Consider the following 115343-nt stretch of genomic DNA (forward strand, 5'->3'; position numbering starts at 1 on the left):
GATGTCCTCGGCGACCGAGTTCAGGGCCGCGCCCTGGTTGCGGACGATCTTCCGGAAGAAGTAGTCCTGGCCCTGGATCGCGGTGGTGCCCTCGTACAGGGTGTCGATCTTGGAGTCGCGGATGTACTGCTCGATCGGGTACTCCTGCAGGAAGCCCGAGCCGCCGAAGGTCTGCAGCGACTGGGCGAGCTGCTCGTAGCCCTTCTCGGAGCCGTAGCCCTTGACGATGGGCAGGAGCAGGTCGTTGAGCGCGTGCTCGGCCGAGGTGTCCTCGCCGGCCGCCGCCTTGACCGCGATCGTGTCCTGCACCGAGGCGGTGTGCAGGACGAGCGCGCGCATGCCCTCCGCGTACGCCTTCTGCGTCATCAGCGAGCGGCGTACGTCGGGGTGGTGGGTGACGGTGACCTTGGGGGCGGACTTGTCCATGAAGTTCGCGAGGTCCGGGCCCTGGACGCGCTCCTTGGCGTACTCCAGCGCGTTGAGGTAGCCGGTGGAGAGGGTGGAGATCGCCTTCGTGCCGACCATCATGCGGGCGAACTCGATGATGCGGAACATCTGGCGGATGCCGTCGTGCTTGTCGCCGATCAGCCAGCCCTTGGCGGGGTGCCGGTCACCGAAGGTCATCTCGCAGGTGTTGGACGCCTTCAGGCCCATCTTGTGCTCGACGTTCGTGGCGTACACGCCGTTGCGCTCGCCCGGCTCGCCGCTCTCGGCGTCGAAGAGGTACTTCGGAACGAGGAAGAGGGACAGGCCCTTGGTGCCGGGTCCGGCGCCCTCGGGACGCGCGAGCACGTAGTGGAGGATGTTCTCCGACATGTCGTGCTCACCCGAGGTGATGAACCGCTTCACGCCCTCGATGTGCCAGGAGCCGTCCTCCTGCTCCACGGCCCTGGTGCGGCCGGCGCCCACGTCCGAGCCGGCGTCCGGCTCGGTGAGGACCATGGTGGAGCCCCACTGCCGCTCGACGGCGATCTGCGCGGTCTTCTTCTGCGCGTCGTTGCCCTCGTCGTACAGGATTCCGGCGAAGGCGGGGCCGGAGGAGTACATCCACACGGCCGGGTTGGCGCCCAGGATCAGCTCGGCGTACGCCCAGATCAGCGATGGGGGAGTCGTCGTGCCGCCGATGGCCTCGGGCAGGCCCAGACGCCAGTACTCGGAGTCCATGAAGGCCTGGTAGCTCTTCTTGAAGGACGCGGGAACCGGTGCGGTGCTGGTCTCCGGGTCGAAGACCGGCGGGTTGCGGTCGGCGTCGGCGAAGGACTCGGCCAGCTCGTTCTCCGCGAGGCGGGTCAGCTCGTCGAGGACGCTCTTCGCGGTGTCGACATCCATCTCTTCGAACGGTCCGGTGCCGTACAGCTTGTCGCGCCCGAGTACCTCGAACAGGTTGAACTCGATGTCGCGGAGATTGGACTTGTAGTGCCCCATGGTGACGGCTCCCGGTCCGTAGAGAGAACGGCGAGGCACTTGGTTCCTCGCACAGGTTTGCATACCAACAAGTAGCTACGATGATGCTACCCGTCAGTAATAAGAAGCAAGCCCGATCCGGTCATGTGTGACGAGATCCGCGGTTCCGCCTCTGTTCTCCCCCGTCCGTCCCTACCCGCCCGTACTCCGCCCGGCCCCGCGGCGCTCTCGGTACGCTTGCGCGCATGTACGGCTACGACCAGAACGTAGGGGCACAGCAGGGGTATGCCCCGCCGCAGCAGCAGATGCCGGGCGGCTATGGGCAGCAGCAACAGCAGCAGCCGCTGTATCCGGAGCCGTCCGCACCGTCGCTCGCGGACGCGGTGCGCGCCTTCACCACGGGCCAGGTGACCGCCGAGGACTTCCAGCAGGTCTTCGCGACGTCCAAGGTGTACTGCCCGCGCGGCGACAACCCGGGCTTCCTCGCCCTGCACAGCACCCAGCAGCCGGTGATCCCGATGTTCACCTCGCTGAAGGAGCTGCGGCGGTACGCGGGCAAGGAGTCCAAGTACTTCGTGATCACCGGCGCCGAGGTGATCGACCTGCTGCCGACCGGCTACGGCTTCGTGCTGGACATGGAGGGCGAGCACCGGATGGTGTTCGACGCGAAGGCCGTGGAGCAGATGGTCGAGTTCGCGATGCGGCGCATGTACGGCTAGGTGTTCTGCCTCGGGAGGCTGCGGACGGGGGATTCGGGTCTCGGCCCCCTGCCCGGTCTGGAAGACTCGTGAAGATCTTGGGGTTCTGGACGTCGCGTGGCGGGCGGGTGGTCGCCGCCCGTCGAGGAACCCGCCGAGTCCGGAGGGAATGCCTTCCGGGCTTTCTCTGTTGGGAGTGACAGGAAGTTCAATGTTAAACTAAAATGACCGTACGAGAGAGGCACCGACATGCCTGCAGTGACCGTCGAGGACCTGCTGACGCTCCCCCGTGTGGCCGCTCCGGCCGACGCCGCGGTACGCCCCGTGCTCACCGTCACCACCGCGCCGAGCGGTTTCGAGGGCGAGGGCTTCCCGGTGCGCCGGGCGTTCGCCGGGATCAACTACCGCCATCTCGACCCGTTCATCATGATGGACCAGATGGGTGAGGTGGACTACGCGCCAGGAGAGCCCAAAGGGACCCCTTGGCATCCGCACCGCGGCTTCGAGACCGTCACCTACATCGTCGACGGCATCTTCGACCACCAGGACAGCCAGGGCGGCGGCGGCACCATCACCAACGGCGACACCCAGTGGATGACGGCGGGCGCGGGTTTGCTGCACATCGAGGCGCCGCCGGAGCACCTGGTCGTGTCCGGCGGGCTGTTCCACGGCCTCCAGCTGTGGGTGAACCTGCCGGCCAAGGACAAGATGACGGCGCCGCGCTACCAGGACATCCGCAGCGGCAGCGTCCAACTGCTCACCTCCCCCGACGGCGGCGCGCTCCTTCGCGTCATCGCCGGTGAGCTGGACGGTCACGAGGGCCCCGGCATCACGCACACGCCGATCACGATGATCCACGCGACACTGGCACCGGGCGCCGAGATCACCCTGCCCTGGCGCGAGGCCTTCAACGGCCTCGCCTACGTGATGGCCGGCCGCGGCACGGTCGGCACCGACCGCCGTCCGGTCCACATGGGGCAGACGGCCGTCTTCGGCGCCGGTGGCTCACTGACCGTCCGCGCGGACGAGAGGCAGGACTCGAACACGCCGGACCTGGACGTCGTCCTGCTCGGCGGCCTCCCGATCCGCGAGCCGATGGCCCACTACGGTCCGTTCGTGATGAACACCCGCGAGGAGCTCCAGCAGGCCTTCGACGACTTCCAGAAGGGCCGCCTGGGCACCGTTCCGGCCGTGCACGGCATGTCGGCATCGGGACCGCAGGAGTCCTGACCCGCCTGGTGTGTGGTGGCCCCGTCCGGTCCCGGGCGGGGCCACCGGCCGTTCCCGGCTCTGCGTACCGTTACGGGCGACGGTGCTTCCCGTACTGCCCGCCCTGCTCGGTGGGCGCTCCTGCGGCTGCCGCGGCGGCGGACGGTGACGGTGAGGGCTTTCACGGGGCGGTGCGGTCCTCGTGGGGCTTGCGGTCCTGGTGGGGCGCCGAGGCGGCGGTCTCGTCGGTCCCGTCCGGCGGGTTGTCCGATTCATCCAGTTCGAACCAGATGCTCTTGCCCTGGCCGCGCGGGGCGACGCCCCAGGAGTGGGCCAGGAGTTCGATCAGGAGCAGGCCGCGACCGGAGGACGCCAGCTCGCCCGGTGCGCGGATGTGCGGGAGGTCGGCGCCTCCGTCGGTGACCTCGATGTGCATCCGGCGTCCTTCGGGCCCGCCGACGACCTCGGCTTGGAGGAGTGCGTCGGTGTCGGTGTGCACGAGGACGTTGGTGAGTACCTCCGACAGGAGCAGGACCGCCGAGTCGACCTGGTCCGGCGAGCACCAGTCGTGCAGCAGCTCGCGCAGGTGCTGCCGGGCCTCCGCGACCCGTTCCGGCTCGGACTGCTCCACCGTCAGCATGGTGCGGCGCAGCGCCCGCCGTACCGTGCCCGGACCGGCGCCGAGGCCCTCGGCCTGCCGGGTGAGCAGCAGCAGCGCGATGTCGTCCTCGCGGCGGTCGGTCAGGGGGCCGGTGGTGTGGTGCGAGGAGGGGCCGTGGACCGCCTGCACCAGGGCGTCGGCCAGTTCCTCCAAGCTGCCCCGGTGGCGTTCGAGGACGGTGCGCAGCCGCCGCCAGCCGGTGTCCAGGTCGTGGCCGCCGGTCTCGATCAGGCCGTCCGTGCAGACCAGCATGGTTTCGCCGGGCTCCAGGACCATGCGGGTGGTGGGGTAGTCGGCGTCCGGAGTGATGCCCAGGGGGACCCCGCCCGCCGTCTGCCGGGTCAGCACGGTCGCGTCGGGCATGCGGACCGCGGGATCGTGGTGTCCCGCGCGGGCGATGTCCAGCACCCCGCCGGTGGGGTCCACCTCGACGTACAGGCATGTCGCGTAGCGCGGATCGGCAGGGTCCGCCTCGTTGATCCCGTACAGGAAGCGGGAGGCGCGGGAGAGCACGGCGTCGGGCCGGTGTCCCTCGGAGGCGTACGCCCGCAGGGCTATGCGCAGCTGGCCCATGAGTCCGGCGGCCCGTACATCGTGGCCCTGCACATCCCCGATGACCAGGGCGAACCGTTCGTTCGGCAGCGTGATCACGTCGTACCAGTCGCCGCCGACCTGGAGGCCGCCGCCGGTGGGGACGTACCGGGCGGCGACGCTCATCCCCGGGATGCGCTGCGGGCCGAGCCTGGGCAGCATCGAGCGCTGCAGGTCGTTGGTGAGGGCCCGCTCGCTCTCGGCGGTGCCCGCTCGGGTCAGCGCCTGGGCCAGCATCCGCGCCACGGTGGTCAGCACCGACCGCTCGTCGGGGGTGAAGGCGACCGGGTGAGCGAAGACCGCCATCCAGGTGCCCATCGTGCGGCCGGACGCCGTCAGCGGCAGGAAGGCCCAGGACTGGTGGTCGAAGCGTTCGGCCAGCGGCCAGGTGAGGGGGTAGCGGGCCCGGTACTGCTGTGGGCTGGATACATAGATCGCGCGGCCCGTCCGGGCCACCTCGGCGGCAGGGAAGGCCGTGTCCAGGGGCATGGAGTACGGGCCTTCGGAGCCGGGCTCCGGTCCGTGGTGGCCGACGACGGTGAGCTGGTCGCCCGTCACGCCGTACACCGCGAGTCCGGCCGGTGAGAAGCCCGGCATCGAGAGGTTCGCCGCGACCCGCAGTACCTCCTGGGTCGAGCGCGCCTCGGCCAGCGCCCTGCCCGCGTCCAGCAGGAACGCCTCCCGGGACCGGCGCCAGTCGCCGGTGACCGCGCTGCGGTCGGCGGGGGTACCGGGTGCCGGATCGGTGACCTCCTGAAGGGTGCCTGTGAGCAGGTACGCCTTGCGCAGGGGGTCGAAGGTCGGCTTGGAGCGGCTGCGTACCACCCGTACGACCCGCCCCTGGTCGTCCATGATCCGGATGCGCACCTCGGCAAGGGTGCCTTCGGCGACGGCGAGCTGGACCACGCCGGTGATCTCGTTCCAGTCGACCGGGTGGAGTCGTGCCCGCACCTGGGCCTCCGTGAGGGTGACCTGCTCGGCGGGCAACTCCAGGAGCCGTGCCGAGACCTCGTCGACCGTCACCAGCCCGGCTGCCGTGTCCCAGTGCCATCTTCCGGTCTCGACGAGGGCGAGGACGTCCCTCATGGAAGGCAGGGGCTCACCAGTGCGCATTGCCCCACTTTATGAAGACCTGGGATGAAGGTGCCACCGGCGGTGCCCGCGGGGCCGGCCGATAAGCCTGGGGCGGCGATCTTGGACCGGCCGGTAGGCTTGAGGGAGTTTCACGTGAAACAACGACCCCGACACCAAGACCCCGATCCGCGAAGGCTGGATGAACGACGATGCATCGGTACAGGTCCCACACCTGCGGCGAGCTCCGCGCCTCTGACGTCGGCACCGACGTCCGGTTGAGCGGCTGGCTGCACAATCGGCGCGACCTGGGCGGCATCCTCTTCATCGATCTGCGCGATCACTACGGCATCACGCAGCTCGTGGCCCGTCCCGGTACGCCCGCCTACGAGGCCCTGGACCGGCTCTCCAAGGAGACCGTCGTCCGGATCGACGGCAAGGTCGTCTCCCGCGGCGCGGAGAACGTCAACCCCGAGCTGCCGACCGGCGAGGTCGAGGTCGAGGTCGGCGAGGTCGAGGTGCTGGGCGCGGCGGCCCCGCTCCCCTTCACGATCAACGCCGAGGACGGGGTCAACGAGGAGCGGCGCCTGGAGTACCGCTTCCTGGACCTGCGCCGCGAGCGCATGCACCGCAACATCCTGCTGCGGACGTCGGTGATCTCGGCCATCCGTCACAAGATGACGGCGCTGGGCTTCAACGAGATGGCGACGCCGATCCTCAGCGCCACCTCCCCCGAGGGCGCCCGCGACTTCGTCGTCCCGTCGCGTCTCAACGCGGGCAGGTTCTACGCGCTGCCGCAGGCTCCGCAGCAGTTCAAGCAGCTGCTGATGGTCTCCGGCTTCGACCGCTACTTTCAGATCGCGCCCTGCTTCCGCGACGAGGACGCCCGCGCGGACCGCTCGCCGGGCGAGTTCTACCAGCTCGACGTGGAGATGAGCTTCGTCGAGCAGGAGGACGTCTTCCAGCCGATCGAGAAGCTGATGACCGAGCTGTTCGAGGAGTTCGGCAACGGTCGCCATGTGACGTCCCCGTTCCCGCGGATCCCGTTCCGCGAGGCGATGCTGAAGTACGGCTCCGACAAGCCGGACCTGCGCGCCAAGCCGGAGCTCGTCGACATCACCGACGTCTTCGAGGGCTCGGAGTTCAAGGCGTTCGCCGGCAAGCACGTGCGCGCGCTGCCGGTGCCGGACGTCTCCGGCCAGCCGCGCAAGTTCTTCGACCAGCTCGGTGACTACGCGGTCGCGCAGGGCGCGAAGGGCCTGGCGTGGGTGCGGGTGGCCGAGGACGGCTCGCTGACCGGCCCGATCGCGAAGTTCCTCACCGAGGAGAACGTCGCCGAGCTGACCAAGCGGCTCTCGCTGGCCCCCGGCCACGCGGTGTTCTTCGGCGCGGGCGAGTTCGACGAGGTCTCGAAGATCATGGGCGCGGTCCGCGTCGAGGCCGCCAAGCGGGCCGGGCAGTTCGAGGAGGACGTCTTCCGCTTCTGCTGGATCGTCGACTTCCCGATGTACGAGAAGGACCCGGACACCGGCGCGATCGACTTCTCCCACAACCCGTTCTCGATGCCGCAGGGCGGCCTGGAGGCCCTGGAGACCCAGGACCCGCTGGACATCCTGGGCTGGCAGTACGACATCGTGTGCAACGGCGTCGAGCTGTCCTCCGGCGCGATCCGGAACCACGAGCCGGACATCATGATCAAGGCCTTCGAGATCGCGGGCTACGACCGTGAGACGGTCGAGGAGAAGTTCGCCGGCATGCTCCGCGCGTTCCGCTTCGGCGCCCCGCCGCACGGCGGCATCGCGCCCGGTGTCGACCGCATCGTCATGCTCCTCGCCGACGAGCCCAACATCCGCGAGACCATCGCCTTCCCGCTCAACGGCAACGCCCAGGACCTGATGATGGGCGCCCCGACCGAGCTGGACGAGGCCCGCCTGAAGGAACTGCACCTCTCGGTACGCAAGCCGCAGGCGAAGTAACCCGCGCAGCAGCGAAGGGCCCGGAAGCGTTCGGCGCTTCCGGGCCCTTTGTGGCCGGGCCTTTTCACCGGGCTCGCGTCAGGTGCCCCGGCTTGTCCCCGGTGGGTCCCCGGAGGTCGTGCGCGACCAGCTCGGCGAGCCGGTCGCGCAGCTGCTGCGGGGTGGGCGTGGACAGCACCGACCCACCCGAGGCGGGGCCGGGCTCGGAATCCGGGCCGGCGAGAGGTCGCTGGGTCACGATGCCTGACGAGGGGCGGTCACCGGCAGCGGGTACGGACTTCCGTGCGGAACCCGATCAGCCGCCTTCATCAGGCGACGCGTCACCCCGTTGGAAGGGGAGAGCGCTGCCGTCGGCGTTCGGTCCGGTCAGCCGGAGCCGCGGCTCCTCGTCGAGCCGGACGTCCGGGGCGTACTCCTGTGCCGCCGCCAGCAGCTCGCGTGATGGCCCGCCTCGATCTCCTCGTCGTCCTCCCGGTCCCCGGTGCCCAACTCATCAAGGAGACGCGCGGCGCGCTTGGCCCCGGCCGGGTCGTCTCGAAGGAGCGCGCGCCCGCGCTCGCGCCAGATGCCACCGGTCATAGTCGTACCTCCAGGTATCCGCGTGCCGGAGACGCACTTTCTTCGGATGGCGAGGGGTCCTTCCCGTCGGGCAGTCCGTTGACGCGCATCCCCGGCCGATGGAGCAGGGAGGTCCCTCCGTCAGCCGTGACTACTCGTTCGCGAAGATGTCTTCGGCCGTCGGGCTCAGTATGGGTCAGCGGGCCACGAACTGGGTGAGGATGGCCTGGACCTCGTAGATGTCGACGCCCTTGGTGAAGGTCTTCTGCACCGGGGTGGGCGTGCCGGAGATCCAGATCTTGAGTTCGGCGTCGAGGTCGAAGGTGCCGGCCGTCTCGACGGCGAAGTGGGTGATGCTGCGGTACGGGATGGAGTGGTACTCGGTCTTCTTGCCGGTGATGCCCTGCTTGTCGATCATGATCAGCCGGCGGTCGGTGAAGAGGATGGTGTCGCGGATCAGCAGGTAGGCGGCGTGCACCTGCTCGCCGTGGCCCAGGAGGCGGGCGTACTCCTGCTGCGCCTGCGACGGGTCGATGCTGTGCGCGTTGCCGAACAGTGCCATGGATGCTCCCCCTGCGTGAAGTGATCTCCCCGAGACGCTATCGAACGCGTCAGGGCCCGGGAACCTCTGTTCCCGGGCCCTGACGTCGATGGTGCGGGGTCGTTACGCGGGCTGCGGCTCGCCGCCGAAGCGCTCCTTGTACGCCTCCAGGTCGTCGTCCGTCAGCTTGGCGAACAGGACCGGCGGGACGGTGAAGGGGGTGCCGGCGGGGACCGAGGCGAGCGTGCGGGTCTCCTCGGTGCCGGCCCAGGTCGCGGTGTCACCGGGCAGGGTGAAGACCTGGCGCATCGCCGCCGACGTCGACGGGATGAACGGCTCCGACACCACCGCGTACAGGCGGATCAGGTTCATCGCCGTACGCAGCGTGAGGGCGGCGGCGTCCTGGTCGGTCTTGATCTCCAGCCAGGGGGCCTTCTCCTCCAGGTAGGAGTTGCCCGCGGACCACAGGGCGCGCAGCGCGGCCGCCGCCTTGCGGAACTGCAGCGCCTCCATCTGGGACTCGTACTCCGCGAGGAGCGACGTGATCTCCTCCCCGAGCCTGCTCTCGGCCTCGCCGGGCTCGCCGCCCGCCGGGACCTCCTCGCCGAAGCGCTTCTTCGAGAAGGACAGGACGCGGTTGACGAAGTTGCCCAGGGTGTCGGCCAGATCCTTGTTCACCGTGGCGGTGAAGTGCTCCCAGGTGAACGACGCGTCGTCCGACTCCGGCGCGTTGGCGATCAGGAAGTACCGCCAGTAGTCGGCCGGGAGGATGTCCAGCGCCTGGTCGGTGAAGACACCGCGCTTCTGCGAGGTGGAGAACTTGCCGCCGTAGTACGTCAGCCAGTTGAAGGCCTTGACGTAGTCGACCTTCTTCCACGGCTCGCGGACACCCAGCTGCGTGGCCGGGAACATCACCGTGTGGAACGGGACGTTGTCCTTCGCCATGAACTCCGTGTAGCGCACGGTGTCGTCCGCCTCGTACCACCACGACTTCCAGTCGCGCGTCTCACCGTCGGGCGCGGAGTCCGCCCACTCCTTCGTCGCGGCGATGTACTCGATCGGGGCGTCGAACCAGACGTAGAAGACCTTGCCCTCGGCCGCCAGCTCTGGCCAGGTGTCGGCCGGCACGGGGACACCCCAGTCCAGGTCGCGGGTGATCGCACGGTCGTGCAGGCCCTCGGTCAGCCACTTGCGCGCGATGGACGCGGCCAGCTGCGGCCACTCCTCCTCGTGCCGGGCCACCCACTCCTCGACCTCGTGCTGGAGCTTCGACTGGAGGAGGAAGAGGTGCTTGGTCTCGCGGACCTCCAGCTCCGTGGAGCCGGAGATCGCCGACCGCGGGTCGATCAGGTCGGTCGGGTCCAGCACGCGGGTGCAGTTCTCGCACTGGTCGCCGCGTGCCTTGTCGTAACCGCAGTGCGGGCAGGTGCCCTCCACGTAGCGGTCCGGGAGGAAGCGGCCGTCGGCCGGGCTGTAGACCTGGCGGATCGCGCGCTCCTCGATGAACCCGTTCTCCCGGAGGCGGCGGGCGAAGTGCTGCGTGATCTCCACGTTCTGCTGCGAGGAACTGCGGCCGAAGTGGTCGAAGGCGAGGGCGAAGCCGTCGTAGACCGCCTTCTGCGCGTCGTGCGCCTGCGCGCAGAACACGTCGACGGGCAGGCCCTGCTCCTTCGCGGCCAGCTCGGCCGGGGTGCCGTGCTCGTCCGTCGCGCAGATGTACAGGACGTCGTGGCCGCGCCGGCGCAGGTAACGGGAGTAGACGTCCGCCGGGAGCATGGACCCCACCATGTTGCCCAGGTGCTTGATCCCGTTGATGTACGGAAGGGCGCTGGTGATGAGGTGTCGAGCCATCGGAGGCTGCTCCCGGGTTGAAACGTACGGAACCTTCAAATCGTAGCCGACACGGGTACGCCGCTCGCTTCTCGTTTTATGGGATGAGAAGCGGGCGGCGTGGGATGCCCGGGGGCGGTTGCGGCTGTGGGCCGCAGCCACGGGTTGCAGCGGTGGGTCCAGCTGTGGAGCGGAGCCGTGGTTACGGGCGCCAGGACTTCAGCACTGCCTTGTAGAGCTCCTTGTCGGTGAGTTCCAGCGGGGACTCGCCGGCGAGGAAGTGGGCCGTGTTCGGCGCCTTCAGCTTGCGGAGGTAGTCGAACGCCTTGCTCTCCGGGTCGCCGAAGGCGACGAACGAGAAGAAGACGGAGGGGTGGGTCTTCGCGGCCTCCGTGAGGGACTGGGTCGCGGGGGTCTTCGCGTCGGGGGCACCGTCCGTCTGGAACACCACCAGGGCGGGCGCGCCCGGTGCCGCCTTGTCGTGCAGGGCGAGGACCTCGGCCACCGCCGCGTGGTAACTGGTCCGGCCCATACGGCCGAGAGACGCGTGCAGGGTGTCGATCTTGTTCTCGTGGTCGGCGAGGGTCAGCTCGCCGGTCCCGTCGACCTCGGTGGAGAAGAAGACGACCTTGACCGTGGCGGACTCGGGATCCGCGTCGAGGTGAGCGGCGAGAGCGAGGGTCTGCTCGGCGAGGGCCTGCGCGGAGCCGTCCTTGTAGTACGGGCGCATCGACGCGGAGCGGTCGAGGACGAGGTAGACGCGGGCGCGGGTGCCGGTGAGGTTGTGCTCCGCGAGGGCTGCGGCGGCTGCTTCGTAGGCGGTGCGGATCGCCTCCGGCGCGGTGGGGGGAACCTCGGCCTCGGCTTCGCCTTCGGCCTCGGTGGTGTTCCCACCCGGACCACCCGTGCGGGTCTCGTTGTCGGGTGCGGGTGGCCCCTGCGGGGTGTCCTCGCCGTCGGCGACCGCGGGCTGCGGCTGTGCCTCCGGCGTCGGCTTGGGCTCGGGGGCGGCCTGGGGCACCGATTCGGACGTCGGCTCGGGTGTGGGTTCCGGCTTGGGTTCGGGCTTGGGGCCGGGCTTGGTGTCGCCGTCGGCGACCGTGGGCTGCGGCTGCGCCTCCGGCGTCGGCTTGGGCGTCGGCTTGGGCTCGGGGGCGGCCTGGGGCACCGATTCGGACGTCGGCTCGGGTGTGGGTTCCGGCTTGGGGCCGGGCTTGGTGTCGCCGTCGGCGACCGCGGGCTGCGGCTGCGCCTCCGGCGTCGGCTTGGGCGTCGGCTTGGGCTCGGGGGCGGCCTGGGGCACCGATTCGGACGTCGGCTCGGGTGTGGGTTCCGGCTTGGGTTCGGGCTTGGGGCCGGGCTTGGTGTCGCCGTCGGCGACCGTGGGCTGCGGCTGCGCCTCCGGCGTCGGCTTGGGCGTCGGCTTGGGCGTCGGCTTGGGCTCGGGGGCGGCCTGGGGCACCGATTCGGACGTCGGCTCGGGTGTGGGTTCCGGCTTGGGGTCGGGGCCGGCTTCCGTCTTGGCGTCGGGCTCGGGGTCGGCTTCGGCCTCGTTGGTGGGTTTGATCTCTGGCTGCGGGGCCTCGGAGGGCGTTGCTGCCTTCGGCTCTGCCTCGGGCTTTTCGGCTGCGGGCTCGGGGGTCGGCTCCGCTTCCGGGGTGGGGGAGGTGGGGGTGGGGGGCGTGACGTCGTTGAAGGCCGCTGAGACGAGGTCGTGTTCGTCGCTGCGGGGTTCCGGGACGGAGGCCGTGGTGGCCTCCGGCGTCGGTTCGGGGGAGGGGGACGGGAGTCGCGGGGCCGAAGCCTCGGCCGCCGTGGACTCGTCGGTCGGTTCGGGCGGCGTCGGGGTGGCCGCGGTCGCGGCGTCCGGACGGGCGGATTGTTCCACGCCGTCCGTTTCGGCGACCGGCGCCGCACCCTCTGCCTCCGTCGTGCTCGCTTTGCGTGACCGGCCGAACGCGTTCCGCAGGAGAGTGAGAATGCCCATGTGCGCAACCCTTCGCGTGAGTTGTAGCCCGTGGATCCCTGGCCAGGACGGACACGTAAGGTTAGCGGCCCTTGTGGGTGATCTTGGGCAGGGTGTCAAGGGCGCCATTCGGCCCTGTGGATGATCATGCAGCGATATCGGCAACCCCGTTTGTTCTGCCGCAGGTTCACTTTCCGTTCACCCTGGCGCCCGGCTGCCGCACATATGTACTCCTACGGTCACGCTGACACCCCGCGTATCCAAGGAGAGAACACGTGCGCAAGCTGCTTCCGTTGATCGGGACGCCGTCCCGTTCGCACCCTGGCGGCCGGTCCGCCCTGACCTGTCGTTTCCGGTGTGGTGACGCCTGCTTCCACGAGGTGCCCAACACCAGCACCAACGAATACGTCGGTGACGTCATCTCCGACGCCCTCAGCCGCCGGTCGATGATGCGGGCCGCCGCCGCTGTCACGGTCGTCGCGGCCGGCGCCGGCGCGGTCAACCTCGCCGGTGCCCCCGAGGCCCAGGCGGCCCCCGCCGCCGGCAAGGGGGGACACGGGAACGGAAACAGTCACGGGAACCAGAAGCCGAAGGGTGCCCGCGGTCTGCGGTTCACGCCCGTCGCGCCCAACACCGCCGACGCAGTCACCGTGCCGGAGGGCTACGGCCAGAACGTCGTCATCCGCTGGGGTGAGCCCATCCTGCGCGGCGCGCCCGCCTTCGACCCGGAGAACCAGACGGCCGAGGCGCAGGCCGGGCAGTTCGGGTACAACGTCGACTTCCTCGCGCTGCTCCCCCTCAAGGGCGAGCGTGACCGGCAGCTGCTCGTGGCCAACCACGAGTACAGCGACGAGGTCCTGATGTTCCGCGGTTACGACTCCGACAACCCCACCCGTGAGCAGGTGGAGATCGGCTGGGCCGCGCACGGTCTGGGTGTCGTCGTCGTCGAGGAGGACCGCAGGAGCGGCAAGCTCACGCCCGTCACCCGGCACCACCTCAACCGGCGGCTCACCGCCACCTCCGAGTTCCGGCTGACCGGCCCCGTCGCCGGGTCCGACCTGGTGAAGACCTCCGCCGACCCGAGCGGCCGCAAGGTGCTCGGCACCCTCAACAACTGCGCCGGCGGCACCACCCCGTGGGGCACGACCCTGCACGGTGAGGAGAACTTCAACCAGTACTTCGCCAACGGCAGCGGCGCGACCGACAAGCGGTACGGCATCGGCACCGGCGCCACCGGGCGCAAGTGGGAGCGGTTCGACAAGCGGTTCGACCTCGCCCAGGAGCCCAACGAGGCGCACCGGTTCGGCTACGTCGTCGAACTCGACCCCTACGACCCGGACTCCGTCCCGCGCAAGCGCACCGCGCTCGGCCGCTTCAAGCACGAGGGCGCGACCGTACGCCTGACGCACGACGGCCGTCCGGTCGTGTACTCCGGTGACGACGAGCGGTTCGACTACCTCTACAAGTTCGTCGGCAGCAAGCGGATGAAGCACGGCAACAGCCGCGCCGCGCGCGAGCACAACCTCACGCTGCTCGACGAGGGCACGCTCTACGTCGCCAGGATCACCGGTGACTCGCCCGCCATCGAGATCGACGGCACCGGCAAGCTCCCGAAGGACGGCGAGTTCGACGGCAGCGGCCAGTGGATCCCCCTGGCCACCGCCACCGCCAAGGGTGCCGTCTCGCACATCGACGGCATGACCGCCGAGGAGGTCTTCGTCTTCACGCGCATCGCCGGCGACACGGTGGGCGCCACCAAGATGGACCGCCCCGAGGACGTCGAGCCCAACCCGGTCACCGGCAAGGTCTACGTCGCGCTGACCAACAACACCAACCGCGGTGTCGGCTCGAACCCCAGGGCGGACGAGGCCAACCCGCGCAACGCCAACAAGCACGGCCACGTCCTCGAGCTGACCGAACGCTGGAACCGGCCGGAGAGCACCCGGTTCGCCTGGTCGCTGTTCCTGGTCGCGGGCGACCCGCAGGACCCGGCGACGTACTTCGCGGGCTTCCCGAAGGACTCCGTGAGCCCGATCTCCTGCCCGGACAACGTCGCCTTCGACGACCACGGCAACCTGTGGATCTCCACCGACGGCGCCGCCCTCGGCTCGCACGACGGACTCTTCGGCGTCGCCACGCGCGGTGACCGCCGCGGTGAGCTGAAGCAGTTCCTCACCGTGCCCAGGGGCGCGGAGACCTGTGGCCCGGTCGTCCAGGACCGGCGGGTGCTCGTCGCCGTGCAGCACCCGGGCGAGGTGGACGGCGCGTCGGCGGAGAACCCGGGCAGCACCTGGCCCGACGGCCCCGGCACGTACCCCCGGCCCGCCGTGGTCGCCGTGTGGCGCAAGGACGGCCGGGACATCGGCGTCTGACGTCATCCGTTCGTCACCCGTCGGGGAGACGGGTCCGGACAACCGGTTCCGGGTTCGTCGTCGATGACGGGATCGGTTGCGGAACAGGTCACGGACGGGGTGCGGCTCCCTGCGGGGAGGCCGCGCCCCGTCCGCCGTGTCCGGGGCGGCAGGACGGTGCGGCGCGGTCAGCCGTCATGGTGCAGTGCGAGGTCGACGACCAGGGTGCGGTGGTCGGTGTCGGGAAGGTCGAGGAAGCGGGGCCGGTCCGCGGCGAACTGCGGGGACACCAGTACATGGTCGATCTGGGCGCCGAACCTCGGCGCGGTCCCGGCCGGCCAGGTCGGGACCCGGTGGGCGCCCCCCAGCCGCGCGGCGTCGCTGAGTCCGGAGTCGAGGAGGCGCCGGAAGGCAGCGTGGTCCTGGGAGGCGTTGAAGTCCCCGGCGAGCACCACGGGGGCCGTAGGGTCGGCGGTGACGACGTCGCGCAGCCGGCCGAGCTCCCGCTCCCAGACGTCCACCTGGCCGGGGATCGGCGGCATGGGGTGGGCGAGCTGGAGCCGTACGGCGTGCCCGTCGATGTCGGCGACGGCTCCCGGCATGCCCATGCTGCTGCCGGGGACGCCGTCGGTGCCCTTGAGCGGGAAGCGGCTGAGGATGACGGAGCCCTCGGAGCCGCCGCCCTCCACGGCCCGGCGGTGCGGATGGTCCGACGTCAGGTCCCGACGCAGCCGCGCCTCGCAGGTGTACTCGCACTCCTGAACGAACACCACGTCCGGCTTCAGCCGGCGCACCGCGTCGACCAGTCCGTCGGTGGCCCGGCCGAACTCCACGTTGGACGTCATCACCCGGAACTCGGCGACGGGCGGCCCGACGGGCGCGGCGGCCCTCCCGTACGGCTCGATGAACCAGGCCAGCAGCCCGAGCAGGACGACGCCCCACACCGCGCCGGTCCACCGCCGGGCGAGCAGGGTGAACAGCAGCCCGAGGGCGGTCGGTGCGAGGAGCCAGGGCAGGAACGCGAGCAGCTGGGGCACGGGGGTGACCGCGTCGGTGCCGACGGCCCGGCAGCCGACGACCACGCTCACCCCGGTGAAGAGCAGCGCCGCCGACCAGCTGCCGAACCGCCGCTTCGCGCTACGGCGGCCGGGCTCTTCCCCGGTGCCCGCCCACTCGGCCGTTCCGACAGTCGCAGTGTCCAACGTCCGGCCTTCCGCTCGTGGTGGATCGGTCCGTGAAGATCCGACTCTGTTGCTCAATTGCGGAGAGTGACGCCGGCCCCTCGACGGGGCGCGTGGAACGGGCCTCGCGAGGAGGCGGTCCGGCCCCTCTCGGATGCGGTGCGTGACCATCCCTCGAATTGAGCAGCAGAGTCAGATCCTCCCTCAAAGACGAGGGTCGACGGCGGGAGGTTGCGGCGGTCCGTTCCCCGCCTCGTCACAGGCCGGTGACGACGGTGACGCCGGTGACGGTGCCTCGGCGCCGGTCCGGGCCTTTGCCCGGTGGGTCCGCGAACGCCCTGTCCGTCCACGCCGTACCGAGGTGGGCCCGCGCCCATGGAGTCCGGTCAGCAGGCAGGCGAGTGCCACCGTCAGGCCCAGGGCGAGCAGCGTCCAGGACGTGGTGCGCAGCGTGGCGGTGAGGGTGTCGTAGACCACGCCTGCGGCGGGGCGGTGGACCGGTTCGGGCACGTCGGCCAGGGTGAGCCGGCGGCCGACCACGACGGCGACGGCGAGCAGGCCGCCGCCCAGGGCGATGCCGAGCCCGGTCGCGGCGAGCGTCCGACGACGGCGGACGGCGACGGCGATCCCGGCGACGGCCAGGACGACGGCCGCGAGGGGCAGCCAGAAGGCGGCGGCGTCCATCAGCCGGTACCCCGCCCGGAGCCCGGCCACCTCCGTCGCCGGCACCACCGCGACCCGGGTGTGTTCGACCGGGATGCGGTCGGCGAACGGCATGCGGTCGGCGACGAGCCGCCGCTTCACCTCGGCGGTGACGGGCGCGAGGTCGACGGTGACCGGGCCGGGGGCCGCCCGGCCGTCGCGCAGGGCACGCAGGACCGCGTCGTGCACGGCCCGGTTCGCCGCCTCCCACGCGGTGTCGAACGCCTCGGTGCGGGTGAACGAGCGGACCGCGTCCCGTACGAACGGCCGGGCCAGGTCGCGCGTCGGCCTCGCGTCCAGCTCCCGCACGGCCCCGTCCCCCACGGTGTCGGCGACCGCGTCGCGCACGGCGGGGTCGGCGGACAGCGGTGCCACGGCGCCGACGTACCGTCCGGTGTCGGCCACCGAGTGCACCGCCCAGGCCGCGAGCGCGCCGCAGGGCACGAGCAGGCACGCCAGGACGACGAGCGTCGCCGACAGGGCGTTGCGCAGGCGCGTGAGCGCTCCCTCGCGGCGGGACGGCACGGGCGGTTCCGGCGGTCGGGGTGGTACGGCGTGGGGCGGCACCCCCTCAGGCAAGGCGCGGGGCGACGCACACGCGAACGCAGGGCGGGCATCCGGACTACCGGGGCCACCCGGAGGACCCCGGATGCCCGCCCTGCGCCCGTGACTCTGCTGCGCGATTACCCGGCGTGATGACGCCGTGCCGATACGGCCTTCAGAGCGCGTCGCAGATGCAGGCAGGCCGGGCGCGGCCGAGCCCTGAAAGCACGGCACGTGATCGCTCGCCGAATTGAGCAGAAGAGTCGCCCGTCGGGCCAAAGGGGCGGTCGCGTCATTCGATGGGGCGCCCCTGCGCGTCCTCGTGCGTGTAGTACCGGTAGAACAGGAAGGCGAAGACGCCCGCCGCAACGGCCAGGCCCAGCGCCGCCGACCGCAGCACGCTCGTATCGGCCTGGTTGACCAGGAAGCCGACCGCTGCGCCGCAGAACGCGCCCCACAGCACGGCGTGCTCCTCGCGCCGCAGCCTCGGCGCGACGCTCAGCAGGGCCATGCACAGGACGGCGAACGCCAGCGCGGTGAGGAGGCCGAACAGAATGTTCCAGCCGGTGAGGGGACCGCCCTCGCGCCGGTTGGCCGCCGCCCAGTAGCCGTAGACGAGCCCGATGGCGACGGGCACCGCCAGCTTGGCCCGGGCATGGGCCCGCTCGCCGAAGACGCGGATGCCGCCCGGCCGCCTGGATGCGATCCGGGGTCTGGGTGCCGCATGAGCCATGAGTAACTCCTCTCTCCTCGCCCCCGCCTCCAGCGCACACCTGCGCGGGTCGCCCGGCAACTCGGCCGCTCGGACGTACGTTGGATTTCTCCCCGCGTCCCCGCGTCCCCGCGTCCCCGCGTCCCCGCGTCCCCGCGTCCCCGCGTCCCCGCGTCCCCGCGTCCCCGCGTCCCCGCGTCCCCGCGTCCCCGCGTCCCCGCGTCCCCGCGTCCCCGCGTCCCCGCGTCCCCGCGTCCCCGCGTCCCCGCGTCCCCGCGTCCCCGCGTCCCGTCTCGCCATGCCTTGTCCCGTATCGCCGCGACTTGTCACGTCTCGTCCCCCCATCCCGCCTCGTCCCACTTCCTTTCCCCGGCCCGCCCCGCATGCCGTACCGAACGGATGCGGGCCGTGCGCCCGCGTGTTTCGCTGGGGCGGTGCGCCAGGGCAGCAGCGGACTCGGCCCGCTCGACCGGCGGTACCCCCGGGCCGGCCGCCGCGACGTCATGCACCGGCACGAGATGCTGCATGTGCGCGGGCGCAGTGTCGCGTGGGTTCCGCCGTTTCTGCTGCTGGTCGCCATCGCCGTGGTCGACTACCACACCACCGGCGAGTTCCGGATCGTCTCCTGGATCGTGCTGGTCCCGGGCATCGCGGCCGCGATCTGCGGGGTGTGGGGCACGGCCGTGTTCGGGGTGCTCTCGATCATCACGTTCACGATCGCGGACAACGCCTGGCCGCGCCAGTTCCAGACAGGGCTGCCCGACTTCATCCTCGTCGCCGTCGGCGGGGTCCTGGCGACGCTGGCGTGCGCGGTCCGGGTGCGCGGCGAACGGCGCGCGCTGCACATGCGGGACGTCGCCGACACGGTCCGCCGGACGGTGCTGCGCCCCCTGCCGACGTCCTGGGGCGGTCTGGAGCACGCCGGCGTGTACCTGGCCGCGGACGCCGGTGCCCGGGTCGGCGGCGACTTCTACGACATCCAGCCGGGCCCGAACGGCACCCGGGTCCTGGTCGGGGACGTGCAGGGCAAAGGGCTGGGCGCGGTGGAGACGGCGGCGGCGCTGCTCGGCACGTTCCGTGAGGCGGGCTACCACGAGCCGGAACTGGCGGACGTGGCCGCCCGCCTGGAGGAGCGGATGCTGCGGCACCGGAACTACACTGCGGCCCTCGACCGGGCCGAGGGCGACCGTTTCGCCACCGCCGTGCTGCTGGGCTTCCCGTCGGACCGGCCGGGCGCGGCGGGTTGTGGTCCAGCGGGTTTCGGGACGGTGGAGGCCGTGGTCTTCGGTCATGAACCGCCGCTGGTCGTCGGCCCCGGTGGCGTACGGCCGCTGCCGGTGACCGGCGGACTCCCACTGGGCCTGCGCGAGCTGGATCCCGCACCGGTGCGCGTGTACCGGCTGCCGCTGGCCGCCGACGAGACGCTGCTGGTGGTCACCGACGGAGTGACCGAGGCGCGCGACGCCGACGGGACGTTCTACCCGCTCGCCGAGGACGTGGCGCGGGCGGTCGCGCGGGACGCGCGCGCCGCCGAACCGGCCCGGCTGGCGGTCGTCGTACGGGACGGGACGCTCCGGCACAGCGGAGGTCACCTGGACGACGACACCACGGCCTTCGCCGTGCGCCGGACCGGCAGGCCGGGGGCGAACGCCGCGAAGGGGGACGTTCACTGATCCGAGGCCCCCTGGGGGAGCCATAGCGGTTACGGTGCTGTTCTGGGTCGTGATCGACAGGGGAGGCAACATGCCCGGGACCGCACCCGGAAGCAAGTCCGGGGCCACACCCGGCACCGTACTGCTGGTGGCTGCCTCGCCGTTGGGGAGAGGCCGGCTGGTGGACGCGGCGTCCGTGCTCCCCGTCCTGGCCGCCGTACCGCCCGCCGTCCTGTCCGGCACGGACACCGCGAACGTCGTCGAGCTCGCCGACCCGCTGGAGCCGCAGGCGGTCCTGACCCGGCTGCGCGCCGCCGCGACCGTCCCCGGGCCGCTGATCCTGTACGTCGCGGGGCAGCTGCTGCTCGACCGCCGCCAGAGCCTGCCGCATCTGGCGCTGGCCCGCACCACCACGTCGACCGTGCGCTACACGGCGTTCCCGTGGCACTGGTTCCGGGACGAGCTGCGACTGCGCCCCCCGGGCGTCACGACGCTGTTCCTCGACCTGCACGCGGACCAGGAGACCTGGCAGGCGCTGGGCACCTCGCAGCCGCCGGGTACACCGGGGGCGGTTCCGGTCTCATCGCCGGCCGCGCTCGACGCGGGCCGTGACACCGCCGTCTACGGCCGCATCGCGCCGCCGCCCTCCCGCTCCCCCCGTCGTACGGTCGCGGAACCGGCGTACATGAAGGCGGTCGCGACGCTGCTGCGCAGCGGAGTGCGCCCGTCGGACGAGGAGTTGCACCAGCAGGCGCTGGTCCGGGTCGCCGCCGAGGGCGCGCACCCCGGACTCGTCCTGGCACGGCGTGGACCCGGACCCGTGCCGGGGGGCCCGCACACGGTCATCACGGAGGCCGTGCGGGCCGGCCGCCACGCCGACGCCCACGCGCTCGCCGCGCGGCACGAGCAGAACGCCGCCCTCACCCACGGGCCCGCCTCCGAGGAGGCGCTGCACTGGGCCGAGGTCCGCGCGGATCTGGCGATGCTGGCCGGGGACGCGGCGCTCAGCTGCCACGTCTGGCTGGCCGTGGCCGCCGCACGCCTCAACACCGGTCAGGCGGTGGACGCTTCCGCCGTCGAGACGGCCGTGGACCGGGCGCACCACCAGTGGGGCCGGATCGCCGACCCGGTACGGGCCCGTGAACTCGGCCTGCTGCTCGCGGAGCTGCGCAGCCACGTGCCCGGACGGCGGGAAGGCGCCCTGGACCATGTGCGGCGGCAGCTGAGCCAGTTGCAGACGCAGAACTGAACCGGCACCCGACCGGACCTGCCCCAGCCCCTGCCCCTGCCCTTCCGCTTCCGTCCGGGAGGACACAACCGTTGCCGACCCCTCCCCGTGAGGCAACAGCGGTGTCATGATGGTGAGTTATGGCTGAGGGGGATGGTGTGGCCAACCAGGGCATTCGAATCCGGCTGGACAGTACCGCGAGCGCGAGCGACATCGGTGCGCTGCGCAAGTGGCTGGAGCGGGAGAAACCACTCGACGAACGGGTGCGCGCGGGCGATCTGCAGATCCAGGAGCGGCCGAGGACGGACGAGTCCGGCGCCCCGATGGGTCTCGGGATGGACATCGTCGTCCTGATCGTCGGCGCGGGGGCGGGCGCGATCGCCACGGAGCTGCTCGAGCAGGTCAAGAGGGCCGTGTCGGCCTGGCGGGCCAACCGGCACGACGTCGAGGCCGGCGAACCGCCCCAGGGCAGAGTCGAGCCGGTGAACCTCGACGACAGGTAGGCCGGTGATCCGTCTCGACCCGCGGGGTCTGTCCAACAGGGCGCTGTTGGTCGGCGTGTCCGAGTACGACCTGACGGAGCCGCCGCACGGTGTGCCCGGCGACCTCCCGGCGGTCAAGCACAACGTGAACCGCCTGCGTGAAGTGCTGACGCGTGGAGGGGTGTTCGGCGAGCACGAGATCACGGTCGCCCGTTCACCGTCCCTGGAACACTTCGAGCGGGCGCTGCTCTCGGCCACCGCGGAGGCGGAGGGGGCACTGCTGCTCTACTTCGCCGGGCACGGCGCCATCCCCAGCGCGGGCGACGAGTTGTTCCTGCAGATGCGCAACGCGAGCGTGGTCGCCGGCGGGCACGCGGTGTTCCCGGGCGCGGAGCCCTTCACCACCGTGCTGACGATGCTGGCGACCAGCCCGGCCCGGCGGATCGTGGTGATCCTGGACTGCTGCTTCGCGGGCAACGCCGCCTGGATCCGGGAGACCCTGAGCGACAAGCACCGCCTGCTGCTGATGATGAGCGTCCAGGCCAACCACCGTATCGACGCGGGCGATCCGCGGACACCGACGCCGTACACCGCCGAACTCGTCCGGCTGCTCGACGAGGAGGGCGGGACGGGTTTCCTGGACCTCTCCGAGCGGATGCGGGAACGGATGGCCGCCCGCGGCCTCAGCACCGTGCGCGGCGACGCGTGGGAGCCGCAGTGGCGCGCGGAACCCGGCGAGGACGTCCTGCTGGCGGCGAGGCCGCGTGCGCCGGAGCGGAAGACGCCGAGGAGCTCGGCGGAGCACCTCGCGAAGAGCTTCCCCGGGAAACTCCCGGAAGCGTCCCCGGACCCGCACCCGCACCCGGGAAGAACCGGCGCGGACCCGGATACGCCTGTCCCCGTCCCCTCCCCCGTACCCATGGCCGACGCCGCCGGCCCACCACGGGCCCCGCTCACGGTCCGGCTCCTCGACCGCCTCCGCAGCCTCCCGGGGAGGGACCGGACGGACCGACGGGCGGGCGGAACGGGCAGGACCGGCTGGTGGGGCCGCTGGGGCCGCTGGGGCACCCCCTGGACCGTCCTCCTGCTCGCTCTCCTCTCCCTCGGCCTCCTCACCGCCGGCACCTACGGCGTCATCGGGCTCGTCGGGCACCTCCGGGGCGGTGACGCTGCCACCGGTTGCGCTCCGCCGCTGGAACTGCGCGTCCTGACCGATCCGGACCTGGAGCCGACGATCCGCGCCGCCGCCGACGCCCATCTGACCTCGGCGGCGAACACCCTGGACGACGGTTGCCGCCGCACCGGCATCACCGTCTACAGCGCCGGTTCCTCCGACGTGGTCACCGCGCTGCGCAAGCAGAGCGACGCCTGGCAGGAGCCGCACGACGTGGACACCGCCCGCTTCAACCCGCAGCGGGACATCGGGCCGCAGCCGGACATCTGGATCCCCGCCTCCCGTGCCGACGTCGCCCGGGTCGTGGAGGGCCAGGACACCGACGCGGTGGCCGTGCCGGAGGCCGCCGACGAGCCGCTCGCCTACTCCCCGGTCGTGCTGGCCGTCCCGCAGGCCATCGCGGCCGAGGACCTGGAGGGCCGCACCGGTCTGTCTCTGACTCGCATGATCGAACTGTTGGTCGAGCGTGACGAGAAGGCCGTGGTACGGCGCCCCGACCCGGAGTTCACCGACGCCGGACTGCTCGCCACGATCGGTCTGTACGGCTCAGACGTACCCGTCGGCACCGCCGAACGCCTGGTCTCCCAGCCGGGCCCGCCCTCTCCCACCGCCGCCGAGCTGCTGTGCACCCTGCCCGACGACGAGGAGGTGGACGACCACACGGCCGCCCTGGTCCCCGAGTTCCTGATGCGCAGCGGTGTCGGCTGCGACAGCACCACGCGCACCCCCCGCATGGCCCAGTACCCCATGGACGTCCCCGGTGTGACGCCGGTGTTCGTACGGGTCCGCTGGCAGGGCGCGGACCGGGACGAGGAGGCCCGTGACGCGTCGGTCGCCGCCTTCCAGAACTGGCTGAGCGGCGAGCAGGGCGAAGCGGTGTTCGCCAGGGAGGGCTTCCGCCGTCCGTACAAGTGGGAGCTGATGGACCAGGACACCGAGGTCGACGGCGTTCTGGCCGCGCCCTCCGTGCTCGAACGGGGCGCCAGCCGGGACGCGATGGAGGCGGCCCTGCAGAAGTACAAGGAGGCGGGTGGCCCGGGGCGGGTGCTCTATCTGCTGGACAGCTCCGGTTCGATGACGGACCTCTGGGAGGGGCCGAGCGGCGGCCCCGGACTGCTGAAGCAGTCACTGGGAGGCCTCGGCGGACAGGACGAGTACGGCGTGTGGGCGGTGGCGGACACCGGTGACCGGCCGTACGAGACGCTGCTGAGGCTCGGCCCGCACCGGCGGGCCGACGCCGAGCGCACCCTCGACGCCCGCGCCCGGGTCCGGGACGCCGAGGCCGACCCGCGCGACGCCCTGGACGACGCGTTCGACACGCTGGAACCGTCCGGGACGGACAGCAGGCCGCGGATGATCGTGTACCTCACCGACGGTGAGGACAGCGACCAGCTCTCCCGGGACCGTCTGGACGACATCCTCTCCGGAGCGCGGACGTCCGACGTACCGGTGACCGTGGTGTCCCTGACGAACGGCGGCTGCGACCCGGACCGGCCGGACCGCAGGATCGCCGACGCGAGCGGCGGGCGCTGCCTGGACAGCGGCGACGATCCCGGCACGGCCCTGCGCGACGAGGTCGCCCGCACCGGAACGGGGGAGGAATGATGACCAGGCCCCGCACGCCCACCGCCGGGCCGGCGGTCCTGCTGCTCGCCCTGCTGCTGGTCGTCTGCGCCGCCTGTACCGGTGGAGGCACCCGCGGCACGGACGACGGCGGACCCGGCGGCACCGCCGCCGGGTCCGCCGCCCCGGGCGACGTGACCGGCCACATCGTGGTCGCCAGCGGCCGGGACGTCACCGGCAAGAACGGCATACGCCAGCAGCTCATCGACGCCTGGAACCTCCGTGAGCAGCGAGGGAACTCCGGCTTCCGGGCCCGCCTGGTCGAGCTTCCCGGCAGCGCCGACGAACAGCGCAGCCAGCTGCTCGGCGCCCTGCAGTCCCGCAGCGCCGCCTACGACGTGGTCAACCTAGACGTGACCTGGGTGCCGGAGTTCGCCACCGCGGACCTGATCGAACCGCTGCCCCGGAACCTGGTCGACGCCGACATCATCCCCTCCGTGGCCGGCACGGCCTGGTGGGACGGGGAGGTGTACGCGGTGCCGTTCAACAGTGACGTCGGCCTGCTGTACTACCGGCGCGACTACCTGAAGCGGGCCGGGGTCGAGCGCCTCGACCTCGGCAGCGACCTCAAATGGAACGAGCTGCGGGGTCTCGTCGAGGCCCTGGACGCCGAGTCGGTCCCGGACGCCTACGAGAAGGGCTGGACCACTCAGCTCGCCGCCTACGAGGGCCGTACGGTCAACGCGGTGGAGGCGTTCGCGTCCGCGGTGCCGGGCCTCGAGCTGGTCGACGAGAAGGGCCGCTACACCGGCGACGTCGACGAGCTGACCGACGGGATCGCGGAGCTGCGGCGCCGCACCGAGACGGCGTACACCCTCCAGGACGCCCATTCTTCCGACGAGGACGCGTCCCTGAGCGACTTCGCCGAGGGCCGCACCGCGTTCCTGCGCCACTGGCCGTCGGAGTACCGCACGCTGTACCGGACCTTCTCCGAGGGCCGGCTCGGCGTCGCCCCGCTGCCCGGCCGGGCGGTGCTCGGCGGGCAGAACCTCGCGGTCACCGGTGTGTCGCAGCGCAAGAGCAAGGCGGCCGAGCTGATCCGGTTCCTCACCGGGAAGGAGAGCGAGCGCTGCCTGCTGGAGGCGGGCTTCGCGGCGACCCGCGCCTCGGCCTATGAGGGCGGCGAGCGGTGCACCGTCGTCGGTCCCGGGCCCTCGGTGTCCCCCACGGGCGAGGGGGCCGACCCGGTCCCGCGGGACGCGGGCGGCCGTCCTGCCTACGCCCGCGACATCCTCCTGCCCGCCCTGCGGAAGGCGGTCCACCGGCCGAGGACCCCGTTGTACGGCGCGTTCACCCAGACGTTCATCACGCGGCTCGGCCCGCTGCACGGCGACGGCGCGCCGTCGGACGAGGTCCTGGCCGAGCAACTGGACAAAGCCCTGCGCAAGGCGCTCCCGCGCTAGGTCCGTCCTCCGCGGGTCACTCCTTTGCACAGCCTCCGGGCTTGATCACGGTCCTGAAGCGATCGTGCTTCGGCGGGTTCTGCAACGCAGACCGCTGCGCTGATCGGTGGCCGACCAGCTGTGATCAGTTGATCTCCCCGAACGGGTGACCTGCGGAGGATGGGGCTAGGCCCTGTCCCCTCCCTCCCGTCGCGAGGCGGGAGGGAGAGCGACAGCGACAGGGCCTGGGCGACAGGGCCTGGCGGACGGCGGATTCCACCGGACCTGTGGTGCGGTGGTCCGGCTCCTGGGGGTGAGTGGCCCCGGCCGGACCTGCGTTGGCTGCCAGGACCAGTGCGGTGACCGCGGCGACAGCCGCGACGAGGCCTCTCACGTAACGCACGGTGGTGCGGATGCGTTCCGGCACAGCAACCTCGCAACAGCGACGGGTACGGGTTGGGCGGGATGAATCCGCGGATGAACCTAGGGGCTGCCGGACTCGAACGGCAAGGGGCACAAAAAAGGAGAGCGGGCCGGATCCGAAGGCGAGGATGGGCGAGCCCCGCCGGATTCCCTACGCGTGCCGACCACGGACATGGCCGTGCCCTTCCTCGTCTCCCTCGTGATCCTCGGAATTCTGACCGTCCAGAACGACGTCTCCCGGGCCGAGCGCGCCATCGCGCGCCTTGAAACCAAACTCGACCTGTTGGTGGAGCACTTGGACCTGCGCGAGGAGATCCCGGGCGAGCACGGGATCGTCGCGCTCGCGCGGGAGGTCAAGACGGTCCAGGCGGTCAAGGCCTACCGCGAGGCGACCGGAACCGGCCTGCTCGAGGCCAAGCGGGCCGTGGACCGCATGACGTGACGGCCGGCCGCGTGCCGGCGGGCCCATGACGACGGGACCCGTGGAGGTCAGACCCGCACCCTGCCCTGCTTCTGGATCTCCGTCAGCCGGTCGGTGCCGAACTCCACTACCACCTGGGTGACTTCGGACGCGACGTCGCCGAAGCCGCCGTTGGTGAGGGTGATGGTCTCCTCGCCGACCCGGACCACCGCCAGGTCCATGGTGAGACGCGTCAGTTGGCGGTCGGGTGTCTCACCGGTCATGGTGATCCGCAGCGCCTGCCGGGCGTCCCCGGTATCCGGCAGCGCCAGCGCGTCGACCTCGACCTTCTGGACACCGTCCTTCTTGGCCGTGGCGGTGAACTCCCCGCACTTCTCGGGCAGTCCGTCCAGCCACCGCAGCGCGCGGTCCACCTCGGCGGGCCGGTACGCGGCCACCTGGTACCGCAGTTGGGCGCCGCTGTAGGCGTCGTCCAGAGCGACCACGGCCCGCGGTCCGGCCGACGTGCCGAACAGCTCCTCGGTGTAGAGGACGTCGAGCAGACGCCGGCAGTCGGCGTCCTTCGTGCTCGACTTGAGCAGCGAGTCCCGCCAGGTCGCCACGCCCCGCGTCGGCACCCAGGGCTGCCCCAGGTCCGTCTCCGTGATCAGCGCGGCCTGCAGCTGCTCCTCGCTCAGCCCGGGGTCGGGCGCCGCCGACGAGGACGGTTCGGCGGCCGGTGAGGCGGAGGGCGGGGCGGGAACGGTGACCGAGGCGGACGCCGGATCCGCAGGGCCGGCCGTGTCGTCACCGAGGACGGAACAGGCTGCCGTGGTCAGCAGCGCGGACACCGACAGCACCGAGGCGAGAAGGGCGCGGGCGGCGGCCGGGGCGTGCGTCATCGGGGTGCCTCCTGGTGGAGCCGGACTGGGAATGTGGCTGCGGCTGGCCGTGCAACTGGCCGCCCGGGACCGTTCCGGATCCGGAACGGTCCCGGGCGGAGACACGTGCTCATACGACAACACCGCGCCGCCCGCCCCACCAGCGCGGCGGTCCGTCCGGGTGAGGACGACCGGGGAAGATGTCCTCGTCCCCGCCCGCCCCCAAGGAGTCCTCGCCGTGCCGAACGGTCTGCCCATTCCGGTGATCATCGACTGCGACACGGGTGTCGACGACGCCCTCGCCCTGCTGTTTGCCGTCCGCCACCCCGGGATCGACCTGCGCGCGGTGACCTGCGTGGCCGGCAACACGGACGTGGACGGCGTCGTACGCAACACCCTCACCGTGCTGGAGACGGCGGGGGCACCCGCCGTGCCCGTTGCGCGGGGCGCCGAGCGCCCGCTGCTCGAAACCTCTCGCTCCGCGGCCCACGTCCACGGCCGCGACGGAATGGGCGACCTGGGTCTGCCCGCCCCGCGGCGCACCCCGGCCGACGTGGACGCGGTGACCCTGCTGCGCCACGAGATCCTCGCCTCCCCGCGCCCGGTCACCCTGGTGCCCATCGCTCCGCCGACCAACATCGCCCTGCTGCTGCGGACACACCCCGAGGTCACCCGCAACATCGAGCGGATCGTGTTCATGGGCGGCGCGGCTGGTGCCGGCAACGCCACCCCGGTCGCCGAGTTCAACGTCTGGCACGACCCTGAGGCCGCCGCGATCCTGCTCACCGCCGGGGTGCCGATCACGATGTACGGCCTGGACGTGTTCAACCGGGTCGTCGTTTCGGCGGCCGAGGTGCACAGGCTGCGCGCGAGCCCCGAACCGGGCTCCCGCCTGGCCGGTGACCTGCTCGCCCACCACCCCGCGGCCCCGGGCACCACCGACGGCGGCACCGCCGTCCACGCCACCGCCGTCCACGCCGACGGCCCCGACGAGACGGCGGGCGGGCTCGGCGACGCGGGCGCGCTGTGCGCGGTCGTCGACCCGGAGGGCCTGGCCACCCACCGGCTCCCCGTCGAGGTCTCCCTGGCCCCCGGCCCGGCCCGCGGCCAGACGGTGGTCGACCGCCGCTCCCGCGTCGGCGAGTCCGAACTCCGCGCGGGCACGCGCGAGCAGGCCCTCGTGGACGTGGGGCTGGACGTGGACGTCCCGCGCTACGTGAAGCTCTACCTGGAGACCGTCGAGGCGGGCAGCCGCGGAACCCGCTGAAGCCGCCGGACCCCCGCCGCCGGGAGCATCGGGGCAGGACGGGGTCCGTCCGCTGTTCTCCCGCACCCGCCCTCCGGAGCGACGTCATCGAGCGACGCGCGCCGGTCACACGTGTCCCGGGCCTCCACTGCCGAACGCCCCGCTCGATCCGGGCAGCCAGCGCTTCCGTCGCTGGTCCTTCCCCGTTCTGGTGGAGGAGTGATGGAGCTGGTAGGGCATGAGCCGTTCGCCGTTTCTCGGTGCCATCGGCATCTCGTCCGGCTCCCGCATCTCCCGCATCTCGTGGACCGCGCCGCTCTCCGGCAGGCACGGCTGTTCCTCGGGGCGGGGGCGGAGTTCCTCCTGGTCCATGACCTTCATCCCGACGCGTACGGCCCAGATCAACGCGCCGGCCACGACCAGCCCACCGACGAAGGCCGCGAGCAGATTCAGTACGTGCTGACCTGCAGCCAGCAGTTCATACGTTGCCGTACTCATGTTCTGATTATGGCCGATGAAATGAGATAAAGCGCATGAAATGTCCAGTTACTTCGTGTGGTCCTCCCGTTCGGCCGCCCCGGTGGGCGCGGCTTTCCGCGCCGTGACAGATTGCGGCCGGAGGGAAGGCCGGGACGGGCCGTTGCGTCCCCGCGTGTGCAGTTCGGCGCCCGTGCCGCCGGTCCCGTGCCGCCGGTCCCGTGCCGGTGCTCACCCGATCTCGTGCCCCGGCGTCACGCGGCCCCCGTGCCGCCCGTCGCGGCCCCCGCGTCACCCGCCCTGCCGCCCCCCGGCACCGCCCGTCTCCGTTACGTCGTTCGATGGGGAGACCTGTTCGGGCCGCGGTAGTTTTTCCGCCGAGGCCATTAGAATTCCTGTGTGGGGAGCCCGTCCCCGTGGTGGTCCGCAGGAAGGTGCGCATGCTCTCGGAGAGTCAGCCGTATGCCGGTACCCGGCAGCCGGTGGATGACCGGCTCCCCGTCGCCGACCGGCTCGACGACGATCATTTCCCGGCCTACACCATGGGCAGGGCCGCCGAACTGGTCGGAGCGACGCCCGCCTTCCTCCGTGCCCTGGGCGGGACGGGGCTGATCGCCCCGATGCGTTCGGATGGCGGTCACCGCCGTTACTCGCGCCATCAGCTGAAGCTCGCCGCCAGGGCGCGCGAACTCGTCGACCAGGGGACCCCGGTCGAGGCCGCGTGCCGCATCATCGGCCTGGAGGAGCGGCTGGAGCGGATCGAGCGGGACTACGAGGAACTGCGCCGACGGAGCGAGCATGCCGTGCGCCGGCACCAGTGAAAATCTGTCGTCGCCGGAACAGGAATATGGCTTCCGTCGTGGAAATCTCTTTCTTCAAACGCGTTGACCATGCTTTTCCTCAGTGATTTTCCTCGCTTGCCGTGGATATGTTCCGTGCTAGGCTGACGTCAGTTGCAGTTGTGGTTGCCAGTTTGCTACCGGATTCTCCGGGCAGGTGATCATCGCGACGATGAGGGAATTCGTAAAGTGCGTTTTCCCAGCACTGTCTCAGGAGATTTGATATGGCCACCGGTACCGTGAAGTGGTTCAACTCGGAAAAGGGCTTCGGCTTCATCGAGCAGGACGGCGGCGGCGCCGACGTCTTCGCTCACTACTCGAACATTGCCACCTCGGGCTTCCGTGAGCTCCAGGAAGGCCAGAAGGTGACCTTCGACGTCACGCAGGGCCAGAAGGGCCCGCAGGCCGAGAACATCGTTCCCGCCTGACCCGTAGTACGCGAGTACGCAGGGATTGAAGCAGGGGCCCCGCACATCGGTGCGGGGCCCCTGCTCCGTGCTGTGCCTGTTGTCGTGGTCAGGCCTGCTTGGGGCCGGTCTGCTGGACCACCTCGAACGACCACAGCGTCGCGTCGGTGGCCGCGGGCTTCGGGCGGTCGCCCTGCGCACCGCCACCACCGCCGTGCGTGGCCTGGCCGCGGCCGGCCGTCCAGGCCTGGAAGTCCTCCTCGGTCCGCCAGCGGGTGTAGACGAGGTAGGTGTCGGTGCCTTCCACCGGACGGAGCAGCTCGAACCACTCGAATCCGTCCGAACCCTCCACCGCGCCCGCCCGTGCGGCGAACCGCTTCTCCAGCGTCTCCCGCTGCTCTTCCGGGACCGTGAGTACGTTGATCTTGACGATGCTCATGCCCCGATTGTCCCGCAGCACCGGCGTGATGCGTGGGCGGGGCGGTCGTTGCCGTCGTTCCGGACGGATGCGGTGAGCTGTGGGTGGGGCCCGTCTTTTCCTTCTTCACCCGTCCGGCCCGTCATCCGGCCTGTCCCGGACCGTTCGCTTCGGCCGACGCGTTCGCGCATGTGGGGGCGAATTCCTCCGCCCGCGCCGGCTGCGTACGAAGATCCGCCGCCCGGGTGGCCGTCAGCCGAGGCGGATCACCGGGAGGCAGAGCTCGGAGCCGGCGCCGGCGCCGGAACCGGAATCGGAACCTGAGCCGGACGAGCCCGGTGACTCCGGCGTGGGCGCCGAGGGAGCGGGGCGGCGGGTTGCGAGCCGCCCTGACTGTCCGAGCCGCCGCCGCCGCCGCCGCCGCCGCTGCTGCCGCCGTTGCCGGAGGAATCCGCAGGTGGGGTCGTCGGGCGGGCCGCCGTGGCGGAGCCGGAACCGTTGGATTCCGAGCCGTCCTGGCCGCCCGAGCCGTCGGACGAGGGTGTGGTCCGCGGCGCGGGGGCGTCGGTGGCGCCGCCCGGCCGGGCGCCCGACGCAGTGGTGGGCGCCGACGGGGTGTCGGTCGACCGCCGGTGCGTGTCGCCGTCCGGGGCAGGCTGCGCGGGCCGGTCCTCGGAGCGCTGCGTGCCCGGCGGGCCCGCAGAGGGCGCCGGGCCGTCGTCCTGGCCCGCGGGCCCGTCCGTGCCGCCCATGCCGGACACCTCGGGCGCCGTGGCGGCCTGGGCGCGGTCGCCGGAACCCCGGCCCGTCGAGGCGAGGATGAGTCCACCACCGACGAAGGCCACCGCGGTGGCGACCAGGGCACGACGCTGGGTCTTCTTCCCGCGGGCCGACTGCCTCCGCCGTGCCGCCCGTCCCGCGGACGCGGATATCGCGGACGCGGACGCGGACGCGGATCCGGACACCGGGCCAGGGGCGTCCACGCTCGGGCCCGGCCCGCCCTTCTCCTCCCCTGACTCCGGCTCCGGCCGTGCCCCCCACGGACTGCCGTACCGGCCGTCGCGCGGAAGCCCGCCATGGGTGTGGTCGAGGTCGCCGCGTCCGGGACGGTGCGAGCGCCGATGACGCGCGGCGCGATGCCGGGGGCGTGGGCGCCGCATCCGGGACGGTGCGAGCGCCGATGACGCGCGGCGCGATGCCGGGGGCGTGGGCGCCGCATCCGGGGCACACGAGGGCGCCGTTCGGATGCCGACGACACGTGGAGCAGTAGTCCATCCGCTGTCTTCCCGGGTCTTCGAACTCGATGGGGGTACCGCCGGCCGTCGGCACCTCGGCACGCGCCGACTGCCCGTCGAACGTCCTGGTCGGGCGGCGCTCCGTGGGGCGGCCGAGGCGCGTCGGCCGACGATCACCCCCACCCACTTCGAAGAGCCGTCTTCCCGGTTGGCAGGCAGGCACCCGCCGGGCCGGGGACGGCCCGTTCGCGTCGCGCGGTGGGAGCGGGTGAGGCAGGGACAGTAACGCCGACGACACACACGAGCCGCTGTGTGCAGCCCGTGTGTCACCTCTGCGCACATTCTCTGACCGCTTCGCGTGAATACCGTGAGTATGTGCGTCAGCCGGTGCGCAGGGCGGCCCCGATTGAATGTCGTGCAGTCAAAATCTTCTGAGTCAAAGGTGGTTGAGTGCTGTTCGCGGAGTCGATTTGGGCTGTCCCGACCAGAAATCGGAACCGGCGGAGGATACTCAAGAACCGGAAACGACAGGGCTGTTCCCGTGTAAGGCGCGGGTTGACGCTGCCGGGCCGTGCGGCGTTGGCTTGCCCATCACTTGGTCGCCACGCTGCACTCTCGCTTGGAAGGCACCTTGTGAACCCCTGGACCACCCGCACGCGTACCCGCAGCACTCACAGCACCACCACTCCCGCACGCCGCACGACCCGGGTGCCTCGTGGCACCACCGCTCCGACAGCCGTCCTCGCGGCCCTGTCGGTGCTCTCCCTCTCCGCGTGCGGTGCGCTCGACGCCATCGGCGCAGAGGGTGACTCCGCGTCGCCGAGTCACCGCAACGACATCACCGTGGGCCTCCTCCTCCCCGACAGGGACACGGCGCGCTTCGAGAAGTTCGACCGTCCCCTCATCCAGGAACGGATCCTCGCGGGCACGCAGTACATGACGGTGTACAAGCCGTTCCTGCTGGAGGCCGACGGCGCTGCCGAGATGGCGGTGGCCAGGGTCCAGGGGCGGGACATCCAGTTCGACTCGCTGACCGGTGAACGGGTCGACAGCCCGACGCAGAAGGACATCCCGGCGATGCCGGTGCCGGTGGTCGTCCTGACGCAGGACGACGTCGAGGACACGGTGCTCCGGGACGGCGTCTACGACGTCGAGGACATCTGTACGGCGCAGTACCGGGCGGCCTGCGAGTCGATCGGCCTCACGCCGTAGGGGCGGAAAGGGCCGTCGCCGGCCCTTTCACTGCTGGTCGGAGTACCCGATGTCGCCCACCGTCCAGGCGCTCACGTCGGCGAGCGCCACGCGGTACATGCCTCCCGTGTCCGGGATGCCGTAGCTCCCCTGGAGAATCCGGGCGACGTGGAAGTGCAGGTGGGAGGGGTGCGACGGCTCTCTGCCCCGGCCGGCCTCCGCGAACGGGACGGCGAAGTGGCCGAGCCGCGCGGAGTCGCGCAGCACCTCCGCCACGCGCTCCCGCCACAGGGCCTCGGGGGCCAGCCGTCCGGTGATGACGGCGCCGGGGATCACCACGGTCAGTGGCATCTGGCTGTCCTGGTCCGACTCGACCATCGAGGCGATGGCGACAAGCAGATCGTCAGGGTGCGACATGGTCGAACAGCGTAGCCGAGCCCCGGTCCGGCAGGGTGACGCGGGTCCGGATCACTTCGACGTGGCGGCCACCGGGCCCCGCGACGGGGGCACGCCCGGAAAGCGGCGGTTTCCGTCTCCCTACCGGGAACCGTCGCGGACCTGGGACGGTTCCCCTGCCGGGGCCGGTTGTCAGGGCTGCAGGGGCACGGTCCGGCAGTTGGACACGGTCCGCTTGCCGGACAGCCGGTCGGTCAGCCAGTCCACGGCGTCGCCCTGGCCGGTCAGCAGCGCAGCGAAGTGGTTGAGCAGCGCGCTGCCGACGTTGGGGAGGACGACGGCCTTGTACATGACGTCGGCGCCCTTGGCACACCAGTCGACGGCGAGGTCACGGGCCTGCCCGTGCGGCACGAGGTCGTCGCTGACGCCGGTGGCCAGGCGGACGGGACCGGACGGCTTCATCGTACCGATGGGCTGTTTGTCCAGGAAGGTCCGGAGCGCGGGCGTGGCGGCGACGATGTCGCCGAGGGGCTTTCCGTCCCTGGTCCACCTGGTCCACCTGGTCCACCTGGTGCTCTTGGTGAATCCGTAGCCGAGGAGGGCGTCGCCGACGCACATCGTCGAGAGGCCGGCGGGCACCGCCTTGCCGGCCGCGTTCAGGTGCGCCTCGGCGATGGGCCTCAGGGCCGGGTCGGACGGGAGGAAGCCGTTGAGCGACCAGCCCAGCGCGTCGGCCGGGGTGTAGAACGCGGGGATCGCGACACCCCGGGACACGACCTCGTCCGTCGCCACGGCGGGGTGGCCGCGACGGCTTGGGCGCCGAGGCCGGCGGCGGCGGTGACGGCGGCGGCGGTGACGGCGGTGGCCAGAAGCCTGGTGCGCGGGCGTGCGGGCAGGGCAACCCTCTGTGCGGCGGCGGTCAGGAAGCGGCCTCCGTGCCGGGGCGTCCCGTGATCGGCCCGGACAGGGAGGCGCGGTGGCGAAGCTGGGGACCTGTGGGGCTGAGCTGTGGGGTGTTGGGGCTGTGGAGTTGCGACGGCACGGCGGTCCGGCGGCGAGGTGGGGCACACGTGTCCCGCGGGCTTTCCCGCACCGCTCGGAAGTGGTTCGGGCTGAACCTACCCCTCAGCAAGTTACTCGTGGTAGCGGTGGAAAGATTACGGCCCGGTAATGTGACGGGCGGTCCGATGCCGTCCATCGCCCACAGGGCGCCGAAAAGCGCGGGCCAGGCTCGGCGCGTGGCCGAGGCGGTGGTGTCATCGCCGGTGGCACGAGGGCGGATTGCCGGGGCGCGATGGCGTGCGCCGGACGTGACGGCGCGTGGCGCAGTGGGTGCCGTTCCGCTCGTCCCGGCGGTGGGGCGCGCCGGTGCCGGCTCCGCTCGGCGCGGAGTGCGGCGCCCTGGCGTACCGCCCGTACGACGCGCTGGGCGTGCTGGTGACGCTGGGCCTGCGGGCGCCCCTGCCGCTGCGGCGGCGGCCCGGGGCGTTCGCCGCCCTGGTGGCGAGCGCGTTCACGGCGTACGAACTGCTGCGCTGCCCAAAGGCGTGGGCAGGCGTGGGTCTGTACGTCGCCCTGCACGGCGTGGGCCCACAGTGAGCGCGCCGACGGTGTGCGCCCCGCGCTCGCCCTCACCGCCGGGGCCGGACCGTACGTACCCCTTGCCCTCGGGCTGCGCCGCCGGGGGGTGCCGCAGGGGATGTCCGGCTTCGTCCTGATCCTCCTGATGCTGGTGGTGTGCCGACCGGACGGTACGGGCGGGGGGGGCGGGGGGCAGGCGGAACGGCGGCGGTTCAGCGCGGAGGCGGCGACGGCACAGCTCTTGGCGACTTCCCCGGATGTCCGCGGCCGTGCCGCAAGGGTGTTGCAAGGTGGCTGCAAGGAAAGTGCCGTCCGCGACGGGAACCCACCTGTCGACTGCTGTGCGCAGCCGACGAATCATGGGGGACCGTTGTGTCTGTCGGAACCACGAAATCAGCGCTGATCGAGCAAGGGCACTGGCTGACCGTACAGGACTGCAAACGGGTTCTGGTGGTCGTCCACACGGTCACGTTCGGTCAGCGGCTACGGGAGGTCTTCGGCCTGCTGGCGGCCGACCTCCGCATCCAGGTGGTCTTCACCGCCGCCCCGCACGCCTTCGGCGCCGGTGTTCCGCAGTACCTGCAGAGCCTCGGCATTGTCACCGTGCCCTGGGAGGAGGCCCTGCACGCCGAGTTCGACCTGGCGTTGACCGCCGGCTCGCGGGGCGTGCACGAGCTGCGGACTCCGGTCGTACGCATCTCGCACGGGGCCGGTCACATCAAGCTGCTCACCGACACCGCGTCCCTGGCCCGGGGGGAGAGGCGGTCACCGGGGATGCTGAGTCGTCAGCACCTCGTACACGACGGACGGGTGGGCCCGGCCGCGATCGTCTACGCGCACGAGCGCGACGTGGCGGAACTGACGCGTTCCTGCCCTGAAGCCCTGCCGGTCGCCCACGTGGTGGGCGACCCGTGCGTCGACCGGATCACGGTCGGCATGCCCCGGCGGGAGCAGTACCGCCGGGCGCTGGGCATCGAGGCCGGGCAGCGGCTCGTGGCCGTCGCCTCCACCTGGGGCCCCGCCTCCACCTTCGGTCGGCTCGACGCCCTGCTGCCGCAACTGCTGAGCCAACTGCCCGGAGGCGGCTACCGTGTGGCACTGCTGGTCCATCCGAACGTCTTCGCAGGTCACGGAACATGGCAGGTGCACAGCTGGCTCGCCGGCTGCCGTGCCCGCGGGATCGCGACGGTGCCTCCGGAAGCGGACTGGCAGGCGCTGCTGATCGCGGCGGACTGGATCATCGGCGATCACGGCTCGCTCACCGCATACGGCACCCTGACGGAGGCCGCCCTGCTGCTCACCGCCGGCCCGAGGAGGGAGATCGCCGCCTACTCCCCGGCGGCACGGCTGGCAGCCGTCGCACCCGTGGTGTCCCCCGCCCATCCACTGGCCGACCAGTTGGACTACGCGACGCGGCAGCACCGTCCGGGGCAGTACGACCACGTGGCCGCCCTCCTGTCCTCGGCGCCGGGCCAGTTCCACCGGCGCATGCGCTCGGTCCTCTACCGGCTGCTGGAGCTGGGCGAGCCGGCCTGCCCGCCCGCGGTCCCTCCACCGCCGCTGCCGCCGCCGCTGGAGCGGTGGGCCGCCGACACGGGGGTGGCGTAGCGGTGGAAACCGACACAAGAGAGGCTCCGCAGCCCGTGTGGGCGACCGTGCGTCTGGGAACGGCACGGGCTTGTGCCGGACCGCGTACCGACGCCCGGCTGCTTCCGGTCTCCGTTCCCGCGTCCGTCTCCTGGCGGCCGTCGGCCTCGGGACGGGTGGGGGTCCTGGTCCGTCTCGATTTTTTGGTCCCCGTGGTTTCGGGCCACTGGCTCCCGAGCCCGCACGCGTATCCGCATCTGCCGCATCTGCCGCATCTGCCGGGCCGGGGTGCGGCGTGCGACGTGCATCTGCGGGCCGACCCCGACGCTCCGTGCGCGGCGGGTCTGGCGGAGTGCGCCGATGTGCTCGTGAGCCCGACGCCGCTGCCTGGGGCGGCGGCCCGCCAACGTGTGAGCCACTTGCTCGTCCGCCATCCGGGGTGCCTCGTCGCCGCCGTGCCCGACGGCGACGGGGGCTGTGTGATCGGCGTACGGGACGTGGCCGGCAGTGTGGGGCATGCGCGGCAGGGGGCAGAAGCGGGAGCGGAGTGGGGTCCGGCGTCGGAAGTGGGCTGCTTTCCCGCCCCGCCGCATGTCGCCGCGTCGGCCGTGCACGCCTGGTCCGCGGCGGGAGGGTCGCTGCGGGCCCTGCGCTCCGTGCGGCCGTACGGAGCCCGTTGACCGTCCGGGCGGAACACACCGGCTGCGGCACGGTCACAGGTGCCGCAGCCGGGCTTCGACGCGTTCGGCGTCCCCGGGGCTCACTCGCCGGAAGAGGTCGCGGGCGGCCTCGTAACAGAGGTCTGCTTCCTCCGTGTCGCCCCGGGACTCCGCGGCCCGGCCGAGCCATTCCAGGGAGCGCCCCTCCCAGTGCCGGGACCGGGTGCCGCCCGCACGGAACCTCGCCAGTGCCTCGCGCAGTCGCCGGGTGCCTTCGTCCTGGTTCCGGCCCTCGACCAGGACATGGCCGAGGAGCGCCAGTGCACGAGTCGCCTCGTAGTCCTCTTCCAGAGACTCCAGCTCGGTGTACGCCTGTCTCAGATGCCCGGCGGCCGCGCCGAAGGCGTTGCCCGCCAGGGCGGTTTCACCGAGACGCATGCGGGAGAGCGCGGCTCCCCGCCGGTAGCCGATCGACTCCCGCAGCCGCAGTGCGTGTTCGAAGTGCGCCTGTGCCTCTTCGAGCCGCTCGGTCAGCAGGCCGATGTGCCCGAGCCCGTTGACGGCCTGGGCCTGTTGCCGTAGGTCACCGTCCGCGGTGGCGTGATCGAGCGCCTGCCGGTACCAGTCGGCCGCTTCGTCGTACTGCCCGGCGTCGCGCAGGCCGATCGCGCCGGAGGTCAGCATGCGGCCCTCGCCTTGCCTGGACCCGCTCCGGCGTGCCGCGTCGAGGCCGAGGCGGTGCGCCTCGATCCACATCTCGGAGGGCCGCAGCCGCAGGAAGAGCGGCCATGCCCGGTCCGTCAACCGCCAGCAGGAGGTGTCCCACCCCACTCGGGCGCAGTGCCGTACGGCGCCCATCAGACTGCCTCGATGCGTGTCGAGCCAGGCCAGTGCTTCCTCCGGGCCGGCGAGCGGAGTAGGGGCGACGGCCCGCTCGGCGTCGGGAGCTCCGTCCGGATGCGCCATGCGGTGGCTGGGGGTGAGCATGCCCTCCGCGACGGTCGCGGTGGCGAGGCACCAGTCCACGAACCGGCGCAGCGTGCGTCCACGCCGCCCGGTGTTCTCCGCCTCTTCCTCCTCGCCGAGGCGACGGGCATGCGGGCGGACCAGGTCGTGGAAGCGGTACGTTCCCGGGCGAGTCTCCTCCAGGAGACTCGCCTCCACGAGGGCGTCGACGGCCGCGCCGGCGGTGATCGCGTCGTCGGCGACCGCGGTCAGCATGAAGTGGTCGTAGCGGTCCGTGGGCAGCAGTCCCATCCGCCGGTAGAGTGTCGCGCCGTCGTCGGGCAGCAGGCCGTACGAGGTGTCCAACGCCGTACGCATCACGGGTTCTCCCTCGATGTGCAGCGCGTCGAGTGGTCCCTCGCCCCGGGCAAGGCTCTCGGCGAGGGCGGACACGGAACGGTGGGGGCGGACGGCGAGCTGGGCGGATGCCAGGGCGACGGCGAGCGGCAACCGTCCGCACAGCGTCACCACGTCGCGCGCGGCGGCGGGCTCGTGCGCGACGCGCCGGCCACCGCCGAGGGCGAGGAGTTCGACGGCCGACTCCGGTGGGAGGGCGTCCAGGTGGTGTACGGCCGCACCGTCGACGCGCAGTCCGGTGAGGTGGCTTCTGGCGGTCACCACGGTGAGCCCGGCGGGTGAACCGAGCAGGAGAGGGCGCACCTGGGCCGCCGTGAAGGCGTTGTCCAGGAAGACGGCCAGTCTCAGTCCCGAGGTCACCGAACGCCACAGCGCCGACCGCTGTGTGGTGGTGGCAGGGACCGAGCGGGCCCCGAGGGCGAAGAGGAACCCCTCCAGGACGGTGGCGGGTGCGAGGGGACCGGGGTCTTTGTCGTCGGCGTGCCCACCCAGGTCGGCGTACAGGTGGCCGTCGGGAAATCGGCTCTCGTGCTGGTGCAGCCAGCGCGAGACGAGGGCGGTCTTTCCGACACCGGCGAATCCGCTGACCACCACGAGGGGGGAGGCATGCGGGGAACGCCGGGCCAGCAGGTCGTCCAGGGCACGCCTGTCGTCCTCGCGGTCCAGGAAGTGCCTGTTCGACGGAGGCAGCTGCCGTGGGACGGGCAGCGGTTGACGGGAGGCAGCGGCCGGTCCGGGAGTCTGGTGGATGTGGACACCGCCGTGGATGTCCCGGGCCTGCACGCTCGGGCCGTGCAGTACGGCCGTCCCGCCGATGACGTTGGCGGGACCGGAACCGGCCGGGGCGGGAGGGTGGCGTCGTAACCAGTCCGTCAGAGCCCTTTCCGTGTCGGGGTCACGCGAAGCCAGGTCGTCCAGCCGCGCGGCCAGTCGCTGCAGCACCGTGGGAGCCGTGTCCGGCGCCACCAGGGACCAGAGCAGGGCCACGGTCTGATCCGATGCCGGAGCCACGGTCCGTCCCCTCGCTCGCTCCGCCCGGACCGCGGCTCGTACGGCGTGGGTCAGTTCGCGCCATGCCGGTGTCTCCCGGTCGGCCGCGCACGCGGCCATGGCCGACGACAGCGCCGCCGCTCTGCCGGACTGGGGGACTGGCATGTGGGTGGCTCCTTCCGCCGCCGGATGAGCGCCTCTTCGGCGTATGCACGGCGGCGTTGTGCGCCGCGGTGTGCTGAAGAACCCCTCCCCACTCCGGGGAGTGACTGAACAAGGCCATGGCGCAGTCGTTCAATTCTGGACATATAAGGTCACCAGGCGGTCTCTTTCGGTGAGCCCATGACACCCTTGAAGTCCGGCAGGGGGAGGCGGTACCGGCGGGAGGGCGCTGGTGAAGATCTCGGTTCGACTCTCGGGACCGGTCGAAGTGCGGGCCGCCGGCCGAAGCAGTGATCTCGGTTCCACCAAGACCCGCCTCGCCCTGGCCGTCCTCGCCTGGGACGCCGGCCGGACCGTGGGCGTCGACACCCTGATCCGCCGGATCTGGGGCGAGGATCCGCCGGTCAAGGCCAGGGAGGCCCTGCACGCCCATGTGTCGCGCATCCGCAGGGCCCTGCGGATCATGGGTACGGACGCTCCTGAGATCGTCAGCCGTACCAACTCCTATGTCCTGAACATCGACCCGGGGTGTGTGGACCTGCGCCGCTACACGAGCTGCGTCGACCGGGCCCGTTCCCTGACCGGCGCCGACGACGAGGAGGCCCTGCGCCTCCTCGACCGGGCGGACGAACTCTGGCGCGGGGAACCTCTCGCCGGGATCGTGGCTCCCTGGGCCGGACAGCTGCGTGCCGCCCTAGGGGAGAAGAACCTGGCCGCGGCCAAGACCCGGGCCGAGATACTCGCCAGGGCAGGCAGGTTCGCCGAGGCGGCGCAGGTACTGCTGCCCCTGGCCGGGGAACACCCGGTCGACGAGGCTCTGGTCGAGCAGCTGGCGCTCGCGCTCCACGGCAGCAGCCGCACGGCCGAGGCGACGAGACTGCTGCAGCGGACACGGCAACGGGTCGTCCGCGACATCGGCATCGACGCAGGACGCCGGCTGCACCGGGTCCAGCAGGGAATTCTGGCCGGGGCCCCGGCGGCGGCGCTGCTGGAGCACACCGGAACCGGCGGGCACGTCCCGCCCCGTCCGGACGGCAGTCCTCCTGCCGCGCCCGCGGCCTCCGCCCCTGCCCTCGCTCCCACGCCGGACAATCTGCCGCGCGACGTCCCCTGGGTCGGGCGGCGCGACGAGCTGCAGCGGTTCACCTCCGCCCTCCGGGAGGGAAGCGGTACACCGGGCGCGGTGGTCACCGTTGAGGCGATCGACGGAATGGGGGGCGTCGGCAAGACGGCGCTTGCCGTCCACGCGGCGCACGCACTACGAGACCGGTTTCCGGACGGGCGCCTCTTCCTGAACCTCGGCGGACATGCCGTGGACCGGTCCGCACTGGCCCCCGAGCGTGCGCTGGCCGAACTCCTGCGCCTGATCGGCATGGACGCCAAGGAACTCCCGCAGAGCCTCGACGAACTGGTCGCGCTCTGGCGCACCAGGGTGCGGGAGCGCCGCATGATGGTGATCCTGGACGACGCGGCCGGTGCCGCGCAGGTACGGCCGCTCCTTCCCGGGGCGTCCCCGACGGCGGTCGTCGTGACCAGCCGACACCGCCTCCCCGGGCTTCCGGGCGTACGACCGGTGTCCCTGGACGTGCTGCCGCGCGGCGACGCGGTCGCCCTCTTCGAACAGCGGCTCGGCGAGCGACGCGACACCCGGACGTCCGACATCGAGGAGATCGTCCGTATCTGCGGCCGATTACCCCTGGCGATCGAGATCGCCGCGAGCCGCCTTCTCGCCCGTCCTTCATGGAGTACGTCCGACCTGCTCGGACAGTTGACCGGTGGCAGCGGGGACGGACGGCTGTCCGAGATCCGTGACGGTGAACGGTCGATCACGCACGTGTTCGCGCTCTCGTACCGTTCGCTGGACTCCTTGCAGCGGCTGGGGTTCCGCAGGGCCGGCCTGCACTTCGGGGCGGAGTTCGGGCCGTACGCGGTGGCGGCGCTGACCGGTCTCACCGTCGACGTGGCCGAGCGCATCCTGGAGGAACTCCTCACCCGCCACCTCGTTTCCGAGCCTTCCCCGCACCGTTTCGCCATGCATGATCTTCTTCGGGTGTTCACGCGATCACTGTCCGGGACCGAATCGGACATGGATACGGAGGCTGATTCCCGGGAAGCGGTACGTGCTCTGGTGGATCACTATGTGCGCGTCGCGGACCGTGCCGACCGACTGGCCTATCCGTACCGCTCCCGCATCGGCATGGACACCATCGGTGTTTCTGTCACGCAGGGGCCGCAGATATCCACTCCCCATGCGGCCGAGCAATGGCTGATCACCGAGAGCGCCAATCTGCTGGACGCGCTGGACTGGACGCGTCAATACGGTTCCGAACATCAACTGGCTCAGACAGTGCACGTATTGGCAGGGTTTCTCGACATGGAGGGGTACCTCTCCCTGGCCGAACCGTTGTTGCGCCGGGCCGTCACGCACTGGAAGGCGGTCGGTGACGATCCGGCGCGGGCGCGGGCCCTGCTCGACCTCGGCGTCGTGCACACGCACGGAGGCCGGTCCGGGGAGGCCCTGGAGGCGGCCCGCGAGGCGCTGGGCGTGGCACGCGCCCTCCAGGACCCCGAACTCGAGGGTGAGTGCGTGCGCCAGCTGGCGATGCCGTTGTGGCAGACGGGGCAGTACGGGCTGGCGCAGTCCCTGTTGAAGAGGACTCTTCCTTTTCAGTTGAAAATAGGAAACCTTTTGCATGTGGCGCGCAGTCATAATCTCCTGGGCATCACCGAGCTCCACATGGGACAGAATCGGGAAGCGATGGAATCTTTCCGGTCCGCCCTTTCCGGTTTCGCCGGCGTCGGAGACGACCGGGGGAGATATCGCACGCTGAATAATATAGGGGAACTGCAGCAGAGAATGGGTGATCCAGAAGCCGCGGAGAGAACCTACCGAGAGGCGATAAGCGTGGCTGCGGGGATGGGGAGCAAGGGGGATCACGCCACGCTCCACATGAATCTGGCGAGCGTTCTGACCATTCTCGGGGAGGAAAGGAGATCTCCTGCCCTCGCCGAAGAGGCCCTCGCGCTCTACGAAAGCGCCCTGCGGGTGCTGCGGAGCATAGGAGACCTGCGGGGAGAGGCGATCGCTCTCAGTGGAACGGGTGCGGCCCATCGCGCGGCCGGTCGCCCCGAGCGGGCCCTGCCCGCGCATGTCGCCGCTCTCGCCTTGGCGCGCCGGGTGCAAGCCGCACGTGAAGAAGCCGACATCCTCTACGACTTGGCGCTGGCGGAGCAGGACCTGGGGGACCTGGCACGGGCCGTCGGCCACCTGGAGGACAGTCTGTCGGTCGGCCGTGGCATCGGTGCCCGTGCCGAGGAGGAGCGCGCGTCGCGCGCGCTGGGGCAGGCGCGCCGCCGGCTCGGCGCCCGCGGAGCGTAGTCTGCCGCCATTGCCGGTTGCGGGCCAGAGGGAAGTCGCCCATTGGGCGCGGCCCGCCGGGCACGGAGCGACCGCGCCACGGACGCTGTGACAGTGAGCCGAATTGCGCGAGAGCGGGAATCCGGCTATGAATATCCGGCGCAGTGATGGCGGTGACTCCGGCAAGAGGTCGCACGGCTGCGGAAACACGGCACGACAGGGTGCGGCGGGGGCCACCCTCACTCCAGAAACTTTACGGCCAAAGGGGAAAAGAGTAAGTGTTTCACGTGCAAGATGAAAACGGCCCCGGCGGACCCCGCAGGCGTAAGCGCGCCACGTTCCGTCTGTATGTTGCTTTCGCAACAACATTCGTCTGTATGGGGTACGTTGTGCTGAGGGACACGGTGGGGCCCGTGACGGCCGGCTGACCGCCGGGCGAGGTGCCGGTCCGCGAACCTGCGACCCGGCACCGGCACACGGGGGCGCGCACCCGTACGCGCCTCCGTGGGCGGGGCGAGCGTTCAGGACATTGCCTGAATGGTGCTTGTGTGCGGGGAAGGGCGGCGCTTTGACTGCTTCCCATGTCGCCTGGGAGTGGAAGGGGTTGAGGTCGCCGTGGATCCGATCTCCGTGGGACTGCTGGTCGCCCTCGCGACCGGAGCGGCCGGTGAGGCGGGAAGGCAGCTGTGGACGGGGTTGACGGACCTGGTGGGAAGAGGGTGTGAGGCCGACGACGCCGAAGAGGGCGGCATCGTCCCCACGGCGACGGGCGAGGCCGAGCTTGCCTTGTTCACCCGGGATCCGCAGGACCCCGGACGGGCTCGCTCCCTGCGGGACGCCCTCGCGCTCCGCGCCGAGCACGACCCCGCCTTCCGGGGCTCGTTGGCGCAATGGCACCAGCAGGCGCAAGCTCTGCGGACGGGGGACGGTGGGACGGTCAACACCATCAGCGGCGGCACGGTGAACGGCCCGGTGCTGCAGGGACGTGACTTCTCGGGAATCGACTTCGACGGGTGGGGCGGACCCCGACCGTGACCGGCCGACGGCACGTGGAGACGTGCCGCACGGTCGACACGGTCAGCCGTACACCACCGACCACGGCCGCGGGGAGCCGTCCGGTGGCCGTGGGGCGGGGGAGCGGCGGGTGGCCGCGGTGTGGTCGCGGGCCAGGACGTCGGCCGCGAGGCCGGCGAAGCGGCCGGCGGCCGGGTGTGCTCCGCGGCCGGTGGGCCAGGCGCCGCCGACGCGCTGGGTGAGGGGCCGGCCGGCCAGGGGCCGCCAGGCGACGCGGGGTTCCTTGCGGGCCACCGGACCCTGGTCGAAGGCGACACCGTGCCCCGCCGTCACCAGCGTGAGCAGGAACTCGGGGTTCGACGCGTGCCGGACCCGGCCGGGTACGAAGCCCTCCGCGCGGCACACCTCGAGGATCCGGTCGTACCAGCCGGGCGCCTGTGCTCGGGGGAAGAGCACCAGGTCGTGCCCGGAGAGCTCGCCGAGTGCCACTTCCGGCAGCCGGGCCAGCGGTGACGTACGCGGCAGGACGGCCCCCAGGTCCAGCGAGACCTCGGGGCCGAGCCGCAGTTCGGTCGCGTCGACCGGATGGTGCACGAGTCCGACGTCCAGCCCGCCGGAGGAGAGCAGCCGTACCTGCTCCTCGAAGGAAACACGTTTCGCGGGCCTCGACCGTCGTACGGTGCTGCGCGGTGCCGCACTCGGCGCGACCGCTCCCCTGATCCCGGCCGCGACCGCCACCGCCGCCACGGTTACCCCTGCCACGGCTGTCACCGCCGGCGCGGCATCCTTCCGCTGGCTCGGCACGGCCGGCTGGCGCATCGACGTCGGTGACCGGACCGTGCTCTTCGATCCGTACCTCACCCGTTTCCCCACGGGCCTCTTCGACGGCGCCTTCGACCCGGGGACCCGCCTGCGGACCCTGCCGGAGGTCGTCGACGCGCACATCGGCCGCCCCGAACTCGTCCTGGTCAGCCACTCCCACGGGGACCACCTCGGCGACGTGCCGTACATCGCCCGGACCACCGGCGCCCACGTCGTCGGCGCCGAGACCACATACCACCTGCTGGTCGCCCTGGGAGTCGACGCGGGGCAGATCTCCGTGGTGAAGGGCGGCGAGCTGCTGGACTTCGGCGGGATCGTCGTCGAGGTCGTGCCGAGCCTGCACAGCCGCAACGAGAAGTGCGCCTACTTCGCCCCCGGCACGCTGGACTCCCGCCCCGCGAAGGCCCCGAGAACCATCTCGGACCTGCCGGAGGGCGACACCCTCGCCTTCCGGGTGACCGCGGGCCGGGGCGGCCCGTCGGCTTTCCTCATGGGTGCCAGCGACTTCTGCGAGCGGGCGGTGCGGGGGCTGCGTCCCGACCTCGCGAGGGTGGCCGTGCCCGCGGGCACGGCCACCCACCAGTACGTACCCCGGTGGATGCGGGCGCTGGACGGCCCCGGTGCCGTCGTCCCCGTCCACTGGGACAACTTCGAGGTGCCGCTGAGCGGTTCCCCCGTACGCGATCCTGCGATGAACCTGGACGGCCCTCCTCACGCAGGTCGCCCAGGCGTCCCCCACGACCCGCACCGTCGTCCCGGACTACCGCACGGTGTACGACGCCGACCTGCGCGGCACCGCCCCGGCGCCCTCCCGGTGATCCTTCAGCGGCCGCTCTTCCTCTTGCCGGCCGCGTTGCCGGCCGCGCTGCGGCGGGCCGTCTGCCCGGGGCGGCGGCTGCGCCGGCTCCGGGACGGGGAACCCGTGCGGGCGGGCTGGTTCTGGGCGGGCGGCGGAGTGAGGACGACGGGCACGCCCGACGGAGCCTGGGCCCCGGTGATGCGGTTCAGTTCGTCCTCGCCCGGACGTACCCGGGTGGTCTGCGGGGTGATGCCGGCGTCGGCCATCAGGCGGCTCATCTCCCGGCGCTGGTGCGGCAGGACCAGTGTGACGACGGTGCCGGACTCCCCGGCGCGGGCGGTGCGTCCGCCGCGGTGCAGGTAGTCCTTGTGGTCGCTGGGCGGGTCGACGTTGACGACGAGGTCCAGGTTGTCCACGTGGATGCCGCGGGCCGCGACGTTGGTGGCCACCAGGACCGTGACGTGGCCGTCCTTGAACTGGGTCAGGGTCCGGGTCCGCTGGGACTGGGACTTCCCGCCGTGCAGGGCCGAGGCCCGCACACCGACGGCCAGGAGCTTCTTGGCCAGCCGGTCGGCGGCGTGCTTGGTGTCCAGGAACATGATCACGCGTCCGTCGCGGGCGGCGATCTCCGTCGCGGTGGCGTGCTTGTCGTCATCGTCCACGTGCAGCAGGTGGTGATCCATCGTGGTGACCGCGCCCGCGGACGGGTCGACGGAGTGGACGACGGGGTCGTGGAGGTAGGTGCGCACCAGGCGGTCGACGTTGCGGTCCAGCGTGGCGGAGAACAGCATGCGCTGGCCGCCGGGGCGCACCCGGTCGAGCAGGGCGGTCACCTGCGGCATGAAGCCCATGTCGGCCATCTGGTCGGCCTCGTCCAGGACGGTGATGGCGACCTGGTCCAGGCGGCAGTCGTCCCGGTCTATGAGGTCCTTGAGCCGGCCGGGCGTCGCGACGACGACCTCCGCACCGCCGCGCAGGGCGCTCACCTGACGGCCGATCGACACGCCGCCGACCACCGTGGCGATCCGCAGGCGCAGCGCGCGAGCGTAGGGGGTGAGAGCGTCGGTGACCTGCTGGGCCAGCTCCCGGGTGGGAACGAGGACGAGCGCCAGCGGGTACCGGGGCTCGGCCCGCTGCCCGCCGGTGCGCGCCAGCATCGCCAGGCCGAAGGCGAGCGTCTTGCCCGAGCCGGTACGCCCGCGGCCCAGTACGTCCCGGCCGGCCAGCGAGTTCGGCAGCGTCGCGGCCTGGATCGGGAACGGGGTGGTCATACCCTCGGTGTTCAGGGCGGTCAACAGCTGCTCGGGCATGTCGAGTTCGGTGAACGTCCCGACCGGCGGCAACGCCGGGGTGAGAGTGACCGGCGGCGCGAACTCCCCGCCGGACGCGGCGGGACGACCTCCGCGTCCGCCCTTGGCTCCGCCGCGGGACGGAGCGCCCTGGCGGCCACCCGCCCCCTGGGAACGGAAGCGGCCGCCCCGGCCGGAACCCGCGGCCTTGTCCGTACGGGACCGGGACGAGCCGGAGTTGCCGGTGCCGTTGTTCGAACGAGCTGTGTGGTTGCGGTTCATGCGGAACCTTCCTCGATGCGGCACGTATCGAGGAATTCCTCCCGACGGCGAGGTACTGGCCGCATGAGAATTCGCAAGAATGAGCCGAAAAACGGTGGATCAGTGCATCACGGCATCGGTGGGTCGGCGGACGCCGACCGGTGGACGCAGCGGAGCAGCGGCAGGCAGCCGCGTGTTGCGGGCCGCGAGCACGGGTACGGCGTCGGCTTCGTTGCCGGGCCGGGGAACGCAGTGGGCCGGGGCCCCGCGCCAAGGGGTGCGGGGTCCCGGCCACGCACTGCGTGTCGGCTTCGGCGTCGGACGCCGAAGCCGGTGTCAGCGTACGGGTCAGGCGGGAACGATGTTCTCGGCCTGCGGGCCCTTCTGGCCCTGCGTGACGTCGAAGGTAACCTTCTGGCCTTCCTGAAGCTCACGGAAACCGGAGCTGGCGATGTTCGAGTAGTGGGCGAAAACGTCGGGGCCGCCGCCGTCCTGCTCGATGAAGCCGAAGCCCTTTTCCGAGTTGAACCACTTCACGGTGCCAGATGCCATGCTGAATCTCCTTGAGGGCAGTGCCCGGGACCCACACCTTGTGGGACCCGTCGTCGCAACAATGATTCGCCCGGCCGTAATCCTCCCGGAGAGCCGCGAAGCCCTCAGGGCACGAAAAAGAGTGCTCGTCGACGGAAGGTCGGAAGAGCACTCACAAGCCTCTGTAACCAAAACTGCAACTCTTCACGGTAACACAGGTGGGAAACCGGTCCGCTCGTCCGTCGGCTGGGGCCCGCGGGGTTCCCGAGCCCGGCGGGCGGCTCGTCACCCCGCATGCTGCTCGCCGCTACCGCGACCTGCCGCAGGACGCGGGCTTCGGAGAGATGGCCGGCCGGGCGCGTACAGGAGCAGCAGCGGCTTGTGCGGAGTCAGCAGCAGCCGCCCGCGTCGGACGGCTTTGTCGCAGCGACGGTGACGTCGGCTTCTGCGGGGCCGGTGCAGCAGGTGCTGCCCTGCTGCTTGGCCAGGGAGCCGGCGTCGGCCCTGACGACGTACACCTCCCAGGGTTCCCCGCCGGGGCCGTGCACCCAGACCTTGTCCTGGAGGGCGTAGCAGCACGTGGTGTCGTTCTCCACGTCCGTGGTCAGGCCGGCCTCACCCAGCCGGGCGGTGGCGGCGTGGACGGCCCCTGTGCTGTCGACCTCGACGCCGAGGTGGTCCATACGCGTCACCTCGCCCGGCGCGCCTTCGATCAGGACGAGCTTGAGCGGGGGCTCGGTGACGGCGAAGTTGGCGTAGCCGTCCCGGAGTTTGGCGGGCTCGGTACCGAACAGCCTGCTGTAGAAGGCGACGGACGCGTCGAGATCCGGGACACGGAGAGCGAGTTGCACTCGGGACATGGCGTACCTCCTGGCGGAATCGGAAGGGGCGGGCCGGCGGTTCAGCAGCCGCCGGAGGAGGCCGGGGCGCCGACGCCGATCTGCAGGGGTGCGGGGGCCGCACAGCAGCCTCCTGCCTCGCCGCCCTCGCCGCCCTCGCCGGTCCGGGCGGCGTCGGGGTCGTCGAACAGGCCTGCGCCGCCGCACACTCCGGTCTCCGGCAGGGTCAGTTCCACGCGCTCGGCGGCCTCGCGGTCACCGGCGATGGCCGCGGTGACGGAGCGGACCTGCTCGTATCCGGTCATCGCCAGGAAGGTCGGGGCGCGGCCGTAGGACTTCATCCCGACCAGGTGGACGCCCTGTTCCGGGTGGGACAACTCGTTCACGCCGTGCGGGTAGACGGTGCCGCAGGAGTGGACGTTGGGGTCGATGAGCGGAGCGAGGGCGGTCGGGGCCTGGAGGCGTTCGTCGAGGCCGAGGCGGAGTTCGGAGAGGAAGGACAGGTCCGGCCGGAAACCGGTCAGGACGATGATCTCGTCGACGGGGCCGAGACGGCGGCCGTCCTCGGCGACCAGGACCAGCCGCCCGTCGCTGCCGATGTCACCCTCGCGCTCGACGGACTCGGTGCGGAAGCCGGTGGCCGCGCTCGCGTATCCGTTCTCGACCGCCGCCGCGGCGCGCAGGCCGAGTGCGCCGCGGGCGGGCAGTTGGTCGGCCTCGCCGCCGCCGTACGTGGAGCCGGTGATCCCGCGCCGCAGGACCCACACCGCGTGCGTGCCCGGCTCGTCCCCGGCCAGGTCCGCGAGGTGGGCCAGGGCGGTGAAGGCGGAGGCGCCGGAGCCGACGACCGCGGTGCGCCTGCCCGCGTAACGCGCGCGGACGGCGGGGTCGGTGAGGTCGGGGACACGGTAGGAGACGCGGTCGGCCGCCGACTTCTCACCGAGGGCGGGCAGGCCGTCGGCGCCCATCGGACCGGGGGTGGACCAGGTGCCGGAAGCGTCGATGACGGCGCGGGCGGTGATCCGCTCCTCCCGGCCCCCCGCGGACCGGATGTGTACGGTGAAGGGCTGCTCGTCCCGGCCCGAGTCGACGATGCGGTCGCGCCCCGCGCGGGCCACGCCGGTCACGGTCGCACCGTAGCGCACCTTGTCGCCGAGGACGTCGGCGAGCGGCTGGAGGTACTGCTCGGCCCAGTCGCCGCCGGTGGGGTAGGCGGTGCCGTCGGGACGGGCCCAGCCGGTCGGGGCGAGCAGCTTCTCGGCGGCGGGGTCGGTGACCTCTGCCCAGGGGGAGAACAGGCGCACGTGTGCCCACCCGCGGACGGCGGTGCCGGCCGACGGCCCGGCTTCCAGCACCAGCGGTTCGATGTCCCGCTCGACGAGGTGGGCAGCGGCGGCCAGGCCGACGGGGCCGGCTCCGACGACCACGACGGGCAGCCGCCCGGCGGCGGGCACGCTGTTGATGGACACGGCCATGGGGTTCCCCTTTGCTTCGACATGTGTCGATGGCTTGCACGGCCAGCATGACACTGGATTCGACAAGCGTCAACATAGACGTTTATCGAATCCATGTCGCTCGCTCTCGCCCCCTGCTTCGGCGTATGTCAACATAGATGTATGTCGAATGCGAAGGTGCTGCCGCTGCTGGAACCCGTCGACGGCCAAGTGGCGGTACCGTGCTGCCCGCCGCTCGCCGAGCGCCCGTTCACCGCGGAGGAGGCGGAGACGGCCGCCCGGATGTTCAAGGCCCTGGGCGATCCGGTCCGGCTGCGGCTGTTCTCGGCGGTGGCCTCGCACGAGGGCGGCGAGGCGTGCGTGTGCGACATCTCCGACGTCGGAGTCTCCCAGCCCACCGTCTCCCATCACCTGAAGAAGCTCAAGGAGGCCGGCCTGCTCACCTCCGAACGGCGCGGCACCTGGGTCTACTACCGCGTCGAGCCGTCCGTCCTGGCGGCGATGGGCAACCTGCTGACCCTGGCTCCGACCGCCGCTTGACCGGCGCAGAGCATTTTGGATCTCGTGGAGGGGGCGGCCGATGAGGTTGAACAGGCGGCGGGCCTCCGCGAGGGAGACGCGTATGCCTCGGCGGGGCCGGTCGTGCCCGGCCGGGGCGGGCTCAGCCGGTGCCGGCCGGTCCGTCAGCTCGGGTGCGGAAAGTTGTCCACTTCAGTGGGGGAACTTCACACCGGTCAAGTGCTTGCGCAACCGGTCGATTGCATGGCCTGCGTCACTGGGGACCATGAAGCTGAACCTCCGGGGTGGACGTGGAACCGCTGCTGCCGTGGGCGTGAGCCGTCCTGATGCTATGACGCAGTTGTGCCTGGCCGGGCCGTCTTGGTTGAGGTCCCGCAGCTGGCCGCCCTGCGCAACTGAGACCAAAACTGAGACCACATACGTCGAAGGCCCCCGCAGCAAGCTGCGGGGGCCTTCGACGTATTGCCCGGTGAGAGCAATGGCGGAGGATACGAGATTCGAACTCGTGAGGGGTTGCCCCCAACACGCTTTCCAAGCGTGCGCCCTAGGCCTCTAGGCGAATCCTCCGCCGGGAACATTACATGACCGAGGGTGGTGCTCGCGAACTCGTTCCCACCCCGCGACATGGGGTAGCCTTTGCGCAGCCCCTCACGCGGCGCTATCTGACTGAACTCCCCCAGGGCCGGAAGGCAGCAAGGGTAGGTCGGCTCTGGCGGGTGCGTGGGGGGCGTTCGCGTTCCCGGTGTCCGGATCGTCGGCGCGGGACCGCGGGCGGGGTGGGTTGTCGGCGGGCGCCTATAACCTCGTAGACGTGTCGTCTCTCGCGCTGTACCGCCGTTATCGCCCGGAGTCGTTCGCCGAGGTCATCGGGCAGGAGCATGTCACCGACCCGTTGCAGCAGGCGCTGCGGAACAACCGGGTCAATCACGCGTACCTGTTCAGCGGACCGCGCGGCTGCGGCAAGACGACCAGCGCGCGCATCCTCGCCCGGTGCCTGAACTGCGAGCAGGGACCCACGCCGACGCCGTGCGGTCAGTGCCAGTCCTGTCAGGACCTCGCGCGGGGCGGGCCCGGTTCGATCGACGTCATCGAGATCGACGCCGCGTCCCACGGTGGTGTGGACGACGCCCGTGACCTGCGGGAAAAGGCGTTCTTCGGGCCCGCGGGCAGCCGGTACAAGATCTACATCATCGATGAGGCCCACATGGTCTCCCCGCAGGGCTTCAACGCCCTGCTCAAGGTCGTCGAGGAGCCCCCGGAGCACCTCAAGTTCATCTTCGCGACCACCGAGCCCGAGAAGGTCATCGGGACGATCCGGTCGCGTACCCACCACTATCCGTTCCGGCTGGTGCCGCCCGGGGTCCTGAGGGACTACCTCGGTGAGGTGTGCCGGCGGGAGGAGAGTCCCGTCGAGGACGGGGTGCTGCCTCTCGTCGTGCGGGCCGGCGCCGGGTCCGTGCGTGACTCGATGTCCGTCATGGACCAGCTGCTCGCCAGCTCGGGGCCCGACGGTGTGACGTACGCCATGGCCACCTCCCTGCTCGGATACACGGACGGCTCACTGCTCGACTCCGTGGTCGAGGCCTTCGCCACGGGGGACGGTGCCGCGGCCTTCGAGGTCGTCGACCGTGTGATCGAGGGGGGCAATGACCCACGCCGGTTCGTCACCGACCTGCTCGAGCGGCTCCGGGACCTGGTGATTCTCGCCGCGGTTCCGGACGCCGCCGAGAAGGGGCTCATCGACTGTCCCGCCGATGTCGTCGAGCGGATGCAGGCCCAGGCCGGCGTCTTCGGCGCTGCCGAGCTGAGCCGTGCCGCCGACCTCGTCAACGAGGGGCTCACCGAGATGCGGGGCGCCACCTCGCCCCGGCTCCAGCTCGAGCTGATCTGCGCGCGCGTGCTGCTGCCCGCCGCGTACGGCGACGAGCGGTCGGTCATGGCCCGCCTGGACCGGATCGAGCGGGGCGTGGACTTCTCGGCGGGCGGCGCGGCAGCGGGCGTGCCCGCCATGGGGTATGCGCCCGGGGGCGAGGGGCACGTGGGGGGGCACGGCGGTGGTGTGAGGGCTCCGGTCCCGCCGGCCGCCCAGGAGGGCCCGCCGCAGGCGCCGGTTCCGCCGGGGGGCGGTCCGGCCGCGGCTCGGGCGGCGGTACGGGGGCAGGGAGCGCCGGTACCGACATCGGATCAGCCTCAGTCTCAGCAGCCCGCAACGGCTCCGGCGGCTGCTCCGGCTCCGGCCGCGGCATCGAGCGAGCCTGCGCCGCCCGCGCCCAGTGCGCCCGCTCCCGGCGCCTGGCCCGCCGCCGCATCCGCCGGAAGCGGGCGACGGCCCGGTGGCTGGCCCACGGCTGCCGTGGCGGGAGGAGGGCGGGCTCCGGCCTCTGCGGCCGCCGCTCTGAGTGCCCCCGGCACGCCGGCGGCCGCACCCGCGTCCACGTCCCCGCACCCGCCGGCCTCCGCGCCCCCCGGGGGCGGCGGCGGACTCGACCCACGGACGATCTGGCCGAACATCCTGGAGACGGTCAAGAACCGGCGTCGCTTCACCTGGATCCTGCTCAGCCAGAACGCCCAGGTGACCGGGTTCGACGGGACGACCCTCCGGATCGGCTTCGTGAACTCCGGCGCGCGGGACAACTTCCTGAGCAGTGGCAGCGAGGACGTGCTGCGCCAGGCCCTGGCCGAGCAGTTCCACGTGCAGTGGAAGATCGAGGCCGTGATCGACCCCTCCGGGGGCGGTGCGGCGGCCCCGGCCCCGGGTGGCGGCCTCGGCGGCGGCGGGGGCGGTGCGGGGTACGGTGCCGGAAGCGCGGGCGGCGGGTACGGGGGCGCGGGTGCCGGTGCCGGTCAGCGCCCCGACGCCTCCCAGCAGGCGGCTCCCCCGAACCCTTCGGGCCCCTCTGGTCCGGCTGCCCCGTCGGGTCCTTCCGCCTCCGCGCGGTCGGGCGGCGCCCCGGCAGCCGCCTCCGCACCGGCTCCCGCCGCGGCGCCCCGGCCCTGCGCCCCGGAGCCACCGCCCCCCGTCTCCCCCGAGGACGACGTCCCGGAGGACGACGACCCCGACCTGGACGAGTCCGCCCTCTCCGGGAAGGAACTGATCGTCCGGGAGCTGGGCGCGACAGTGGTCGAGGAGATCACGAACGAGTGAACGAGTGAACGGATGAGCGGATGAGCGGGTGAAGCGGCTCGGCGACTCGGGCCGGGCCCGCCGGTGGCCTTCCGGGCTGGAGGAAACCACGAGCCGGTTCACCCTCGTCCTTCGGAAGCCCGCACAAAGCGAACCCGCCGGATCCCGTTAGGCTGAGCCCGTGAAGGTCCTCGTCATCGGCAGCGGTGCCCGCGAACACGCCCTGTGCCGTTCCCTGTCCCTCGATCCCGACGTCACCGCGCTGTACTGCGCCCCCGGCAACGCCGGTATCGCCGAGGTCGCCGAACTGCACCAGGTCGACGCCCTGGACGGCGCGGCCGTGTCCGCGCTGGCCGCACGGCTCGCCACGGACCTTGTGGTGGTCGGCCCGGAGGCTCCCCTCGCCGCCGGTGTCGCCGACGCCGTGCGTGACGTGGGCATCCCCGCCTTCGGCCCCTCGAAGGAGGCCGCGCAGCTCGAGGGCTCCAAGGCCTTCGCGAAGGACGTCATGGCGGGAGCCGACGTACCCACCGCGCGTTCGTACGTCTGTACGACTCCCGAGGAGGCCGCCGCCGCCCTCGACGCCTTCGGTGCGCCGTACGTCGTCAAGGACGACGGGCTCGCCGCAGGCAAGGGTGTGGTCGTCACCGACGACATCGAGGAGGCCAAGGCACACGCCGGTGCCTGCAAGCGGGTTGTCATCGAGGAGTACCTGGACGGCCCCGAGGTCTCCCTCTTCGCCGTGACCGACGGCGTGACCGTGGTGCCCCTGAGGCCCGCCCAGGACTTCAAGCGCGCGCTGGACGGCGACGCGGGCCCCAACACCGGCGGCATGGGAGCGTACTCCCCGCTGCCGTGGGCCGATCCGAAGCTGGTCGACGAGGTCGTGCAGTCGGTGCTCCAGCCGACCGTCGACGAGTTGCGGCGGCGCGGAACCCCGTTCTCCGGTCTGCTCTACGCCGGTCTCGCGATCACCTCGCGCGGTGTCCGCGTGATCGAGTTCAACGCCCGCTTCGGCGACCCCGAGACGCAGGTCGTGCTGGCCCGTCTGAAGACCCCGCTGGCCGGGGTGCTGATGGCCGCCGCCACCGGCAATCTCGCCGATCTCGAGCCGCTGCGCTGGAGCGACGACGCCGCCGTCACGGTCGTCGTCGCCTCGCACAACTACCCCGGCACCCCGCGCACCGGCGACCCCGTCACCGGCCTGGACGAGGTCGCCGCGCAGGACGCCCCGCACGCGTACGTGCTGCACGCGGGGACGAGGCGCGAGGGCGACACGACCGTCAGCGCGGGCGGTCGGGTGCTGTCCGTCACGGCGACCGGCGAGGACCTCACCGAGGCCCGCGACCGTGCCTACCGCGCGGTCGCCCGCATCCGTCTCGACGGTTCCCAGCACCGTACGGACATCGCCGCGGAAGCGGCCGAGGAGGCGAAGGTCGCCCGGGCGGAGCAGGCGGCACAGGGCGTGTAAGCGTTGCTGTGCAGGCCCGGCGCAGGTCGGCCGGGCATGCGCCGTCGGACCGCGTCACGAACGGCACGGGACCCCCGGGGCCCCGGATCCGTCTCAGGATCCGGGGCCCGATCCTTGCCCTCCCCCGTCCGCCTTTCCCCCAAGTCATTCCATCGAGTGACCGATGCGGTATCCGGCTGACGAGGGCCGGAGCCCCAACTAGGGTGCCGCGCAAGCGTTCCGGCACTTGGCCCACCGGCATTGCGATGTCAGTGACGGGTGCCACAGTGGGGGAGTGGACAACGCCGGGACAGCGTCAGGACCGTCGGGAGGGGGGTGAGGCGGGTCATGAGCGGAGGCGGCATGGGCAGTGGGGCGAGCACGCAGACCGCGCGTTCACGGGCGCTCGCGGTGCTGCGCCTGCGCGGCAGGGCACTGGCCGTCGCCCTGCTGCCCGCGGCGGCCGCCGTGATCCTGCTCGTCGGTGTCCCCACCGGCCATTTCACCGGCGCCGGCTGGGACCTCGCCCGCTGGACGCTCACGCCGCTCGCCGTGCTGGCCCTGTTCGCCGCCGCCGGGGTCGCCCTGGTCGTCGCCCGAGCCCGGCCCGCGATGACTCCGACGGTCGCGATCGCCGAGGAGACCGCACCGGACCTGTACCGGATGGTGCGCGACCTCGCCGACCGGCTGGGCGTCCCCGCCCCGTCCGCGATAGCGCTCACCCCCGACTGCGACAGCTGGCTGGAGGACCGCACGCACCCGGCGCACGGCAGCCCCCCGTCCGCCGAGGAGCACGACGACATGGCGGGCGTGGGCCGGCATCCGCGCCGCCGGGCGGTCGCCGCACCCGTGCTGGTGATCGGCTCCCCGTTCCTGTGGTGGATGCGGGTGGGCGAGCTGCGCGCGGTCCTCGCGCCGGTCGTCGCCGGTACGGGGCCTTCGGCGCATCCGGACATAGCCGCCGCCCGGCGCTTCGTCCGCGGTCTCGACGCGGCGGTGGCGGTGACCTCGGAGCACCGCCGCGGGCCGGTGTTCCGCGCGGTGTTCGTGGGCCTCGGCTGGGTCGCGCGGGTACTGCTGCGCAGTTGCCGGGGCCACGCGGCCGAGATGGAGCGTGGGGTCGCCGCGGCGGCGGCCGAGCGTGCCCAGGCGGTGGACCACGGGCTGCGGATCGTCGCCCAGGAGCAGGTGGGACTGGCGTACGCGGGCTGGGACCGGCTGCTCACCCGGGTCGCGCTGCCCGCCTGGCGGATGGGCTGTTGGCCCTCGCGGCTCAATGTGGGGGTGGTGGCCGCGCTCACCGAGCTGTCCCGCCGGGACCGGCTGGCCGAGGGATTCGCCTCCCGTCTCGGCGAGCGGCCCGCCTGCGATCTGCTGGAGGAGCCCGGCGCGGTGGACGAGGCCACCTCCCTCCTCGCCGCCCGGCTCTTTTACGGCGGTCCCGCCGGGCGCGGGCCGGACTGGTCGCCGGTCCACTGGGGCGACTACCCGGAGGAGGTCGTCGACCGCAAGTGGCGTACGGACGCGGCCCGCCTCCACCGCGTCCTGGACGCCCTCGGCGTACGCTCCGCCGCCGGCGCGGACAGCCCGGGTTCCGAGGGCCCGACGCTCTCCCGTGTCCTCGACCACCTGACGGACCCCGGTCCAAAACCGCGCCCGGGACCGGGCCGGGGACCGGACTCCCGCGCAAAACCCCCGCCGCACGCGATCCCGCCCGCACACGGAGAGCACGGGGCACGCGGGGACCGGGAAGCCGCCCTCGTCGCCGGAGCGGACTCGGACGGTGCCGAAGACCTCGCCGGCACCACCCCGCGCAGCGTCGCCCTGGCCGCCCGTATCAGTGCCGAAGTGGCCCGCGAGGACGCGGCGGCCACCGCGCGGGCCGCGTCGGCCCCGGCGGCTCCGATTGCCCCGGCCCTGACGTCCGCGTCCATCGGTCCCTCCTCCCTCTGGGACGACCGGGCGCTGCCCCTGCTCCCCCTCCAGCCTCCGCGCACCGGTCGCGAACTGCTCGCCGACCACATCACGGCGATGGTCTGCTGCGCGGCCATGGACACCGCGGGCGCGACGCCCGGGCTCGACTGGCTCGACGGACCGGCCCTCCTCGTGGGCGGCGCACGCGTCACGGGCCTGCCCGCCCAGGTCATGAAGCTGATCGAGGACGGGGACCCCGCGGCCCTCCGCCTGTGGCTGACCCGGCAGGGCATACGCCCGGAGAAGCCGGTCCGGCTGGTCTGAGCAGGACGAGAGGAAGAGCCGGCTCCCGCTCCCCACCACCACCGGAGCTGGACCTTCCGCTTTTGGCCGGTTCGCGACGAAGGGTGACGCGACGCGTGCGTAATGTGATGTGCTTGGGCTGGTCGCGCTCCTTTGCCAGGGCTTGCGACATACGACAAGCACATTGCTGACCGCTGCAACGGGGCCTGCGGGAGGGGAGCGACCATGGGTGCGCAGCAGGGGCATCGCCGGATCGAGGGGTTCAGCTCCACCGGCGGGGTGGCACCCGGAGAGGCCATCGACTTCCACGTCACCGTCGACCCGCCCCAGGAGTTCCGCGTCGAGGTCCACCGCATCGGCCACTACGACGGGCGGGGCGCCACCCGGATCATGTCCGGCCCCCGGCTCGCCGGCATCGCGCAGCCCTCACCGCTCACCGCCGACCGGACGGTCTCCTGCCACCACTGGTGGCTGTCCTGGCGGCTGCCGGTCCCGTCGGACTGGAGCACCGGCGCCCATGTGGCCGTCCTGACCACCGCCGACGGCCGCCACCGCTCCCAGATCCCCTTCACGGTCCGCGACCACCGCCCGGCCGACCTGCTCGTCGTCCTGCCCGACATCACCTGGCAGCTCCACAACCGCTACCCGGAAGCCGACGGGACGGGCACGACCGACGCCGACGCCGGCGCCCGCATCGCGACCACCGTCTCCTTCGACCGCCCGTACGCGGGTGCCGGTCTGCCCGAGTACGCCGGTCACGCCTACGACGTCATCCGCTGGGCCGAGCGCTACGGCTACGACCTCGCCTACGCAGACGCCCGTGACCTGCACGCCGGCCGGGTCGACCCCACCCGGTACAAGGGCCTGGTCTTCCCCGGCCCCGACGCGTACTGGTCCCGGGCCATGCGCGGCGCCGCGGAAGACGCCCGCGCGTACGGCACCTCCCTCGTCTTCCTCTCCGCCCGGACCCTGTACGGGCGGGTGGAACTCGCACCCTCTCCGTCCGGAGTCCCCGACCGCCTGCTGACCTGCCGCAGCGGCGGACGCCGGAGCCCGGACCGCAGAACCCCGGGCCCTGGAGCACCGGACCGCAGGGCACCGGGCAGACCGGCGCTGTGGCGGGAGACGGACCGCGCGGAGCAGCAGCTGATCGGCGTCCAGTACGCCGGTCAGGTCCCCGAGCCGCACCCGCTCATCGTGCGCAATGCCGGTCACTGGCTGTGGGAGGGGACCGGGGCCTTCGAGGGCGACGGGATCGAAGGGCTGGTCGCCGGAGGGGCCGACCGTTACTTCCCGCGCACCCCGCTGCCCGAGCACGAGGAGCGGGTACTGCTCGCGCACTCCCCGTACACCGACCGGGCGGGGGCCGGACGGCACCAGGAGACCTCGCTCTACCGGGCGCCCTCCGGTGCCTGGGTCTTCGCGTCGGGCACGCTCACCTGGTCCCCGGCCCTGGGCCGCCCCGGCCGGACCGACCCGCGCATCCAGCGCGCCACCGCCAACCTCCTCGACCGCATCTGCAAGAACGACTGACCCGGCCGCCCGCCGTCCGGCCCCGACCAGCGGGCGCGGCCGTGCGTGCGGGACAATCGGAGGCATTAGTCCGCCGTCTCCCACCCATCCCGTGCGAGCCCCGCGGGCGCCCTGTCCGTTGTTCCGAAACACGCGGAGGAACCGTGTCCGGATTCGTCGAGAAGCCCGAGCCGATCCAGGTTCCGGGTCTGGTGCATCTGCACACCGGAAAGGTGCGCGAGCTGTACCGGAACGAGGCGGGTGACCTCGTGATGGTCGCCAGTGACCGCATCTCCGCCTACGACTGGGTGCTGCCGACCGAGATCCCGGACAAGGGCAGGGTCCTCACCCGGCTCTCCCTCTGGTGGTTCGACCAGCTCGCCGACCTGGTGCCGCACCACGTCCTGAGTACCGAGCTCCCCGCGGGCGTCCCCGCCGACTGGGAGGGCCGCACCCTCGTCTGCAAGTCGCTGCGGATGGCCCCTGTGGAGTGCGTGGCCCGCGGCTACCTCACCGGCTCGGGCCTCGCCGAGTACCAGGAGTCCCGTACGGTCTGCGGCCTCGCGCTCCCCGAGGGGCTGGTGGACGGATCGGAACTGCCCGCCCCGATCTTCACCCCGGCCACCAAGGCCGCAGTCGGTGAGCACGACGAGAACGTCTCCTACGAGGAGGTCGCCCGCCAGGTCGGTGCCGACACCGCGGCGCAGTTGCGGCAGGCCACCCTCGCCACGTACACCCGGGCCCGCGACATCGCCCGGAAACGGGGGATCATCCTCGCGGACACCAAGTTCGAGTTCGGGTTCGACGGCGACACGCTGGTCGTCGCGGACGAGGTGCTCACCCCGGACTCCTCCCGCTTCTGGCCGGCCGAGCAGTGGGAGCCGGGCCACGCGCAGCCGTCGTACGACAAGCAGTACGTGCGGGACTGGCTGACCTCCGCCGAGTCGGGCTGGGACCGGGCGGGTGAGCAGCCCCCGCCGGCGCTGCCGCAGCACGTCGTGGACGCGACCCGGGCGAAGTACGTGGAGGCGTACGAGCGTCTGACGGGCGTCCCCTGGAGCTGAGGCCGTACCTGTGCGAGCCGGGCCTCAGTGCCCGGCGTCCGCGCCGGGCGCACACGAGGAAGACCCCGGTCCGTCGGACCGGGGTCTGATTCCCGAGCGGACGACGAGGTTCGAACTCGCGACCTCAACCTTGGCAAGGTTGCGCTCTACCAGCTGAGCTACGTCCGCATGCGCCGTGGCGCGAGAGCAACTATACCCAACCCCGCTCGCGCGCGAGCCGCACTGCGGCGTGACGGTTCTCCGCACCGAGTTTCGTGGCGGCGGACGACAGGTAGTTCCGCACGGTCCCCTGGGACAGCGCGGCCCGCTCCGCGATCTCGGCCACGGGCGCCCCGTCGGCCGCGAGTTCCAGCACCTCGGCCTCACGCGCGGTCAGAGGTGAGTCGCCGGCGGCGATCGCGTCGGCTGCCAACTCGGGATCCACGTAACGGTTTCCCGCGTGGACGGTGCGGATGATCTCCGCGAGGTGCTGTGCGCTGACGGTCTTGGGGACGAAGCCGCGCACCCCCGCCGCGAGGGCCCGCTTCAGATGTCCGGGACGCCCGTGACTGGTCACGATCAGCACGCGGCAGCCGGGGAGTTCCGCCCGCAGTGAGGCGGCGACCTTCACACCGTCCGCGCCGGGCATCTGCAGATCCAGTACCGCGACGTCGGGGGTGTGCGCACGCGCCATCGCCAGCGCCTCCGGTCCGGAGGCCGCCTCGGCGACGATCACGAGGTCGTCCTCCAGGGACAACAGGGTGGCGAGTGCCCCCCGGATCAGATGCTCGTCGTCGGCGAGCAGCAGCCGGACGGGTCCGGGCGGTGTCGGCGTCATGGGGTGACCTCGTTTCCGGAGTCCGCGGAGACGGGTGCCGTGGTCTGCGCCCCAAGACCCGTAGGCACGGGGGGTTCGGCGGCCCTCGACGCCACCGCCCCGGCCCTCGGCCCCGCCCCGGCTCCCGCCCCTGCGGGCGCGGACGACGGCACCTCCGCCGTCAGCAGGAACCGCCCGTCCCCGGTCGGTCCGGCCCGCAGCGTGCCGCCGATCTCCGCCAGCCGCTCGCGCAGCCCGACGAGACCGGAGCCCCGGCCGGGCCCGTCGGCGCCGTCCGGCACCCCGTCGTTGTCCACCGTCAGCACCGCACGCCCCTCCAGCGCTCTTACCTCCACCGCGCATTGCCGCGCGTCGCCGTGCCGCAGCACATTGGTCGCCGCCTCCCGTACCACCCAGCCCAGCGCGGACTGCACCTGTGGCGGGAGCCCGACCGCGGGGCCGGTGACCGCGCAGTCGATGCCGGCCGCGGTCAGCACTCCCTTCGCGCCCGCGAGTTCGCTGTTCAGATCGGCCTCGCGGTAGCCGCGTACCACCTCACGCACCTCCCGCTGGGTCTCGTGGGCCAGCCGCTGCACCTCGACCATCTGCGTGACCGCCTCAGGCCGTTCGCGCTGGGCCAACTGGACGGCCAGCTCGCTCTTGAGCGCGATCACGGCGAGGTTGCGGCCCATGACGTCGTGCAGGTCCCGCCCGAACCGCAGCCGCTCCTCCGCGACGGCGAGCCGGGTACGGGTCTCGCGGGCCTCGTCGAGTTCGTGGACGACGTTGAGCAGCCAGAGCGAGAGGAGGTGGGTGGAGGTGACGAACCCGGTGCTGAGCAGGACCACCCCCGCGATGATCAGTGCGCCGGGGGCGGCCATGCCGGAGGCGAAGGCCGCCGCTCCCGAGCCCGCCGCGAAGCCCGCCGCGCAGGCGAGCGTCCCCCGTCGGTCGCGCAGGCCGAGCGTGGTCGTTCCCGCGCCGAAGGCCAGGACGATCACGAAGGCCATGAGGAGCGCCCCGTCGGCGTCCTGGCCCGCCCGGCCGTGGTCGACGAGCGAGACGGCCGTCGCCGCGACGGCGGCGGTGACGGCGCCGAGAGCCCACAGCAGCCGTACCGGCTTCGCCCGCCGCCCGCGCTGCCAGTCCAGCGCCCGCGAGGCGAGCACACCGCCGAGTACGCAGTGCCCGGCGACGAGGAGCATCAGCACGGCCGTCGGCCCCGGCCCGGGGTGCTCCTCCCGCGCGAGCAGTCCGAGGAGCTGCCCGCCGGCCGTCACGAACTCGACCAGCACCATGAAGTGGAACGACCACCGCGTGTACGCCTCGACCTTCGCCGGGGTGCTCTTACGCCGCCACCAGCGACCCGGCCTGCGGATGTCCTCGCCCGGTCTGCCCATGTCCTCGCCCGCCCCGCTCTCCGGTCCGCCCTCGCGCCCGCGTACTTCGCGCCCGCGTGCCTCAGCGTCGCGGTTCCCAGCGGAACCACCGGCGTACAGCAAACACCGACACCAGCGTCCAGGCCACACCGGTCGTCAGGGCGAACAGCGTCTCGGAGCCGGACAGGTTTCCGGTGAAGCCGCCGCGCACCAGGGTCATGACCGGAGTGAAGGGCAGCAGTGCGCAGATGGAGGCCAGCCGGTCGGGCAGGATCTCCAGCGGGACGGTCATGCCGGAGGCGAGCACCGAGACCAGGATCACCGGCATCGAGGTGACCTGCGCGCTCTCGGCGGTCCGGGTGAAACTCGCGGTGACGGCGGCGAGTCCCGCGCTCAGCACCAGCCCCAGCAGCAGTCCCAGGACGGCCAGATGGACGGCCTGCGGTGCGGCCATGTCCATGAGCAGTGCGCAGCCCACTGCCAGCAGCAGCGACTGCGCCAGCCCGATCGCGCCGGACGGCAGCGAGGACGCGGTCAGGATCTCGGCGTCCCGCAGTTCTCCGGTGCGCAGCCGCTTCAGCACGAGTTCCTCGCGCCGGGTGACGAAGACGCCGACGAGCGCCGCGTAGACGGCGAACAGCAGGGAGAAGCCGATCGCGGCGGGCACGATCAGGGTGCCGACGCTCAGACCCGCCCCGGCGAGGTCCATCTCGTCGGCCGCGGTGCGGAGGCTGAACGGCACCACCACCGGGACGAACAGCGCGGCGAAGAGCGTGCCCTTGCTGCGCCCCAGCAGCGTCAGCTCGGCGCGGGCGAGGGCCCGTACACGTCCCACGGGGGTGCTGACCGCCGTGCTCCTGACGTGTGTTCCCTTGGCCGCCCCCTTGGGCGGTGTGACCGTGCCGCTCATACCGCGTACTCCTTTCCGGTGGTGGACGCCTTGCCGGCCGAGGCTTCGTGCGCGTGGTCACGCGCGGAGACGTCGTGGGCGATGCCCAGGAACGCCTCCTCCAGCGACGCCGAGCGCACGTCCAGCCTCTTCAGTTCCATTCCGGACTGCTCGGCCCACACCAGCAGGCGGGTCGCCGACCGTTGCAGCTCACGGGTGTGCAGCTTGACGGTCCGTCCGTCCAGCTCGTGTCCGCTCACGCCCAGCTCGTCAAGCGGCGGCAGGTCGCCGGGGAAGCAGCCCTGGGGCAGTTCGAAGGTGATCCGGGACGGCTGCGCGGCGGTCACCTCGGCGGGTGTGCCGGTGGTGGCGATGCGTCCCTTGTGCATGATCGCGAGGTGGTCGGCCAGCGCCTCGGCCTCCTCCAGGTAGTGGGTGGTCAGCAGTACGGTGGTGCCGTTGTCACGCAGCTCCCGTACCAACCGCCAGGTGTCGCGGCGCCCTTCGGCGTCCAGACCGGTGGTCGGCTCGTCGAGGAACAGCACCTCGGGGTCGCCGAGCAGCGCGAGGGCCAGGTCCAGACGGCGCCGCTCACCCCCGGACAGCTGCTTGACCCGTACGTCGCCCTTGCCGCCCAGTCCGACCAGCGGCAGCACCTCCTGCGGCGGACGGGCCCCGCTGACGGCGCCGGCCCACATCCGCGCGGTCTCCATGACGGTCAGGTCGGACGGGAAGCCGCCTTCCTGGAGCATCACGCCGGTGTGGGGCCGTACGGCGGTGCGGTCGGTGTAGGGGTCGTGCCCGAAGATCCTGACCTGCCCGCCCGTCGGTGCCGCGAGGCCCTCCAGCAGTTCGAGGGTGGAGGTCTTGCCCGCGCCGTTGGTGCCCAGCAGCGCGAAGACCTCCCCCCGCCGTGCGGAGAAGCTGACCCCGCGCACGGCCTCGAACCCGCCCCCGTACACACGGCGCAGGTCGGTGACCTCAATCACGTGTTCGTGTCCGTTTGCTCGCATGCTTCGACCATTCCGCCCGTACGGGCCGGACAGCAGTGCGCGCTGTCATCACCCGGGATGACAAATGTCAGACGGCCTGCACTGCCGGGAGCACGGAGGACTCGGGTCTGGGGCACACGAAAAGACCCCGGTCCATTGGACCGGGGTCTGACTCCCGAGCGGACGACGAGGTTCGAACTCGCGACCTCAACCTTGGCAAGGTTGCGCTCTACCAGCTGAGCTACGTCCGCATTGCCTCCGACCGGCTTTCACCGATCGGTGCGAGCACCAGCCTACCTGATCGACTTGGCCGACCGGTACGACTGCGCAGAGCGGGTGACAGGAATTGCACACTGCGCCTTCCCCCTGGAAGGGGGATGTTCTACTACTGAACTACACCCGCATGTACTCCGTGAGCCGGGCCTTTCGGCCTTGCCCCTCGGCGTGCTCCAGACTCTAGCTGATCAGCGGGGGTGCTGCGCAAGTCGGCTGTTCCGAGGGGTCGATGACCGCCGGGTTTCTGGCACACCTGTCCGGGCCGAGCCCGACCGCCGGAGCCGGCCCCGACCGCCGGAGGCGATCACGGCCCGGTCCGCGGGGTGCTCACCGCGCCGCGGCGAACGCCTCGTAGACCCGCTTGGGGATCCGCCCGCGTGCGGGGACGTCCATCCGGTTCGACCGGGCCCAGGCGCGCACGGCCGCCGGATCGGGGGCGACCTCCGTCTGCTTGTAGGTCCGCCCCGAGCGGGAACGCTTGCGGCCGGCCTCCACGTAGGGTGCGAGCGCCGTCCGCAGCCCGTCGGCGTTGTCTTCGTTCAGGTCGATCTCGTACGACTTGCCGTCGAGTCCGAAGGCGATCGTTTCCGCCGCTTCCGAGCCGTCGATGTCGTCAAAGAGAGTGACCACGACCTTCTGCGCCACGAATATCGGTCCCTTCGTGCGACACCTCTGTTGACGTCCGTGATGACGTGCCGGGGCGTCGCTGAGATGTCGGCTGTCCGCCTGTAATCGGGCAAAGTACCTGCTAATGACAATTCATTTGTACAGTGCCCGGCATTGCATTGTGAAGCTCGACTAAATCTGTCCGCGTGTCCTGCGCGCAATAGGGATACGCGACGGAACGCGGATCTTTCCCGGATTTTTTCCCGGAGGCCTCCCCAAGATGCCGAATCGTGATCGGGGTCACGTAGATTCCTCCAACTCTACTCGCGTAGAAATTTTGTGCGGGTAGTCTGAAGGAACCTGCTCAGCACCACACACCGGGAGTGCCAGTGGCACGCGTCGTAGTCGACGTCATGCTCAAGCCGGAGATCCTCGACCCCCAGGGCCAGGCGGTGCAGCGCGCACTGCCGCGGCTGGGATTCGAAGGGATCTCGGACGTTCGCCAGGGAAAGCGATTCGAACTGGAAGTTGACGGGCCGGTCGACGAGGCCGCGCTCGCCCGCATCCACGATCTTGCGGAATCCTTCCTCGCCAACACCGTGATCGAGGACTTCACCGTCAGGGTCGAAGAAGTCGCGGAGGCCGTGAAGTGACCGCTCGTATTGGCGTCGTCACTTTCCCGGGCAGCCTCGACGACCGTGACAGCCGGCGCGCGATCCGGCTCGCGGGCGCCGAGCCGGTCGCCCTGTGGCACAAGGACAAGGACCTTCACCAGGTCGACGCCGTGGTGCTCTGCGGCGGATTCTCCTACGGCGACTACCTGCGCGCCGGGGCCATCGCCCGTTTCTCGCCGGTGATGGACACCGTCATCGAGCAGGCGAAGGCGGGACTGCCCGTCCTCGGCATCTGCAACGGCTTCCAGATCCTCACCGAGGCGCACCTGCTCCCCGGCGGCATGCTGGGCAACGACCACCTGCACTTCATCTGCCGTGACCAGAAGTTGCGGGTGGAGAACGCGGACACCGCCTGGACCGGTGACTACACCGCCGGGCAGGAGATCAGCATCCCGCTGAAGAACATGGACGGCCGTTACGTCGCCGACGCGCGCACGCTGGACGAGCTCGAGGCCGAGGGCCGCGTCGCCTTCCGCTACGTCACCGACGGCGAAGCCGCCGACGGTGACGGCAACCCCAACGGCTCGCTCAACGACATCGCCGGCATCGCCAACGCGGCGGGCAACGTCGTCGGTCTGATGCCGCACCCCGAGCACGCCGTCGAGCCGCTGATCGGCACCGGCCGCACCGACGGCCTCCCGTTCTTCACCTCGATCCTCAAGAAGCTGGTCAACGCATGAGCCGGACGCCTCTGGACACGGTCGAGCACGCGGCGAAGACCCCCGACGTCGAGTTGCCCTGGGCCGAACTCGGTCTCAAAAAGGACGAGTACGAGCGGGTGGTGGAGATCCTCGGCCGTCGCCCGACCGGTGCCGAGCTCGCCATGTACTCGGTGATGTGGTCCGAGCACTGCTCGTACAAGTCCTCCAAGGTCCACCTCCGCCAGTTCGGCGAGAAGGCCCCGCAGTCCGACGCGATGCTCGTCGGCATCGGTGAGAACGCCGGTGTCGTCGACGTCGGCCAGGGCTACGCGGTGACCTTCAAGGTCGAGTCGCACAACCACCCGTCCTACGTCGAGCCCTACCAGGGCGCCGCGACCGGTGTCGGCGGCATCGTCCGCGACATCATCGCGATGGGCGCCCGCCCGGTCGCCGTCGTGGACCCGCTGCGCTTCGGGGCAGCCGACCACCCGGACACCAAGCGCGTCCTGCCCGGCGTCGTCGCCGGCATCGGCGGCTACGGCAACTGCCTGGGCCTGCCGAACATCGGGGGCGAGGTCGTCTTCGACTCCTGCTACCAGGGCAACCCGCTGGTCAACGCCGGCGCCATCGGTGTCATGCGGCACGAGGACATCCACCTCGCCAAGGCGTCCGGCGCGGGCAACAAGGTCATCCTGTACGGGGCCAGGACCGGCGGCGACGGCATCGGCGGCGCCTCCATCCTGGCGAGCGAGACCTTCGACGACGCGAAGCCCTCCAAACGCCCCGCCGTGCAGGTCGGCGATCCCTTCCAGGAGAAGCTCCTCATCGAGTGCACCCTGGAGGCGTTCCGCGAGAAGCTGGTCGTCGGCATCCAGGACCTGGGCGCCGCAGGCCTCTCCTGCGCCACCTCCGAGCTGGCCTCCAACGGCTCCGGCGGTATGCGCGTCACCCTCGACGAGGTACCCCTGCGCGACTCGACCCTGTCTCCCGAGGAAATCCTCATGAGCGAGTCGCAGGAACGCATGTGCGCGGTGGTCGAGCCGGAGAAGGTCGACCGCTTCCTCGAGATCTGCGAGAAGTGGGACGTCATCGCCACCGTCATCGGCGAGGTCACCGACGGCGACCGCCTGGAGATCTACTGGCACGGTGGCAGGATCGTCGACGTCGACCCGCGCACCGTAGCCCACGACGGCCCGGTCTACGAGCGCCCCTACGCGCGTCCCGAGTGGCAGGACGCGCTCCAGGCCGACGACGCCGGCAAGCTGCCCCGCCCGGCGACCTCCGAGGAGCTGAGGGACCAGGTCCTGAAGCTGGTGGGCTCGCCCAACCAGGCCTCGAAGCAGTGGATCACCCAGCAGTACGACCACTTCGTCCAGGGCAACACCGTCCTCGCCCAGCCCGAGGACTCCGGCATGATCCGCGTCGACGAGAAGACCGGCCTCGGCGTCGCCATCGCCACCGACGGCAACGGCCGGTACGCCAAGCTGGACCCGTACACGGGTGCGCAGCTGGCGCTCGCCGAGGCGTACCGGAACGTGGCGACGACCGGCGCGAAGCCCCTCGCCGTCTCCGACTGCCTGAACTTCGGCTCGCCCGAGGACCCGGCCGTCATGTGGCAGTTCGCCGAGGCCGTCCGCGGTCTCGCCGACGGCTGCCTGCAGCTCGGCACCCCGGTGACCGGCGGCAACGTCTCGCTCTACAACCAGACCGGTGAGGCCGCCATCCACCCGACCCCGGTGGTCGCGGTCCTCGGCGTCATCGACGACGTGGCCCGGCGCACGCCGGTCGCCTTCCGGGAGGAGGGTCAGCTGCTCTACCTCCTCGGCGACACGCGTGAGGAGTTCGGCGGCTCGGCCTGGTCCCAGGTGATCCACGACCACCTCGGCGGCCTGCCGCCCAAGGTCGACCTGGAGCGCGAGCGGCTGCTCGCCGAGATCCTGATCTCCGCGTCCCGCGACGGCATGATCGACTCCGCACACGACCTGTCCGACGGAGGTCTGGTCCAGGCCGTGGTCGAGTCGGCGCTGCTGGGCGGCAAGGGCGCGCGGCTCGTCGTACCGGACGGGCTGGACGCGTTCACCCTCCTGTTCTCCGAGTCGGCCGGCCGCGCGGTCGTCGCCGTGCCGCGCTCGGAGGAGATGCGCTTCACCGACATGTGCGGTGTCCGCGGCCTCCCGGCGACGCGCGTCGGCGTCGTCGACGGGGACACGGTGGAGCTCCAGGGCGAGTTCACGCTCCCCCTCGCGGAACTGCGCGAGACCCACGAGGCGACGATCCCGGCGCTGCTGGCCTGACCGGCTCCCGCCCTTCCGCCTTTCCGGCACGCCCCTTCCGTACGAAGCCCCCGCCCGGGTCAGGGCGGGGGCTTCGGCGTTGAGCGGGTCCGCCGCCGGAAGGCGTTGCGCGTGATTGCGTAGTTACGTAATCTCGAAATCGTGGAACTCGAAGAACGTGTCGCCGCCCTCGAACGCCGGCTCGCCGCACTGGAGACGGCGGAAACGGCGGAAACGGCGCGTCTCGGCGCCCGCCGCCCGGGGGAGGGCGGCTTCTGGGCGCTGGAAGGGCTGAAGAACCAGCTCGCCGAGCTGGGGGCGGCCGACGGGGGCGTGCTGTTCACCGGCTTGGTCCGGCTGCCGACCAATGAACAGTACGAGTGGCAGGACGGCTCTCTCACCGGAGGACTGCTGGACGAGGACTGGCCGGCCGCCGCCGAGCCGCTCGCCGCCCTCGGCCACCCGGTCCGGCTGCGGCTGCTCCGCGAGATCCTCGGCGGCCGGCGCACCGCCGCCGAACTCGCGGAGCTGGACGGCGTCGGCACGACCGGCCAGATCTACCACCACCTGAGCCGGCTCACCGGTGCCGGCTGGCTGCACACCACCGGCCGGGGCCGCCACGAGGTGCCGGCGGGCCGGGTCGTACCGCTGCTGGTGCTGCTGTCCGCTGCACTGACCTGACCGGGGCCGATCACCACACCCACGACGATCAGGGGGAACCTTGTCCGCACGCAAACTCGCCATGACGACCTTCCGCGGTCTGCAGCTGGGCTTCATCGCCCTGATGATCGCCCACATCTGCCTCGGCTGGGGATACCCGGTCCTGTGGAACCTGCTGCCGCTGCTCCTCGCCTACGTCCTGATCACCGTGGTCAACCGGTGGGGCGGCGGTGCCCCGGACCACCCGCGCGTCGCGCGTGAACCGGTCGAGGTCGATCCGCCGGTGACCGGCCGCTGGTCCGCGCTGAACAGCCCGGCCGACCGCACCCCGAGCCACGGCACCCACGCCTACGGCCAGACGTACGCCATCGACATCGTCGCCGAGCCCGGGCCGGGCGCCCGGCCCGCGTTCTCCCTGCTGTGGCCGCTCGCCCGCCGCCCCGCCGCCTTCCCCGCGTACGGCGCTCCCCTGCGCGCGGTCGCCGACGCCACGGTCGTCCGGGTCTCGGACGGGCAGCGCGACCACCTCAGCCGCACCTCGCTGCCCGGGCTGCTGTACCTGATGCTCGTCGAGGGCTCGGTGCGTGAGATGGGCGGGGTCCACCGGATCGTCGGCAACCACCTGGTGCTGGACCTCGGCGACGGGACGTATGCCGCCTACGCGCACGTGCGGCGCGGCTCGTTCACCGTCCGCGAGGGCGACAGGGTGCGGGCCGGACAGGTGCTCGCCCGCTGCGGCAATTCGGGCAACTCCTCCGAGCCGCACCTGCACTTCCAGCTGATGGACGGCCCCGACCCGGACATCGCGCGGGGCGTCCCGTTCGCATGGCGCGGCATCGGCGTCCCCCGGGGCGGCGAGGTGTTCGACGTCCCCGAACCGGCGTCGGCGGCCCCCGCATAGGCTGCCGCCATGCCCCCGGCCAAGAAGCGCACCCGCTCCTACGACCCCGCCAGGACCCGAGCCGCCGTACTGGCCCAGTTCGAGAACGTCCGCGCGGCCGTTCGGACCCTCACCCCCGAGCAGCTCGCGCTGCCCACCCGCCTCGGCGACTGGACCGTGCGGGACCTGATCGCGCACCTGGCCCTGACCGTCGCGGGTGTCGGCCGGGCCCTGGAGCGGGACGAACCGGCGAAGCCCGGACTCGCGCTGCTGGACTACCCCTCCGCGACCGCCGCCCACGCCGGTGCCGTCGCCGAGGGCTCCCGGGACCTCGCCGGGGCGACCCCCGACCTCGACGCACTCCTCGCCCGCACCGGGGAGGACCTGGCCCGGCACCTCGACGCCGCCCCGTACACCCGCGTCCTCGCGATGCGCGCCGGCGCCGTGACCCTCACCGACCACCTGGTCACCCGCGCCGTCGAGCTCGTCGTCCACACCGACGACCTGGGCGCCGCCGTGCCCGGCCTGGACATCCCCCACGACCGTCAGGCCCTGGCCGCGTGCACCCGGATGCTGGCCGACACGCTCGCCGCGAAGGCGCCCGGCGGCTCGACGGAGGTGCGGATCCCGCCGTACGCGGTCGTCCAGTGCGTGGAGGGGCCGAGGCACACCCGGGGCACCCCGCCCAACGTCGTCGAGACCGACCCGCTGACCTGGATCCGCCTGGCCACCGGGCGCACGACGTGGCAGGACGCGGTGGCCGACGGCACGGTCGGCGCGAGCGGGGAGCGGGCGGACCTCGGACCGTATCTGCCGTTGATGAGTTGAGGCGACGGCGGCGCGGACAGCCTCCTGCACGGCACCACGTGGAAGATCACGTCCCCCGACGCCGCGGGCCGCGTGCACCTCACCTTCGACGAGAAGGAGGGCCCCGTCTCCGGAAGCCCCGGCTGCAACAAGATGAACGCCGACGCCACCGTCCGCGATGGCCGTATCACCGTCAACACGCCCACCACGACCCGAATGGTGTGCGAAGACTCACTCATCAAGGCCGAGAAGCGGCTGCTGCGGCTTTTCGACACCCTGCCCGGCTATCGGACAGACCATCAGAACGTGACGCTGACCAGCGAAAACGGAACGACCGTCGAGGCCTTCGCCGCCGGATGATCCACAACTGAGGCCGCGTACCCAATTCGGACCAGCACTCGACCTCGCCTACACTCGGTGGCGTGCCACGTGGTGACGGACGACTCAACCACGACCTGCTCCCCGGAGAGAAGGGCCCCCAGGACGCCTGCGGCGTCTTCGGCGTCTGGGCTCCGGGCGAAGAGGTCGCCAAGCTCACGTACTTCGGGCTCTACGCCCTCCAGCATCGGGGCCAGGAATCCGCGGGTATCGCGGTCAGCAACGGCTCCCAGATCCTCGTCTTCAAGGACATGGGCCTGGTGTCCCAGGTCTTCGACGAGACCTCGCTCGGTTCGCTCCAGGGTCATATCGCGGTCGGTCACGCCCGCTACTCGACCACCGGCGCCTCCGTGTGGGAGAACGCCCAGCCCACCTTCCGCGCCACTGCGCAGGGATCGATCGCGCTCGGCCACAACGGCAACCTGGTCAACACGGCGGAGCTCGCCGAGCTGGCCGCCGAACTCCCCAAGGAGAACGGTCGCGCCCTCAGGGCGGCGGCCACCAACGACACCGACCTGATCACCGCCCTGCTGGCCGGCCAGCGTGCCGCCGACGGCGAACCGGTGACCGTGGAGCAGGCCGCGCACGTGGTCCTCCCACAGGTCAAGGGTGCCTTCAGCCTCGTCTTCATGGACGAGAACACGCTGTACGCGGCCCGCGACCCGCAGGGCATCCGTCCGCTGGTCCTCGGCCGTCTGGAGCGCGGCTGGGTCATCGCCTCCGAGTCCGCCGCCCTCGACATCTGCGGCGCCAGCTATGTGCGCGAGATCGAGCCGGGCGAGTTCGTCGCCATCGACGAGAACGGCCTGCGCTCCTCACGATTCGCGGACGCGAAGCCCAAGGGCTGTGTCTTCGAGTACGTGTACCTGGCCCGCCCGGACACCGACATCGCCGGACGCAACGTCTATCTGTCGCGCGTCGAGATGGGCCGCCGCCTCGCCGAGGAGGCGCCCGCCGAGGCCGACCTGGTGATAGCGACGCCGGAGTCCGGCACCCCGGCCGCCATCGGCTACGCGGAGGCGTCCGGCATCCCCTTCGGCGCCGGCCTGGTCAAGAACGCGTATGTCGGGCGGACGTTCATCCAGCCCTCGCAGACCATCCGGCAGCTCGGCATCCGCCTGAAGCTGAACCCGCTCAAGGAAGTCATCAAGGGCAAGCGCCTGGTCGTCGTCGACGACTCGATCGTGCGCGGCAACACCCAGCGCGCCCTGGTCCGCATGCTCCGCGAGGCGGGCGCCGCCGAGGTCCACATCCGGATCTCCTCGCCGCCCGTGAAGTGGCCCTGCTTCTTCGGCATCGACTTCGCGACCCGCGCGGAGCTCATCGCCAATGGCATGTCCATCGAGGAGATCGGTGTGACGCTGGGCGCCGACTCCCTGGCGTACATCTCCATCGACGGCATGATCGAGGCGACGACCATCGCCAAGCCGGACCTGTGCCGCGCCTGCTTCGACGGCGAGTACCCGATGGATCTGCCCGACCCCGAGCTCCTCGGCAAGCGGCTGCTGGAGACCGAGCTGGCCGCCGGCACGGCCGCACCGGCCGCGGTCGACGCGATCCGCCGTCCGTAAGTCCTTGCCCTGCCGTAACGAGACGAAGGCTCCCCCCGTCATGTCTGAGAACACTGGCGCCGGCCACGCCGCGGCGTCGTACAAGAACGCGGGCGTCGACATCGACGCGGGCGACCACGCGGTCGAGCTCATGAAGGAGTGGGTGAAGAAGACCCGGCGCCCCGAGGTCCTCGGCGGCCTCGGCGGCTTTGCCGGTCTCTTCGACGTCTCCGCGCTGAAGAACTACGAGCGCCCCCTGCTCGCCTCCGCCACGGACGGTGTCGGCACCAAGGTCGACATCGCCCGCCGGATGGGCGTCTACGACACCATCGGCCACGACCTGGTCGCCATGGTGATGGACGACATCGTGGTGTGCGGTGCCGAGCCGCTGTTCATGACCGACTACATCTGCGTCGGCAAGGTCCACCCCGAGCGGGTCGCCGCGATCGTCAAGGGCATCGCGGAGGGCTGTGTGCTGGCCGGCTGCGCCCTGGTCGGCGGTGAGACGGCCGAGCACCCGGGCCTGCTGGGCGAGGACGACTTCGACGTCGCCGGCGCCGGTACGGGCGTCGTGGAGGCCGACCGGCTGCTCGGCGCGGACCGTATCCGCGAGGGTGACACGGTCGTCGCCATGGCCGCGTCCGGACTCCACTCGAACGGGTACTCGCTGGTCCGGCACGTCCTGCTGAACCAGGCCGGACTCGCTCTGGAGAGCCACGTCGACGACCTGGGCCGCACCCTCGGCGAGGAGCTCCTGGAGCCCACCCGGATCTACTCGCTGGACTGCCTGGCCCTGACCTCCGTCACCGAGGTGCACGCCTTCAGCCACGTCACCGGCGGCGGCCTCGCGGCCAACCTGGCCCGTGTCGTCCCCGACGGGCTGCACGCGGTCGTGGACCGCTCCACCTGGACCCCGGGCCCGGTCTTCGACCTCGTCGGCCGGACCGGTTCGGTCGAGCGCCTGGAACTGGAGCGGACCCTCAACATGGGCGTCGGCATGATCGCGATCGTGCCGCAGGAGTCCACGGACGTGGCGCTGACGGCCCTGGCCGACCGTGGACTGGACGCCTGGGTGGCCGGCGAGATCACCGGCCGTGGCGACCGGACGACAGGAGCGGAACTGGTGGGGGACTACGCGGGCTGAGCGAGCCGGGTGTGCGGAGCATGCGAGGGGCACCCGGGCATGCCGAGCCCACCCGGCACGACGGCGGCCCGCGCGGGCGGGCAGTACAGAACCCGGTCGGTGACCGGAGTCACCGACCGGGCTGATGATTCAGTGCAGGGTCAAGCGCCACGACGCTGTGGTGAGGACTGGCCGTCCCCGCCATCGTCGTCGTCCTCATAGAGGTCGGCGTATCGTGCGTACAGGTCGTCGTCCTGCTCATCGTCCTCCACAGGGTCACCGATGACATTCGGTGACGTGTTCGAAGGCGATGCACCCAGCTCCTCGGCCAGGCGTGCGAGGTCCGTCCCACCGCTGTTGTACTTCAGCTGGCGGGCGACCTTCGTCTGCTTGGCCTTGGCCCGGCCGCGCCCCATGGCTCGACCCCCTCAACGACGGGGCTCGACGGCCCCAGAGTCTTGACACGCGTTCATGGTCCGGCACGGACTCTCCATGGAGAGGCCGGTCCGTAGGGCTCCCACGGTACCTGAGCCCACGCCCATACGGTACGTCGCCCGCATGCCGCGCCCTCGCCCGGGGCCCCCGAAGCACCCTGTTCTCCCTGGTCAAGTGCAATTTCAAGCACTTGACCAGGGGCGACCCGCCGGGAGAAGTGAGAGTTCTCTCGAAGTGCCCCTCCGCGGGTACCGGCCAAATGTGCGGACAGCGTGCGGGGGCGGACTCACCGGCCCGCCCCCCCCCGAATGCGCCCCACACGCGTTCGTGCGCGCTGTGCGCGCGTCCCGCAGGTGTGCCGTACGCGTCCCGCACGTGTCGCGTACATGGCCCGGACGTGCCTCGCACACGCCTCGCACACGCCTCGTACACGGCCCGGACGGGCCCGCTGTTGTCCGGTGTCCGTGATGTCCGGGCAGTCTCAGAGATCTCCGGGCATTCGGCCGGGCGTCCCGCACAAGTCCGGGCACCTCTCGACATTCGCGCTGGTCGCGAGCGCAGCGACTGTTCCTGGCCGACCCGTCACACGAACGACTGCCCGGACTTCTCCGGGACGCCGGACAGGCAGGGTGTCTCACTCAAGTCCGGTCACCGCAGGTCGGCGAGACGTTGTACCCGGAGATGTTCGAGACCGGACAGCTGTGGGCCCGGACGCCGCTCAGCGTGGCGCGCGCGCCTCGGCCATCCGCTGTTCGGCGATCCGGTCGGCCGCCGCAGCCGGCGGAATCCCGTCCGAATTCGCACGTGCGAAGATGGCGAGCGTGGTGTCGAAGATCTTCGCCGCCTTCGCCCTGCACCGGTCGAAGGCGAAACCGTGCAGCTCGTCGGCGACCTGGATGACCCCGCCGGCGTTCACCACGTAGTCCGGTGCGTAGAGGATCCCGCGGTCGGCGAGGTCCTTCTCGACGCCCGGGTGGGCGAGCTGGTTGTTGGCGGCACCGCAGACCACCGCGGCGGTCAGCACCGGCACGCTGTCGTCGTTCAGCGCGCCGCCCAGCGCGCACGGGGCGTACACGTCCAGGCCCTCGGCGCGGATCAGCGCCTCTGTGTCGGCGACGGCCGTCACGCCCTGCGGGTGCCGGTCCAGGATCCGTCGCACGGCGTCCTCGCGCACGTCGGTGATCACGACCTCGGCGCCCTCCTCGCGCAGGTGTTCCACCAGGTGGTGGCCGACCTTGCCGACGCCCGCCACACCGACCTTGCGGTCACGCAGCGACGGGTCGCCCCACAGGTGCTGGGCCGAGGCCCGCATCCCCTGGTAGACGCCGAACGCGGTGAGCACGGACGAGTCGCCGGCGCCGCCGTTCTCGGGGGAGCGGCCGGTGGTCCAGCGGCACTCGCGGGCCACGACGTCCATGTCGGCGACGTAGGTGCCGACGTCGCAGGCGGTGACGTACCGGCCGCCCAGAGAGGCGACGAACCGGCCGTAGGCGAGCAGCAGCTCCTCGGTCTTGACCGTCTCGGGATCGCCGATGATCACGGCCTTGCCGCCGCCGTGGTCGAGACCGGCCATGGCGTTCTTGTACGACATTCCGCGCGCGAGGTTCAGCGCGTCGGCGACGGCCTCCCCCTCGGACGTGTACGGGTAGAAGCGCGTACCACCGAGGGCGGGGCCCAGGGCGGTGGAGTGGAGGGCGATGACGGCCTTGAGGCCACTGGCACGGTCCTGGCAGAGCACAACGTGCTCGTGACCGCCCTGGTCCGAATGGAACAGGGTGTGCAGGACGCCGTCAGATACGTCGGTCACGGTGGTGACTCCTGAGTAAGTAGCGGCGGGCGGACACAGTTCCCGAAACTCCCCCGCGCTTGTGGCTGTGGGGGCGGTGGCGGAGGCTGTGCGCACGAGGTTAGAGCCTGCCGCCCGCGGGGACGGAACCGTGTCCAGGATCACCTCCGCGTACCTCGTCCCGGAGGAAGGGCGTGCGACGATTCGCGTGGATTACCCGTACGTGCGAGCCGTCCGTCCGCCGCCCGCGCGCCCGTGGGCGGGCCCGCAGGTTTTCGCGCCGGTGCGCGGGGGAGGGAGCAGGCGTGCCCAAGGTCTCCTCGGTGGTCGTCCCCTACGCGGCCTACCTGCGCGTGTACGAACCACTGACCGCCTTCCCCGAGCCGGAGCGCGGTCACTGGGCCCGTTACGCCCGCCGCCCCGACCTTCCCTCCTATCAGGACGAACTGCGCCGGTCCCTGGCCGACGTCGTGCCGACCCCGCCGGTCCCGGTTCCGGTGCGGGAGAGCGACGACGCGTTCGTGCTGGAGGTCGACGGCACGGTCCGCGTCTGCCCCTGGCGTACCCGGCTGCGCGGCTGGCAGGCCCTGGGGGAACTCGCCGAGGACTTTCCCCTGCCGGTCCTGGACGCGCTTCTGCCCCCGTTCGTACGGCGCCAGGCCGCCGAGGACTACGAGCGCTGGCTGACCGCCCACCCCGACGCCCGGCCGTGGATCCGCACCGCGACCTGGCAGGTGCCGATCAACTGGTTCGTACTGGTCTCGGACGAGGAGCGCGAGTACGACAAGGGCTCCCGGGGCTCCCCGGGACCCGCCGGCTCCACGAGCTCCGCAGGCGAGGCCCCCGTACTGCGCTACCGCACGCCCATGGTCGAGGCGCGGCGGCGGGTGGCGCGCGGGCTGAGGGCGCTGAGGACCGCCATGGACGAGGGGCCGCTGATCGACGGCCTGGTGGATGTGGGGCGCTGGCTGGAGGAGTTCCATCCGCGTTCACTGGTCGAACTGGACTACGGCGGCCTGGTGCACGCCCTGCCGGTCGGCGCGCTGGAGGACGACCACTCCGCGGCGGACGTGGCCGAGGGGATCGCGGCGCTGCGCCGCGGGGACGGGGTGACCGCGGGGGAGGCCTACGGGCGGCTGGTGGAGCGCTGGCGCTCGGTCCGGGAACTGAGGTCGGCCAACTGACGCCTGGCCGCGGAGGGATGACGCGTCGCGGCCGCATAACGAACTGGCGTTTGACCAAATGCCCTTCTTGGGGTTTTGTCGTCGCCCTGAGGCGTGGTCAACCGGGACCCGACAACGGACGTAGGCGTCGATCCGGGCGTATGCCCCAAGCCGGTCAAGCGTGACGGACCGCACGTACGTAGGCCTTGCGCCACTTGCCCACCCTCGTGCCAAAATAAGACAAGGAGTCCGGGGAGGGCTCCTCCGTCCCATTATGCTCGACTATGGGCGGAATCTCGGCATTGCACGCTTCGGGGGGTCCGGTGACTCCCGATCGCGGTTGTGACTGATCGTCACAACCGCGTGACTGTCCGCTATGGCATGGTCCATCGGCTTCCGCGGCTGATGAACACCTGGGAGGGCAATTCCATCGGTTTGGCCGACGCGGCTGGACGGATGGTGTAGTTGTAGTGCCGAGGACAAGCCGTTCGTCCTATAACCGACTCGACCCGCGTCCGCCATTTCGGGCAACGCGGGTCAAGGTGCAGAATTTAGAGGAAAGAACCGAGAAGGTTCGGTTCTCCCGAGGAGGCCGCTCATGACCGCTCGCACCCCTGATGCCGAGCCGCTGCTGACCCCGGCTGAGGTAGCCACCATGTTCCGCGTCGACCCGAAGACGGTCACGCGTTGGGCGAAGGCCGGCAAGCTCACGTCGATCCGCACGCTCGGCGGGCATCGCCGCTACCGCGAAGCCGAGGTCCGCGCTCTGCTCGCGGGCATTCCGCAGCAGCGCAGCGAGGCCTGACACAACTGAATAACCCGGACGAACCGGCTGGTCCCCCAACTGGCCGAGGTGTTCGGGCCCACAGCTCCACACGACGCGGGAACTGCCCCAACAGGACCCTCGCCCGAACCGATCAGAGCTTTCCAGGCGACTGAACCGGGTACGTCGTCGATCGCGCCGGACTCCGCCGAGTCCGGCGCGATCTTGTGTCTCCGGGGGCTGTCGGCGGTGTGCCGGTGCGGTGCTTTCCGGGCGGGTCTGTGCGGGGTCCGTGCGCGGGCCTGTCGGGCCCTGGGGGGTAGCTGTGAGGTCACCCGCACGGGGATTCGGGTGGACCTCCGACGGTAGTGCAATTGCACATATTAAATTGACTTGGTGTAGGCGACGGGTACGTACCGAACTTTCCGAAACTCATGCGGTGATACCCGTCACACACCGGTTGCCTTGCCGGGTCGCCGGCGTGTGCGCTAAAGCGGCGGTGGATGGGCCCGATGTGAAGCAACTCGGGGACAGGGCCCGGGAGCTGGGGAGCCCGGGGCGGCTGGGCTAGGCGGTGGATACGCCCTCGCCGCCGACACGTTCCGGGGGGAGCTCCGTGGGCTCGGCCGGCCCCGTGGGCCCGGCGGGGCGTGCGGGTCGTTCGGAGGCTTCGGAGGGGCGGGGCGCGGAGTCCTCCGCCAGGCGCAACAGGCGGTGGCAGGCCGGACGGCGGCGGGTGTGGTGCCCGAACGCCGAGGCGGCCGACAGATGTGCGCGGAGCAGTGCCCGCGTCTCGTGCCCGGCCGATGCCGGCATGTGCCACCTCCAGCGGCCGCACCGAGAGCGGCCCTGCTGTCTGAGGTACCGGGGAGAGCCCGCCTCGTCAAGACGCCGGGGGCCCGCGCCGGGAAGCCCCAGGGGCGAGCGAAACGGAACGCGGCCTCCCCGAATCCCCCGGGCCACCTGAAAGGCCCTCAGCCGCCCGGTGAGGGGGCGTGGAGTGGCGGGCGCGGCCTCCGCCTCGGCGGGGCGGCGTGAGGGACGGGACGGGACGGGCAGGCGAAGGGGCTCTGTCGTTGCGACGGAGCCCCTTCGGTGAAGCGGTCCTGACGGGATCCGTCGTACCCGATCGCGGCTGCGCCGCGCGCGGCCTTCGTCCTGGCGGGGTGGCGGGGATGCGAGAAGGGCCCCGCTGGTGGGCGGGACCCTTCTCGTTGATGCGGTCCTGACGGGATTTGAACCCGCGGCCTCCACCTTGACAGGGTGGCGAGCACTCCAAACTGCTCCACAGGACCAGGCTTCGCAGCGTGATGGCTGCCTTGCGCTGCGAAAAGAGACTGTACAGGAGCGGTGGCCCACCGGTCGAACTCACCCTGCGTACCGCCCGCGTCACGGAACGGCGGCATCGATCGCCTTCACGATCCGCTTGTCCGAGACCGGGTACGCGGTGCCCAGCGCGTGGGCGAAGTAGCTGACCCGGAGCTCCTCGATCATCCAGCGGATGTCCAGCACCTGCTGCGGCACCGGCCGCCCCTGCGGCATCTGTTCCAGCAGCCAGGCGTACTCGTCCCGCATCTCGTGGACCTTCTCCATACGGGTCGTGTCCCGCTGGACGTTCGTCGGCATCTGCTGGAGGCGGCGGTCCACGGCCACCAGGTACCGCATCAGGTCCGGCAGCCGCCGCAGCCCCGTCTCCGTCACGAACCCCGGCTTCACCAGGGCGTCCAACTGCGCGCGTACGTCCTGGAGGTTGGCCAGCAGCACGGGGCTGCGTACGCCCTTCAGCCGGCGCTCGCAGGCCTGCCAGGCGGCCAGGACCTGCTGCACCTGCCCCACCGTGCGGACGGTCGTGTCGACGATCTCGGCGCGCACCTTGTCGTACAGCTTGCGGTACGACTCCTCGTCCCACACAGGCCCGCCGAAGTCCGCGATCAGCCGGTCCGCCGCCGCCATCGCGCAGTCGTCGAACAGTGCCTGGACGGAACCGTGCGGATGCGCCGACAGGGCGAGCTTCTGGGCGTTCGTCAACTTCTCGGATGCGAACTTCGCAGGGTTCACCGGGATATTGCGCAGGATCAGGCGACGCGTGCCCTTCCACATCGCCGGCTGCTGCTCCGCCTCCGTGTCGAAGAGCCGTACGGAGACCGTGTCGCCGTCGTCGACCAGCGCGGGGAACGCCTTCACCGGCTGACCGGCCCGCCGCGTCTCGAAGACACGGGTCAGCGTGCCGACGGTCCAGTCGGCCAGACCCGTCCGCTCCAGCGACTCACCGCCCTCGCGCTGGGCCGTGGCCGCCGCCGCCAGGGAGAGTGCCTGGCGGGCCTTCGGCTTCAGCCGGAGCCGGAGCGCCTCCAGGTCCTTGCCCTCGGCGATCTTCCGGCGCCGCTCGTCGACGATCCGGAAGGTGACCTTCACATGGTCGGGGACCTTGGACCAGTCGAAGTCGTCCGCGTCGAACGGCACCCCGACCATCCGCTTCAGCTCGCGGGTCATCGTCGTGGTCAGCGGCTCCTGGAGGGGCACCGCCCGCTCCAGGAACGCCTTCGCGTAGTTCGGCGCCGGCACGTAGTTGCGGCGGACCGGTTTGGGGAGGGAACGGATCAGCTCCGTGACGACCTCCTCCCGCAGACCCGGGATCTGCCAGTCGAAGCCCTCGCCCGTGACCTGGTTGAGCACCTGGAGCGGCACATGGACCGTCACCCCGTCCGCGTCCGCACCCGGCTCGAACTGGTACGTCACCCGGAACGTGAGGGCGCCCTGCTGCCAGGAGTCCGGATAGTCGGCCTTGGTGACGGCCTGAGCCGACTCGCGGATGAGCATCTCGCGCTCGAAGTCGAGGAAGTCCGGCTGCTCGTGGCGTTTGTGCTTCCACCACGAGTCGAAGTGCGCCCCCGACACGACGTGGCCGGGCACCCGCTGGTCGTAGAAGTCGAACAGGGTCTCGTCGTCGACCAGGATGTTGCGGCGCCGTGCCCGGTGCTCCAGTTCCTCGACCTCGGTGAGCAGCCTGCGGTTGTCCGCGAAGAACTTGTGGTGCGTGCGCCAGTCGCCCTCGACCAGCGCGTTGCGGATGAACAGTTCGCGGGAGACCTCGGCGTCGATCCGGCCGTAGTTCACCTTCCGCTGGGCGACGATCGGTACGCCGTACAGCGTGACCTTCTCGTACGCCATCACCGCGGCCTGGTCCTTCTCCCAGTGCGGCTCGCTGTACGTGCGCTTCAGCAGGTGCTCTGCGAGCGGCTCGACCCACTCCGGCTCGACCCTCGCGTTGACCCGCGCCCACAGCCGGGACGTCTCGACCAGTTCCGCCGACATCACGAACCGTGGCGGCTTCTTGAACAGCGTCGAACCCGGGAAGATCGCGAACTTGGCGTTGCGCGCGCCCACGTACTCGTTGCGCCCGCCGCCGTCCTTGCGCCCGCTCCCGTCCTTGCGGGCGGTCTGGCCGGAGTCCTTCGACTCCTTCACGTCCTTCATCCCGACGTGGGAGAGCAGGCCCGCGAGCAGCGAGACGTGGATGCGGTCCTCGGGGGCGTCCTCCTCGTTGAGGTGGATACCCATCTGCTTGGCGACCGTGCGCAGCTGTGTGTAGATGTCCTGCCACTCGCGGATCCGCAGGAAGTTCAGGTACTCCTGCTTGCACATGCGCCGGAAGGACGAGGAGCCGCGCTCCCTCTGCTGCTCCCGCACGTAGCGCCACAGGTTGAGGTAGGCGAGGAAGTCGCTGGTCTCGTCCCGGAACCGGGCATGCTGCTGGTCCGCCTGGGTCTGCTTGTCGGCCGGCCGCTCGCGCGGGTCCTGGATGGACAGCGCCGCCACGATCACCATGACCTCGCGGACACACCCGTTGCGGTCCGCCTCCAGCACCATGCGCGCCAGCCGCGGGTCGACCGGCAGCTGGGCCAGTTTCCGTCCGGTCTCCGTCAGCCGCTTGCGGGGGTCCTTCTGCGTCGCGTCCAGCGCGTTCAGTTCCTGGAGCAGTTGCACGCCGTCACGGATGTTCCGGTGGTCCGGCGGGTCGATGAAGGGGAACTTCTCGATCTCGCCGAGGCCCGCCGCGGTCATCTGCAGGATGACCGAGGCCAGGTTGGTACGGAGGATCTCCGCGTCCGTGAACTCCGGACGGGTCTCGAAGTCGTCCTCGCTGTACAGCCGGATGCAAATGCCGTCCGACGTGCGCCCGCAGCGGCCCTTGCGCTGGTTGGCGCTGGCCTGCGACACCGGCTCGATCGGCAGCCGCTGCACCTTGGTCCGGTGGCTGTAGCGGGAGATCCGCGCGAACCCGGGGTCGATGACGTACTTGATGCCCGGCACCGTCAGCGACGTCTCCGCGACGTTCGTCGCCAGAACGATCCTGCGGCCGCTGTGCTGCTGGAAGACACGGTGCTGCTCGGTGTGCGAGAGCCGCGCGTAGAGCGGCAGCACCTCGGTGCTGTGCCAGTCGGCGCCTCCGGCGCGGGGGTAGGCCTTCCTCGTCAGCGCGTCCGCCGTGTCCCGGATCTCCCGCTCGCCGGAGAGGAAGACCAGGATGTCGCCGGGCCCCTCGGCCATCAGCTCCTCGACCGCGTCCGTGATCGCGGTGATCTGATCGCGGTCGGAGTCCTCCGAGTCCTCCTCGAGCAACGGCCGGTAACGCACCTCGACGGGATACGTACGGCCGCTGACCTCGACGACAGGAGCATCGCCGAAGTGCCGCGAGAACCGCTCCGGGTCGATGGTGGCCGACGTGATGACGACCTTCAGGTCCGGGCGCCTGGGCAACAGCTGGGCGAGATAGCCGAGCAGGAAGTCGATGTTCAGCGACCGCTCGTGGGCCTCGTCGATGATGATCGTGTCGTAGGCGCGCAGCTCACGGTCCGTCTGGATCTCGGCGAGCAGGATGCCGTCGGTCATCAGTTTCACGAAGGTGGCGTCCGGACTCACCTGGTCGGTGAACCGCACCTTCCAGCCGACGGCCTTCCCGAGCGGGGTGTCCAGCTCCTCCGCGATCCGCTCCGCCACCGTGCGGGCGGCGATCCGGCGGGGCTGGGTGTGCCCGATCATCCCCCGGACGCCCCGGCCCAGTTCCATGCAGATCTTCGGGATCTGCGTCGTCTTGCCGGAACCCGTCTCACCCGCGACGATCACCACCTGGTGATCGCGGATCGCCTCGGCGATCTCGTCCTTCTTCTGGCTGACCGGCAACTGCTGCGGATACGTGACCGCCGGTACCCGCGCCCGACGCCTGGCCATCCGCTCCTCGGCCCTGGAGACCTCCGCCTCGATCTCGCCGAGCACAGCGGCCTTGGCCTCCGGCTTGCGGATCTTGCGCGCGCCCTCGAGCCTGCGCCCGAGCCGCTGCGTGTCGCGCAGCGAGAGCTCGGTCAGGCGAGAGGCGAGAGCGCCGAAGGCCGGGGCGCCTGAGGAGGCGTTGGCGGAGGCGCCGGAGGAGGGGGCGGAGGCAGGGTGCGTGGACATACGGGAACCAGGATCTCATCCTCGGGAAATCCGTGGCGAACGGTTTTGTCCCGGGCGTCGGAGTGAGAGGGGGGAGTGGGCGCATGAGAGCACCCCCTCCAGAATTCCGGAGGGGGTGTCTGTTGTGGCTGGGGCCGGGGTCGAACCGGCGACCTATCGCTTTTCAGGCGATCGCTCGTACCAACTGAGCTACCCAGCCACGAGGTTTCACGTGAAACCTCAGCGGTCCTGACGGGATTTGAACCCGCGGCCTCCACCTTGACAGGGTGGCGAGCACTCCAAACTGCTCCACAGGACCAAGCTCTGTACGACAGTGTCGCACAGGGTGATACGTGCCCCCAACGGGATTCGAACCCGTGCTACCGCCTTGAAAGGGCGGCGTCCTAGGCCGCTAGACGATGAGGGCTATCGGCCCGCCTGGGCGCTTCTCAGCGCGTCGGGGACGTCCGAAGCATATGTGATGCCGGGAGGGATCGCCAAAACGGTTTACGGGGTGGGTGCCGAGGAGGTGGGGGAGGGGAGCCGGGTGGGGGGCGGGGAGGGTGAACCGGACGGGGACGCGCCCGGTTGGTTCTCCTCCGGGAGATGCCGGCTGACCTCTGCCGTGGTCAGGCCCAGGCCGCCCAGCCGGATCGCGTCCCAGGCCTGGAGGCGGCGGGTGTCGCGGTCGAAGTAGAGGATCGAGGCCTCGATGGGGTCGGGGTGCTTGCCCTCGACGGCGCGCAGTCCGCCACCGCCGGTGGAGCCTTCGACGCGGAGCCTGGTGCCGTACTTCATGACCTCCGTCTCCTGGCGGTGGATGTGCCCGGCCAGGACGAGGGGCACTGTGCCGTCGACCTCGCGGGCCGCCGACGGCTCATGGGCGACGGCGACGTCGACCGGGGTGCCGGCGGCCCGCTGGTCGCGCAGGGCGGAGGCCAGGCGGGCGCCCGCGAGTTCCTGGGACTGCTCGGCGCCGGGCTTCCTGGAGCGGTCCGGGGTGAACTGCGGGTCACCGATGCCGGCGAAGCGCAGGCCGGCGACCGTCCTGGCCCGGCCGTCGTCCAGGACGTGGACGTTGTCGAGACCTTCCAGGTAGCGCTGGGTGAGGGCCGAGTCGTGGTTGCCGCGGACCCAGACATAGGGGGCGCCGAGGTTCTCGACGGGGTCGAGGAAGCCGTTCTCGGCGGCGGTGCCGTGGTCCATGGTGTCGCCGGAGTCGACGATGACGTTCACCCGGTACTGCTCGACGAGTGAGGCGATGATCGCCCAGCTCGCGGGGTTGAGGTGGATGTCGGAGACGTGCAGGACCCGGAGGGTGGTCGGGTCGGACTGGTAGGCGGGGAGTGTGGAGGTGGCGTCGTAGAGCTTCGTCACGTTGGTGACCAGGCGGGCCAGCTCCTTCTGGTAGACGTCGAACTCCGTGACGATGCTGCGGGCGTTGCCGACCAGGGAGGGCGCCGAGGAGAGCAGGCCGGAGAACCTGGGCTCGAGGACGGAGTCCGGGTTCCAGGAGGTGTACGCGGTGCCGCCGGACGCGGCCAGCAGGGTGAGGGCGAGGCCGCCCGCGGCCAGGGCCCGGCGCGGGCGGCGGTAGACGGCGAGGCCGAGGGCGGTGGCGCCGGTGACGACGGCGACGACGGAGCGCACGGCGAGGTCGGCGGTGCCGCGGGCGATGTCCTGGGTGACTTCGTCCTGGAGCCCGGAGAGGCGCTCGGGGTGGTCGACGAGGGCCTGGGAGCGGGCGGGGTCGAGCTGGTCGACGTTGACGTCGAGGCGGACGGGGGCGTGGTGGCTGTCGAGTTCGAGGGCACCCAGGGGAGAGACGTTGATCTTCGTGCCGCCCGTGAGCGACGGGCGCAGGGTCATGGTCGTGTCCATGGGGCCGACGGGAACGCGCACGTTGCCCACGATCAGCAGGCCGAGCCAGGCGCCCAGCAGGACGACGGCGAGGAGCCCCACGACGCGCTTGTAGGGGTGGGCAGGCCGGGCGGCGAGGGTGGTGGTGACGGCCGCCGCCGGGGCGGTCGGGCGACGGGAGCGGTGACGGCGGGTGAGAGCTCGCGGGACCCTTCGGATGCGGTGCCGGAGGGTCCCGACTGCGGCGGGGACGCGTGCCATTGGTCCCGTATGCCCATGCGGCGCGTCGGATATGCGGGGCGCCCGGCGGGACTCGTACGGATGAGTCATGGCCGACAACGGATCTGCGCCGGAGAAGGCGCGGCCGAAGGACGCAGCAGCGGCTGGACGTCGTCGGTGCTGGTACGGGCCGTCCGGGGCGTCCCGGGGCGTATGGTCGTGCGGATCAGCCCCAGCCCAGTTCGTGGAGCCGCGCGTCCTCGATGCCGAAGTGGTGTGCCACCTCGTGGACAACCGTCACGGCCACCTCGTCCACCACGTCTTCCGCCGTCTCGCAGTAGCGCAGGGTCGGGCCCATGTAGATCGTGATGCGGTCGGGGAGGACCCCGGCGTACCACTCCCCGCGTTCCGTGAGCGGAGTCCCCTCGTACAGGCCCAGCAGCTCCGGATCGTCGGCGGGCGGTTCGTCCTCCACGAACACGGCCACGTTGTCCATGACCCGCGCCAGCTCCGGCGGGATCTGGTCCAGGGCCTCGCTCACCAGTTCTTCGAACCTGTCACGCGTCATCTCCAGCACAGGACCATTGTCAGGGACGATCGTGCGGAGCGGAGGTGTACGCGGCCCCCGTGGGCCGCGGGGTGAGTGCGCGGCGGGGTCCGGTCTCGAGGGCCGCGCGTCTGCTGTGAGCTCGGGAGCGGGACCAGGGCCGGGCTCCAGGGGCTTTCAGCCCGGGGAACAGGTCAACAGCAGGTCACCTGTCTGTCACTGGTGTGCTGCTGACGGGTTGCTGGCGTGTCCTCTTGCGGGCGGAGGGAGTTGGGCATGTAGACCCAGTATCGCAATCGGAGGTGGCCTCGTGCGCTCCCTGTACGTACCTGTCCGCCTGGCTGCCACCGTCGTGGCCGTCTCCGCTGTCGCCGACTGTATGAGTGTTGGTGGGGACGGGGCGGGCAGGGCCGAGCCGCCGCACTCCTCGGGCCGTTCGGGCGGTGAGGCGCCCGACGGGAGGCCCGCGGTGCCGGGCGGCGGTGGCGGTCACGGTGCCGCGGCGGCCGAGGACGGGAGCGGGCGCCGCGCGGGCGGCGGCAAGAGGGCCGAGCAGGGTGAACGGAGGAAGGGCGGGACGGGAGCCTCGTCCGTCGCCGAGGCGTCGCCCTCCCCGGGGGCGAGCGGACCGGTGCCGGCCGACGGCGGGTCGGCGGGGCCGACCCCCGACAGCCCGCCGGAACCGCCGGAACCGCCGGAACCGCCGGAACCGACCGGGCCGGAGCCCACGCAGGTGCCGCCCGAGCCCACGGCCCCGCCCGAGCCCACGGCCCCGCCCGAGCCCACGGTCCCGCCCGAGCCGACGGCCGCGGAGCCGTCCTCGTCGGCGCACGAGCCACCGGAAACCCAACGGGTGCACCGGGTGCCCGCGCCGGAGTCCGGGGCACCCGTCTAGAGACCGGGACCTGTTTCGCTGCCTTTCCCCCGCCCTCTGTCTGACCTGCCGGTTTGCTTTCGATGGGACAGAGTGCGTATGGTGGCAGATCGTTTGATCCTATTTGCCCGGCGCCACTGCAGAGCGCGCCGTGTGGCGCGTACTCTCCCCTTACCGTGGTGGACCGCATAGAGGCGGTCATATTGCGATTGCGAATCACGGAGTTGACGGGCGCGTGCCGAAGAGACTCCGGAAGGTTTCGCATTCGTATGCCCATCGCCAGTACTGATCACGTCGTCGTGCCCGAGGACACCGAGGACACCGACGCCACTGCTGTCATCGCCGACATCGCCGACATCGCCGACGTCATCGCCGACGTCGACGCCGAGGCCGACAGCGACACCGACAGCACCCCCGAGATCACCTTCGCCACCCTCGGTCTTCCCGAGGGCATCGTGCGCAAGCTCGCGCAGAACGGCGTGACCAGCCCCTTCCCGATCCAGGCGGCGACCATCCCGGACGCCCTGGAAGGCAAGGACATCCTCGGCCGTGGCCGCACCGGCTCCGGCAAGACCCTCTCCTTCGGTCTGCCGACTCTGGCCACGCTGGCCGGCGGCCGGACCGAGAAGCACAAGCCGCGCGCCGTCATCATGACGCCGACGCGTGAGCTCGCCATGCAGGTGGCTGACGCACTCCAGCCGTACGGGGACGTCCTCGGGCTGAAGATGAAGGTCGTCTGCGGCGGCACCTCCATGGGCAACCAGATCTACGCCCTCGAGCGCGGTGTGGACGTCCTGGTGGCCACCCCCGGCCGCCTGCGCGACATCATCAACCGCGGCGCGTGCTCCCTGGAGAACGTGCAGATCGCCGTCCTCGACGAGGCCGACCAGATGTCCGACCTGGGCTTCCTGCCCGAGGTCACCGAGCTGCTCGACCAGATCCCGGCGGGCGGTCAGCGGATGCTGTTCTCCGCGACCATGGAGAACGAGATCAAGACGCTCGTGGACCGGTACCTGAAGGACCCGGTCCACCACGAGGTCGACGCAGCCCAGGGCGCCGTCACGACGATGTCGCACCACATCCTGGTCGTGAAGCCCAAGGACAAGGCGCCGGTCACCGCAGCCATCGCCTCCCGTAAGGGCCGCACCATCATCTTCGTCCGCACCCAGCTGGGCGCGGACCGGGTCGCCGAGCAGCTGCGCGACGCGGGTGCCAAGGCCGAGGCTCTGCACGGCGGTATGACGCAGGGCGCGCGCACCCGGACGCTTGCCGACTTCAAGGACGGCTACGTCAACGTCCTCGTCGCCACGGACGTCGCCGCGCGCGGTATCCACGTCGACGGCATCGACCTGGTGCTGAACGTGGACCCGGCCGGCGACCACAAGGACTACCTGCACCGGGCCGGCCGTACGGCGCGGGCCGGTCGCACCGGCACCGTCGTGTCGCTGTCCCTGCCGCACCAGCGGCGCCAGATCTTCCGGTTGATGGAGGATGCGGGCGTGGACGCCACGCGTCACATCATCCAGGGCGGCGCGGCCTTCGACTCGGAGGTCGCCGAGATCACCGGCGCCCGGTCGATGACCGAGGTCCAGGCCGAGTCGGCGGGCAACGCGGCACAGCAGGCCGAGCGTGAGGTCACCCAGCTCACCAAGGAGCTGGAGCGGGCGCAGCGCCGGGCGTCCGAGCTGCGCGGCGAGGCGGACCGGCTGGTTGCCAGGGCCGCCCGCGAGCGCGGCGAGGACCCGGAGGCGGCGGTGGCCGGGGCGGCCACCGGGGCGGCCACCGAGGCGTCGGCCCAGGCCGAGGTCTCGCTGCCGGAGCAGCCGACCGCGCGCGACACCGAGCGCCCCGAGCGCCGGGACGGCTTCCGTCGCGACGACCGTGGCGACCGTGGTGGTGACCGTGGTGGCCGTTCGTTCGAGCGTCGTGACGACCGTGGTGGCTTCAACCGTGACCGTGACCGAGGCGAGCGTCCCGGCTTCCGTCGCGACGACCGTGGCGACCGTGGTGGTGACCGTGGTGGCCGTTCGTTCGAGCGTCGTGACGACCGTGGTGGCTTCAACCGTGACCGTGACCGAGGCGAGCGTCCCGGCTTCCGTCGCGACGACCGTGGCGACCGTGGCGACCGTGGTGGTGACCGTGGTGGCCGTTCGTTCGAGCGTCGTGACGACCGTGGTGGCTTCAACCGTGACCGTGACCGTGACCGTGACCGAGGCGAGCGTCCCGGCTTCCGTCGCGACGACCGTGGCGACCGTGGTGGTGACCGTGGTGGCCGTTCGTTCGAGCGTCGTGACGACCGTGGTGGCTTCAACCGCGACCGTGACCGTGACCGAGGCGAGCGTCCCGGCCACCGTGGCAGCGACCGCCCGTTCAACCGCGACCGTCAGGGCGACCGCCCCGGCTTCCGCTCCGGCGCCTCCCACGACCGCCCGTACGGCCGTCGTGACGAGCACCGCGGCGGCTCCTTCGGCCGCCGCGAGGACAAGCCGCGCTGGAAGCGCAACGGCTGATTCCGGTACACCGGACTGACGTGGCAGGGCCCGTACGACATCCGTCGTGCGGGCCCTGCCGCATACGGACGGAACACGTCCGGGTCTGCCACACCGATACCCGATCAACACCGCGCCCACGTCCCGCTATGCTCGTGGGGGCGACATCGCCTGGGGCCCTTAGCTCAATTGGCAGAGCAGTGGACTTTTAATCCATTGGTTGTGGGTTCGAGTCCCACAGGGCCTACCGAGGCAGGGGAGGGAAACCTTCTCCGACCTGCTGTGCAGCGCCCCGACCGGTTGAACACGCTCGGGGCGCTGCGGTGTTCGGAGGAGGGAAAGCCGTTCAGGCGGGTTCGTTCTGGCGTGAGGCCGGTGTCCTGCCGGGCCCGGTCTCCAGCAGTTGCCGGCGCCTGGGGCCTCCCGGGACGCGGTGCAGCTTGTACGAGCCGGGCCTGCGTGCCTCGTCGGACAGGTGCTTCACGATCCCCTTGAACCCGAGCTCCTTGAGCTTCGCGCCGGGGCGGCCGTCGATGTGGAGCCACATCGCGACGTCGTACCTGTGGGCGAACTGGAAGATGCCGTCGCGTCGGCCCAGGCTGATGCACTGGCCGGCGAACACCTGGTTGAGGGGGGACGGCTGCTCTCCCGCGATACGGCTCAGCACCGTGTCGGCCGCCCGTGCGCCCAGCGGCATCGCGGCCTGGCAGCTCATCCGCAGCGGCAGGTTCGACGGTGACGCCGAGTCCCCGGCCGCGACGATGCGCGCGTCGTCCACGCACGTCAGGGTCTCGTCGGTGAGCAGTCGGCCCACGGCGTCGGTGCTCAGCCCGCTGCGGGCTGCCAGGTCCGGTACGGCGAATCCGGTGGTCCAGACGGTCACCTCGCTCGGCAGCTCCCGGCCGTCGCCGAGCCGTACGGTGTCGCGCGTCACCGCCGTCACCCTCGCGTCCGGGCCTTCGAGTACGGTCGCCCCGAGTGCCGCCAGCCGCCGGGCCACCGACCGCCGGCCCCGAGGGTGCAAGTAGGGGCCGAGTACCTCACCGCACACCAGGGTCACGGCGCGGCCGGCCTCCGCCAGTTCGGCGGCGGTCTCGATGCCGGTCGGACCGGCCCCGACCACCGTCACCGCGGCCGTCGCGGGAGCGGCGGTGATGACCGGCCGCAGCCGCTTTGCCGCCTCCAGGGTGGCGATCGGGTACGCGAACTCGGCCGCTCCGGGCACAGCCGGGCCGGCGTTGCCGCTGCCCACCGCGTAGATCAGGTGGTCGTAGCCGACCGTGCCGCCGGTCGCCAACGCCACGCCGCGCCCGGCGGTGTCGATCCGGGTCACGGTGTCGACCACCAGCCGGACGCCGTCGGCCAGGACGTCCCGGTAGTCGACGACCGCGTCGTGGGACCCGCCCACCAGCTGGTGCAGGCGGATCCGTTCGACGAAGTCCGGGCGCGGGTTGATCAGGGTCACTGCTACGTCGTCGCGCCGCGTCAGGCGATTGGCCGCCATGACGCCGGCGTATCCGCCGCCGATCACGACCACATGGGTGTTCTCAGTCATGGTGTCTCCGTCGTCTCAGGGGTTCGACCGTTTCCAGTGGGTCGACCTCAAGACACCGCCCGACCGTTCGCTGTGACAGCTGAGCTACGGGGGCAGGAAGGTGCGTTCTTCAACGAGGTCCGGGCGCCCGTGACTTCCCGTTCCGGTCACGCCGTGAGGCGGCGGTAGGCCGCGCGGGCGTGAGTGAGGCGGGCGGCGGTCGTGCCGGCGACGGTGGCCGCGAGGAGGCAGCCGAGCCAGAGCGTGTCCCTGGAGCCGGTCCAGGTGAGGGCGCCGGCGGGCGGTATGGTCAGGCCGTTGAGGAACAGCCAGCACAGGAGCGCCGTGCCGGGGGCCGCGGTGAACCGCGCGCACCCGCCGAGGCCGGCGGCGAGCAGGGACAGGGCCGCCAGGGCGAGCCCGGGGTGGCCCGGGCCCGCCACCGTGTGGAGCAGGACCACCACCGCCAACGCGCCGCCGAAGGCACCGGTCCACACCAGTGGGGTGGCGACGGGCTGGGGCACCGGCTGCGGACCGGTGCCGAGGGCGACCCACTCGACCATGCTGACGCTCCCCTTCCGGCGCTCCCCGGCGCCGGCCCGGCAGGTGGGGGCAGCCGGTGGTGGGCGCGCTTGAGCCCCGGCGGGCGAGGAGTGCGTGACCGGGCTGATTTTCGCACCGTCGGGGCCGCCAGGCCGGGGGATCGGGTGCCGATGGCCGGATTCCGGTGGCCGGTCGATGAGGGCCGGGGTGCGAGGGCGGCGGGGTCGTGGTGCCTCGTCCCGACGGTCGGGACGTCCACGGGCGGGTTGTCCGGCCCTGCACCGTGTCGGCGGTCAGCCGCTCGCGTGGGCCGGTTCCGACCGGTCGGCCGGGGTGGTCTGCGGTGTGTCCGGCGAGCGGCGGCGGGTGAGGCGGGTGGCCAGCGGTTCGGTCCAGCGGGCGCTGAGGGGGCCGAGGACGACCAGGAGCAGGACGTACGCCGTGGCCAGCGGGCCGATCCGGGGCTCCGTGCCGACGGCGAGACCGGCGATGACGATCGAGAACTCGCCGCGCGCCACCAGAGCGCCGCCGGTCCGCCAGCGGCCCTTGGACGGGATGCCCGCGCGGCGGGCGGCCCACCAGCCGGTGGCGATCTTCGTCAGCATGGTGACGACGGCCAGGGCGAGCGCCGGGAGCAGCACCGGCGGGATGGCGGACGGGTCGGTGTGCAGCCCGAAGAAGACGAAGAACACCGCCGCGAACAGGTCCCGCAGCGGGGACAGCAGACCGTGCGCGCCCTCGGCGACCTCTTCGGACAGGGCGATGCCGACCAGGAACGCGCCCACCGCGGCCGACACCTGGAGGTGCTGGGCGACCCCCGCGACCAGCAGGGTCAGCCCCAGCACCGCCAGCAGCAGCATCTCGGGGTTGTCGGAGGAGACCGCGCGGCTGATGATGCGTCCGTGGCGCAGGGCGACGTAGAAGACGGCGCCGACGGTTCCCAGGGAGATCAGCAGGGTGATGCTGCCGCCCGCGAGACTCGCCCCGGTCAGCAGGGCGGCGAGGACCGGGAGGTAGACGGCCATGGCGAGGTCTTCCATGACCAGGACGCACAGGATGACCGGCGTCTCACGGTTGCCCGTGCGCCCGAGGTCGCCGAGCACCTTGGCGATGACCCCGGAGGAGGAGATCCAGGTGACTCCGGCGAGGGCGACGGCGGCGACCGGCCCCCAGCCCAGGAGCAGCGCGGTGACGGCGCCGGGGGCGGCGTTGAGGACGAAGTCGACGGCGCCCGAGGGGTACTGGGTCTTGAGGGTGGTGACGAGGCTCGACGCGCTGTACTCCAGCCCGAGCATCAGCAGCAGCAGGATGACACCGATCTCGGCGCCCGTGGCGACGAACTCCTCGCTGGCCTGCAGGGGCAGGATGCCGCCGTGGCCGAAGGCGAGCCCCGCGAGGAGATAGAGAGGTATGGGGGAGAAGCCCACCCGTCCGGCGAGACGGCCCAACAGCCCGAGGGCGAGGATGATCGCTCCGAGTTCGATGAGCATGGTGGTGGTGTCGTGCACGGGCGTCTGACCTCCGTGGATCGGTGCGGTGTCGGCGTCTGTGCCTGATGAGCGGGTGCCGGGACGGCGGGTGCGGTGTCTGGGGAAGGGCTTTTGGGGTGGGGGGCAGGGCCCCCTGGCTACGGGTGACGGGGGCGAGCCGGGAGTGCCCCTACGGGGCGGGAGTGCCCGCAGTGCCCCGGACCGGGCGGGCCGGGGGAGCGGGGGCGCGGCGTGGGCTGCTGCCGGGCTGGGAGCCGACGGTGTTCGAGGCTGGTGAAGGGTGCTTCAGCGCCTTGGGCCGCTGCTCGGGCGGCAGAGGGCGCCACCGATATCCGGGACGCCGTCGCGGGCGGCGTTGTCGACACGTACGGAGATCACCCGACCCATCCCACGCCCCCGTTCTTCTTCTCATCGGTTCAACCGGTCGGCGACGCTCGGCAATCGGTACGCGGCACCCAGGACGCGGCGCACTCGGTGCCCAGCACTCAACGTGCAGAGTTCACCACTCGACGAAAGAGCAGAACGCTGCTCAATAGAGCGTAAGCGCTTGATAAAAATTTTAGCGCACCTCAAACCGGGGTGCGTCGGGAAGAACGTCGCACGACATGACGAAGCGGCGCGTGTGGAGGTGGAACGATCCCCTAGGCCCACGCTCTCAGCGGGCCGACTGCCGCTCCGGGCCGCCCCCCTGCGGCGGGTACGGGTCGAACAACTGCACGCCGATTCCGCTGAGCACCAGACCTGTCGCGATGAGCAGCCCGTCGGGCACGATCAGACCGGTGGTCAGCAGGACGAGGCCGGCCCCCAGCACCCACCAGGCGCGTGCGCGTCGGTACTCGCGGGGCCGGGTGGGCCGCCCGCTGGACATGGAGCGTGCGAAACGCGGGTCGTCCTGCTCGATTCGGGCCGTGAGATCGACGAGGCGCTTGTCGTCGGACTGGGGCACGTCTCCTCCTTCCCGGAGGGTGGCAGCGCGGTGAGACGGCCGGCCGCCACCTCCGAAGCAGCGCCTCCGGGCGTCGACGGTCGTGGGCACCGACGCCCGGAGCGAAGAAGTGAACCGACGGCTCTCGAGAACTCGGCACTCCACCACCGGGCCGACCTTGGGAGTTTGCCCGTGCGCCGAGGTCATCACCCGTCCGGCAGGGGGCCGTTCGGCGTGCACGGGCCTGATGCCACTTCAAGGATCACCTGTCCCGGGGCCCCGGGACCATCAGGGGCAGTCCTCATCTTCGCGGGGCCCGGGCTGTATACGGACCGGCCGGGCACCGCACACCCACGGGAAAAATGGGGACTGTCACGGATGGCGATCCGCCGGGTCGGCGCTCACGCTGGGTCCCGGCGGCCCGTGCCCGTGCCCGCGCCCCCGGTCACGGGGGCCGTCCACAGCTCCGCGGCACGGCAGCCCACGGCAGCCCACGGCAGCCCACGGCAGCCCACGGCAGCCCACGGCAGCGGGGCCGCGCCGGGCTGCATGCCTGCCGGACAGGGCCCTGTCCGGCAGTACCCGGCGCAGGGCCGGGTCACGGCGGTACCGGGGAAAGACCAGGGCGGCATCGGGACAGCACCGCGGCCGTGCCGGGGCACAAGCACAGCAGGACGGCCGTACGAAGACGGCCGGTTCCGGACGAGCCGGTGAGGAGGTGGTAGCGGGTGCCACTGTTCTGGCGGATCTTCCTGCTGAACGCTGTCGTGCTGATCGTGGCCACCGTCCTGCTGCTCGGACCGGTCACCGTCTCCACTCCGGTCCTGCTCACCGAGGCGTTCGTGCTCACCGTGGGACTGGCCGCCATGCTCGGTGCGAACGTGCTGCTGCTGCGCGTCGGCCTCGCCCCGCTCCAGCGCGTCACCCGCGCCATGTCCACCACCGATCTGCTCCGCTCCGGACCGCGCCCCGAGGTCACCGGGCGCGGGGAGATCGCCGAGCTGATCAGTACGTACAACACGATGCTCGACCGGCTCGAGGACGAACGCGCCGCGAGCAGCGCCCGCGCGCTGTCCGCGCAGGAGGACGAACGCCGCCGGACCGCCCAGGAGCTGCACGACGAGGTCGGCCAGAGCCTCACCGCCGTCCTGCTCCAGCTCGAGCGGGTCGCCGACCGCGACCTGGTGGAAGCCTGCCGGGCCACCATGCGAGGCGAGCCGTTCCTCTGCCCGGGCGCCGTCAACGCCCTCATCCGCAACTACCTCGAGCTCGCCCGGGACGGCCGGAACCTGCCCGCCAAGGCCATCACCGACCGCGAGGAGGAGATCCTCAAGCTGGTCGCCGAGGGGAACACCTCGCAGCAGATCGCCGACCTCCTCGTCATCAGCCCCAAGACCGTGGAGCGCCACCGCGCGATCCTGCCGGCCAAACTCGACCTGAAGGACCGGCTGGAACTCACCCGGTACGCCATCCGGGTGGGACTGATCGAACCCTGACCGGGCGCTTCTGTTCTCCGGGGCCCGGCGGCCGGGGCCCTAGCGCTCGGCTTCGGCGGGCTCCCGTCCGGGCACGGGTCCGGCGTCCGGGTTTCCGTCGGGGGCTGCGTCCAGGCCCGGGGGGAGCCCCGTGCCCGATGAGGGACCGGCGCCCGGACCGGGCCCGGCGTCCCGGGAGGAGCCGCAGTCGGGCAGCCGTGCCTGGGCGGCGCGCAGGGCGTGCGCGAGCAGACGGGACTGCTGGGCGAGCACCGGGCCGAGCACGGCGAGGACGAGGACGTATCCGGCGATGAACGGCGTGAGCCGGTCGTCGAGCCCCGCGCCGGTGGCCATGGCGGCCACGACGGTGACACCGAGGAGGAGCCGGGTCTCGGGCCGGCTGATGTGACCCAGCTCGATGAGGATCTTCGTGACGATCGCGCAGGACGAGATGCCGAGCACCCCGGCGAGCACCAGGGCCTCCCGCGTTCCCCGGCCGAGGGCGAACCCGAATCCCAGCCCGGCGCCGACGTTGAGCGCCAGGTAGATGCCACCGGCGCTGATGAGCTGTTTGCCGCCTCGTCTCAGGTCGTCGAGGTGGAACTCCAGGCCGAGGTAGAAGAGCAGCAGGACGAGACCGAGCGCCGACAGCATCGAGAAGTCGTGGGCGTCCCCGACCAGGACCAGCCCCGGTGTGTGCGGGCCGAGCAGAATGCCGGCGAGCATGAACAGGGGGACGGGGATCGTCGGGAGCCCGATCCGGCTGCCGAGGCGGGCGAGGAACGCTGCGGCGAGGAACGCGCCGCCCATGGCGAGCAGAGTGTCGGCATGTCCCACGGGTCACCACCTTCCACAGCACGGGGACGGAGCGGGATCTGCTCGACCGACCCGAGTGGGGACTGCCCCTTCGTGTCGGTGGGGGTTCTTCGCCGCGCGGGGCCGCGGTCGGTACGTTCCCGGGTGCGGAGCGGCCCCGGCCGGTGTGTGCCGGGGCCGGGGCCCGGTGTTCCTCCACGCTCATATCCGGCCCCGGGCGCCCGCCATCCGTGACACCACCCAAACGGGGTGGCGGACGACACCCATGAGGTGTGGGGAAGGGCCCTCATCACGGGCCGGTTGCCGGGTGCGGCGGGGGCGCCGCGCGTTTCCACGCCGTACGGTCTCGCGCCACGTGGCGGTGGCACACCGTACGGCTTCCCCCCGCGCGGGAACACACCGGGTGCAAGACTCTCTTCACCCGGGCCGGTCCCGCCCCGCCCCGTCCGCCGTCCCCGTCAGGAGCACCGTCGATGCCGCACCCGTACGTCCTGCTGTCCGCCGCCGTCTCGCTCGACGGGTATCTCGACGACACCGGTCCCGAGCGGCTGCTGCTGTCCGGCCCGGAGGACTTCGACCGGGTCGACGAGGTACGGGCGTCGGCGGACGCGATCCTGGTCGGTGCCGGCACGATCCGGGCCGACAACCCCCGGCTGCTGGTCAACGCGCCCGAGCGGCGTGCCGCCCGGACCGCCGGGGGCAGGCCCGCCTACCCGCTGAAGGTCACCGTCAGTGGCTCGGGCGACCTGGACCCGGCGGCGCGGTTCTGGCACACCGGTGGCGCGAAGGTCCTCTACACGACCGGCAAGGGCGCCGAACGCGCCCGCGCCCACGGTCTCGCCGCCGACGTCGTGCCACTCGGCGCCGAGCTCGACTGGCGCCGCCTTCTGACGCACCTGTACGACGTGTACGGCGTACGGCGGCTCATGGTCGAGGGCGGCGGCCTGATCCACACCCAGCTCCTCACCCAGGGTCTCGCCGACGAGCTCCAACTGGTCCTCGCCCCGCTCTTCGTCGGCGACCCGGACGCCGCCCGCCTCTTCGGGCCCGGGACCTACCAGGGCGGCCGGCTGCGACTGCTGGAGACCCGGCCGATCGGCGACGTCGTCCTCATGCGCTACGAGCCCACCGCCCCCGGCGCCGGCCCGCTCCCCGTCGCCGCCGACCACCACTGGCTGGCTCTCGCCTGTGAACGGGCAAGGCGGTGCCCGCCCTCGAAGACGGCGTTCAGCGTGGGCGCGGTGGTCGTCGCGGCCGACGGCACCGAGCTGGCACGGGGCCATTCCCGCGAGGGCGGCGATCCGGTGGTGCACGCCGAGGAGGCCGCCCTCGCCAGGATCGACCCTGCGGACCCGCGGCTCACGACCGCCACCATGTACTCCAGTCTGGAACCCTGCGCCCGCCGCGCCTCCCGCCCGGTGTCCTGTGCCCGGCTGATCCTGGACGCGGGGGTACGGCGGGTGGTCACCGCGTGGCGGGAGCCGGACACCTTCGTGACGGGCGCCGACGGCAGCGGGGTGCTGACCGCGGAGGGCGCCCTGGTCGTCGTTCTGCCGGAGCACGAGGAGGCCGCCGAGGCGCCGAACGGCCATCTGATCGGCGGGTGACGCGGGGCGGCGGCAACCCGTGTGCGGAGTGTCCCGCGGATGCCGTATGCTGGTGAACACAACGACGCGGGGTGGAGCAGCTCGGTAGCTCGCTGGGCTCATAACCCAGAGGTCGCAGGTTCAAATCCTGTCCCCGCTACTGAAGGCCGAGGGCCGGAATCCGAAGGGGTTCCGGCCCTCGGCCGTTTGCGTCCGTCCCGTTTCGGGAGCGCGTCCCGGGGTGGTTCCGCGCAGATGTCACCCCAGGTGACCGGGTCGCCTCGTTGCGCATGACAACTGACGCATCGTCAGCCCGAGTGTGACGAGGACGGTGAAGTCGACTCGCCCGGTTTTGGCCATCCGTGGCGCTTAAGTCCGTGCGGGAATCGTTAACGATCAAGAAGAACGGCTTGGAATACGGCCCTCGCGTCTATTAACGTTCGATAACGCAGCGCGGTCGTCCCAGCCGTCACACGAGTCGGCTCCGTGCGCACGCGCCGAATCCCGCAAGGGAACCGGGGAACCAACATCTTGGGGTGAATCGCACGGATGCGCCCGTGGAGACACGGGCGGTATACGCGCGTAGGAGACCTTCCTGCTCCGAACCCGTCAGCTAACCCGGTAGGCGAGAAGGAAGGAAAGGAGTGCGCCCCACGTGGCGTCCAACCGGCCTGCCCCCGAGGCCCCCTTCACGCCGAGCCGGCGCGACAGCGACACCTTCGGCTACGGCGGCATCCGCGCCGACGAGGGCCCCTTCGAGGAGTGGAACCCCACCGAGGAGTCCGTTCGTCCCGTGCGCGGCCGGCATCGTGTCGGCAAGCAGCGCGGCGGAGGCCTCGCCCGTAGCTCCACCGTTCTGGGCGTCGGTGTCATAGCCGCTGTCGCCGGTGGCGGCATGGCCAGCGCCCAGACCGGCAAGCCGCCGGTCTCCATCTCCGTGCCGGACCTTCCCTCTGTTGGTTCCCTCATCTCCGACGAGGAAACCCCTGAGGGCTCCGCCACCCCGCTCAGCAGCATCGGTGCGGTCGCCGACGAGGCCGAGCAGGGCAGTGCCTCCGACGCCGGCGAGGTGCTGCGCGCCCGGATCATGGCGCAGGTCGAGCAACAGCAGAGCCAGGCCGAGGACAAGGCCGCCGCCGAGGCCGCCGCGAAGGCGGAGAAGGAGGCCGAGGAGAAGGCCGCCGCCGCGAAGAAGGAGGCCGAGGAGAAGGCCGCCGCCGCGAAGAAGGAGGCGGAGGAGGAGGCCGCGAAGAAGGCCGAGGCCGAGCGTCTCGCCGAACTGGCCAGGCAGTACACGCTGCCCACCTCCTCGTACACCATCTCCTCGACCTTCGGTCAGGCCGGCGCCTACTGGTCCTCCGGCCAGCACACGGGCCTGGATCTCGCCGCCCCCACCGGCACCCTGCTCAAGGCCGTCCACACCGGCACGATCACCTCCGCCGGCTGGGACGGCTCGTACGGCTACAAGACCGTGCTGACCCTCGACGACGGCACCGAGATCTGGTACGCCCACCAGTCCTCCATCAGTGTCAGTGTCGGCCAGCAGGTCAACACCGGCGATGTGATCGGCCGCGTCGGCGCCACCGGCAACGTGACCGGGGCCCACCTCCACATGGAGGTGCACCCGGCCGGTTCCGCCTCGGGCATCGACCCGATGGCCTGGATGCAGTCGAAGGGCCTCACCGTCTGAGACCCCGGCCCCGGCCGGTCTTCGCGCCCTGCACCCCACGCAGCCACAGCCCCGGCAGTCCTGACGACGACCCCCCGACGTCAGGACTGCCGGTCCGGCGTTTCAGGGGCGGTACGCGTACGGGTTCGGCCCGGACGCCGGGTGGCCGGGGTCCACGGCGCCGTACCCTTTGTACGGGCCGTACGGCCCGTACGGCCCGTACGGCCCGTACGGCCCGTACACCGGCCAGGGCGGGGCGGGCGGCGCGGTGGCTCGGGCCGCGTGCTCCAGGGCCGGGCGGGCCGTGTCGCGGCGGTGCCACATCTCGCGCAGCAGTTCGTGCTCCCGTACGACGAAGTCCGCGTCCGCGCGGCCGCGGCGCCCCCGGTGCCGCAGGAACGCCAGCGATGTCGCGTACGCCCCGTACTGCGCCACCGCGCGGGCAGCGGCCCGGCCGCCGTGCCGGTGCGCGTACCGCCGGGCGATGCGCCGGGCCCGCATCGAGCCGAGCGCGTAGGGCTGTGCGGGGGTCAGCCAGCCGGCCCTGACGTACGCGGGCAGTTCCTCCCGTACGGTCCGCAGCTCGCGCTGCCGGGTCCACACCACCAGCCAGGTCAGCAGGCCGAACGACGGCACCATGAACGCCGCGTACACGGCGAAGAAGCCGTACCCGCCGAGGGCCGAGGAGGCGTTCCACAGGGCGTGCACGCCCATCGCGAGCAGCAGGCCGCCGAGCGGGAGCAGGACGCGCACCGGGCGGCGCCGCCGGGCGGCGAGCGCGGCCATTCCGAAGCCGATGCCGGTGAGGACCGTGAAGAGCGGGTGTGCGAAGGGCGACATGACGACGCGGACGAAGAACGTCGCCGCGGTGACGGAGGAGACGCCGCTGCCGCCGGTGAGCTGGTCGGTGCCGAAGGCGGTACCGAGGTAGAGGATGTTCTCGGTGAAGGCGAAGCCGGTGGCGGTGACCCCGGCTATCACCACGCCGTCGAGGACTCCGGTGAAGTCGCGTCTGCAGAACAGGAAGACCAGCAGGACGGCGGCGGCCTTCACGGACTCCTCCACGACCGGGGCTATCACGGTCGCGCCGAGCGCGTCCGCGCGGGACGGGTCGGCCGTCTCCGTCGCTATCCACCGTGTGGCGAAACTGTTGGCGACGAGCGCCATGAGCGCGGCGGCGCAGGCGCCCCAGGCGAAGGCGAAGACGAGGTTGCGCCACGGGCCCGGCGCGACGCGCTCCAGCCAGCGGAAGGCGGCAACGAGCAGCGGCACCGGCAGCACGGCGAGGCCGAGCCCGGCCAGGAAGCCCTCCGTGCCGGTCTGCTCGCGGACCAGGCCCAGGATGACCAGGCCCGAGAGCGCAAGGAGGGCGGTCAGCGCCCCGTACCGCACCCAGGGCCGCTGCCACCAGTGCGCGTGCCGCGGGGCGGACCCGTCCTCCGGTCCTGCGGGACCGGGGGACCCGCCGGGCCGGGTCGGGTACGGACGGCTGATGGCCACAGCATTGACCCTAACGAGGGAACGGCGCTGCCCGCAGGACCGCCGGGTGGGCTCAGGCGCCGACGGCGTTCCGGTCGGGCTGGTCGAGGTGCTGTACGCGGCGGAAGAGCAGGTCGTTCACCACATGGCCCTTGTCCAGCCCCTGCCCCTCGAAACGGGTCAGTGGCCGGGACTCCGGACGCGGCGCGAAACCGCCGTCCGCCGCGGTGTTCTCGAAGCCGGGGTGCGCGGTCAGCACCTCGAGCATCTGCTCGGCATACGGCTCCCAGTCGGTGGCGCAGTGCAGGAGCGCGCCCGGTGCGAGGCGGGTCGCGGCGAGGTCGAGGAAGGCGGGTTGGATCAGCCGGCGCTTGTGGTGCCGCTTCTTCGGCCAGGGGTCGGGGAAGTAGACGCGCAGCCCGCCCAGCGCGTCGGGGGTGAGCATCTCGCGCAGCAGGATGATCGCGTCGCCGTTGCCGACGCGGACGTTGTCCAGGCCGTGCTGGTCGGCGAGGCCGAGCAGATGGCCCTGGCCGGGGGTGTGGACGTCCACGGCGAGGATGTTGGTGCCCGGGTCGGCGGCGGCCATGCGCGCGGTCGCCTCGCCCATGCCGAAGCCGATCTCGAGGACGACCGGGCGGTCGTTGCCGAAGAAGGCGGCGAGGTCGAGGCGCCGCCTGCCGTCGACGTCGAAGCCCCACCGGGGCCACAGCCGCTGCAACGCGTCCGCCTGCCCGGCGGTGACCCGGCTCCGGCGTGGCTGGAAACTCCGGATCCGGCGCTCGAAATGCGACCCGGCGGGATCGGCCTTCGGTCCGTCCGGGAAGCGGGGCTCGCCCTTCTCCCGGGTACGGCGGACCGACACGCCGGGCGTGTGCCCGGCGTGCGGGGCGGGGACTTCGGGGGTGTTTACGGAGTCAGACACAGTGCTGTCGATTTTACGGGGGTTGCGCGGGGGCTCCGCGGTCGGTTCCGGGATCGGCCGTGCGGCCGGTCCCGAGCGGTCCCAGGTCCGTGGTCGTCCCGTGGGTGACGGGGGCGGGTGGGGGCGGTTGCTTCGGCGGGGTACGCCGTCCGGGGTGGTCAGGGTGTGGCGGGCGGCCTCGCGGCTGACGGGCAGGGGTGCCGTCGGCGTTCCGGGAGCCGGGTGTGGGGCCGGTCCCGAGCGGTCCCAGGTCCGTGGTCGTCCCGTGGGTGACGGGGGCGGGTGGGGGCGGTTGCCTCAGCGGGGTACGCCGTCCGGGGCGGCCAGGGTGGTCAGGGCCCGGCGGGCGACCTCGCGCCCGATGGGCAGGGACGCCGTCGCCGCGGGCGAGGGGGCGTTGAGGACGTGGACCGCGTGGGGTGTCTCCTGGATCAGGAAGTCGTCTGCCAGGGTGCCGTCGCGCAGGACCGCCTGGGCCCGTACGCCCGCCGGGGCCGGCACCAGGTCGGCCTCCCGGACCGCGGGCACGAGCCGGCGGACCGCCTCGGTGAAGGCCCGCCGGGACAGGGAACGGTGCAGCTCGCCGGTGCCGTACCGCCAGTGGTGGCGGGCCAGGTGCCGGGAACCCGGCCAGGCCAGCGTGGCGGCCAGCTCGCGCGGGTGGACCGTACGCCAGTCGTAGCCCTCGCGCGCCAGGGCCGGTACGGCGTTGGGCCCGACGTGGACGCCACCGTCGACGCCGCGCGTGAGGTGGACGCCGAGGAACGGGAACGCCGGATCGGGCACCGGATAGACCAGGCCGCGGACCAGCTCCGGGCGGGCCAGCTCGTAGTACTCGCCGCGGAACGGCACGATGCGCATGCCGGGGTCGTCGCCGGTGAGGCGGGCGATCTCGTCGCAGTGCAGACCCGCGCAGTTCACCAGTACCCGGCTGCGCACGACGTCCCCGGCGGCGGTCAGGGCGGCCACGCCCAGGTCCGCGCGGCGGTCGACGCGGGTGACCCGCGCGCCGTAGCGGATCTCCGCGCCGGACGCGGACGCCAGCCGACGGGCCACCGCCGCGTAGTCGCAGATGCCGGTGGTGCCGACGTGTATGGCGGCCAGGCCCTCGACCTCCGGCTCGTACGCGGCGATCTGCGCGGCACCCAGTTCACGGACCGTCAGGCCGTTCTCCCGGCCGCGCTGGACCAGGGCGTGCAGGCGGGGAAGCTCGTCCCGGTCGGTGGCGACGATCAGCTTGCCCGTCACCGCGTGCGGGATGTCGTACTCCGCGCAGAACTTGACCATCTCGGCCGCGCCCCGCACCGCGTACCGCGCCTTCAGGGAGCCGGGGCGGTAGTAGATGCCGCTGTGGATGACGCCGCTGTTGCGGCCCGTCTGGTGCCGGGCGGGGCCGGACTCCTTCTCCAGCACCGTGACCCGCGTGCCCGGCGCCGCGCGGGTGATCGCGTACGCCGTCGACAGGCCGACGATGCCGCCGCCGATCACCAGCACATCGCAGTCGTACGCACGCCGCGCCACCCGCACCACCTCCTGGTCCCGATAGTGCACTGCGCCACTGACAACGCCCGTAAACCCCACAGCGGCAAGGGTCTGCCGCGGGCTGCCGACACGGGGCGGTCGGGGTGGCGGCCGGGGTCAGGCGGGAGTCATCAGCAGCGGCCGGGCGCGCTCGCGCAGTTCGACCACGCGGGGTTCGTCGCCGTAGGGCTCCAGGCGGTGCAGGAGGTCCCTGACGTACTCCGTGGTGCGCGCGGACGAGATGCGGCCGGCCACCTCCACCGCGCGCACACCCTGCTCACAGGCGGCGTCCAGGTTGCCCGACTCCAATTCGGCGACCGCCGAGACGACGAGCCGCAGCCCGTGCGAGCGGACGAACTCCTCCGTCGGCCGCGACAGCGCCTGCTCGGTGAAGCGGCGGACCTGGCGGGGCGCCTTCAGGTCGCGGTAGCACTCTGCGGCGTCGGCGGCGAAGCGGTCGTAGGAGTAGAAGCCCAGCCAGACCGGGTCGCTGTCGCCGGGGCGGGAACGTTCCAGCCAGCCCTCGGCCGCCTTCAGGGCCGCGCCGGCCGCCGGGGCGTCGCCCGCGCGTGCGTGCGCGCGTGCCTCCACGAGCCGGAAGAAGCTCATGGTGCGGGCCGTGGCCAGGCCGCGGTTGCGCTCCAGCGCGGCCTGGGCGAGGTCGACGCCCTCGTCCCCGAAGCCGCGATAGGTGGCCTGGAGGGACATGGAGGCCAGGACGTATCCCCCCAGCGGGACGTCGGCCGCCGCGCGGGCCAGGCGCAGGGCCTGGATGTAGTAGCGCTGTGCGGCCTCCTGCTGGCCGGTGTCGAAGGCCATCCAGCCGGCCAGCCGGGTGAGTTCGGCCGAGGCGCCGAACAGCGAACGGCCCACGTCGTCCGCGTACGAGCCGAGCAGCAGGGGTGCGGCCTCCACCCGCAGGCACTCGGGGACCATCGACGAACGCCAGTCGCCGCCGCCGTACTTGGAGTCCCAGCGGCGCGCGTCCTCGGCGGCCTCACGCAGCTTGCGCACATCGCTGTGGCCGACTCTGACCGGTGCGCCGGAGCCCTCCGTGGGGCTCGCCTCGCGCGCGACCGAACTGTCGGCCGGGGTTATCAGCCAGCGCGAGGCAGGCGTTGCGTATGCGCTCACCGCGAACGATCCGGCGAGCGACTGCCAGATGCCGCCGGATCCCGCGCGGCGGCCGGCCAGGTCCAGCCGGTACAACTCGGTGGCGGACTTCACCGCCTGTGCGACGTCCCGGGGGAAGGCCAGGCCGACTTCGGGCGCGGGATCCGCGTCCGCCAGGCCTATCTCGTGGAGCGGCACCGGGCGGCCGAGCTTCTGGCCGATGGCGGCGGCGATCAGGTGCGGTGCCGCACCCTGCGGCACCATGCCCTTCGACACCCAGCGCGCCACCGACGTCTTGTCGTAGCGCAGGGTCAGCCCGCGTTGCGCGCCAAGGTCGTTGACGCGCCGGGCGAGGCCCGCGTTGGAGATACCCGCGAGGGCGAGGACGGTGCCGAGCTTTTCGTTCGGCCCGCGTAGCTCCCTGGACATGCGCCACCCCTCGCCACAGACGGCTGCCGCCCTGGCATAACCGCGCGGCATTCGTAAACCCAGCGTAGTTCGCCGCATCCCAAGCGTTAAGGGGCATTCTTCCGGATGGCGGGATTGTGGTCCGTACTGAAGTACGGGTCCGATACGCGTAGTTGCGGCATGCTCCCGGCGTGTGGCCGTGCGCCCGTGCGTGCGCTCTACTCCGGCCATCGCGGGAGCGGTTCCATGGTCCGTGCGTGGGTCGGCCCGCTGTACTGGATCCAGCGGGCTGGGGGACACCGCCGCCTTCATCCCCGCGGGCGGCGGAACGGTCCGGGAGGCGCACTCCGTCTCCCGGACCGCGCGACCGCCGGGCGGTGCGCAGAGCCTGTACGGAGCGTGTTCGAGGTTGCTCTCACATCTCCGAATTGGCTGAAAATCGATCCCGCTGTTCCGGGTCTTTCAGCGTGTCCGCCATGGAATTTGAGGGCGCGTTAGGAGTTCTTGGGGCGCACTGGGGGCGCATTCGCGTCGCGGCGGTGCCGGCGGGTGCGTGTTCGCAGGCGAACGATCTCCTTGCCTCGGGCGGGTGTTCGGAAGGGGAGAGAAGTATCCGCCGGGGCGCATCCGACGGAGTGCATGCGGTACCGGCACCCCTCCTGGGCGCCTCCGTCGTGGCAGCATGGGTGAACCGGTGCGTACGGTGCACCGGTTGTCCACAGCCTGTGGAGGCGTCGATGCGGTGGTTGGTGGGATGGAGCAGCGCCACCGCGGGCGCCCCGGCGTTCGGCTCCGACGGCGAGACGCTGCAACCGGTGGGTTCCCACCCGCTGTGGGGCGACCCCGATCCGCTGTGGGCGGTCGGTGACTGGCGCCCCGACGAGGTGCGGGTGGTGACCGGCGACGCCGACACCCGGATCGCCGTCCTCGGCACCTGCGGCGCCACCGACGAACAGTTGCGCGTCGCCCTGTTCGCCGCGCGCGGCGGCGCGCTGCGCCACCTGACCGCCTGGCCGGGCAGCTACACCGCCGTCGTGCAGGTGGGCCGCAGGGTCACCGTCTGCGGCGACCTCGCGGGCGCCCGGCCGGTGTTCCACACCCCCTGGGAGGGCGGCACCGCGTACGCGACCGCCGCGCTGCCGCTCGCCGACCTCGTCGAGGCCAACCTCGACTTCGGCCACCTCGCCGCGCTCCTGGCCACCCCCGATGTGCCGGCCGCGCTCCACGACTCCACCCCGTACGACGGCGTGAAGCGTGTTCCGCCGGGGCACGCGCTGATCCTGCGAGCCGGGGCGCGCGAGATCGCCGGGTACGAGCCCGTCGTCTCGCTCGCCGTCGCCGCGCCGACCGCCGACCCGGACCGCGCGGTGGACGCCGTCCGGGACGCGCTGATCGAGGCCGTCCGCACCCGGCTCGCCGCGCCCCGGCACGTCCCAGGCGCCGACATCGATCCCGGCCCCGTGCCGGGCATGGGCCCCGCCGAACGGCGCGCGGCGCGCGGAATGCCGGTGCCCGGGATCGGGGCCGACCTCTCCGGCGGGCCCGCCTCCGGGACGCTGGCGCTGCTCGCCGCCGGGCTGCCGGGCATGCCGGGGACCGTGCTGGGGCACGGCACGGGCGCGGGGGAACGGCTGCTCGCCGTGACCTTCAACGATCTCGCGGGGGGCTCCGGCGGCGCGAGTGGCGGTACGGGAAGCGGTTCGGCCGGCGGACCCCACGGCGGGCGGGAGGACGAGATGGCGCGCGCCGGGGCGCTGGCCGCCAACCCCCGGCTGCACCACGTGGTCGTCCCCGGCGGTGAGGACACCCTGCCGTACGCCGGCCTCGACGGGCCGCTCACGGACGAGCCGGCCCCCTCCCTGGTCACCGCCGCCCGGCATCGGGCACGGCTGGCCGCGGGCAGTGCCGACCACTTCACGGGGTACGGGGCCCGGCAGGTGCTCGACGCGCATCCCGCGCGCCTCGCCGACCTCCTCATGGACCGCAAGCGGCGCCATCTCGTGCGGCCCGTCGCCGCGCTGGCGAAGGCCGACGGGTCCGTGATGGTGCCCGCGCGCGTGTACGCCGCGGCCCGGCGCCTGGCCCGTACGCCGTACCGCACGGGGCTCGAGACCCTCGCGGATCAGCTGCTGCGCCACCAGTTGGACGACGGGGTCCCCTGGGGTGCGGCGGGCGCCTCGCTGGCCCTGCTGACCTGGGGAAGACCCGGGCCGGCGGCGCGCTGGCTGACCGGCGAGGCGCTCGCTGAAGTATCGGTTCGCCTCCAGGCGTCCACCCGCCGGTCCGACGTGGGGCCGGGGCAGCGGCCCGGCGACTTCCGCGCGCGCGCGGCACTGGCCCGGCACGCGGCCGGTGTACGGGTACTGGAGCAGGCCGCGGAGATCCGCTTCCAGCGGCTGCACACACCGTTCCTCGACAACCAGGTCGTCCGCGCGTGCCGGGCGCTGCCCGAGGCGCTGCGGGTGAAGCCGGGGGCGCGGGCCTCCGTCCTGCGGACCGTGCTCGAAGGCGCGGGCGTACGGGACCTGCCCGCCGGGTGGGGGGCGCCGACCCAGGCGAACACCGCCGCCGCGACGCGGATCGGGTTGCGGGTCGCCGCGGACACCCTGATGACGTTGTTCGACACGCCGCTGCTCGCGGAGGCGGGGCTGGTCGAGGCCCGCGTGGTGCGCAAGGCGCTGCGGGCCGCCGCCGAGGGGGAACCGCTGCCGCTGGACGGGCTCGCGGATCTGGTCGCGCTGGAGCTCTGGCTGCGGCGGCTGCTGGCGCGCCGGGGGACCTGCTGGACGGGGACGCCCGGGCGGCAGCGGGCGGTACCCGGGGGGATCGCACCGGAACGGGGGGCGTTGGCGCGCGGGGCTTGAACGGGGGCCTGGGCCTGCGGCGCGGGTGCCTGCGTCGCCTGGACAGGTCTGGTTCGGGTGCGGTCGTGGAGTCGTGCCGGCCGGTGGGGCGTATGCCTGCGGTGCCTCTGCGGCTTCGGTGGGGGCGCGTGTGGCGCCTGCGGTGCGTTGTGGGCCGGCGCCGGGGCGGGGTGCCCGTCCTCGGTCCGGCGCGGAATCGGGTGACTGCGCGGGCACCGGAGTCGACGCGCCGGTCGCTGCGGGCGGACACCCCACTCCGTCGCGCTCCCGCCGTGGGCGGCTGATGTCTGCCCACCGGCCGGTGGGACCGCACGCCGCGCGCAGTGGTGAGGCCGGTGGGCCACTGGGCCTGGCAGCCGTACGCGGCTGAACCGGCCGTTGGACCTACGTGCAGGTGAAGCGGGACTGGACCCAGTCGGCCAGGACCAGGCTGTCGAAGTGGCTGTGGGGTTCCACCACCAGGCGTACGGTCTTGCGGCCCGTCAGGTCCACGTGGACCGGGACCGCCGGGTCGCCGCCCTTGATCCGGCCGGAGTTCCACAGGGGGACGCCGTCCGCGTGGACGGAGAAGGTGACCTTGCCCAGCCTCATCGTCAGGTCGTCCACACCGACCATCGCGTCGTAGGCGCTGCACGGGCGGTTCAGGTCGATGGTGACGGAGGAGCGGCCGTGGACCGTCACGCCGGGGGAGTAGCTCCGGCGGGCGACGGACAGGGTCGACCTCTGCCAGACCCAGCCGCTCTCGCCGATGCGCATTTCGGGGGCGTCGCCGTCGCCGCTGACGTCGTAGGTGAGCTCGCTCCATTGGTGGACTGCCGGCACGGGTGGGGGCACGGGCGGGGGCGGAGTCGGCGTGGGGGCGGCGTGGGTGTTGGCGTGGGTGTTGGCGTGGGTTTCGGGAGCGGCGTGGATGTGGGGGGCGAGGGCGGCTTGGAGGCCGGGGCCGGGGCCTGTGCGGATTTCAGGGCGGTAGTCGGTGCGGGCGGTGCGGGCGGTGCGGGCGGCGCGGAGGCCGGAGCGGGGAGTGGTGGTGCCGGTTCCGGGGCCTTCGTCCGGGGTGACGGGGCTTCCTCGCGGACCACGGACGACGAGGCGGGCGGGGCGGCCTTCGGCTCCTCGGGAAGCTTCTCGTCGCCCGAGAGGGCGAAGGCGATGGCCGCCGCCGTCGCGACCACGACCACGCCGGCCGCCAGGCCCGCCTTCACCGGTGCGGTCAGGCCTTCCGAGGCCGCCCCGCCCGAGCCACCGGTACCGGAGGCCGCCCCGCCCGCCGCTCCGGCTGCGGCCGTTCCTCCGGCGAGGAGACCGGCCACCTTGGCGTATCCGGCGGCGCCGAACCAGCCGATGACGGCGACGGGCACCAGGGCAGGGATGCCGCCGGCGACTTCCTGGACCTGGACGGCCGCCAGCCGGCACCGCGCGCATTCGTCCAGGTGCCGCCGCAGTCCCCGTTCGGCACGGGTGCGCAGCCGTCCGCGCGCGTACGCGCCGAGCTGGTCGGCGTAGCGGGCGCACTCCTCGTCCTCGGTGAGGGTGGCGCTGACGTGCGCCTGGAGGTACGCCTGCTTCAGGCCCTCGCGCGCGCGACTGGCCAGGACGCGGGTGCCGTTGGCGTCCAGGCCGAAGAGCGTGGCGACCGTGCTCGGCGACTCGTCCTCGACCTCGGTGTGCCACAGCACCGCCTGCCAGCGTTCCGGCAGCGACCTGAACGCCTGCATGGCCAAGGACTGTTCAGCCTCGTGCATCGTCCTTACGTCGGCGCCCAGTTCCAGGGTGCCGGCGTCGGAGGCGGTCGGCAGGCTCGCGGCCTGGGCGGCGAAGGCCGCGAAGTCGTCGACCAGTTGCTCGCGCTTCGCCGACTGCGTCCAGGATGCCGCCACCCGTCGTACGGAGGTGAGCAGGTACGCGCGTACGGCGTGCTCGGGGCCCGAGCCGCCGCGCACCGCCTGGAGCACGCCGGCGAAGACCTCGGCGGTCAGGTCGTCCGCGGTGTGGGCGTCCCGGCAGCAGGTACGGGCGTACCGGCGCACCGCGTCCGCGTGACGTCGGTACAGCTCCTCGTACGCCGAGTCGTCCCCCGCGCGGAGCCGGGCGACGAGGTCGGCGTCGGACGGCGGCAGTTCGCGCGGGGGCAGTGGGACGCCCTCCTCACGCCGGTCGCGCTGGGCGGGGACAACGGCGTCCGGGGCGTCCCTGCCGTCGGGGGGCACGCTCGCGCGCCATTCCTGTCCCGGTACCTGCGGTGGGCTCTGTTCCCCGGGGGCGTCGTCGCCGTACGACTCGTCCCGCCCGTCAACGCTCATCGCGGAAGCCCCCGCCACCTGCACCATCAGTCCTGACCACAGGTCATAATGTCATACTGGCTTTTGGTCAGAACGGCCCAGGACGCCCCCTCTACCTGTCCGAGGGGTTTCTGTCGCACAGGAGTGTGGACAGTCACCTGTTCGGAAGAAGGGCGGGGCCCGTCCGGTGCGGACGGGCCCCGCCGGCCGCGCGCACCCTCACGCCGGGCGCGAGCGCAGGCCCTCCAACAGGATGTCCAGCAGCCGGGCCGAGGCCGCCGCCTGCTGGGCAGGGTCCGGCAGCGAGGGCGCGGCGGTGGCGATCACCAGGAGCACGTCCGACACCGACACGTCCGGACGCAGCGCGCCCGCCCCACGGGCCCGCTCCACGAGCCGGCCGACGACATCGAGAAGCTGCGCCGCACCTGCGTCGTCCTCCCCGGCGGAGGCCGGTCCCTCCTCGGGAACCAGCCGCAGCTCGGCGCCGGCCGGCTGCGACCGCTGCTGCGGCACGCGCGCGTGGTCGTGCTCGTCCGCCACGCCCACCCGCAGCACCTGCGGCGGCAGCAGCCGCCCGGCGCCCGAGGCGACCGACGTGCGAAGGAAGCGGGACAGCGCCGACCACGGCTCGTCCTCCTGACCGAGCGCCGTCCGCGCCTGGTCGGTCAGCCGGGAGGTCTCCTCCTCGGCTATCCGCCGCACCAGGACCTCCTTGCTCGGGAAGCGCCGGTACACCGTGCCCACACCGACGCGGGCCCGGCGCGCCACGTCCTCCATCGGCGCGCCGTAACCCAGCTCGCCGAAGACCTCGCGTGCCGCACGCAGCACGTGCTCCAGATTGCGCTGCGCGTCCACGCGCAGCGGTGTCGTGCGCGGTCCTCCCCCGCGTCCGTGGCCCGGCGACGCGCTCAGCGCGGTGCCGGGCGCCACGGTGGACGCGGACGGCCAATGAGAATCCTGAACATGCATACGTATTCCCCCGGTGATGACGTCTCCCCCCGGAGACTCCCCGCCACAGATGGCCGGGGCTCGAGGAACATGCCCGGTGGCCGGATCCGCCTGTCGCGGACCCGAATGAGCGCATCCCCCTACACCCCGTCGACGTACGAACATAGTTGAGAGGGGGTCAATTCAGAAGGGGTAGGTTCCGCACGGAGCGCCCCCCGATCGGAGTACGGGGCACATTGATCCCGTATGTACCCCGGGGCAAGCACCGGAGAAGCACAGCTGACCTGCGCACACGCCGTCCGTGCGGGCGATCGGGGCCGCTCGGCGCGCTCACGGCCTCCAGTCACACAATTCGTCGGGGCTGTGGACAAACGCGAGCGGCGGGTGCGTCATGGGATGGTGAAGGAACGTGCGCGCATTCTCGTTGTCGGCGGCGGTTACGTCGGGATGTACACGGCCCTGCGCCTGCAGCGGAAGCTGAAACGGGAGATCGCCCGGGGCGCGGCCGAGATCACCGTCGTCACCCCCGATCCGTACATGACGTACCAGCCGTTCCTCCCCGAGGCCGCCGCCGGTGCCATCTCTCCTCGCCACGTCGTCGTACCGCTGCGTCGTGTCCTGGACCGGTGCCACATCCTCATCGGCGAGGCCTCCGCCATCGACCACGCCGCACGCGTCGCCACCGTCACCACCCTCGCCGACGACGAGGCGGGCAGCAGCGGCGGGAAGGGCGGCGGCCGCGCGGTGGTGTACGACGAACTCGTCCTCGCGCCCGGCTCCGTCTCGCGCACCCTGCCGGTCCCCGGTCTCGCCGACCACGCCATCGGCTTCAAGACCCTCGAGGAGGCCATCGGGCTGCGCAACCACGTCCTCGAACAGATGGACATCGCCTCTTCCACCCGCGACCCCGCGATCCGCGACGCCGCCCTCACCTTCGTCTTCGTCGGCGGCGGCTACGCGGGCGTCGAGGCGCTCGGCGAGCTGGAGGACATGGCCCGCTACGCCACGCGGTACTACCACAACCTCCGCCCCGAGGACATGAAGTGGATCCTCGTCGAGGCTTCGGACCGCATCCTGCCCGAGGTCGGCGAGGACATGGGCCGCTACACGGTCAGCGAACTGCGCCGCCGCAACATCGACGTACGCCTGGAAACCCGCCTGGAGTCCTGCGCCGACCGCGTCGCCGTGCTCAGTGACGGCGCCCGCTTCCCCACCCGCACCGTCGTGTGGACCGCCGGCGTCAAACCGCATCCCCTCCTCGCTGCCACCGACCTGGCGCGCGACGAACGCGGACGGTTGCGGTGCACCGGCGAACTCGCCGTCGAGGGCGCCCCGCACGCGTGGGCCGCGGGCGACGCCGCCGCCGTCCCCGACGCCACCGCAGGGGAACCCGGCCGGGAATGCGCCCCCAACGCCCAGCACGCGCTGCGCCAGGCGAAGGTCCTCGCCGACAACATCGCGCACTCCCTGCGCGGCGAACCCCTTCGGACGTACGCCCACTCGTACGCCGGGTCGGTCGCCTCCCTGGGGCTGCACAAGGGCGTAGCCCACGTCTACGGGCGCAAGATCAAGGGCTACCCCGCCTGGCTCATGCACCGCACCTACCACCTGAGCCGCGTCCCGACCTTCAACCGCAAGGCACGCGTGGCCGCCGAATGGACCCTCGCCGGGCTCTTCAAACGGGAGATCGTCTCCCTGGGTTCACTCGAACACCCGCGGGCCGAGTTCGAACTCGCGGCCGGTGGAAAGCCTTCTCAGGACCCCCCGGACAACCCGAAGGGGTCGTCCTGAGCGCACCCAGGAACTCCACGGACCGGCCCGACGTCTGACGGATGTCGGCCCGGTCGGCAGCCTGCCAGACTGGTCCACCACCGAGGGCGGGCTCCTGCCTGTTCGCGGTGCGGCCCAGGGGCCCCCGGCCGGTCCCGTTTCCCGGCCGCCGACAACTAACACGAGGCAAGGATTCGTGAACTTCACCCGCTGGAGCGCCCGGCTCCCCGGAACGCAGCGCCGCGCCGCAGAGCGCAGCGAGCACGCGGTCTCTCCGGACCGGCGGGGAGAGGGCTCCGTGCCCACGGCCCGCGCCGAACAACTCATCGAGGATTCACGGCCCGTGCCCGCCGTCGACGACCTCAGGGTGCGCGAGGTCCTCGACCACGTCCCCTCCCTCGTCGCCCTGGTGCACGGTCCGGACCACCGCATCGCCTACGTCAACGACGCCTATACGGCCCGCTTCGGCACCCGCCCGGTCGGCACCCCCGCGCGGGGAGCGCTCCCGGAGCTCGACGAACTCGGCCTGCTGCCCCTCCTCGACCAGGTCCTGCGCAGCGGAAAGTCCCGCACGGTCAAGTCCCGCAAGGCCCCCGACGGCCGCTCCTACACCTTCACCTGCACCCCGGTCACCCAGGGTGACGGCAGTGGTGTGCTGGTTTTCGCCACCGACGTCACCGACCACGCCGAGGCCGCCGAACGTCTGCGCGCGAGCGAGCGCCGCCAGCGCGAGACCGCCGTCACCCTCCAGCGCTCCCTGCTCCCGCAGGAGCTCGAGGAACCCGACGACCTGCGGATCGCCGCCACCTACCACCCCGGCGGCACCGAGGCCGCCGTCGGCGGCGACTGGTACGACGTGATCACCCTCGGCGGCGGGCGCACCGCCCTGGTCATCGGCGACGTCATGGGCCGGGGCGTGCGCGCGGCGGCCGTCATGGGCCAGCTCCGTACGGCGGTGCGCGCCTACGCCCGCCTCGACCTGCCCCCGCACGAGATCCTCCAACTGCTCGACGGCCTCGCCATGGAGATCGACGCCAACCAGATCGCCACCTGCGCGTACGCCATCCACGACCCCAACGAGGGCACCCTCGTCTACGCCTCCGCCGGCCACCTGCCCATCCTGGTCCGCGACGAGCACGGCACCGTCCAGCGCGCCGACGAGCCCACCGGCCCCCCGCTCGGCACCGGCGGCTGGATGCACTCCTCCGGCTCGATCCCCCTGGCCCCCGGCTCCACCGCCGTCCTCTACACGGACGGCCTGGTGGAGCGCCGCAACGAGGACCTCGACGAGGGCATCGCCGCCCTGGAGAGCGCCCTGGCCGGCGCGACCGGCACCCCTCAGGTGATCTGCGACCGCCTGGTCCGCTCGGCGGGCGTGACCCCGGAGCACGACGACGACGTCGCCGTACTGGTGCTCCAGCACCCCGCCCGCGAGGGACCGGAGAGCGAGCTGTTCCACAACGCCGCCCTGGACCTGCTGGGCGGTGTCGAAGCGGCTCCACGCGCGCGTGCCTTCGCCTCCGGCGTGCTCACCAGCTGGCGCTTCCCCACCGACCTGCACGATCTGGGCGTCCTGGCCACCAGCGAACTGGTCGCCAACTCCCTCCAGCACGGCATCCCGCCCATGCGGCTGCGGCTGCGCCGCACCGACCGCCGGCTGATCGTCGAGGTCACTGACGGCGACGACCACCTGCCGAGTCGCCGCCGCGCGGAACCCGTCGACGAGTCCGGCCGGGGCATCGCCATCGTCGCGACGATCGCCTCCAACTGGGGAAGCCGGCGTACCCCGGGCGGCGGCAAGTCCGTCTGGTGCGAGTTCGCCCTGCCGAAACCGGTCGCCCGGTAGCGAGCGGAACGCTGTGCGGGGTCGTTGCTCTCAGGCGTGCGCCGGGGACTGGCCCGCCGGTGCGGTACCGCCCTGGGCGACGACCAGGCTCCGCGCCGTCGACGGCCGGTCCTGCACCTCCGTGAGCTGTCGGCCCAGCCGCAGCGCGAGCACGGTGATCGCCAGCGAGAACAGCACGAAGACCACGATGTACGGCCCGTGCAGCGAGGCTCCCATCGGCCCGCCCACCGCCGGCCCGAGGGCCAGCGCGAGCTGCTTCACCAGGGCGAACGCCGAGTTGTACTGCCCCGCCAGTCCTTCCGGCGCGAGATCCGCGACCAGTGGCGCGAGCGTCGGCGACAGCATCGACTCACCGAGCCCGAACAGGGCGTACGTCGAGACGAAGGCGGCGGTCGCCATCGCCTGGCTGCCGTTCCCGAGGCCCGCGTACCCGGCCACGGCCCACGCCACGGCCCAGAGCAGCCCCACCGACGCGATCACGCGCGTGCGGCTGCGGCGCTCCACGAACCGCAGCACCACGAACTGTGCGAGCACGATGGCCAGCGTGTTCGCCGCCAGCGCCGTCCCCAGCGTCGACGTCGAGATGCCGGCCGCCTCGACCCCGTACGCGC

The 115343-nt window shown here is 71.9% G+C and carries 82 protein-coding genes, 10 tRNA genes, 1 other RNA gene, 8 pseudogenes and 1 riboswitch (2 of these 102 only partly in view); of the genes and pseudogenes, 47 read left to right on the forward strand and 54 right to left on the reverse strand.

All coding sequences use genetic code 11. From position 1 onward, the window contains the following. Window positions 1-1425, reverse strand: the 5' portion of a protein-coding gene (locus tag HUV60_RS17375) for an acyl-CoA dehydrogenase (protein ID WP_257851644.1). 402 nt of this gene lie to the left of the window's left edge; 1425 of the gene's 1827 nt are visible here — the first part of the coding sequence; the start codon lies at window positions 1423-1425; its stop codon lies off the left edge, out of view. A gap of 224 nt (window positions 1426-1649) precedes the next feature. Between HUV60_RS17375 and HUV60_RS17380 the strand changes: the two genes are divergently transcribed. Next, window positions 1650-2123 carry an SseB family protein gene (locus HUV60_RS17380; protein ID WP_257850397.1) on the forward strand — a complete coding sequence of 158 codons (474 nt, stop codon included), beginning with the start codon at window positions 1650-1652 and terminating at the stop codon, window positions 2121-2123. Between the two features lie 228 nt (window positions 2124-2351). Further along, window positions 2352-3332, forward strand: a complete 981-nt coding sequence (locus tag HUV60_RS17385; protein WP_257850396.1) for a pirin family protein — start codon at window positions 2352-2354, stop codon at window positions 3330-3332. A 160-nt stretch (window positions 3333-3492) separates the two neighbouring features. On the opposite strand, the gene HUV60_RS17390 is transcribed toward HUV60_RS17385, so the two are convergent. Then, window positions 3493-5676, reverse strand: coding sequence for an ATP-binding SpoIIE family protein phosphatase (locus tag HUV60_RS17390; RefSeq protein WP_257850395.1), 2184 nt, complete (start codon window positions 5674-5676; stop codon window positions 3493-3495). 170 nt (window positions 5677-5846) lie between these two features. On the opposite strand from HUV60_RS17390, the gene aspS reads away from it, so the two are divergent. After that, a complete protein-coding gene (gene aspS, locus HUV60_RS17395; protein ID WP_257850394.1) occupies window positions 5847-7610 on the forward strand; it encodes an aspartate--tRNA ligase in 1764 nt (587 codons plus the stop codon). Between the two features lie 64 nt (window positions 7611-7674). Here aspS and HUV60_RS17400 read toward each other — a convergent pair whose 3' ends face one another. The 5 genes from HUV60_RS17400 to HUV60_RS17420 form a co-directional block, all read right to left on the reverse strand. After that, window positions 7675-7848 carry a hypothetical protein gene (locus HUV60_RS17400; RefSeq protein ID WP_257850393.1) on the reverse strand — a complete coding sequence of 58 codons (174 nt, stop codon included), beginning with the start codon at window positions 7846-7848 and terminating at the stop codon, window positions 7675-7677. Between the two features lie 128 nt (window positions 7849-7976). Then, the gene (locus HUV60_RS17405; protein WP_257850391.1) at window positions 7977-8189 is read right to left on the reverse strand and encodes a hypothetical protein; all 213 of its coding nucleotides are present in this window, start codon (window positions 8187-8189) and stop codon (window positions 7977-7979) included. Between the two features lie 175 nt (window positions 8190-8364). Then, window positions 8365-8730: a PH domain-containing protein gene (locus tag HUV60_RS17410; RefSeq protein ID WP_257850390.1), complete on the reverse strand. Its 366-nt coding sequence runs from the start codon at window positions 8728-8730 to the stop codon at window positions 8365-8367. A 102-nt stretch (window positions 8731-8832) separates the two neighbouring features. Next, window positions 8833-10560, reverse strand: a complete 1728-nt coding sequence (metG, locus tag HUV60_RS17415) for a methionine--tRNA ligase (RefSeq protein WP_257850389.1) — start codon at window positions 10558-10560, stop codon at window positions 8833-8835. A 181-nt stretch (window positions 10561-10741) separates the two neighbouring features. Next, window positions 10742-12526 (reverse strand): VWA domain-containing protein, encoded by a 1785-nt coding sequence (locus HUV60_RS17420; RefSeq protein ID WP_269441199.1) that lies wholly within the window; start codon window positions 12524-12526, stop codon window positions 10742-10744. A gap of 254 nt (window positions 12527-12780) precedes the next feature. Here HUV60_RS17420 and HUV60_RS17425 point away from each other — a divergent pair, with 254 nt between their 5' ends. Continuing rightward, complete coding sequence (locus HUV60_RS17425; RefSeq protein WP_257850386.1) at window positions 12781-14877, forward strand: PhoX family protein; 2097 nt, start codon at window positions 12781-12783, stop codon at window positions 14875-14877. A gap of 167 nt (window positions 14878-15044) precedes the next feature. On the opposite strand, the gene HUV60_RS17430 is transcribed toward HUV60_RS17425, so the two are convergent. The 3 genes from HUV60_RS17430 to HUV60_RS17440 form a co-directional block, all read right to left on the reverse strand. Continuing rightward, window positions 15045-16058, reverse strand: a complete 1014-nt coding sequence (locus tag HUV60_RS17430; RefSeq protein WP_257850385.1) for an endonuclease/exonuclease/phosphatase family protein — start codon at window positions 16056-16058, stop codon at window positions 15045-15047. A gap of 183 nt (window positions 16059-16241) precedes the next feature. Next, complete coding sequence (locus tag HUV60_RS17435) at window positions 16242-17264, reverse strand: hypothetical protein (protein WP_331462001.1); 1023 nt, start codon at window positions 17262-17264, stop codon at window positions 16242-16244. 310 nt (window positions 17265-17574) lie between these two features. After that, entirely contained in the window at window positions 17575-18015 is a 441-nt protein-coding gene (locus HUV60_RS17440; protein ID WP_257850384.1) for a hypothetical protein, read from the reverse strand. Between the two features lie 413 nt (window positions 18016-18428). On the opposite strand from HUV60_RS17440, the gene HUV60_RS17445 reads away from it, so the two are divergent. From HUV60_RS17445 to HUV60_RS17470, 6 genes are all read left to right on the forward strand, one after another. After that, window positions 18429-19667: a PP2C family protein-serine/threonine phosphatase gene (locus HUV60_RS17445; protein WP_443047324.1), complete on the forward strand. Its 1239-nt coding sequence runs from the start codon at window positions 18429-18431 to the stop codon at window positions 19665-19667. Window positions 19668-19737: 70 nt separating this feature from the next. After that, window positions 19738-20895: a hypothetical protein gene (locus tag HUV60_RS17450; RefSeq protein ID WP_257850383.1), complete on the forward strand. Its 1158-nt coding sequence runs from the start codon at window positions 19738-19740 to the stop codon at window positions 20893-20895. 119 nt (window positions 20896-21014) lie between these two features. After that, window positions 21015-21377, forward strand: a complete 363-nt coding sequence (locus HUV60_RS17455; protein ID WP_257850382.1) for an effector-associated constant component EACC1 — start codon at window positions 21015-21017, stop codon at window positions 21375-21377. A gap of 4 nt (window positions 21378-21381) precedes the next feature. Continuing rightward, entirely contained in the window at window positions 21382-24135 is a 2754-nt protein-coding gene (locus tag HUV60_RS17460) for a vWA domain-containing protein (protein WP_257850381.1), read from the forward strand. Beyond that, window positions 24135-25556, forward strand: coding sequence for an extracellular solute-binding protein (locus tag HUV60_RS17465; protein ID WP_257850380.1), 1422 nt, complete (start codon window positions 24135-24137; stop codon window positions 25554-25556). Before HUV60_RS17460 ends, HUV60_RS17465 begins: the two co-directional genes overlap by 1 nt. Window positions 25557-26115: 559 nt before the next feature. After that, window positions 26116-26400, forward strand: a complete 285-nt coding sequence (locus tag HUV60_RS17470; RefSeq protein WP_257850379.1) for a hypothetical protein — start codon at window positions 26116-26118, stop codon at window positions 26398-26400. Between the two features lie 47 nt (window positions 26401-26447). Here HUV60_RS17470 and HUV60_RS17475 read toward each other — a convergent pair whose 3' ends face one another. Next, entirely contained in the window at window positions 26448-27260 is an 813-nt protein-coding gene (locus HUV60_RS17475; protein ID WP_257850378.1) for a hypothetical protein, read from the reverse strand. 217 nt (window positions 27261-27477) lie between these two features. Here HUV60_RS17475 and HUV60_RS17480 point away from each other — a divergent pair, with 217 nt between their 5' ends. After that, a complete protein-coding gene (locus tag HUV60_RS17480) occupies window positions 27478-28506 on the forward strand; it encodes a nucleoside hydrolase (protein ID WP_257850377.1) in 1029 nt (342 codons plus the stop codon). A gap of 105 nt (window positions 28507-28611) precedes the next feature. Here HUV60_RS17480 and HUV60_RS17485 read toward each other — a convergent pair whose 3' ends face one another. Further along, window positions 28612-28983 carry a DUF6479 family protein gene (locus HUV60_RS17485; protein ID WP_257850376.1) on the reverse strand — a complete coding sequence of 124 codons (372 nt, stop codon included), beginning with the start codon at window positions 28981-28983 and terminating at the stop codon, window positions 28612-28614. Between the two features lie 419 nt (window positions 28984-29402). On the opposite strand from HUV60_RS17485, the gene HUV60_RS17490 reads away from it, so the two are divergent. After that, window positions 29403-29783, forward strand: coding sequence for a MerR family transcriptional regulator (locus tag HUV60_RS17490; RefSeq protein ID WP_257850375.1), 381 nt, complete (start codon window positions 29403-29405; stop codon window positions 29781-29783). Window positions 29784-30025: 242 nt separating this feature from the next. Beyond that, window positions 30026-30229: a cold-shock protein gene (locus tag HUV60_RS17495; RefSeq protein ID WP_004985680.1), complete on the forward strand. Its 204-nt coding sequence runs from the start codon at window positions 30026-30028 to the stop codon at window positions 30227-30229. Window positions 30230-30317: 88 nt separating this feature from the next. Here HUV60_RS17495 and HUV60_RS17500 read toward each other — a convergent pair whose 3' ends face one another. From HUV60_RS17500 to HUV60_RS33940, 3 genes and pseudogenes are all read right to left on the reverse strand, one after another. Continuing rightward, window positions 30318-30647: an antibiotic biosynthesis monooxygenase family protein gene (locus tag HUV60_RS17500; RefSeq protein WP_257850374.1), complete on the reverse strand. Its 330-nt coding sequence runs from the start codon at window positions 30645-30647 to the stop codon at window positions 30318-30320. Window positions 30648-30892: 245 nt separating this feature from the next. Then, entirely contained in the window at window positions 30893-31591 is a 699-nt protein-coding gene (locus tag HUV60_RS17505) for a hypothetical protein (protein WP_257850372.1), read from the reverse strand. Window positions 31592-31694: 103 nt separating this feature from the next. Beyond that, window positions 31695-31901: pseudogene (locus HUV60_RS33940) on the reverse strand (SCO2400 family protein); the annotation flags it as partial. An 869-nt stretch (window positions 31902-32770) separates the two neighbouring features. On the opposite strand from HUV60_RS33940, the pseudogene HUV60_RS33945 reads away from it, so the two are divergent. Further along, window positions 32771-33073, forward strand: a pseudogene (locus HUV60_RS33945) (ABC transporter substrate-binding protein); the annotation flags it as partial. A 27-nt stretch (window positions 33074-33100) separates the two neighbouring features. Here HUV60_RS33945 and HUV60_RS17515 read toward each other — a convergent pair. After that, window positions 33101-33469, reverse strand: coding sequence for a hypothetical protein (locus tag HUV60_RS17515; RefSeq protein ID WP_257850371.1), 369 nt, complete (start codon window positions 33467-33469; stop codon window positions 33101-33103). Window positions 33470-33640: 171 nt separating this feature from the next. Further along, window positions 33641-34183: pseudogene (locus tag HUV60_RS17520) on the reverse strand (lipase family protein); the annotation flags it as partial. Window positions 34184-34768: 585 nt separating this feature from the next. Here HUV60_RS17520 and HUV60_RS17525 point away from each other — a divergent pair. Next, window positions 34769-35047 carry a hypothetical protein gene (locus HUV60_RS17525; RefSeq protein ID WP_257850370.1) on the forward strand — a complete coding sequence of 93 codons (279 nt, stop codon included), beginning with the start codon at window positions 34769-34771 and terminating at the stop codon, window positions 35045-35047. Between the two features lie 354 nt (window positions 35048-35401). After that, window positions 35402-36637, forward strand: coding sequence for a hypothetical protein (locus tag HUV60_RS17530; protein ID WP_257850369.1), 1236 nt, complete (start codon window positions 35402-35404; stop codon window positions 36635-36637). A gap of 692 nt (window positions 36638-37329) precedes the next feature. Here the strand turns inward: HUV60_RS17530 and HUV60_RS17535 are convergent. After that, window positions 37330-39792 (reverse strand): tetratricopeptide repeat protein, encoded by a 2463-nt coding sequence (locus HUV60_RS17535; protein WP_257850368.1) that lies wholly within the window; start codon window positions 39790-39792, stop codon window positions 37330-37332. Window positions 39793-40021: 229 nt separating this feature from the next. On the opposite strand from HUV60_RS17535, the gene HUV60_RS17540 reads away from it, so the two are divergent. Then, window positions 40022-43168: an AfsR/SARP family transcriptional regulator gene (locus HUV60_RS17540; protein WP_257850367.1), complete on the forward strand. Its 3147-nt coding sequence runs from the start codon at window positions 40022-40024 to the stop codon at window positions 43166-43168. A 594-nt stretch (window positions 43169-43762) separates the two neighbouring features. After that, window positions 43763-44182 carry a hypothetical protein gene (locus tag HUV60_RS17545; RefSeq protein ID WP_257850366.1) on the forward strand — a complete coding sequence of 140 codons (420 nt, stop codon included), beginning with the start codon at window positions 43763-43765 and terminating at the stop codon, window positions 44180-44182. A 42-nt stretch (window positions 44183-44224) separates the two neighbouring features. On the opposite strand, the pseudogene HUV60_RS17550 reads toward HUV60_RS17545, so the two are convergent. After that, a pseudogene (locus HUV60_RS17550) lies at window positions 44225-44806 on the reverse strand (LysR family substrate-binding domain-containing protein); the annotation flags it as partial. A gap of 34 nt (window positions 44807-44840) precedes the next feature. Here HUV60_RS17550 and HUV60_RS17555 point away from each other — a divergent pair. Then, window positions 44841-45801: pseudogene (locus tag HUV60_RS17555) on the forward strand (MBL fold metallo-hydrolase). 4 nt (window positions 45802-45805) lie between these two features. Here HUV60_RS17555 and HUV60_RS17560 read toward each other — a convergent pair. The 4 genes from HUV60_RS17560 to HUV60_RS17575 form a co-directional block, all read right to left on the reverse strand. Then, on the reverse strand, window positions 45806-47353 hold the full coding sequence (locus HUV60_RS17560; protein WP_257850365.1) for a DEAD/DEAH box helicase: 1548 nt from the start codon (window positions 47351-47353) through the stop codon (window positions 45806-45808). A 327-nt stretch (window positions 47354-47680) separates the two neighbouring features. Continuing rightward, window positions 47681-47884, reverse strand: a complete 204-nt coding sequence (locus HUV60_RS17565) for a cold-shock protein (protein ID WP_042163016.1) — start codon at window positions 47882-47884, stop codon at window positions 47681-47683. 368 nt (window positions 47885-48252) lie between these two features. Next, on the reverse strand, window positions 48253-48723 hold the full coding sequence (locus tag HUV60_RS17570) for an ArsI/CadI family heavy metal resistance metalloenzyme (protein WP_257850364.1): 471 nt from the start codon (window positions 48721-48723) through the stop codon (window positions 48253-48255). 41 nt (window positions 48724-48764) lie between these two features. Then, complete coding sequence (locus tag HUV60_RS17575) at window positions 48765-50177, reverse strand: NAD(P)-binding domain-containing protein (RefSeq protein ID WP_257850363.1); 1413 nt, start codon at window positions 50175-50177, stop codon at window positions 48765-48767. Between the two features lie 141 nt (window positions 50178-50318). Here HUV60_RS17575 and HUV60_RS17580 point away from each other — a divergent pair, with 141 nt between their 5' ends. Next, window positions 50319-50696 (forward strand): ArsR/SmtB family transcription factor, encoded by a 378-nt coding sequence (locus HUV60_RS17580; protein ID WP_257850362.1) that lies wholly within the window; start codon window positions 50319-50321, stop codon window positions 50694-50696. A 458-nt stretch (window positions 50697-51154) separates the two neighbouring features. On the opposite strand, the gene HUV60_RS17585 is transcribed toward HUV60_RS17580, so the two are convergent. Continuing rightward, window positions 51155-51242: transfer RNA gene (locus HUV60_RS17585), tRNA-Ser, on the reverse strand. Window positions 51243-51314: 72 nt separating this feature from the next. Between HUV60_RS17585 and ffs the strand changes: the two genes are divergently transcribed. The 6 genes and pseudogenes from ffs to HUV60_RS17615 all read left to right on the forward strand — a co-directional run bounded on the left by ffs (window position 51315) and on the right by HUV60_RS17615 (window position 60042). Beyond that, an RNA gene (gene ffs / locus HUV60_RS17590) (signal recognition particle sRNA small type) lies at window positions 51315-51413 on the forward strand. Window positions 51414-51486: 73 nt separating this feature from the next. Then, window positions 51487-53820 carry a DNA polymerase III subunit gamma and tau gene (locus HUV60_RS17595; RefSeq protein WP_257850361.1) on the forward strand — a complete coding sequence of 778 codons (2334 nt, stop codon included), beginning with the start codon at window positions 51487-51489 and terminating at the stop codon, window positions 53818-53820. A gap of 160 nt (window positions 53821-53980) precedes the next feature. Continuing rightward, a complete protein-coding gene (gene purD, locus HUV60_RS17600; RefSeq protein WP_257850360.1) occupies window positions 53981-55270 on the forward strand; it encodes a phosphoribosylamine--glycine ligase in 1290 nt (429 codons plus the stop codon). A gap of 327 nt (window positions 55271-55597) precedes the next feature. Continuing rightward, entirely contained in the window at window positions 55598-57487 is a 1890-nt protein-coding gene (locus HUV60_RS17605; protein WP_257850359.1) for a hypothetical protein, read from the forward strand. Window positions 57488-57703: 216 nt separating this feature from the next. Continuing rightward, window positions 57704-58999 (forward strand): annotated as a pseudogene (locus HUV60_RS17610) (N,N-dimethylformamidase beta subunit family domain-containing protein); the annotation flags it as partial. Between the two features lie 143 nt (window positions 59000-59142). After that, a complete protein-coding gene (locus tag HUV60_RS17615) occupies window positions 59143-60042 on the forward strand; it encodes a phosphoribosylaminoimidazolesuccinocarboxamide synthase (protein WP_257850357.1) in 900 nt (299 codons plus the stop codon). Window positions 60043-60137: 95 nt separating this feature from the next. On the opposite strand, the gene HUV60_RS17620 is transcribed toward HUV60_RS17615, so the two are convergent. The 8 genes from HUV60_RS17620 to HUV60_RS17655 all read right to left on the reverse strand — a co-directional run bounded on the left by HUV60_RS17620 (window position 60138) and on the right by HUV60_RS17655 (window position 65019). Beyond that, a tRNA-Gly gene (locus tag HUV60_RS17620) sits at window positions 60138-60210 on the reverse strand. 22 nt (window positions 60211-60232) lie between these two features. After that, window positions 60233-60859: a response regulator transcription factor gene (locus HUV60_RS17625; protein WP_257850356.1), complete on the reverse strand. Its 627-nt coding sequence runs from the start codon at window positions 60857-60859 to the stop codon at window positions 60233-60235. Beyond that, complete coding sequence (locus tag HUV60_RS17630) at window positions 60856-62238, reverse strand: sensor histidine kinase (protein WP_443047326.1); 1383 nt, start codon at window positions 62236-62238, stop codon at window positions 60856-60858. Before HUV60_RS17630 ends, HUV60_RS17625 begins: the two co-directional genes overlap by 4 nt. Window positions 62239-62299: 61 nt before the next feature. After that, complete coding sequence (locus HUV60_RS17635) at window positions 62300-63127, reverse strand: ABC transporter permease (RefSeq protein WP_257850355.1); 828 nt, start codon at window positions 63125-63127, stop codon at window positions 62300-62302. Further along, window positions 63124-64119 carry an ABC transporter ATP-binding protein gene (locus HUV60_RS17640; protein ID WP_257850354.1) on the reverse strand — a complete coding sequence of 332 codons (996 nt, stop codon included), beginning with the start codon at window positions 64117-64119 and terminating at the stop codon, window positions 63124-63126. The genes HUV60_RS17635 and HUV60_RS17640 overlap by 4 nt, the downstream gene beginning before the upstream one ends. A gap of 157 nt (window positions 64120-64276) precedes the next feature. Continuing rightward, window positions 64277-64349: transfer RNA gene (locus tag HUV60_RS17645), tRNA-Gly, on the reverse strand. Between the two features lie 80 nt (window positions 64350-64429). Then, window positions 64430-64501, reverse strand: a tRNA-Gly gene (locus HUV60_RS17650). A 200-nt stretch (window positions 64502-64701) separates the two neighbouring features. Next, window positions 64702-65019, reverse strand: coding sequence for a histone-like nucleoid-structuring protein Lsr2 (locus HUV60_RS17655; protein ID WP_257850353.1), 318 nt, complete (start codon window positions 65017-65019; stop codon window positions 64702-64704). A gap of 350 nt (window positions 65020-65369) precedes the next feature. Between HUV60_RS17655 and purS the strand changes: the two genes are divergently transcribed. From purS to purM, 9 genes are all read left to right on the forward strand, one after another. Continuing rightward, window positions 65370-65633: a phosphoribosylformylglycinamidine synthase subunit PurS gene (gene purS, locus HUV60_RS17660; protein ID WP_010045045.1), complete on the forward strand. Its 264-nt coding sequence runs from the start codon at window positions 65370-65372 to the stop codon at window positions 65631-65633. Beyond that, entirely contained in the window at window positions 65630-66334 is a 705-nt protein-coding gene (purQ, locus tag HUV60_RS17665) for a phosphoribosylformylglycinamidine synthase subunit PurQ (RefSeq protein WP_257850351.1), read from the forward strand. Before purS ends, purQ begins: the two co-directional genes overlap by 4 nt. Then, window positions 66331-68589 carry a phosphoribosylformylglycinamidine synthase subunit PurL gene (gene purL / locus HUV60_RS17670; protein ID WP_257850350.1) on the forward strand — a complete coding sequence of 753 codons (2259 nt, stop codon included), beginning with the start codon at window positions 66331-66333 and terminating at the stop codon, window positions 68587-68589. Before purQ ends, purL begins: the two co-directional genes overlap by 4 nt. A 141-nt stretch (window positions 68590-68730) precedes the next feature. Next, window positions 68731-69249 (forward strand): ArsR/SmtB family transcription factor, encoded by a 519-nt coding sequence (locus HUV60_RS17675; RefSeq protein ID WP_257850349.1) that lies wholly within the window; start codon window positions 68731-68733, stop codon window positions 69247-69249. A 40-nt stretch (window positions 69250-69289) separates the two neighbouring features. Continuing rightward, window positions 69290-70129, forward strand: coding sequence for a M23 family metallopeptidase (locus tag HUV60_RS17680; protein ID WP_257850348.1), 840 nt, complete (start codon window positions 69290-69292; stop codon window positions 70127-70129). 9 nt (window positions 70130-70138) lie between these two features. Beyond that, window positions 70139-70936 (forward strand): maleylpyruvate isomerase family mycothiol-dependent enzyme, encoded by a 798-nt coding sequence (locus tag HUV60_RS17685; protein WP_257850347.1) that lies wholly within the window; start codon window positions 70139-70141, stop codon window positions 70934-70936. Window positions 70937-70960: 24 nt separating this feature from the next. Beyond that, window positions 70961-71275 (forward strand): META domain-containing protein, encoded by a 315-nt coding sequence (locus tag HUV60_RS17690; RefSeq protein ID WP_331462049.1) that lies wholly within the window; start codon window positions 70961-70963, stop codon window positions 71273-71275. A gap of 62 nt (window positions 71276-71337) precedes the next feature. Further along, window positions 71338-72864, forward strand: a complete 1527-nt coding sequence (gene purF / locus HUV60_RS17695) for an amidophosphoribosyltransferase (protein WP_257850346.1) — start codon at window positions 71338-71340, stop codon at window positions 72862-72864. A 40-nt stretch (window positions 72865-72904) separates the two neighbouring features. Next, complete coding sequence (gene purM, locus HUV60_RS17700) at window positions 72905-73987, forward strand: phosphoribosylformylglycinamidine cyclo-ligase (RefSeq protein ID WP_257850345.1); 1083 nt, start codon at window positions 72905-72907, stop codon at window positions 73985-73987. Between the two features lie 140 nt (window positions 73988-74127). Here the strand turns inward: purM and HUV60_RS17705 are convergent, their stop codons facing one another. After that, a complete protein-coding gene (locus tag HUV60_RS17705) occupies window positions 74128-74382 on the reverse strand; it encodes a DUF3073 domain-containing protein (RefSeq protein WP_257850343.1) in 255 nt (84 codons plus the stop codon). A gap of 737 nt (window positions 74383-75119) precedes the next feature. Further along, window positions 75120-76208, reverse strand: a complete 1089-nt coding sequence (locus HUV60_RS17710; RefSeq protein ID WP_257850342.1) for a Leu/Phe/Val dehydrogenase — start codon at window positions 76206-76208, stop codon at window positions 75120-75122. Between the two features lie 284 nt (window positions 76209-76492). On the opposite strand from HUV60_RS17710, the gene HUV60_RS17715 reads away from it, so the two are divergent. After that, window positions 76493-77371 (forward strand): hypothetical protein, encoded by an 879-nt coding sequence (locus HUV60_RS17715; RefSeq protein ID WP_257850341.1) that lies wholly within the window; start codon window positions 76493-76495, stop codon window positions 77369-77371. 577 nt (window positions 77372-77948) lie between these two features. After that, window positions 77949-78155 carry a developmental transcriptional regulator BldC gene (gene bldC / locus HUV60_RS17720; RefSeq protein ID WP_003949541.1) on the forward strand — a complete coding sequence of 69 codons (207 nt, stop codon included), beginning with the start codon at window positions 77949-77951 and terminating at the stop codon, window positions 78153-78155. 525 nt (window positions 78156-78680) lie between these two features. Here bldC and HUV60_RS17725 read toward each other — a convergent pair. The 8 genes from HUV60_RS17725 to HUV60_RS17760 all read right to left on the reverse strand — a co-directional run bounded on the left by HUV60_RS17725 (window position 78681) and on the right by HUV60_RS17760 (window position 86205). Further along, window positions 78681-78929 (reverse strand): DUF6274 family protein, encoded by a 249-nt coding sequence (locus HUV60_RS17725; RefSeq protein WP_257850340.1) that lies wholly within the window; start codon window positions 78927-78929, stop codon window positions 78681-78683. Between the two features lie 404 nt (window positions 78930-79333). Beyond that, window positions 79334-79408 (reverse strand) — tRNA-Asp (locus tag HUV60_RS17730). Window positions 79409-79502: 94 nt separating this feature from the next. After that, window positions 79503-83570, reverse strand: coding sequence for an ATP-dependent RNA helicase HrpA (hrpA, locus tag HUV60_RS17735; protein WP_257850339.1), 4068 nt, complete (start codon window positions 83568-83570; stop codon window positions 79503-79505). Window positions 83571-83695: 125 nt separating this feature from the next. Then, window positions 83696-83769 (reverse strand) — tRNA-Phe (locus tag HUV60_RS17740). Window positions 83770-83793: 24 nt separating this feature from the next. Continuing rightward, window positions 83794-83868: transfer RNA gene (locus HUV60_RS17745), tRNA-Asp, on the reverse strand. A 35-nt stretch (window positions 83869-83903) separates the two neighbouring features. Then, window positions 83904-83976: transfer RNA gene (locus tag HUV60_RS17750), tRNA-Glu, on the reverse strand. Between the two features lie 80 nt (window positions 83977-84056). Then, window positions 84057-85670, reverse strand: a complete 1614-nt coding sequence (locus HUV60_RS17755; RefSeq protein ID WP_257850338.1) for a metallophosphoesterase family protein — start codon at window positions 85668-85670, stop codon at window positions 84057-84059. A 184-nt stretch (window positions 85671-85854) separates the two neighbouring features. After that, window positions 85855-86205, reverse strand: a complete 351-nt coding sequence (locus HUV60_RS17760; protein WP_257850337.1) for a metallopeptidase family protein — start codon at window positions 86203-86205, stop codon at window positions 85855-85857. Window positions 86206-86485: 280 nt separating this feature from the next. Between HUV60_RS17760 and HUV60_RS17765 the strand changes: the two genes are divergently transcribed. The 3 genes from HUV60_RS17765 (at window position 86486) to HUV60_RS17775 (ending at window position 89785) form a co-directional block, all read left to right on the forward strand. After that, a complete protein-coding gene (locus tag HUV60_RS17765; protein WP_257850335.1) occupies window positions 86486-87070 on the forward strand; it encodes a hypothetical protein in 585 nt (194 codons plus the stop codon). A 248-nt stretch (window positions 87071-87318) separates the two neighbouring features. Then, window positions 87319-89559, forward strand: a complete 2241-nt coding sequence (locus HUV60_RS17770; protein ID WP_269441200.1) for a DEAD/DEAH box helicase — start codon at window positions 87319-87321, stop codon at window positions 89557-89559. Window positions 89560-89712: 153 nt separating this feature from the next. Next, window positions 89713-89785: transfer RNA gene (locus HUV60_RS17775), tRNA-Lys, on the forward strand. A 99-nt stretch (window positions 89786-89884) separates the two neighbouring features. On the opposite strand, the gene HUV60_RS17780 is transcribed toward HUV60_RS17775, so the two are convergent. The 4 genes from HUV60_RS17780 to HUV60_RS17795 all read right to left on the reverse strand — a co-directional run bounded on the left by HUV60_RS17780 (window position 89885) and on the right by HUV60_RS17795 (window position 94051). Further along, the gene (locus HUV60_RS17780) at window positions 89885-91093 is read right to left on the reverse strand and encodes an NAD(P)/FAD-dependent oxidoreductase (RefSeq protein ID WP_257850333.1); all 1209 of its coding nucleotides are present in this window, start codon (window positions 91091-91093) and stop codon (window positions 89885-89887) included. A gap of 146 nt (window positions 91094-91239) precedes the next feature. Then, a complete protein-coding gene (locus HUV60_RS17785; protein ID WP_257850332.1) occupies window positions 91240-91635 on the reverse strand; it encodes a hypothetical protein in 396 nt (131 codons plus the stop codon). A gap of 273 nt (window positions 91636-91908) precedes the next feature. Beyond that, window positions 91909-93123 carry a cation:proton antiporter gene (locus HUV60_RS17790; protein WP_257850331.1) on the reverse strand — a complete coding sequence of 405 codons (1215 nt, stop codon included), beginning with the start codon at window positions 93121-93123 and terminating at the stop codon, window positions 91909-91911. Window positions 93124-93760: 637 nt separating this feature from the next. Beyond that, a complete protein-coding gene (locus HUV60_RS17795) occupies window positions 93761-94051 on the reverse strand; it encodes a DUF3040 domain-containing protein (RefSeq protein WP_257850330.1) in 291 nt (96 codons plus the stop codon). A gap of 707 nt (window positions 94052-94758) precedes the next feature. Between HUV60_RS17795 and HUV60_RS17800 the strand changes: the two genes are divergently transcribed. After that, complete coding sequence (locus HUV60_RS17800) at window positions 94759-95526, forward strand: LuxR C-terminal-related transcriptional regulator (protein WP_257850329.1); 768 nt, start codon at window positions 94759-94761, stop codon at window positions 95524-95526. A 198-nt stretch (window positions 95527-95724) separates the two neighbouring features. Here the strand turns inward: HUV60_RS17800 and HUV60_RS17805 are convergent. Continuing rightward, window positions 95725-96342 (reverse strand): annotated as a pseudogene (locus HUV60_RS17805) (cation:proton antiporter domain-containing protein); the annotation flags it as partial. Between the two features lie 452 nt (window positions 96343-96794). On the opposite strand from HUV60_RS17805, the gene HUV60_RS17810 reads away from it, so the two are divergent. The 3 genes from HUV60_RS17810 (at window position 96795) to HUV60_RS17820 (ending at window position 99597) form a co-directional block, all read left to right on the forward strand. Beyond that, entirely contained in the window at window positions 96795-97928 is a 1134-nt protein-coding gene (locus HUV60_RS17810; RefSeq protein WP_257850327.1) for a dihydrofolate reductase family protein, read from the forward strand. A gap of 65 nt (window positions 97929-97993) precedes the next feature. Continuing rightward, window positions 97994-98067 (forward strand) — tRNA-Met (locus tag HUV60_RS17815). A gap of 325 nt (window positions 98068-98392) precedes the next feature. Continuing rightward, window positions 98393-98550, forward strand: a riboswitch (cyclic di-AMP (ydaO/yuaA leader). Window positions 98551-98562: 12 nt separating this feature from the next. Beyond that, entirely contained in the window at window positions 98563-99597 is a 1035-nt protein-coding gene (locus HUV60_RS17820) for a M23 family metallopeptidase (protein ID WP_257850326.1), read from the forward strand. Between the two features lie 102 nt (window positions 99598-99699). On the opposite strand, the gene HUV60_RS17825 is transcribed toward HUV60_RS17820, so the two are convergent. The 4 genes from HUV60_RS17825 to HUV60_RS17840 form a co-directional block, all read right to left on the reverse strand. Next, window positions 99700-101076, reverse strand: a complete 1377-nt coding sequence (locus HUV60_RS17825) for a PrsW family intramembrane metalloprotease (protein WP_443047329.1) — start codon at window positions 101074-101076, stop codon at window positions 99700-99702. 52 nt (window positions 101077-101128) lie between these two features. Beyond that, a complete protein-coding gene (gene trmB / locus HUV60_RS17830) occupies window positions 101129-101980 on the reverse strand; it encodes a tRNA (guanosine(46)-N7)-methyltransferase TrmB (protein WP_257850324.1) in 852 nt (283 codons plus the stop codon). A gap of 297 nt (window positions 101981-102277) precedes the next feature. Further along, window positions 102278-103501 (reverse strand): L-2-hydroxyglutarate oxidase, encoded by a 1224-nt coding sequence (gene lhgO, locus HUV60_RS17835; RefSeq protein ID WP_443047331.1) that lies wholly within the window; start codon window positions 103499-103501, stop codon window positions 102278-102280. Between the two features lie 117 nt (window positions 103502-103618). After that, window positions 103619-105043, reverse strand: a complete 1425-nt coding sequence (locus HUV60_RS17840) for an MFS transporter (protein WP_257850323.1) — start codon at window positions 105041-105043, stop codon at window positions 103619-103621. Window positions 105044-105759: 716 nt separating this feature from the next. On the opposite strand from HUV60_RS17840, the gene HUV60_RS17845 reads away from it, so the two are divergent. Next, window positions 105760-107886: an asparagine synthase-related protein gene (locus HUV60_RS17845; RefSeq protein ID WP_257850322.1), complete on the forward strand. Its 2127-nt coding sequence runs from the start codon at window positions 105760-105762 to the stop codon at window positions 107884-107886. 384 nt (window positions 107887-108270) lie between these two features. Here the strand turns inward: HUV60_RS17845 and HUV60_RS17850 are convergent. Next, window positions 108271-110189: pseudogene (locus HUV60_RS17850) on the reverse strand (sigma-70 family RNA polymerase sigma factor). 198 nt (window positions 110190-110387) lie between these two features. Next, window positions 110388-111137, reverse strand: coding sequence for a TetR/AcrR family transcriptional regulator (locus HUV60_RS17855; protein WP_257848268.1), 750 nt, complete (start codon window positions 111135-111137; stop codon window positions 110388-110390). 375 nt (window positions 111138-111512) lie between these two features. Here HUV60_RS17855 and HUV60_RS17860 point away from each other — a divergent pair, with 375 nt between their 5' ends. After that, window positions 111513-112907, forward strand: a complete 1395-nt coding sequence (locus HUV60_RS17860) for an NAD(P)/FAD-dependent oxidoreductase (RefSeq protein ID WP_257848269.1) — start codon at window positions 111513-111515, stop codon at window positions 112905-112907. Window positions 112908-113082: 175 nt separating this feature from the next. After that, entirely contained in the window at window positions 113083-114732 is a 1650-nt protein-coding gene (locus HUV60_RS17865; protein WP_257848270.1) for an ATP-binding SpoIIE family protein phosphatase, read from the forward strand. A gap of 30 nt (window positions 114733-114762) precedes the next feature. Here the strand turns inward: HUV60_RS17865 and HUV60_RS17870 are convergent, their stop codons facing one another. After that, window positions 114763-115343, reverse strand: partial view of an MFS transporter gene (locus HUV60_RS17870; protein ID WP_257850137.1) — the 3' portion only. Its footprint extends 697 nt past the window's final position; the window shows 581 of its 1278 coding nt (coding positions 698-1278); its start codon lies off the right edge, out of view — the gene reads right to left on this strand; it ends in the stop codon at window positions 114763-114765.

Origin of the sequence: Streptomyces sp. KMM 9044, assembly GCF_024701375.2 — a bacterium.
Lineage (GTDB): Bacteria > Actinomycetota > Actinomycetes > Streptomycetales > Streptomycetaceae > Streptomyces.

Coding starts and splice junctions, on each gene's coding strand:
- HUV60_RS17380 (WP_257850397.1), top strand. CDS start 1,650: ATGTACGGCTACGACCAGAACGTAGGGGCACAGCAGGGGTATGCCCCG.
- HUV60_RS17385 (WP_257850396.1), top strand. CDS start 2,352: ATGCCTGCAGTGACCGTCGAGGACCTGCTGACGCTCCCCCGTGTGGCC.
- HUV60_RS17390 (WP_257850395.1), bottom strand. CDS start 5,676: ATGCGCACTGGTGAGCCCCTGCCTTCCATGAGGGACGTCCTCGCCCTC.
- aspS (WP_257850394.1), top strand. CDS start 5,847: ATGCATCGGTACAGGTCCCACACCTGCGGCGAGCTCCGCGCCTCTGAC.
- HUV60_RS17405 (WP_257850391.1), bottom strand. CDS start 8,189: ATGACCGGTGGCATCTGGCGCGAGCGCGGGCGCGCGCTCCTTCGAGAC.
- HUV60_RS17410 (WP_257850390.1), bottom strand. CDS start 8,730: ATGGCACTGTTCGGCAACGCGCACAGCATCGACCCGTCGCAGGCGCAG.
- metG (WP_257850389.1), bottom strand. CDS start 10,560: ATGGCTCGACACCTCATCACCAGCGCCCTTCCGTACATCAACGGGATC.
- HUV60_RS17420 (WP_269441199.1), bottom strand. CDS start 12,526: ATGGGCATTCTCACTCTCCTGCGGAACGCGTTCGGCCGGTCACGCAAA.
- HUV60_RS17440 (WP_257850384.1), bottom strand. CDS start 18,015: ATGGCTCATGCGGCACCCAGACCCCGGATCGCATCCAGGCGGCCGGGC.
- HUV60_RS17450 (WP_257850383.1), top strand. CDS start 19,738: ATGCCCGGGACCGCACCCGGAAGCAAGTCCGGGGCCACACCCGGCACC.
- HUV60_RS17455 (WP_257850382.1), top strand. CDS start 21,015: ATGGCTGAGGGGGATGGTGTGGCCAACCAGGGCATTCGAATCCGGCTG.
- HUV60_RS17465 (WP_257850380.1), top strand. CDS start 24,135: ATGACCAGGCCCCGCACGCCCACCGCCGGGCCGGCGGTCCTGCTGCTC.
- HUV60_RS17475 (WP_257850378.1), bottom strand. CDS start 27,260: ATGACGCACGCCCCGGCCGCCGCCCGCGCCCTTCTCGCCTCGGTGCTG.
- HUV60_RS17485 (WP_257850376.1), bottom strand. CDS start 28,983: ATGAGTACGGCAACGTATGAACTGCTGGCTGCAGGTCAGCACGTACTG.
- HUV60_RS17490 (WP_257850375.1), top strand. CDS start 29,403: ATGCTCTCGGAGAGTCAGCCGTATGCCGGTACCCGGCAGCCGGTGGAT.
- HUV60_RS17495 (WP_004985680.1), top strand. CDS start 30,026: ATGGCCACCGGTACCGTGAAGTGGTTCAACTCGGAAAAGGGCTTCGGC.
- HUV60_RS17500 (WP_257850374.1), bottom strand. CDS start 30,647: ATGAGCATCGTCAAGATCAACGTACTCACGGTCCCGGAAGAGCAGCGG.
- HUV60_RS17515 (WP_257850371.1), bottom strand. CDS start 33,469: ATGTCGCACCCTGACGATCTGCTTGTCGCCATCGCCTCGATGGTCGAG.
- HUV60_RS17535 (WP_257850368.1), bottom strand. CDS start 39,792: ATGCCAGTCCCCCAGTCCGGCAGAGCGGCGGCGCTGTCGTCGGCCATG.
- HUV60_RS17560 (WP_257850365.1), bottom strand. CDS start 47,353: ATGAACCGCAACCACACAGCTCGTTCGAACAACGGCACCGGCAACTCC.
- HUV60_RS17565 (WP_042163016.1), bottom strand. CDS start 47,884: ATGGCATCTGGCACCGTGAAGTGGTTCAACTCGGAAAAGGGCTTCGGC.
- HUV60_RS17570 (WP_257850364.1), bottom strand. CDS start 48,723: ATGTCCCGAGTGCAACTCGCTCTCCGTGTCCCGGATCTCGACGCGTCC.
- HUV60_RS17575 (WP_257850363.1), bottom strand. CDS start 50,177: ATGGCCGTGTCCATCAACAGCGTGCCCGCCGCCGGGCGGCTGCCCGTC.
- HUV60_RS17580 (WP_257850362.1), top strand. CDS start 50,319: ATGTCGAATGCGAAGGTGCTGCCGCTGCTGGAACCCGTCGACGGCCAA.
- HUV60_RS17605 (WP_257850359.1), top strand. CDS start 55,598: ATGAGCGGAGGCGGCATGGGCAGTGGGGCGAGCACGCAGACCGCGCGT.
- HUV60_RS17625 (WP_257850356.1), bottom strand. CDS start 60,859: ATGACGCCGACACCGCCCGGACCCGTCCGGCTGCTGCTCGCCGACGAC.
- HUV60_RS17630 (WP_443047326.1), bottom strand. CDS start 62,238: ATGGGCAGACCGGGCGAGGACATCCGCAGGCCGGGTCGCTGGTGGCGG.
- HUV60_RS17635 (WP_257850355.1), bottom strand. CDS start 63,127: ATGAGCGGCACGGTCACACCGCCCAAGGGGGCGGCCAAGGGAACACAC.
- HUV60_RS17640 (WP_257850354.1), bottom strand. CDS start 64,119: ATGCGAGCAAACGGACACGAACACGTGATTGAGGTCACCGACCTGCGC.
- purL (WP_257850350.1), top strand. CDS start 66,331: ATGAGCCGGACGCCTCTGGACACGGTCGAGCACGCGGCGAAGACCCCC.
- HUV60_RS17685 (WP_257850347.1), top strand. CDS start 70,139: ATGCCCCCGGCCAAGAAGCGCACCCGCTCCTACGACCCCGCCAGGACC.
- purM (WP_257850345.1), top strand. CDS start 72,905: ATGTCTGAGAACACTGGCGCCGGCCACGCCGCGGCGTCGTACAAGAAC.
- HUV60_RS17705 (WP_257850343.1), bottom strand. CDS start 74,382: ATGGGGCGCGGCCGGGCCAAGGCCAAGCAGACGAAGGTCGCCCGCCAG.
- bldC (WP_003949541.1), top strand. CDS start 77,949: ATGACCGCTCGCACCCCTGATGCCGAGCCGCTGCTGACCCCGGCTGAG.
- HUV60_RS17725 (WP_257850340.1), bottom strand. CDS start 78,929: ATGCCGGCATCGGCCGGGCACGAGACGCGGGCACTGCTCCGCGCACAT.
- hrpA (WP_257850339.1), bottom strand. CDS start 83,570: ATGTCCACGCACCCTGCCTCCGCCCCCTCCTCCGGCGCCTCCGCCAAC.
- HUV60_RS17755 (WP_257850338.1), bottom strand. CDS start 85,670: ATGGCACGCGTCCCCGCCGCAGTCGGGACCCTCCGGCACCGCATCCGA.
- HUV60_RS17770 (WP_269441200.1), top strand. CDS start 87,319: ATGCCCATCGCCAGTACTGATCACGTCGTCGTGCCCGAGGACACCGAG.
- HUV60_RS17780 (WP_257850333.1), bottom strand. CDS start 91,093: ATGACTGAGAACACCCATGTGGTCGTGATCGGCGGCGGATACGCCGGC.
- HUV60_RS17785 (WP_257850332.1), bottom strand. CDS start 91,635: ATGGTCGAGTGGGTCGCCCTCGGCACCGGTCCGCAGCCGGTGCCCCAG.
- HUV60_RS17810 (WP_257850327.1), top strand. CDS start 96,795: ATGCCGCACCCGTACGTCCTGCTGTCCGCCGCCGTCTCGCTCGACGGG.
- HUV60_RS17840 (WP_257850323.1), bottom strand. CDS start 105,043: ATGTCCAGGGAGCTACGCGGGCCGAACGAAAAGCTCGGCACCGTCCTC.
- HUV60_RS17845 (WP_257850322.1), top strand. CDS start 105,760: ATGCGGTGGTTGGTGGGATGGAGCAGCGCCACCGCGGGCGCCCCGGCG.
- HUV60_RS17855 (WP_257848268.1), bottom strand. CDS start 111,137: ATGCATGTTCAGGATTCTCATTGGCCGTCCGCGTCCACCGTGGCGCCC.
- HUV60_RS17860 (WP_257848269.1), top strand. CDS start 111,513: ATGGTGAAGGAACGTGCGCGCATTCTCGTTGTCGGCGGCGGTTACGTC.